Origin of the sequence: Dietzia cercidiphylli (assembly GCF_039531545.1) — a bacterium.
Taxonomy (GTDB): Bacteria; Actinomycetota; Actinomycetes; order Mycobacteriales; family Mycobacteriaceae; genus Dietzia; species Dietzia natronolimnaea.
In genome coordinates this window covers 1-114,806 of record NZ_BAAAQG010000003.1, presented here as the reverse complement: position 1 = coordinate 114,806, position 114,806 = coordinate 1, and the positions used below count along the sequence as shown (strand labels likewise).

Here is a 114,806-nt window from a genome sequence, read left to right as displayed (position 1 = left end):
CTCCCATCGGGAGCCTCGGCGACCATCAGAGAATCGGCGCCGCCAGATGTCGACGATGTAGCGCCCTGCCTGGTATCGATCTTCCACTCCGGCGGGAGTCTCTCGCGAAGTGCCTGGGACGCGGCATCGACGAGTTCCGCCTCCGAAGGGGGTCTCGAATCTATCGTCTTGCCGTTTATCATGTTCGGATAATAGCGCCGTTCCGCAGCCAACGGAAGCGGACAATTTGCCGAACACCGCCAGCGCGACGCGAGTCAGCCGCCTTCGGGCCACACCACGTCCTGCACCACCTCGTTGCGCCGCAGGAACCACGGCGTGAACGGCGGGTCGAACCGGGCGTACCTGGGCGGCCCGGTGGCGACCAGCCCGGCCCGGGCGATCCCGGCCTCGAGGTCGGCCAGGTGACGTCGATAGGCCGACTCGCTCCACCGTCCGGAGTAGCGCACCGCCGCCGCGACACGGTCGGGCACCTGCTTGACCCGCTCCCGAGGATCGGTGGGCACCGGCGCGGTCGCGGCGGTGAGCGAGGCGGGCAGGACAAAGGCGACCACGTGCTCGCCGCCGTCGGCCTCGGTCTGGACCACGGGCGCGGTCATGGCGACCTTCTCGGAGCCGAAGGCCTCCTGGACGACCGGCGCCGTCATGGCGATGGACGGCGGACTCATTGTGACCGGTGATGCACCGGAACAGCGCGCTGAATGCCTGGTTGCCGGCACTGCTGAACGACCCGCCGACGGACACCTCCGCCGCGGCGTGGGAGGGGTACCGCCGCAGCTCGAACTCCGGGTGATGCTCGAGCACCTCGTAGGGCTGCTGCTCGGTCATGAATCGACGGTACGCGCGCGAGCGGCCAGTGGCGGCGCCGCGCGTCCAGTCACCGGAGACTGCCAGGCGGGCATGCCACTGGGCGACGTGGTGCGGGTGGAAGATCGCGACGACGACGATGACGACGACGACGAGGCCCACCTCCACCCGCCCGACCCGCGGCTGCCGGGTGGCGCGGAACCGGCCGGGTCAGCCCGAGAGTCCGCGGAGCCAGTCGACGATCGCGCCGGCCAGCTCGTCCGGGGCCTCCACCGGCAGCATGTGTCCGGTCTCCGGGATCTCGGTGTAAGACACCCGGGCATTCCGACTGCCGCCCGCTTCGGCCCCGTTCGCCGCTGCCCAGCGTCGCTGCTCCTCGGTGGGCACCACTTGGTCATCCGACGCCCCGACGATCAGCACCGGGACACCCGCCTGCGCGGGGAACTCGCTCCGGTCGGGCCGGGCGCCGATCGCCGCCGAGTGGGCGGCGAACCGCTCGGGCCCGTACACCCGTGCCGCGCGCAGCCGCTCGGCCCGGACCTCAGGATCGTGGCCGCGGTCGCCGTAGTACACCGCCTCCATGCCGTCGAGCGCGATCTCCTCGTACGCCTCCGGACTCAGTCCCGCGGCGCGGTCGGCCCGCGCCTTCGCCGACTCCGTATCCTCAGCACCCACCGGGGCGGTGACCAGCACCAGCCCCGCCAGCAACGACGGGTGCCGCTCGGCCAGATGCATCGCCACCACGCCGCCGAGCGAATGCCCCACCACGACACTGCCCTGCTCGACCTGCTCGGCCACCTCATCAGCGAGCGCGTCGAGGTCGGACCGGGCCGGTAGATCCAGGGCGGTGGCGCTCACCCGCTCCGGCAATACGCGGATCACGGGAGACCACGTCTGGGCGTCGCCGTGAAGGCCTGGGAGAAAGACAATGTTCGTCATGGGAACCGACCCTACTTGCGGCTACCGCGGGCACCCGGAGCTAAGAAAACTCAGGAGGAAACCCGAGAGGACCAACGACGACGTCAACTTCGGTTTCCCTCCCGCCAAGCCCGCCGCCCTGGATGCCCGGGGACGGGGACGGCTACTCCTGGCATGCCTCGGACGTATCGCCGGCGTCGCACGGGTCGACTTCCGGCGCTTCGCTAGTCTCTGGCTCGTCAGGGGGCTCGGCGGGTTCCACTGTCTCCTCGGGCTTTTCCACCGCGGGCGCATTCTGGTTCTCGGGCGGGACGGGGATACCGTTCGGATCGGCACATTCCGACAGGTCTGCCACGTAATGATCTGTCCGCGGGCACCGGTACGGATTCTCGGCCATCTGCTCACTGCGCAGAGCTGCGCACTGCGGGTGGTACCCGTGCGAACCGTCGCTGAACCAGCCACTCTCCGTCCACGCTCCCCCGCCATAGATGCACTCGACGAGCGTCGGCCCTGCAGCTGCGGGAGTGGCCGCGGCCGGCGCCCCCGTCGGCGCAGTCGCCGTCTCCGGCGTCCTTGCGACGGTCGTGGTGTTGGACTTGCTTGTGGTCGTCCGCGTCGACGAACTCGAAGTCCTCTCCGTGCTGGTCGGCTCGTCAGTCGCCGGTTCGCCCCCGCACCCGGCCACCAGGACGAGCGTCGACAACACGGCGCCGACCACATTCAGCCTCGAGGCATGCGAGCGATGTCGGTGGGTAGGTGCACTCAATTGCGGGCCCTTCGTCAGTGCCCGGCTGGGCGGAGCATCCCACCGATCATGCACTGAGCAAACGGCAAATAAGCGAGTTTCCCGGTTCGATGTCAACACTGCTGCACTTCGGACGCCCAGACGTGTCCCACCAGAGCTCGAGCACCGAGCCTGCCCGGCCCCGGCCTCACTCCCCACAGAGACAGAACGGATGCCCCACCGGGTCGAGGTACACCACAAACCGCCCGTCGGGGCTGGGCTGTTGCTCGTGCCGGCGGGCGCCGGCGGCGAGTACGGCCGGCTCGGAGTCGGCGATCGAGTCCACGTAGAAGTCGAGGTGCACCTGCGCGGGACCGGCCCCTCGGGCCAGGTCGGCGCACGGAAGTCGGGGACGGTCTGGCACGCGAGCGTGACCGCGTCCGGCTCGCCCTCCGGCGGCAGCACGTCGACCCAATCCGAGTACTCGGCATCGTCACGAATCCGCCAGCCGAGCATCGCTGCGTAGAACTCGGCGAGCGATCGAGCATTAGGGCAGTCGAGTGCGACGACCACACGCCGCGCGGTGATCCCAGCCATGGCACCACGCTACGACCTGCACTCCAGACGCCTCAAGCATTCATGGGCCGCGGCGCCTCCCGGCGGCCGGAGCTGGGGCGCTCCCCCGGTGCGCTCTGAGAACCGACGACGACGAGGGCCCGCCGCCACTTGAACCGCCCCGCCGCTACCTGCACTGCGCCTGACGCAGGCGGGGATCGCGACCCACATCGTGGAGATGGGCCGCAGCTGGGACACGCCGGGGCCGGACGGCAAAATCTTCTCGGGGATGCTCAATCCGGACAAGCGCTCCACCTGGCTCTCGGACACCACCAGCCAGCCGGTCAGCAACTTCATGGGCTTCGGGATCGACAAGAAGGTGGAGCGCTACGTCGGGGTCCTCGACGCTGAGAAGTTCTCGGGGGTCAAGGTGTACCAGGGCCGCGGTGTGGGTGGCGGATCGCTGGTCAACGGCGGCATGGTGGTCACGCCCAAGCGCAGCCACTTCAAGCACATCCTCCCGAACGTCGATGCGGCCCAGATGTACGGCACCTACTTCCCGCGCGCGAACGCCGCCCTCGGCGTGAACCACATCGACCAGGAGTGGTTCGAGTCGAGCCCCTGGTACCAGTTCGCCCGCGTGGGCCGGAAGACCGCGCACCGCTCCGGGTTCGCCACGACCTTCGTGCCCAACGTCTACGACTTCGACTACATGAAGCGCGAGGCGGCGGGCACCGCGCAGGCCTCCGCGCTGGGCGGCGAGGTGATCTACGGCAACAACGCGGGCAAGAAGTCGCTGGACAAGACCTACCTCGCCCAGGCCGCCGCCACCGGCCGGCTCACCATCTCGCCGCTGCACCGGGTCACGGCAGTCACCCGGGCCACCGGGGGCGGCTACTCGGTGACGATCGAGCAGATCGACGAGCAGGGCGCGGTGATCGCCACCAAGAACGTCACGGCCGACAAGGTGTTCTTCGCCGCCGGCAGCATCGGGACCAGCAAGCTGCTCGTGTCGATGAAGGCGCAGGGCCTCCTGCCCAACCTGTCCAACCAGGTGGGCGAGGGATGGGGCAACAACGGCAACGTCATGGTCGGGCGCGCCAACCACATGGGACGCCACCGGCTCCACGCAGTCGACCATCCCCACCCTCGGTATCGACAACTGGGCCGACCCCACCGCGTCGATCTTCGCCGAGATCGCTCCCCTGCCGGCCGGGCTCGAGACCTACGTGAGCCTGTACCTGGCGATCGCCAACAACCCCGAGCGGGCCCGCTTCCAGTTCAACTCCGCCACCGGCAAGGTCGACCTGACCTGGAGCGTGTCCCAGAACCAGCCGGGCATCGCCATGGCCAAGAGGGTCTTCGACAAGATCAACAAAAAAAGAAGGCACCATCTACCGCACCGACCTGTTCGGTGTGTACAAGACCTGGGGCGACGACTTCACCTACCACCCCCTGGGCGGCTGCCTGCTCGGCAAAGCCACCGACAACCACGGGCGCCTCCACGAGTACCCCGGCCTCTACGTGGTCGACGGCTCCCTCGTCCCGGGCAACGTGGGGGTGAACCCCTTCGTCACCATCACCGCCCTTGCCGAGCGGAACATGGACGCGATCATCGCTGGCGATCTGCAGTAGGTCGCGCTGCCGGCCCCGCGCGCGTCGGGGCGCCGGGCCGGATCCCTCGTGGGGTTCGGCCCGTGCGGCATTGTGGGCCGGCGTCGGGGGCGCCACGCAGGGTGGCGTCGTGCGGCGCCGTGGAGGCCCGACGTCGACAACGTCTACGACGACAACGCCCGCCCCTCCGACCGGGCCCGCCGGGGCGGGGTGGGCGGAACCGGTGGATCAACCGCGCCCGAGACCGGGTGCGTTACCGGCCGGGCTGCTCGGCCACGGCCCGATCTCGTTAGCCGCCACCTGCGCTAGTCGTCCTCCGGTTCACCTCGGCCCGACCCGCGGGTGGGCAGCGTGGTCGAACGCGAGGTGAGAGAACGCCGCGCCTGCTCGGACGCATTGTCGAGTACCACGTTCTCGCCGGTCTCGTGTTCCGTGCCCTTACGAAGCAACCGCTTGCTGAGCCCCTCGGCGGCCTTCCCGGTGACGAGCCTGGCCGACTCGATCGTGTGGCTACCGGCCTGAACCGCGGACTCCAGCCCGTCCGAGCCGGAAGCCACGACCTTGTCCCGGGTTTCGACCGCGGCGTCGCGCCAACGTCGACCTTCGAGTTCGACCTGATCGCCCGCGATGCCGAGGAGCTGCTCGAAGCTGATGCCGTCGTTGTGGACCCTGTTGCGGGAGGAAAGCACCCTGGGTGCGGCCATGGGGTTCAACGGCCCTTCCGGATTTAGAGTGCGTTGATCCGGTTCTGGAGCTGTCCGGAGTGAATGAGCGACCGCAAGATGTAGTGCTTGAGGTTGCGGAAACCTAGGGCGATTCCGCGGAGGTGTTCGAGGCGTCCGTTGATGGCTTCGACGGGGCCGTTGGAGGCGCCGACGTCGAAGTAGGCGAGGATCTCGCGGCGCCGCTTCCATAGCGAGCGGCCGAGCTGGGCGAGCTCGGGCAATTTCTTGGACACGCCGGCGCGGATCGACTTGAGGAGTTTGTACATCGCGATCTTGCCCTCGCGGCGGTTGGTGGCTTCGTAGGCGTAGATGAGCCGCTGGTAGATGCCGTACGTGACTTCGACCGCCACGTGCGCATCGTCGGCGACGAACGCCTTCCATAGCCGGATCCTCTGCTTGTCGGTCAGTAGCTCGGCACCAGTGTTCAACGTCCGGCGGATCCCGTACAGCGGATCTCCCGTGCGGCCCCGGTGCCCGGTAGCGGCCTGCTGCACGCGCTGGCGGCACACGGTCAGCTTGTCCGAAGCGAGGTGGACGACGTGGAACGGATCCATCACCGTCCGAGCTACGGGCACAGCTACGCCGGCGAGCGCGCGGTCTGGCTCGTGCTGGGAGGAGGCGGCCGGCCACGTGAGAGGTCAGCACGCCAACTTCGGACTGGCGGGCTCCGCGACTGCTTGGACTGACGACAGAATCAGACAGCCAATCGCAACGCTAGCGCGCAGTACAACCTTAAAGGGCATTCCAAGACTGCCCAAGCTGACCGAGTGATAATTGGCGAGCGACAGCACAGCCCCAGCACCCTTGAGACATCATAACCGCGACGTTGACTGGAACACGAGTTGCCGCCGCGGCTATGGCGTATTTCGTGGGCAACGCTAGGGCCGCGGTCCACTTCCGTCAACCAATCCTGAGGGCTAGAAATCTGGATTGCCGGCCCGATGCAGACAGCAGCGGACTTGTCAGCCGCGAACCGATGCCGCAGCCCACCGAAGTAGCTTGACGGGCCCCGGATAGACGGAGCCGAAGACGAAGGCTAGTCGGCATGGCGGCTGTCCGGGGTCGTGCTGCGGCTTGCGCGCTAGGCGCAACTAACTGCGAGCCGCATCGCCCTGCACCGTGTCCCGATTAACATGACGACTCGCGATATCCGACGCAATTATTACCATTAGAATAAACCAAACTAGAGGCCGAGTTTGGAGCGTAGCCACAAACTGCAGACTAAGAACAGACAACATCGATAGCGCGGCCCCCTGCTCAAGACTCACCAACCGGGTCGACGCGACGGCCGCCGCGACGATTATGACGACCCATGCTGCCATTGCGGGAATACCAGCAATGACTCCAATAGAAAGGAGAGCATTGTGCGCGCTAAACGGACCCTCGACACCGACGTCGAAATGGGACGCACCCGTACCTGCAACTGGCTCTACGAGTATAACTCGCACAGACTCGGCAAACAGCGGAGTCCGCCCCGAAAGAGAAGCTTCATCCTCGTTCAGGCCAGCGAGAACCGACGGCAGAACAAAGTAACCTATAACGGCAGCGAAAAGAAGCATAGGGGCACTTAGCTGCGAGAACGACTTGTACCTCACCAACCCAAGCGCAGCATATCCGAGAATCAAGACCGCCGAACCGACTAGCGCCTGTGATGAGCCGCTCAATATCAAAAGCCGGACCGATAGAGCAATAACAAAAACAAACCCAAGTCCTTCGACCCGGACGCGTAACCTCCAAGCGGAGGCTACGAGAAACGGCAGACCGATTAATATGCACTCGACCATGCCATTAGGGTTGCCAGAAATTCCTTCGAATCGAATTCCTTGTTCATTGTAGTTCCCAAACACCGTAGACGCAGCTACGAAGAATGCGATGGCGCGGGATAATGCTGAGACGGCAGATTCCAGAGTGCAAGAGGTCCAACAAGCGACAACTACGGCGAGACATACCAAATACGGAAGACCGGCGAGCATCGATCCAGCAAGAAGCATGCGGACCAGAAGAAGCAGCGGCAGGCCACAAAGAGCAACAGCGACCAATGGCGGAAGCGGAAGGAGAGTGCGGCCGCGCACTGAGCCGCTTCTCTGAACGAGCATAACAACGCAGGAGATGACAACCCATCCCATGCCAACTAAGCGCCACGATACGAAGTCACCGGCAGCAAACTCTGCGACAATGCCGAACGTCAGTACAGTCAATGGACTGAAAACCGAAATCGAAAATCCTACCGCGATTGCCGCCAATACCATAATGGGCGTAATTGAACCGTCTAGCGATAGTTTACCAGCGGTTAATATTGCAGCGGAGACGAGCGACAGAACGAACGCCGATAAACCGCTCTCAACATTCTTCACGATAGGTTTCCTATAGCGGCCAGAAAACGCGAGGTGTATTCAGAAACAGTCAACGCTTCGATTATCGGTTCTTTTCTATTTTCCGATGGCGAACCGAGCATGGAGTCGATGGTCCACGCCCATTCATCTACCGAAGTCGCCGCCAACGTTCGCCCATAACTAATGATGTCAGGGGTGCTACCCGCTTCGGAGGCAAGCACTAAGCAGTTGCGAGACTGTGCTTCCAGCACGGTTCGAGGGAGGCTCTCACTAAGCGATGGATGAAGAAGAAGCTCCGCCGTGTCGTACGTCTCCGGAGATACCAAGACACCTACATGCACATACAGTTCTTTGCCAACCGCCTCCGCTTGGGCGACTAAGTGGTCGAAAGCCGCCCCCGCACTCGTATAAACGTCCAGTCGAGTTAGCGCTTTGCACTTAAGAAATGCCTCGATTCCGAAACGCTGGTTTTTTTCGCGTCGGGCGTTACCTACCATAATCGCGCGCCCCAACCTAGTTACCTGACGGGCAGAATCCAAAGGAACTACGTTGACATACCAATCCTGACCCAAGGCACTAGGGATCTCCAGGATCTTATCAGCCGCAATCCCCTGCCTTATTAATTGCCCCGTAGCAGCAGGCGAGTTAGTGAGGAAGGCATCAACCAGCAACGCGGTTCGGCGATCTGCGAACCTGTAGACCGCACCCTTGTTGAAATCTAAACCCGGACGTGGCATTATAAGCGCTGACTTCGAAAGTGCGGACAGTCGCAGCATACGTAGAATTAATGAAACTGGCATGCCGGCTCCAATTACGTAATCCGGCCCGAGTTTGACAGTGACGGAGCATAGATGCACTAAGCCACCATGAACTATGGTGCCCGCGTCCCGTTTACTAATCAATTCGCCGAGATTACTACGATTTCCGTGGCAGCGAACAAAGTGCGCGACTCGATTGCCTCTCGCGACGAGAGTTTCCGCCACGTCCACCATGCGTCGTTCATTGCCGCCAATTTCCCCGGAGTTCCAGGCGAACAGGAAAGTGGTCATTTAGTGATCGCCTTTCGGACTTAGTAGCGAGCGGTGGGCCCGCTCGGGGTCGAGCGTCGGATTGCACATGATTAAGTAGATCGCACGTCAAACACAGTTCGCGCCCGGCGTGCTTAATATCTAGTACATCGAAACGTCCACTGGCTCCAATCCCCGGTAAATATCGACCAAAGCCTCCCAGATCCGCGCAGGGTCGTAGTCTTTAAGAGCCCTGTCCTGCGCGTGCCGCCCCATAGTTAACCTACCCTCGGCATCACTAGCTAACTCGAGAATAGCACCACAAAGGGCGAGAGGGTCGTCCACGTCGATTAGCAGACCAGTAACTCGATCCACCACAGACTCGTTAGCGCCTGTAGCTCGGGTAGTTATCGCGGGAACTCGGGCTGCGGCAGCCTCGAGAATTACGTTGGGGAATCCCTCGCGCCTAGTTGGATGACACAGTATATCCATCGCCGTAAAGGCTGGTAGAGTGTCATCTATCCAACCAGTTGACACCGCGGGGATTGATATATCTTTCAATGCGCTGGCAGACTCAACATCTTCAGCGTCACCCACAACGAGCAGTGCGAACCGGAATTGATCTTGCTTTCCCCGCAGGAGGTTGAGCGCTTCCGATAGGCATTGACTCCCCTTGTCTGAAGTAACTCTACCAATGAAGCCTATGACAAAGGCGTCTCTTTCGATACCTAAACGGGCACGGCATTCTGTACGTGACAGCCGTGATACTCCCTCCGCTATCTGCGCCCCAGGCACTCCATTGCTTGACCCGTCACCGATAACGATAATGGCCTTGTTTGAGAGCTTCGCGCTACGCATTTCTTTCGCTACCCCATGCCCAACCGCAATTACGTGCGTAGACAACGCGCAACACAGTTGCTCGGCCGATTTGAGGAATAATCGCTTCAGCCCACTAGTTGTTTCGTATCTCAGCCCGCGCACTGTATACACTCGCACAGGCACTCTGCACGCTTTTCCGGCGATTAAACCAAGGAGAGCGGCTTTAGGCGTTCCCACGTTCACCACATCTGGCCTGATACGACGGATGACACGAAACCAGGAGTAGAGTGAACGCAAGTCTGCCAACGGAGAGATCTCCCTTTCCATCGGAATTCCGTAAGTCTGAACTTGCTCTCTTCGCCGTGTCTTCTCCAAGAGTCGATCTGGCGCGCTAACCACGTGGACTTCAGCCCCTTGCTGTCTCATGAAAGCAAGCTGCCCACGGAGGAACGACCACGCACTTGATCCAATAGTGGTGCCGTAAAGCACAGTCAGGCCTGCGAGTGGTTTATAACTCACCTAGTATCCTTCTTCCGAGGGCGACGTAGCTAGCGAGATGGACTTGACCTGCACTCGGTCTGGCCGACTGGCTGTTTCTCGTTGCCAACGGCAGTGTTTTCCGCGAACTTTCTGGAGGTCTTGGTGTCTCTTGTGTTTCGAACTAGCCTACCCGTCGTCGCTTCGACGGCTGCTGCGACCGCGCTCGCTGCCCCGCTTGTTTTGAAGGCTCTTGCTCGAGCCCAACTTGTTGATGTGCCAAATTTGCGGTCTTCACATACGGTTCCGACACCGAGAGGGGGCGGCGCTGCTTGCATCATAGGTGCCGCGGTTGGCTTCTCCATCGGCCGCACCGGGCCGTTTGAAACCCATCCTGGGGTAGCGGCAGCCGTGGGCTCCCTCGCCGCACTCGGACTCGCCGACGATAAGTGGGGTCTGCCGGCTACTTTTCGGTTGGCTGCGCAGGCTTCAATTGGCGGCGCTCTCGGTCTCGCGATCGGTGGTAGTACGTCGGCACTTGTAGGGGCTCTAGCCCTGCCGACGATCGTTAACGCCGTCAATTTTATGGACGGCGTAAACGGGATTACTTGCGCGACCGCAGCCGCATGGGGCTTCTCTAGGCTGTTGAAGATGGACCAGTCCAGTGCCGCGCCTTCGGCCATAGCCCTAGGCTCGAGCTTGGGTTTCGCACCGTGGAACGTACCCCGAGCAAAGATGTTTCTAGGGGACGCCGGCAGCTATTACTTCGGTGGCATTGTCGCTGCGACGGCGCTAGCGTCATTCTCTAGGTCCGGCACAAGGGGGCTTTTCGAGTCGTTGTCGCCGCTCGGTTTCTATCTGGTAGATACAGGAACGACTATGGCCAGGCGGGCCTATCGTGGCGAAAAACTCATGGAAGCCCATCGCAGTCACGCCTACCAGCGGCTGGCCGACCGGGAGGGCTGGGAGCACTGGCATGTGGCTGCGCTGGCAGGGGTGGTGGCTCTCACCAGTGGCCTGTCGTCTACGACGATGCTTGGCGCTGCCAGGGCTCTAGTCCCAGCGCTTTGTCTGTCTGCGCTTCCCGACTTACTCCAGTATGCTGAGGAACTCTCGGACATCCGGCCTGAGCGATTGACCTAGAGCTTAAGACCGCTACCCTTAACCCATGCGCATAGCTTTGGTTGGAGCCAACGGGTTCGTAGGGTCCGCAGTTCGAGAGTCGTTGACCGACCGGGGTCATGAAGTTGTGCCAGTCCGCGCGCCCCGGGTTTCGCCACCTAGTGTCCCCGAGAACCCAGCTTCTGAACTAAGAGTAGATGACGGCATGATCGACCTATTCAAAGCAGTCGAAGCTGTGGTGAACTGTGCCGGCAATCCAGACGCCTCCGAGAAGGATCGAGGGGTCCTCCTCGCGGCGAACGCTCTGTCCCCCGCTCTAGTAGCACGAGCCTCGCGATTAGCTGGCGTTGCGCGACTAGTCCACGTCAGTAGCGCGGTCGTCCAAGGCCGACGATCTAGACTAGATGAGACCACCGTAACTGAAGAGTTTTCCGCGTATGCGCACTCGAAAGCGGAGGGGGAGCGTTTAGTCCACAAGGAGTATCCTTCCGCGATAATCTACAGACCCCCAAGCGTTCATGCGGTTAGTCGGCGGGTAACTTCGATGACGACGCGCATTGCAGCCTCTCCCCTGGCGACCGTTGCGGCTCCTGGTAGTCAACACAGCCCACAGGCACTCGTTGAAAACGTTGCTTCTGCGATTGAATTTCTCGCAACAACCGCATCTCCACCTCCGCGCGTCGTCATCCACCCGTGGGAAGGGTTGACAGCGCTGGATCTAATGGAGCTGCTCGGCGGGAAACGCCCTTTTGTAATTCCCCGTGGTCTCGCGCGCACAGTGAGCGGAATTCTTGAGCTGGCAGGTCGAGCTGCCCCCGCCATCGCTCCGAATGCTCGACGTATTGAGATGCTGTGGTTTGGTCAAGACCAAGACGATTCATGGCTCACTGCAGCTGGCTGGTCCCCGCCACTTGGACGAAGTGCTTGGAGAGAGTTAGGGACTTCGATACGCGTGCGCTCCCATTAAGCCGCCGCACGTGCCGGATATAGCCCGTTACCGTTATTGGACCTCCGATAGCCGGGGGTCTGGTCGCGCGAGTGGGCATGGCTTTCTTGCCCTGCCATCGATGGTCCGGAAGTGTTGCCACCTACTCGAGAGACGCGCGTTGACCGCTGATGGGGACGCGGCCCACCTCCCGGTGGAGTCTTCTTCGCAGGCGTGGGTGTCGGCATCGGGTGGCAAGACGGTGACTAGCAGGGGTACTTCAGAAGCATAGTATCGCCACGTCCGAGCACTACGCCGTGTACGTGGGACCGGACGTTGGCGAGAGCGCCCACCACGCATGCACTCTCGCCGAGGACGGCTCCCGCCTCTACGACAAACCCCTGGTCCAGGACGAAGCTGCTCTGAAGAACGTGTTCGTCGGCCTGCAGCAGTACGGGGGTTCCTGTTGATCGTCGATCAGCCGAACACAATCGGGCACTGGCAATCGCAGTCGCTCGAGACTGCGGCTACTAGGTCGCTAACTGCCAGGATTGGCCATGCGGAAAGCGGCGGACCTGTATCCGAGGCGGTCGAAAACCGACGCCCGGGACTCGTGCATCATCGCCGAGACCGCCCGCACGATGCCGCGCACTCCGCGACCGGTAGACCGCAACAGCGAGGTCTGCATCGCCCCGGGTTTGATGGAGACATCGATTACCCGGGAAGGGATCATTGGGAATATGGGAGCACCTCGCAAGTACCCGGATGAGCTTCGTGAACGCGCGACGCGGATGGCGCTGGAAGCACTGTCCGACCCCGACCGCTCGCATGGTGCGATCGTGCGTGTCGCCGAGCACCTCGGCGTGCACCGCGAAGCACTACGGACCTGGGTCCGCAAAGCCCAGGCCGAGGGCCAGGACGCCTCGTCGGTCTCGGCTGATCGCGACGCCCGCCTGGCCCAGCTGGAGAAGGAAAACCGCGAGCTACGGCGGGCGAACACGATTTTGAAGCAGGCGTCGGCTTTTTTCGCTGCGGAGCTGGACCGTCCACAGCGCTGAAGGTCGAGTTCATCGACCGCCACAAGGACGAACACGGTGTCCAGCCGATCTGCGACGCACTGGCCGAGACCAGCGCCGCGATCGCGCCTTCGTCCTACTGCGCCGCCAAGACCCGGCCGCCCTCAGCGCGGTCGGTTCGCGACGCCGAACTGACGGCTGCGATCACCACGATGTACGAGGAGAACTACCACGTGTACGGAGCCCGGAAGATGTGGAAGGAGCTGGGCCGCGCCGGCCACCAGGTCGCCCGCTGCACCGTCGAACGCCTCATGAGAGCCGAAGGCCTCAAAGGGGTCCAGCGGGCCAAGTCGCCGCGCACCACCCGGCCAAGGGCTGAGACTGAGCGGCCCGCTGACCTGGTGGAACGCAAGTTCGTCGCCGAGCGCCCGAATCAACTTTGGGTCGCCGACATCACCTACATTCGCACGTACGCCGGGTGGGTGTACGCGGCGTTCATCATCGACGTCTACTCGCGGATGGTCGTCGGGTGGCAGCTGTCCAAGAACTTGTACACCGATCTGGCCCTGGACGCGCTGAACATGGCGATCTGGCAGCGCACCCACACCTGCGACGACCTCAGCGGACTGATTCATCACAGCGACCGCGGCGTGCAATACCGAGCGCTGCGCTACACCGAACGGCTCGAAGAACAGGACCTGGTGGCCTCGGTGGGTTCACGCGGCGACTCCTATGACAACGCGATGGCCGAGGCGTTCAACTCCCTGTTCAAGGCCGAGCTGATTCGCAACCGCCACAAGGGACCGTGGCGAGGAATCGACGACCTCGAGATCGCCGTCCCCGAGTACATCGACTGGTTCAACCACCGCCGGATTCACGGCGAGATCGGCTACGTCCCACCGGCGGAGTACGAAGCACAACACACGGCGGTCGAACCGGCACCAGAGTCCGTCGACGACCTCATCGACGCCAGATAACCACCCTCTACAAAACCCGGGGCTTGACATACTCATCAAGCTCCTAGTAGCGGTGTAACTGGTTCTTGATCCTTCGTTGTTGCTCAGGCGGGTAGTTGCATCAGTGGATCGGTGGTCACCTCCGTGGTGAGCTGGTGTCGCTGTCGGTGGGCAGTGTGAGTCGGCAGCGTTTCAGGACTTCGAGTCCGAGGTAGCGGCGCCCTTCGGCCCATTCGTCGGTCTGCTCGGCAGGACCGCGCCGATGAGGCGGACGATTGCCTCGCGGTTGGGGAAGATCCCCACGACGTCGGTGCGGCGGCGGGTCTCTCGGTTGAGCCGTTCGGTGGGGTTGCTGGACCAGATTTGTCGCCACACGTCGTCGGGGAACGTGGTGAAGGCGAGCAGGTCCCCGCGGGCATCGCCGAGGTGGTCGGCGACGTCGGGCAGCCTGCCGTCGGTGTACTCCAGAAGCCGGTCGATCTGCTCGTGCACCGCGGGTAGCGGTGGGCTGGTCATACACGCTGTGCAGCATCGCTTTCACGGCCGGCCACACCGACTTGGGGCACACGACCATCAGGTTGGCGGCGTAGTGGGTGCGGCAGCGCTCCCACGCCGCGCCGGGCAGGTTCGCCGCGATCGCCTCGACGAACTCGGCGTGGGCCTCGAAGGTCACCAGACGGACCCGCCCAGGCCGCGGGCCACCAGGTCGGCGAAGAAGGTGTTCCACGAGGCCTTGGTCTCGCTGGTCGCCACCTGCATGCCCAGGACCTCGCGGTGGCCGTAGCCGTTGACCCCGGTGGCCAACAGGACCGAAGCCTTGACGACCTGATTGTTCTCCCGGACCTTGATCGTCAGGGCGTCGGCGGTGACGAAGGTGAACGGCCCGGCCTCGTCCAGGCGGCGGTGCCGGAACGCGGCGACCTGCTCGCCCAGGTGTTCGGCCATCCGTGAGACCTGCGACTTGGACAGCGAGTCGATGCCCAGGGTCTTGACCAGCTTGTCCATCCGGCGGGTCGAGACCCCGGCCAGGTAGCAGTCCGCCACGACGGTGATCAGCGCGGACTCGGCCCGCTTGCGGCGCTCGAGAAGCCACTCGGGAAAGTAGCTGCCTGAGCGCAACTTCGGGATGGCGAGGTCGACGGTGCCGACGCGAGTGTCCAGGGGCGGAGGCGGTAGCCGTTGCGGCGGTTGGTGCGGTCGGTGGTGCGGGCGTTCCATTCGGCGCCCCATGCGCTGTCGGCGTCGGCGTAAAGCAATACGTTGATCATGGTCTGCAGCAGCTCACGCATCAGATCCGGTCATGCGTCGGCGAGGGCTTGGGTAAGCAGGCCTGCAGGGTCGACAATATGGGGTGCGGTCATCGCGATGACTCCTCGAGGATTCTTTAGACGGTTGACTCGAAGGATCACGCGGTGGCCGCTCTACATCCATCAACGACACGGATGTCGGAGACGATCTCGGCCACCGAGTTACACCACCCTATGGGGCACTATTATCGACGCCAGCACCTGGTCAAAGTCGGGCTTGGCGTAATCCTCCGAGACGCGCTTGCGCCCGTCGAAGAACGTCCCTGCAATCTCGGCCGGGTTCATCGACGCCGCTTGGCCGGCGGTGATGCCGTACGCGGTGATCGTCATCTTCACCGCCGCGATCTCCCGGCGCGAGCATCCGACGGCGGCGACAATCTCGCTGTAGCTATGCCCGGCCAGCGCCAACGTCACCATGGCCTTTTAGTCGGCCACGCGAGCCTCATCAAAAAGGAAAAGACGGCGCATTCGCGACGCCTCGCCCCAAGCAGACCACCCCACGTGGCCCGCGAAGCACCAAGTCGCCGGAATCGCAGTACCTTCTGGCCCTACCAGCCAACCACATTAACCGCTAGCTCTGACCACCTTGTTACACAGAACTCTTGACAGGCTCGGCGTCGATGTCGCGTTAGCATGGGACACGAAGACACCCGTTGTGGGCGTAGATGCTTAGTCGCTTTCAAACCTCACACGGAGGCTTACCTCAGTTCATCCCGCCATGCCGACCGAAGACACAACCTCCGTCGTCAGTATAGATAGAGTGGGCACAAGCGCCTCATGGCCACCATCAACTCGAAAGGCAAGGCGCCCCGGCAGGAGGACACGGCCACGTGGAAATCACTAGGAGTCAACGTATATAGATTCGGTATGCAACCGCCATCGACGCTAATGCGCAAAAGCAGCCGAGAGACGACGCCACCGCCGCACCAACCAGTCCAAAGAGACTAGTCAGCGGTACTATGCATGCAAGCATTACCGCCACGCCTAATGCGCCAGTCGCCGTCGGAATTCGGTGACTACCAGTTATGCGAATCGAATTGCAAAAGGTCTGATACGGTGGAAGCGCCGCAGCACCGACGAGGCTAGCGAGAAGCACAGGATACGAGGGCTCAAATTCTCGGCCGTACATTAAAACAATTAGAGGATACCCGACCAAGCCAACCAGGCCGGCACAAACCAAGCCGAGAAACAGGGCCTTTCTAACCATCCGAGGTACTGAATGAGCCATTCCATTGGCCGCGAGGTACTGGGCGCGCCAGCTGTATTGACTGGGAGCGATCTCAATCAAAATATTAAACGAAATACCCACCGAATAAATGCCGGCTCCGGCCGGACCAACGATTAGGTACACAACCAAGAGGTCCGCTCGGCTCAACGCCATCTGGCTGACTCGATTAGGTACCCAGTGAGCACCGCGTAGGATCGATTTATACGCTTTGGGTCGAGCCACTTGCGACGATTCGCCAACGCGGAACAGTGTCGGTATCGACAAGGCAACGCCCGTCAGCATGCTCCCCACGACAATGATCACAGTCGTGCCCTCATTCAGGCCACCCAAGAGGCCCAAAACGATAGTAATAAGCAAAACTGAAGCTTGCTGAACAAGCACCAGGACGGCAAAGCGCATCGGACCATATCGGCCATTCATAATAACGCCGGCCTGATTAAGTACAGTTATCGCGCACGCTGCCGCGACAACGTAGGCTAAAAACGGCAACAGTGGATGCAACAATACAAAGAGCACGGCGCCCGAAACGCAGTATGCGACCCAATATGGTGCCATCCAGTACGCAGACCGCTCCTGAGATCCAGATTTCTTGCCGTGCCGGACCACCTCCGAAGCCAATTCACAATTAATCACTGCAAATAAAAGGTTGCCCGCTGCAACTATCGAAGAAAAAGAACCTTTCGTCTCGGCACCCCCCAATCGCGCCATCAACACACTGGCTAGAACCCCTAGACCAATTGCGATAAATCGGATTACAGTGGCGCGGAAGGTATCACCCCTCACGAACGAACCTAACCGTAGCACTACCGCTCCTAGATCGAAATGACAGAAGGTGGTGAATGAACTGACTAGATCACGCGCCTATTTCTTTCCGCAAAACAGGCAGTTTCCAGACAGCTACAGCCATACGCTGCTTTCCAGGAACCGTCTTTTCTCGACTGCTGACATCTGTTTAGTAGGTACTCCCTTTCTCGACGACTTGGCTACATAGCTTTCCACGGAATCCAAAACACGCGCCGGGCAACCAGCAACCACCGACCCGCTTGGAACGTCTTTAGTCACAACCGACCCTGCTCCGACCACGACGTCATCGCCGATGTTGACGCCGGGCAAAATTATAGAATTCACACCGATGAAGACGTTGTTCCCAACCACGATGCGGCCGAAGACATCCAACCTAGGATCATCCTCTCGCGCCACCCATACACCGCCGTCGTGGGTAATGAACCTAACCCCCGAAGTCACGCGCACCCGGCTACCAAGCGACACCAAATATGGCTCCGAGCCAAAAGTAGCGATAGACACATCGAGAAACGAGCAATTGGTGCCGAACAAAACGCCCTTAGCGCGAAGGTAGCGGCTCGGGGCGACTCGTACAAACAGTCGGTCCGCGATCTTTCTAAAGACTCTCATAATCATAATCCGAACACCTCTCCGAACTAATGTGAAAATGACCTATCAACTCGAATACAGTTCTCGCCCACTAAGAACAATGAGATTGAACAGCTGAATTCCGCGAAGTGATGAGACTAGCTGACCACTAAGGGCGATCCCTCAGCCATAGCTCCAAAACAAGCAGACTATACCGAAGAAAATCAGTGTTCTTGTTCGCCATCTCGGTGCCATTGAACAAGCGTCGAACGAACATGGGATCGAGATACGACGAAATCAAGGGCTCTCCGGATTCAAACAAGTCACCGACCATCGGGCGCAAATCGTTGCCCATCCATTCCCCCATAGGTACGGAAAAACCGCGCTTAGGAGAGTCGATAACCTCGTCCGGGATGAGACCCCGGTAAGAGTCCTTAAGCAATGCCTTACGTCGACCGTTGCGGACCCGAAAATTCGCAGGCAAGCGAAAAGCGAATTCAGCGAGATGGAAATCTAGCAGCGGGGACCTTGCTTCAACCGAATGCGCCATAGTGGCCATATCCATCTTGACCAGCAAGTCGGAAAGCAAAACTATAGATAGCTCCGCATTAATCTGCCGGTCAAGCATATTCAGAGCTGGAATATTGAGCTCGGAGACTATCCGTTCGCTCGGACTCTGCGGGTTACCGATCCATGCAAGTTCCTTGTCTCTGGTGTCGAACATATCGACGGTCCACATCAGATACTGTTGCTCCCAGCTTGCAGCAAGACTCCGCTGCAACCGCCCAATCCGGCGTCCTGCGCTGCCCGGCACGTGCGACACTGGGCGTTCTAACAAGCTGAAGAACTTTCGAGCACGAGGTGGAGTAGTAAGGCCACGCTGGAGGTATCTCGTCATCAAATAGCGACCGTACCCCGCAAACAGCTCATCACCTCCGTCTCCGTTCAGCACAACCTTTACGTGCTTGCTCGCGAACTCCGAGATCGCCATACTTGGAATTGCACTTGAGTCAGCGTAAGGCTGATCGTAATGCTTGACGACCTTCGGGATGAGCTCCGCTGGAGATAGCGGTAAGCTGACAGAATGACTCTTGAGACCAAACCTCTTCGCAGTCCGCTGCGCCACCATCGACTCGTCGTTCGCGAAACCCTCGAAACCAACTGTGAATGCGTCGACACCTATTCCGCCTTGCTTAGCAATCTCATACGCTACGACGCTGCTGTCAACTCCACCGGAAAGGAAAACGCCCACCGGCACATCTGAAACAAGTCTCTTCTTCGTCGCCGCGCCAACTAGCTCGCGAGTCTTCGCTTTGGCATCCTCGTAGCTTAGCCTCAACTTTGGCTCAAACGTGGGCGACCAGTATTGAGTGACTGTTGAACCAGCCGCACTCATTACCATCATGGAACCAGGCGCTATACAGCGAATCTCTTTGTAGATTGTGCCCGGCTGCGGTACAACACCGAAGGAAAGATAGTCAAAGATCGATTGATCCGAAACCGTCGCTGATATTCCTAGACGATCAAGCAGCGGAACTAGCCCCTTAAGCTCCGAAGCGAACGCCAGGCCGCCCCCAGGAACGTTAGCGTAATACAGCGGCTTCTTACCGAGCCGGTCGCGAGCCAACAGGAATACGCCTTCCTTCCTATCATAAAGCGCGATAGCGAACATGCCGTCGAGCTTATCTAGGAAAGCTGTACCGCACTCTTCATACAGATGCACCAGGACCTCTGAGTCGGCATCAGAGTTCAGAACGTGGCCACGTTCCCGCAGAGATTTTGCCAATTCCCGGTAGTTGTAAATTTCCCCGTTGAAGACAGCGACGACACCGCCGTCCTCTGAGTAGACGGGCTGCGAGCCGTGCTTTAAGTCAATGATAGATAACCGACACATGGCCAAGAACGTCCCCGGCCACTCGCCGTAACCGGTCTCGTCAGGGCCGCGATGTTTGAATGCCTCGATCGCCGAGAAAACAGCTTCTTGCAACGGCGCACCAGATCGATCCGATACCACTCCTGCTATTCCGCACATAGACCCGCCCTCCTCGCACTTTGGAGCCCTCGGATTGAAGACCCGGTCTTCCTTGCAACAGGTCATGCGCCACCCGCCGGGGTTGCCGGCAGGAACAGGGCACTAAAATGACTATTCCTCGTTAGAGTAGATGTACGGTTTTAGAGCGACTCATCACCCCACGAGTGTCGAGCACGCATGTGGCGGTCGCCTGAACTAAAGCCAAGTCGATCGATGAGTGCGGTTGCAACAGCACTACCAGATCCGCTTCGCCTAAAGCGACCTCTAGCTCCCGCTCTCCCTCCATCTGAGTCTCGCCGCCGAACTCCCACAATGGCACGAAAGGATCGTAGTAACGAATATCCGCGCCCCAAGCGTTGAGCCTGTTAGCGAGCGGTATGGCGGGACTTTCACGCTGGTCTGAAATGTCGGGCTTATAAGTAACCCCGAGCAACAAAATGCGCGAACCGTTAACTGGCTTTCGCTCGTTATTCAGAATGGCTCTGCACCGGTCGGCAACATACCAAGGAGCGGCATGGTTAATTTCCTCGGCGAGCTCGACCATCCTAAACGCATACCCGAGCTTTGCCTTCACCCTATGCGAAAGGTAGGACGGGTCAATTGGAATGCAATGACCCCCAACTCCCGGCCCGGGCCTAAACCCCATGAATCCAAACGGTTTAGTTGATGCCGCATCAATCGCGTCCCAGAGGTCAATCTCCAACTCCTGGCAGAAGCGAACCATCTCATTAACCAGCGCGATATTCACATGGCGAAACGTATTCTCCAATAGCTTCGCCATCTCCGCTTCCTTCGCCCCCTTAGCCGGAACTACCGTGTCAATAAACGAGGCGTAAAAGTCGCGAGCTTTTTCGGTGCACTGTTCGGTGATACCTCCGACGACTTTCGGCGTATTTTTTACGCCGTAAATCTGGTTCCCTGGATCAATTCGCTCGGGCGAAAAAGCAACATGTAGGTCTTTGCCAACCGTATAACCATTAGCAGTCACCAGCGGAGCAAAAATCTCCTCCGTGGTTCCCGGATAAGTAGTAGATTCGAGGATGCAAACTGCACCCGGCTGGACATGTTCGCCGATTGTTCTAGCGGTCGCCTCCACCGCCCGCAGATCGGGACCACCGTCTGCGCTCAAGGGGGTTGGCACACAAACAACCACGACGTCGGCTTCCCTTATGCATCTGGGATCCAAAGTGGCTTTGTAGCCGCCTTCTAGCCCAGCCGCAAGCATGCCGCTCGTCACATCGTCGATGTGCGACGTGCCTCTGTTTAGATTCTCAACGACCGTCTCGTTCAGGTCCAAACCGATCACTTCGTGACCAGCTTGCGCTGCTCGGAGCGCCATTGGCAGACCAACATAGCCCTGCCCGATTACAACCAGCGTACTCATTTATACTCCTCAACGAACCAGTTGAAAGTGCGGTCTAGTCCGATTTCTAGGGGGACCGGTATTACATTCGGAAACAGGCCGGTAAGCGTTCTATTTACCGCTTGAGAGTGCTTCACGTCTCCAGGTCTAGGGTCACGAAATTCAACTGTTGGCGCGCTATCGGCCAGCGAGCCAATCTGGCCGACGAGTTCTAGCAAAGAGGTATTGGTACCGAAGGCCAAGTTCACCGGCTCGGCATGCGTCACCTTTTTTTCTGCGGCTTCCAACAGCACTTCGCAAACAGTACCAACGTACGTAAAGTCTCTTGAATTCGTACCATCTCCGTTTATCGGCAAAGGCTGGTTTCTCAATAACGAGTCAATGAATATCGGGATAACCGCAGCGTAAACGTGACCCGCCCTCTGCCAGGGCCCGTAAACATTAAAAAACCGGAACGCCAGTGTGCTCATGCCGTACGCCTGCTGAAACGCCAATGCGTACTGTTCAGTTGCGAGCTTGCTTACAGCGTACGGGCTCATTGCTCGTACCCATTCTCTTTCGCTTTTGGGCATCGCAGGGTTCATTCCATAGACTGACGACGACGACGCGACCGAGACATGGCTTACGCTTGCGTCACGAGCAGCGAGAAGCACGTTAAGCGTGCCGGTCGCGTTTGCCTCATGAGTCGCTACAGGATCCTGAACGCTTCGCGGCACACTACCTAGCGCACCCAGGTGGACTACAGAATCGATCCCGTCCATGGCCGACGAAAGCGCCTGCTTATCCAGGAAGGAGTTTTTTCTGAAATCAACGTTCAGGCCATCGATGTTCCGCATGTTTCCTGTGCTGAGATCATCGATTATGCGCACTTCGTGACCCGCCACTGTCGCCATACGTGCGAGGTTGGAGCCAATGAAGCCGGCGCCCCCAGTAATAAGTATCTTCACGCTTTCTCCCATGATAATTTCGGCTTGGTGCTGGAATTCTCATCCAGCCATAACCGAGCATCTTCGTTCGTTTTTATCGACAGCACATAGCCTAAATCTAGGTCAACTGGGGGAACCCGCACTTCAGAGAGCGCTTCGTGCTTTTCCCCGACGACCGGGGTTTCGGAGTCGTCAAACAGCTCTTCTGCAAGCTTTTCGTTGTTTCGTAGCCCGGTGTACACGACCTCGATACTCTTCCCGGACTGCTCAATCAGCGTTCTAGCAACATCCGCAATTTTTACCGGCTCGCCCATATCAAGGACAAGGGTTTCGCCGCTGTCGCCGACAACCGCTGCTTGAAGAACCAATTGACAGGCCTCCTGAATTGTCATAAAGAACCGGTTGACTTCAGGGTCGGTAACTGTCAGCGGGCCCCCGTTCTCAATCTGTTTCTCAAATACAGTCAGCACCGAACCTCGAGATCCTAGTACGTTTCCGAATCGGACCGATACGTACTTTCCCTCGCTGCTACTAGCCGCCTTCGTCGCCGTCAGTTTTTCAGCGATTCGCTTACTAGTACCCAATGACGAACAGGGATTAGCTGCCTTGTCCGTCGAGATGTTTACGAATGTGGCTACTCCGGTACTCTCTGCTGCATCAAGCAAGTTCAGAGTACCCAGCACGTTTGTTTTCAAGGCTTCTAGAGGGTATCTCTCCAAAAGCGGCATATGCTTGAGTGCCGCAGCGTGGAACACGATCTCAGGTCGACGCTTAGCGAAAATGTCAATAATTGAATCGCGGTCTCGGATGGATGCGAGAATCGTATCATCGCCGTCCAGCATCGCCTGATCACTTATTGATAATTGTGCCGAGTGCAGGCCGGATTCATCCCGATCCAACATCATGAGCTCGGCCGGACGGAACCTAATGATTTGACGGCACAGCTCGGACCCTATCGATCCGCCGGCGCCAGTAACCAGTATTCGTTTCCCCCGAATATATTCTGCTATTTGCGTTTGGTTCAGCTTCGCCGGCTTGCGACCCAATAAATCATTTACGTTGATCTCTCGTAGTTCTGTCGCTGCCACACGCCCTGTCATCAACGAGTCCAACGGCGGCAGGACTAAGACATTTAGACCCGCGGCTTCAGCTCTGTCGCGAACGTCTATCAAGTCGTCGCCAGGTAGACTCGGCACGGCGACAATGAGCGTTCCTGCTCCGGTCCGCGTTGCTAGTGCCTCGAGATAGTCACGACCGCCATGCACCCGCACGCCTTCGATTACCATATTCCGTTTGCTCGGGTCATCGTCCAAAATGCCAACTGGGTTGTATTTCGAGGTCACTGATCTTCGGAATTGGCGGACAAGCTGCCTTCCCCCGCTTCCTGCCCCGAATACTATCACCGCTTCAGCGTCTTTCGCGGCCCCGGCACCGAAAAGCTCTTTAGCACGCACCAGCGATCTTAATATCAAAGCCGCGAGTACGATCAACGCCCCGGTTATTAAGGGAACCGACCTCGGAATCTCCCCGTTTTCGCCAATAATCGCGTGGCCCACGAATACCAGGAAGGCGGATCCAATAAACACCATCGACAGCACGCCACTCTCTAGCACGCTTCCGGGGACAAACCGCCCTCTATATAGACCAACGAACCATCCGACGCCGCAACCTAACACCACAAAGCCGATCAGAACCGCGTAGAAGCGCTGCGTCCCCATCGAATTCGCGACTTGCGCTACTGAGAAATCGAAACGCATCCACAGCGCTAAGGTGAATGCCGTTGCCCAAAGAATGGAGTCAGCTAGCATCCATGGCGACACCGTTAGTCCGCCGAAACGGCCGCTGGTGTGCCAGCCGACACGATAGGTCATTTCTAGTTCCTTAGGGAGAGACGTGGGTGCGCATCGATGTAAATCGGTGTTCCGCCTAGCTCGTTGGCGTCTTCGACGAAGAGTAGTACGCGTCGTAATATCCGGTGTCACTTCTCTTAGCCGGCTTGTTAGCGACCGCCACGAGGCCCAATAGGGCCGCGTCTGCCTTCTCGAGGTTGTCAACCGCTTGCGCGACTTGGTCGCTTGTAGTGCGGTTCGAACGCACCACCAGCAACGCGCCGTCACTGATATGAGCGAGCAGAGCGCCGTCCGTCACAGGGAGAAGCGGCGGGGAATCGATTACTACATAGTCGTATTTGCTGCGCAAGTCATCAATGAGGCGCCGCGCCATTTCGGAGGCTAGGAGTTCGGAGGGGTTAGGCGGCAGCGGGCCGCACGCCAACAGGTCCACGCCTGCGTGGCGCGTTTCTTGCACCACATCGGCGAATTCGGCACGGCCGGATAGGATGTTAGTTAGCCCCACCTTGTCGGGCATGGACATATAACTGACCACCCGCGGCCGGCGCAAGTCCGCCTCGATGATGAGGACTCGGTTACCGGACTCGGCCAGAGCTAACGAGAGGTTGATCGTTGTCTCGGATTTCCCCTCAGCTGCAACTGATGAGGTCAGGACGAAGACGCGGGGCGGGCGGTCCACGTTCAAGAACTGTAGGTTCGTCCGCAGGCGGCGAAAACTCTCGGCCGCCGGGGAGTGCCCATCACGAAAGGGAACAATGTGCTCTGCCCCTTTTTGCTTGTCGTCGTTCTTGCGGAACGGTATTGAGCCGACAACCGGTTTCCCTGCGATGGACTCTAACTGTTCCTTAGATTTGACCCGGCGGTCCAGGGTGTTGACGAGGAGCGCAATGCCGACTCCAGCGAGGACGCCCAGCACGACACCGATCGCGATGTTCTGCTCTGTCCTTGGTGCTACCGGAGCTGTAGGTAGCGCCGGGGGATTGACCACGCTCAACCTTGCGAGGGCAGGTCCTCCACCGTCAGGGGTCTCGAGGTCCTCTATAGCCTCCGGAAGCACCTGACCGAATCCCTGCGCGATTTTAAACGCGCGCTGCGGGTCAGAGTCGTTTACCGCTACGTCGAGTAGCACGGTCTTCGCATCGGCGGTTGCCGTAACTGCTTCCGACACGTGAGTTGCAGTGAGGTCGACCCCGGAACTGTCAACGACGTCCTGAGTGATGTCTGTGCTCTTGACAAGAGCCGCGTAGGACTGCACTCGCTGCTGAGCGCCCAAGGACCCCTGATAAGCGGCGAGGGCGGACTCTCCGCCTGCAACTGTCACGTAGAACTGAATCTTCGCCTGGTAAGTCGGGGTCGTTAGAAGGCTCGCTGCGAGTCCTAGGACAGCTCCTATTAGCGTCGCAGCCACGATGGCGATCCAGCGGGCGCGCAGTACAGACAGTAGGTCCCGCAGATCCACTCCAGGTTCCTTTCCTCGAGGTAGTGACGCACAAAAGTTGCCCAGTTCGATGGGCGAAAATCGAACCAGCCGTTGATACTACTTTGCTGAGGCGAACCTCCACACTGGTCGTTCACAGGATGAACATGGATTCACCCGCAGAGTCTCGACTTGGGGCACTTGCTTCCCGAGCAAGCCCTCAGGCGGGCTCCGTAGTCTTACCGTGTGAGACGCCGACCCCGCCAGCACAGAACAACGCTTGTTGCCACGACACTACTTTTGTTAGCGGCTACAGTTTCGGGGCTCACGGCTGCCAGCGCCGTCCTCTATCCGCGGGTTGATGCGCCCCGCTCGGTGGACGCAATCGTGGTGGTAGCGGGCACGAACGACGACCGATACGCCTATGCACGGCGGCTCGCCAACGAAGGCGTGTCCGACCGCATCCTGGTCTCGAAACCACCCAGTGCTGACGGCTCTTACGGGTCCGTGCTCGCGTCGTACTGCGCATCCTCTCCCCTCTACACTTCAGAAGGCCGGAGCGTTGAGGTTGAGTGCTTCGCGCCCGATATTGACACCACCGAGGGCGAGACCACGGCTGCAGCCCGTATCGCCCGCAGCCGGGGGTGGAGAACGCTACTTGTAGTCACGTACTGGGGCCATGTGTCGCGGGTGCGGATCTACTTCGAGCAATGCTTCGGCGAGGCGGTGTTCGTGACCGACACACCCCGCCCCACTTCGATATCACGACGCTACGCCCTGATACACGAGACAGGGGGCTATGTTAAGGCATTCCTCCGACCCGCGTGCTGGCGCTAAGGTAGCGGACCCGATTTCCTTCACCTACAGCGATTCGCTGGTGTCCGGGGTGGGGTGCAGCGGCCTCCAGCCGTCCCGCCGCACGGTGCGGGTCCGGTGACCGGTGGGTCGTCAGCGTGAGTCTTGCGTCTCGGTGGAGAAGTCAACAACTCAAGGTTTGTCGGTTTCGCCGCCGAATGAACGTTGCATAGCGGTCAACATGCCCCGCCAGCGGTCCCTTATCCCGTAGTTTCTGAGAGCTTGGTGGCTTGGCGCTCCGAGCATCAGGTGGCTTACTGGCGGACGCCTTCTTCAGTGGAGCCTGCTTACCCGCTGACCCGCTGCATTCTCGTGCGGCCGACTGGCGCATGGAGTCGGAGACCTTGTCGCCAGAATCCGTCTCAACCTCACCTTCCCCTGGCCCTGCTTCCTCGCGCGGAGCGCCGCTAACGGGGCGGCCCCCTCGTCCGTCATCGCCGCCCGAGGGATCCTTCTCCTGAACCATGAACACCTTACCGGTCGCCGCCTTGGCATCAATGAACTCCTTGAGCTTATTCTGGTTCTCGTCCTCGTACTTCGCCGGCTTGGAATCCGCCGCCATCGTTTCGATCAGCGAGACCGCTATCTTGAGGTCCTGCGGCCGGACCTTGGCCTCCTTGTCCAGCCCCTCCAGATTCGTCGGGCGGATCTCATCCGGCCACGGTAACGCCCGCAGCATCTGCACGTCCGTGCGCACCCTGAGCGCACGACAACCGAGTGCGACTGCGCAGCACGAACGTGCAGATAGCGAGGCGGTCGGTAGGTTACAGGGCCTCCCTCACCAGCGGATTCGCTCGATTCGAGCGCGGCGTCGGCTCAGAGAGCTAGTGTCGCGTTTCTGAAGTTGGTTTAGGGTTCGCTTTCGCGAGGATCTGTTCGGGAGTTTTAGTCCAGACGAACGGGTGTTTGCGGTCGTTCCAGCCCGTGATGAACTGGCGAATCTTGGCATTGAGGTCCTTGACAGATGTAAAGACACCACGGCGGATGGCCTGCCGGTCGATGATCCCGAACCAGACTTCCACGAGGTTGAGCCAGGATCCGGACGTCGGGGTGAAGTGCACGTGGAACCGCGGATGCTGTGCCAGCCACACCTTCACCGCCGGGGTCTTGTGGGTCGCGTAGTTGTCCATCACCAAGTGCAGGTCAACCTCCGGGTAGGCGCGGTCGAGTTGACGCAGGAACGCCAGGAACTCCTGATGGCGATGCTTCGGCTTGACCGCGCCGGTGACGTGCCCGGTCGCAATGTCCAACGCGGCGAACAGAGTCGTGGTGCCGTGCCGCTTGTAATCGTGGGTGTGCCTTTCGATGCTCCCGGTGCGCATCGGCAGCATCGGCGCGGTCCTATCCAGCGCCTGGATCTGACTCTTCTCGTCAACACACAACACGATCGCGTTGTCCGGTGGCGCCAAGTACAACCCCACCACGTCGGTGACCTTCGCGAACAGTTCGGGATCGGTGGAGAACTTGAACGTTCCGGCCCGCCAAGGCTGCACCCCGAACTTGCGCCACGCCCTGGCCACGGTGGCGTTACCGATCTTCAGATGATCCGCCAGCAGGCGTGAGGACCAGTGCGTCACCCCGTACTTCTTCGGCGGAGGAGTCAACGTCGTGGTGATGACCTTCTGGTCATCTATCCGCTTCGGCCGGCCAGAGCGCGACTCGTCGAACAGGCCCGCGATCCCATCCGCCTCATACCTGCCTCGCCACTTCCACACCGTCGTCGGCGTCGTTCGCTCCCGGTCAGCGATCCGAGAGTTCGCCTGACCTTCCGCCGCGAGCAGGATAATCCGCGCCCGCATCGCCAACCCCGATTGGATCGACGTTGACCGCGTCCACGACTCCAACTCCTCGCGGTCACCATCACGAAGAATCAAAGCCGGAGCCGGGTTATTGGGCATGACCCATTCTCCCAAACACCCAAGCATTTAGGAACTAACGACACGCGACACTAGCCGCGAGTGAGACCCGCCGAAGGGCGAACCACCAGCGGCCGCGGTGGGGGTCCAACGGCCGCCGGTGATTCCGTTCCACGATGCCCGGTCGCGACCGAGATGACTGGTCTGCGTTCCCGCTCATCGCGGCGAAGTCGGCGACAACCTGAAGGGGGGGCTCAGGTTTAGCTACCGACTTCGGATCACTATAGAAACCAGGGGTCCAGTCCACAAGTGTCAACAAACTGAATCGCAGCGGGATTCTTCGACCTGTCCAAGCGTTCAGCTGTTTCGAAATGCCGCTGGCCAGCACCAATGGAACTAATAGATGTCCCAGGTCGTGTACCTAGCCAAGAATGATATCCGGCCACAACCTGCGCCCGCGTCGCCGTGAGCAGTGTCGGCTCCTCCACCGGCGCGAAGTGCGGCGAGTGGTTGGCCGGGATCTCCCGGCTCACCGCGCCGCGGGAGACCGCGTCCCGGTAGCGGGCGGGATCCACCGAGCCGACGGTCCAGTACGTGTACGGCACCCCGAACGCATCCGGGATCAGCGAGAAGTCCTCCGACGCCGTCACCCGGCTGGCCTCGTATACCGCACGCGGGCCGAAGTGCTCGACGAACGCCTCGGTGACCGTGTCCGTGACGCCCGGATCGTTGCGGGTGAGCGGGTACTGGTCGTAGTAGTGGAACTCCGGGTCGGTCAGGGCGCCGGCAGCCGCGCACTCCGCGCGGACGATCCGCTCGACCGCAGCGATGACCTGCTCGCGCACCGCCAGGTCGTAGGTGCGGATGGTGAGTAGTCTTCGCGGGAGCCTTCTTAGCCGGCGCCTTCTTTGCCGAGGTGCTCGAGCTCTTTCGGCTCGTGGCCTTCTTGGCGGAACCGGAGTTTTCGTCGTCGTCGTCTTGGTCGTCACTCTTGTCGTCGTCCTCGTCGTCGTCCTGGTCGTCGGCATCGTCCGCCTTGCCGCCCCGGTCCTTCACACTCGCCCGCAGCGCCGCGAGCAGATCGGCCACCTCGTCGTCGCCGTCATCGTCCGACGACTCCTTCTCCTCCACCGTGAACGCCTCACCGCCGGCCGCCTTGGCCTCGATCAACTCCGTGAGCTGATTCTGGTAGTCGTCCTCATACTTCTCGGGCTCGAAGTCCGCCGCCATGGTCTCGATGAGCGACGCCGCCATCTTGACCTACTGCGGCCGGACCTTGGCCTCCTTGTCCAACCCCTCCAGAATCGCCGGGCGGATCTCGTCAGGCCACAGCAACGTCTGCAGCATCAGGATGTCCTTGAAGACCCTGAGCGCACACAGGCGAGTGCGGTTGCGCAGCGTGAACGTGCAGATGGCAGGCGGTCGACTTCATCGCCGTCCTAGAACAGCTTGGCGGGTATGAGCCTGCCTGGGGTTCGCCCGTGACCGCGGAGTGCGTCTTAGGTTCGTTCAAGTAATCCAGTCGACGCGGGCTCGCATTCTGCGCCGCGCAACCGCCGGTCGCCGGCTCAAGAGAAGAGGTCACGGTGTCGAACGCCGAGGAGCAGCGCGCCCGCAAACTCGCCCGCGAGGAGCAGGGCCGTCAGGCTGACCTGCGAAAGCGAGATCAGCGGATCGACCGGGCGGCCGAGGATCTGCCCGAATTCGGGATAGACCTCAGTCGTGACGAGATCGGAGCGTGGTTGGACTTCGCGATGAAGTTGCGTGAGCTCGAAGCAAAGAAGGGGCCGGCGAACCACCATCCGCTCACGGCTCGTTTGTGGGACGAGGGGTGGGTGCTCGCCATCGCCATGCTCTACCGCATGAACCCCGACCAGGATCTGACCAAGCCACCGAAGTCTTCCCTGACCGGGCCCTCTTTCCACCGTTTCGCAAAGCAGAGGCGCGGAACGCTCTACCTCGCGTACAAGTACGCAGCCGAAGCCATGGGCGCGACGATGTCGATCGAGGGCGAACGCATAGTGCAGGAGAACCTCGACGAGGCCTTCCCCGCCCTCGATGCGTTCGTCGTCGACGAGTGGCCCGACACCCTCCGCTTCGACGACGAGGCGGTCTACCAAGTGGGCCACGATGACTACAAGCTGTTCCAAGGGATGCTCGGCGCCCTGTCCGGCTTAGGCGAGGCACTCAGATCCAAGGCGTGGCGCGACGAAGTGACCGCAATGTGCGACCAGCTGAGCGATTCTTGGCTGAAGATCCACGACGACCTGCAGGGCCTGTCTTTTCCCTGCGATGAACCCGATGAGGGCATGTTCGTCGCGGGGGTCTACCTCAACGGCCTCGATCACTGTTTCAGTCTCGAGCAGGGTCACTTCGCCTATTCGATGCAGATTCTCAACCTTTTGCGCGGCCAAGGCACCGACGTCAGTAGCCTCACCGGCAGCTTGGTGGGAGCGTTCACCTCCATGACCGGCATGCTCGACCTGTTTGTCGACGCCGACTTCACGGACGCAGAGTCGCCGGCCCATGCCTGAGACCGCGGACCTACGCCAGGATCTCGAAGCCGCCCAGGACCGGTTCGAGCAGTACCGCATATCTGTGAGCACGGCGTTCGAAGATCGACCCGCCGGCGAGCTGGCCCGGGCCCTCGAGGCCGTACTCCCGGATCTGGCGTTCCACGAAGGTCAGGCGTACGCCGCGACAGTAGCTCTCGATCGGCTGGACGCCGGCGCCGATCAGGCCGCGGTCGCGCAGACGCTGGATCTCGTACTCATCGAGCAGCAGGCCGCGCGGCGCAGCGCGGACTTCCTGGCCGGCGTCGCCACGGTGCTCGCCCGCGCGAGACGGGACGGGGCGGCCTAGCCAGGCGCGGAGGCATCAGCCGAGCCGGGCGGCCGGGCGCGCTCCCGCGGGGACACCGGACACAATGTGTGCATGGCTTCCCCGGAACAGCGCGCACAGTTCGACCTACTCGCCCCGCTACTGGCCCGCGAGGGCGTCGATGTGTGGACCGCGTCCGTCGCCGAACTCGACGCCGGGATGGAGCGCGCCAAGCAGCGCCACGCCGCTGCCGTCGCTCACGTTCGCGCTGTCCTGAACGCCCACGCGCGCAACGACACCTCGGCCGCCGGCGGACTCCTTGAGGCACTGGAGCTGTCCGCCGAGACCACTCCCCCGCCGATCCCCGATGCGCTGACCGTGGCGACCCGCTTCGCCCAACTCGCCCAAACGGTGGCGCCGCAGCTTCCCGCAGAGGTGATCGCCGCGGTCCGAGACAAGGCATCTCGCCCCGACACACCAGACGGTATGGCCCGCCTCAGTGAGGCGGTTCTGCTCGACTGCGACGCCTCCACCGGTCTGCGCACCGTGATCCGCGAGCACGGGCCGGCCGCCGCCCTCTATGCCGCCGCGGCCATGACAGCCGCGGCATTCCGCCTCTGGTCCGAGCACTCCGGGGAGACGATGGACGAGCTCATCAGCGCTCACGCCTGAACTGCGGACGCGGCGACCGCAGGGGCGTGAGGAGGCGGGACCTCGTCGTCGTTGTCGTCGTCCTTGTCGTCTCCTAATCGGCCTCGCGACCGGCGCCCAGGTAGGCCAGCGCCGCCACCACCTGGGCGCGCGTCGCCGTGAGCAGCGTCGGCTCCTCCACCGGCGCGAAGTGCGGCGAGTGGTTGGCCGGGATCTCCTGACTCACCGCGCCGCGGGTGACCGCGTCCCGGTAGCGGGCGGGATCCACCGAGCCGACGGTCCAGTACGTGTACGGCACCCCGAACGCGTCCGGGATCAGCGAGAAGTCCTCCGACGCCGTGACCCGGCTGGCCTCGTACACCGCGCGCGGGCCGAAGTGCTCGACGAACGCCTCGGTGACCGTGTCCGTGACGCCCGAGTCGTTGCGGGTGAGCGGGTACTGGTCGTAGTAGTGGAACTGCGGGTCGGCCGGGGCGCCGGCAGCCGCACACTCCGCGCGGACGATGCGCTCGATCGCCGCGATCACCTGCTCGCGCACCGCCAGGTCGTAGGTGCGGATGTTGAGCAGCAGCTCCGCCGAGTCCGGGATGATGTTGGCCTTCGCGCCCGCCGTGAGCGAGCCGACCGTCACCACCGCGAACGTCCCCGGCTCCACCTCGCGCGAGACGATGGTCTGCAGGCGCAGGACGATCGACGACGCCAGCACCACCGGGTCGACCGCCGTGTGCGGCATCGAGCCGTGCGCGCCCCGGCCGTGGATGGTGATCTTCAGCGAGTCGCCGGCCGAGAGCACCGGACCCGCGACCTTGCCGATCGTGCCGGCCGCCGTGGGCATGACGTGCTGGCTCAGCGCCACATCCGGCCGCGGGACCTGATCGAGCAGGCCGCCCCCGACCATCGCGCGGGCGCCGGCGGCCGTCTCCTCCCCCGGCTGGAACACCGCGATGTAGGTGCCTGAACACGCGTCCCGGTGTTCGGCCAGGATGCGGGTGGCGCCCAGCAGTGCCGCCGCGTGCGCATCGTGGCCACACGCGTGCATGACGCCCGGTTTCTGGGAGGCGTATTCCAGGCCGGTGTCCTCCTGGAGCGGCAGCGCGTCGATGTCCGCGCGGGCCAGGACCGTGGCACCCTCGCCGTTGCTGATCACCGCCACCACGCCCGTCCCGGCGATGCGCTGCGTCGCCAGGCCCAGCGCGGTGAGCTCCTGCTCGATCCGGTCCGCCGTCGCGTGCTCGGCCATGCTGAGCTCCGGGTGGCGGTGGAAGTGGCGGTAGAGGTCGCGCAGCCACGGGAGGTGGTCGGCGACAGCGGTTTCGAGGGCGGCGGAGCTGATGCTGAAGGGCATGGCCCCAGCTTGGCCCTCACGAGCGGAGAGGTGCACCGGTCGATTTCGACGCCGCGCTCTCGCGGTCGAGTCCTACTCGTTGCGTCTCGAAACCCCGGGATCGATGCTTACTATCCCGAGCGACTTCTTCTTCTGTGCGGAATACCCGCCGAATAGATCGGATCCCTCCGTTGACCTCTGCTGTTGCCAGCATCGCCGCCTGGACGTTCGTCGCTGAATGCCCGATTCCCGACGACATCGGGCCTTTGCTCGTTCAGGGCGAGCAGCCGATCGCCGCGTATAAAACGTTCCGCGACTCCGCGATCTTCACCACCAAGCGCCTCATCGTGCGGGATGCCCAGGGCCTCACCGGCAAGAAGGTCGAGATCTACTCCCTGCCATACAACGCGATCAATATGTGGTCGTCCGAAAACGCGGGGAGGATGCTCGACTCCAACTCCGAACTCGAACTGTGGACACGGGCCGGCCACATCAAGATCAACCTGAACCGGGGCGTCGACATTCGGAAGCTCGACCATCTGATCGCGCATGTCGTCCTCAACGGTTGACGGCGATCGGCCTCGCTCAACGGGGCCGGACGTGGTCGACGAATGGGAAACTGCGTTCAGAAAGATGGCCGAGCTAACCCGTCAGCAAAAGAACGCCCGGACGTGGCGCTCAGGTCATCGGACCTTGGTGCGCGAACTCGGGTTACATCGCCTTGAGGTCTACATGTGCCGCGGACTGGCGTGGCTGCTAACGCCAGACGGTTGGCACGGGCTGGGCTCCGAGTACCTCTCTGCCTTTCTCGAGTTGCTCGCCTTGTCGGTCGAGGGCGCAGAGCAGGCTTCCGTCACCACAGAGGAAACTCGCGGGGATACCCGCGCGGACATCATTGTGCGGACTACAGCGGCGACGGTCTTGATCGAAGCAAAGATCTCGGCTCCGGAGGGCGCAAGACAAGCAGACCGACTTGCCGAGGGGTGGAGCCCCGAGAGCCCGTCGTTCGTCTTCTTGACCTCGGACGGTGGCGTCCCGGCCACAGCCGTGGAGAGTGTCGACCAGTGGAGAACGCTGCGGTGGCAGGACCTGGGTGCAATTGGTCGGGTTCTCATGAATCGCATCGGTCCGGGGACCATCGCCCCGGGGGCTCGAGACCTTATCGAAACGCTTGAGATGAGCGGAGAGAGGCCAGCGACAGTGGACGACTCAAAGTTGGATTTCTACTTGCATCACCGCGAGCAGATTCTGGAATGGTCTGACTTACATGGTCAGGCTGGAAGATAGGACCAGTGGGTACGCCTAGTCCGGCGATCCGGTACTTCGATTCCGACGACTCGGTACTCCTCGGGCCCGCCGGGGTGGTCTGCTCGGGGTGAGGCGGCGCACTCGGCGCCGCTTCTTCCTATTTGAGGAGGCTGATGTGGCCGATTGCAAGGCCATCATGACGTTGGCGCTGGCCGGGCATAGCTACAGCGAGATCGTCGCCGCCGTCGGGTGCTCGCGCCGGGAGATCGCGGCGGTGAAGAAGACGATCACCGCGTACGGCATCACCGCCGGCCAGGCGTCGTCGATGAACCCGGCCGAGATCGCCGGGATGTTCCCCGATGGGCGTAAACGCGTCTCGGAGGACTACACCAAGCCGGACTTTGATCGGGTGATGGCGTCGATGAAGTTCAACCGGCACTTCACCATCCAGCAGGCCTGGGGCAAGTACCTCGCCGACCCCGCCGGGGCCGGGAAAAAGTACGGGTACTCGCAGTACTGTGCCCTGTTCGCCGAGCACGCCCGCATCAAGGATGTCGTGGCGACGCTGCATCACGAACCCGGCAGAACGATGCTGGTCGACTGGGCCGGCGACACCCTCGAGGTCCTCGACGCCGTCACCGGGGAGGTCACCAAGCTGTACTTGTTCGTGGCCGTCCTGCCGTATTCCGGTGCGGTGTTCTGCCGCGGCTTCACGGACATGAAGTCCCCGTCCTGGATCGACGCCCACGTCGCGGCGTTCACGTTCTTCGGCGGCACGCCGCAGATGGTGGTGCCCGACAACCCGACCACCGCCACTCATCGGCAGAAGCAGGGCGAGGCGGCCAGAGCCGTCAACGCCCGCTACCAGCAACTGGCCGACCATTACGGCACCGCGATCGTGCCGGCGAGGGTCCGAAAACCCCGCGACAAGGCAGCCGTGGAGTCAGCCGTGGAGGTGGTCAACAAACGCGTCATCGGTTACCTCGCCGAGGAGGTGTGGACCACCGTCGAGGCCCTGAACGCGGCGATTGATGACCGCGTCGCAGAGATCAACACGGCGATCCGCCGGGCTGACGGTACGACACGGTGGGAGCGATTCGAGTCCGATGAGGCGCCGCTGCTGGCGGCCCTGCCCGACGACGGGTTCGCCACGGTGGAATGGAAGCAGCTCAAGGTCGGGCGGAACTATCACGTGTCCTGCGATTCGCAGTACTACTCGGTGCCGTACACCTTCGCCGGTCAGCTGCTGCGGGTCCGCCTGACCGCGCAGTCGGTGACGATCTTCGACGGTGACCAGGTCGTCTGCGAGCACCCACGGCGCCACGGCCGCAAAGGCCAGTACTCGACCGTGCTCGCCCACGCCCCGAAAGAGCACCAGGGCATCGACGGGCTCTGGTCACGGCAGTGGTTCACCGACCGTGCCCGCGGGTTCGGCCCCGCCACCGAGAAGGTGATCGCCCAGATCCTGGATCGTCACGTGATCGAGGCGCAGGGCTATCTGGACTGCCAGAACATCCTCGAGACTCTCGGCAAGAGAAGTCGCCAGCGGCTCGAGGCGGCCTGCCAAGTGCTGCTCAACCAGAACAGCGCTGGCAGTTACAGCGTGCTCAAACGCGTCATGGCCACCATCGACTCCGACGGCAAAGCGCCCCGGCCCGTGGTGCCGGCGGCGGCCACTCGAAAGCCTCCGCCACCGGCCGGGGCCCGAGACGACGGTGCGATTCAAGTCCGGTCGGCCGATCACTATGCGCGCGGCCGCAGCGGGGAGGGCGTGTGATGTTCACCGAGATCGATCACCAGAAGTTCCGCAACCTGCGCATCACGCACGTGGCGACCCGGTTCGAGGAGCTCATCAGCGACGAGGCCAACGACGAGCTCACCCCGGAGCAGATCTTCCTCACCGCCGTCGACGACGCCTTGGACCAGCGCCAGGCCCACCGGATCGACAAGCTGATCCGCGCCGCCAAGTTCCCGATCCCGCAGGCCTCGATCGCGGAGATCAACTACCAGGAAGGACGCGGGATCACCCCGGTGCGGATGAAACGCTACGCCGGGCACCACTGGAGGCAAGACCCCACCAACCTGCTGGTCCTCTCACCGACCGGCGGCGGAAAAACCTACCTGGCCTGCGCGATCGGGATCGCCGCCTGCCAGAACGGGCACACCGTCACCTACGCCCGCATGGACGAACTCGCCCGGCGGCTGGTCATCGCCCGCGGCGATGGGATCCGCCACCAGAAGATGCTCAACGACCTGTCGGACGTGGAGCTGCTGATCATCGACGACTTCCTCACCGTGGGCATCGATCCCGAAGCCGCCAACGACTTGTTCGCCGTGCTGGCAAACCGAGAGCACCGGCTGCCGACGATGATCGCCTCACAATCCCGACCGGCGTACTGGCTTGAGGCTCTACCCGACAGGGTCGCCGCCGACTCCATCGTCAACCGGCTGGCCAACAACGCCCGCGAGATCAACCTCGGCGAAGTCGACATGCGACGCCAACGCGACGACCAAGCCCGGGCGACCACCGGCTACTGGGAGTAACCCCCGACGGTGCCGGCCCGCCTCACGCGCGGGCCGGTTCCGGGTCGCCGGAACAGCAGTACCAACTCGCCGGACCCGCGGTACCGACAAGCCCTATCTGCCAGTCAGGCGGTTCACCAACTATCCACGTCGTTGCGCAAGCATCTTGAGCCAGTGCAGGCGGATCCCTCCGAGCGATTCAGTGTCTGGGAGTCATTGGAGGGCAGTATCCCCCTTCTGCAGTTGAAGGTGCCGGGTCCTGACGGGTTAGTCGGAGGGTTCCTGGAACTTCAGTGGCGCCCGAGCGACCTGCTTCGCCCGGGGCTGAAGTTCGAATGGCCACAGTTGATCATCTGCAGTCATCCTGACGCCGGAGCCAAGTGCCGACAGGAGGTGCAACAAGCCACCCAGGAAATCGCTACTTCTCGAGGCATGGCGCTCGGCCCCAACCGGTGGTGGATCTGGCGAGCTCCCTTGGCACCCGAAAAGTCGATAACTGACCTCGACGAGTACGCCCGGGACTGCGTCAGGCACCTACTAGAGCTTTGGGAATCCGTCGGACCTGCGATTGCGGAAGCTCACTCGAGGCTGGCGACTACTCCCCGCTGACGGCCACAGCCCGGGCTTCGGCCTGCTTCCCACGAGGCGCAGAGCCCGACCGACACAAAGACCGCAGCCGACTCAGGCCGATTTCTTGGCCGGCGTCTTGCGGGCCGTCGACTTCTTCGCCGGGGCCTTCTTGGCGGTGGACTTTGAGGCTGTCGACTTCTTAGCCGTGCTCGAGCCGGAGCTGCCGGAGTCCGACTTGGAGGACGTCGATTTCTTGGCAGTCGACTTCTTTGCCGCGGCCTTTTTGGCGGGCGCCTTCTTGGCCGCAGTCTTCTTGGCCGGGGCTTTCTTTGCCGAGCTACTCCCGCTCTTCTTGCTGGCGGTCTTCTTGGCGGAGCCGGAGTCCTCGTCGTCGTCCTCGTCGTCGTCCTGGTCGTCGGCGTCGTCCGCCTTACCGCCCCGGTCCTTCACACTCGCCCGCAGCGCCGCGAGCAGATCGGCCACCTCGTCCTCGCCGTCATCGTCGCCCGAGGTGTCCTTCTCCTCCACCGTGAACGCCTCACCGCCGGCCGCCTTGGCCTCGATCAACTCCTTGAGCTGATTCTGGTAGTCGTCCTCGTACTTCTCCGGCTCGAAGTCCGCCGCCATGGTCTCGATGAGCGACGCCGCCATCTTGACCTCCTGCGGCCGGACCTTCGCCTCCTTGTCCAAGCCCTCCAGGATCGCCGGGCGGATCTCGTCGGGCCACAGCAGCGTCTGCAGCATGAGCACGTCCTTGTACACCCGCAGCGCGCAGAGGCGAGTGCGGTTGCGCAGCGTGAACGTGCAGATGGCGAGCCGGTCGGTCTGTTGCAGAGCCTCGCGCATCAGCACGTACGCCCGGTTGGAGCGCGACGCCGGCTCGAGGAAGTACGCGTTGTCGAACGCCACCGGATCCACCTGATCCGCCGGGACGAACTCCGTCACCTCGATCTCGTGGTTCTGCTCCACCGGCAGGCTGGCCAGGTCGTCCTTGGTGAGGATGACCATCTCGCCCTCTTCGGACTCGTACGCCTTGGCGATGTCGGAGAACTCGACCTCCTCGCCGTTGTCGTCCCGCACCTTCTTGTAGCGGATGCGCACGCCGTCCTTCTTGTCGACCTGCCGCGCGTGCAGATCGTGGTCCTCCGTCGCCGAATACACCTTGACCGGCACGTTCACCAGACCAAAGGAGACCTCGCCCTTCCAGATGGATCGCATGGGATGAGTATGCGATATCGGGGCGCGTGGCGCCGCCGGTCGCAGGCAGGCGCACCTGGAATGCTGTGGTCCATGCCCGCCGACGTCGGTCCCCTCCTCCTGCTGATCGCGGCGGCGTCCGTCATCCTGGGCACGGTCCTGCAGCGGGTCAGCGGGATGGGGGTCGGGCTGGTGGTGGCACCCACCCTCACCCTGCTCCTCGGGCCCGTCGCCGGAGTACTGCTGACCAACGTCACCACCACCGTCTCCGCCGTGCTGATCGGGATCACGCTCCGCCGCGACATCGACTGGCGCCGGTACCGCCACCTCGCGCCCCTGATCGTCGTGGGATCCGTGCCCGGTGCGCTCCTGGTCGGCGCCGCCGACCGCAGCTGGCTCGAGGTGATCATCGGGGCCGCCCTGATAGGCACGCTGCTGATGACAGCCCTCGTACGCATCCCGCCCGTCAGCGGTGCCGTGCCGGCCGCGGTGGCCGGCACGGCAGGGGGGTTCCTCAACACCGCCGTGGGCGTGGCCGCGCCCGCGATGCTGGTCTACGCACAGGCCACCAACTGGAACCAACGGTCCTTCGCGGCGACCCTGCAACCCATCTTCTTCACCATGGGATTGACCTCGGTCATCACCAAGGTCGGCCTGGGCGCCGCGCCGATCTCCGGACTACCGCCGCTGCCGGTGATCGGGCTCGTCGTGGCGATGGTGCCGGTCGGCCTCCTCCTCGGCGGACTCGTGGCGAAGCGGGTCACCGCGACGGCGGGACGCAGGGTCGCCGTGGTGGTGGTGACGGCCGGCGCCCTCGCGCTCCTCGTGCGAGGCGTCGGGAGCGTGGCCGGGGTGATCTGAGTCGCAGTGGGCCGGACCGCGGTGGGAACGCAGAAAGACCCCGGGCCGCGGGTGCGGTCCGGGGTCTTGGGTCCGAGGTCTGCCCGGCCTTTCAGCTGGTCAGGAGAGACCGACTTGTCAGGAGATGCCGCCGAGGAGGTCGGTGGGCAGCATTCCGGTCAGCGAGTCGGTGCCGCTGCCGTTGCCACTGCTGGCCCCCTGGAGCAGCGAGCCGAGGCCGAGCGATCCCAGAATGGGGGCCGCGAGCGAGCCGATAGCGAGGGAGCCGAGCGAGCCGAGTGCATCTGAACCCATGGTGGACGTCCTTCCGGGCGGGTGCGTGTGGTGAGGTGGCGCCGTTGGCGCCTGCCCGGCCGATGGTAGCAGCGGTGTGGCGCACACAACACCGGTGAACGAGGGGCGCGATAGGTCCGGACTGCGCCGTTCGAGGTCGACGCCGGTTTCCGATATGACGGCTCCACAATGGTCTTCCGTCGTCCAGAATCGTCTCGTGAGAGAAATCGAGCTTCCGCGCCCCGACACGATGGCCCCACGGTGGTCCGCACTGGCCGCGGTGCTCGCCGCGTACGGGCCGCGCTGGGCGGAGTCCGCCTACTCGGACGGCTCCACCTGGCACTACGACGACGGCGGCGGCAACTGGGCCGATATCCGCTTTGTCAGTGACGAGCGGGCGGTGCTCCTCGGCCACGACCACGAGTACTCCACCACGTACTTCCGCGCCGCCGCGGAGTACTTCGGGCAGCCCGAGACCGACCTCCTGGCCGGCTGTCCCCCGTGGTGGGCGGAGGCGATCGGTGACTACCTCGAGCGCATCGATACCCACGGCATGTGGATCGGATTCATCTACGGATACGACTGCGGCACGTGGACGCGCGCCGACTACAGCGCCGACGACGGCTTCACCTCCCTGAACCTGCCGCTCCTCGACGACCGACTCGTACTCAGGCAGATCTTCGACCAACTCACGATGTCCGTCGGGGGCCGCCCGGCCGCGGCAGACCCCGACCCGCGGGACCTCGACCGGATGCTCGCAGAATGCCCCGACCTCAGCGCCGACACGGCTCAGGCGCTCCTGGGCGGGCGAGGTCTGGACGTCGACGCGGCCCTCCGCGCCGCCCAGCAGTTCCGGCGGAGGGGCTGAGCGCTCTGGCCCGATCTGCTGGCGGCGGTCCGCCGGGGTGCTCTGGTGGTGGTGACCGCTGGCGCGCTGATGCTGCCGGGGCGGGGCTCGGGGGCTTGGCCGCGGCGGTCTGAACGGGTGCGCGGTTACCATGCGGACACGTAGTCACTCGTGTCAACAATCAAGCGGAACCGCCCCGTTTTTCGCCGGTTCTGCGGGAAAGAGAAACAATGAGCGTCTCAGCTGGCCCCGTCCGCGCCGTCGGAGTGACGACCTACGGGGGCCCGGACGCTCTGCAGGTCGTTGACGTCCCGGCCCAGGAGCTCGGGCCGAGCGAGGTTCGCGTGCGAGTCACGGCCGCAACAATCAACCCCACCGACACCTACACGCGCAACGGTTCTCGGTCGAAGACCGGAACTCCGCGCGGAGCCGCAGACGTCCCGGGCATGGACATCGCGGGAACACTGGTCGAGATCGGTGAGGAGGCGACGACCTCCCTGTCGGTCGGCGACCGGGTGATGGGGATCGTGGTACCCCGCGACGAGCACGGTGCGTATCGCGAGGACATCGTCCTGCCTGCGCAGTCGATCGCCGCCGTACCCCGCGGTTCCGACGACGTCGCCGCGTCGACGCTTCCGATGAACGGCCTCACCGCTCGGCGCGCTCTCGACCTCCTCGACCTGCAGCCCGGACAGACTCTTGCGGTCACCGGGGCCGCCGGATCGACCGGTGGCTACGTCGTGCAGTTGGCCAAGCAGGCCGGCCTCACAGTTGTTGCCGATGCGTCCGAGGCGGACGAAGAGCTTGTCCGGTCGCTCGGCGCCGACAGAATAGTCAGGCGAGGAGACGGCGTCGCCGACCGCATTCTCGAGCTCTACCCCGACGGGGTCGACGGACTCTTCGACGGAGCCGTGCAGGACGCCGCCGTACTCCCCGCGGTCAAGACCGGTGGAGGCGTCGCGACCGTGCGGTGGTACCAGGGCGACGGCAGCCGGGACCTGAAGGTCCATGCCGTGAGCGTGGCGGACATGGCCGAGGAGCAGGGCAAGCTCGACGAGCTGCGGCAGCTGGCGGAAGACGGCGTGGTCACCCTCCGTGTGGCGGACAGCTATTCGCCCGCAGACGCGGGGCGGGCCCACGAGCGGCTCGAAGCCGGCGGAACGCGCGGACGGCTGGTCATCGACTTCACGAGGTGAGGCACGGGCACGTCGCCTCGCGGATCGGTGATGTGCACCGCGCCGCGCCACAAAGCCGCCGTCGAGCAAGTTCGGGCCGTTCTATACGCCCACGCACGCGGCGACACCTCGGCCGCTGGTGAGCTCCTCGAGGCGCTGGAGCTGACCGTCGATGCCTCTCCCCTGCCGATCTCCGACGCCCTGACCGTGGCCTCCCGCTTCGCCCAGCTCGCCCAGTCGGTGGCGCCGGAGCTGCCCGCCGCCGTCATCGCCAAGGTCGGCGACAGCGCACGGCTTCCCGACGCCCCGGACGGCATGGCCGGGCTGTGCGATGCGGTCCTGCTCGACTGCGACGCCGCCTCCGGCATTCGCACCGTGATCGGCGAGCACGGGCTGGCGTCCGCCCTCTACGCGGCCGCGGCCATGACCAGCGCGGTGTTCAGCTTGTGGTCGAGACAATCGGGGCGGTCGATGGACGACCTCATCAATAGCCACGCCTGACCGGCGACGTCGATGCAGCTGTTACGTAGGGGCTGACCGCGCTCCGCGTTCCACGTCCGTGCGCGGAGCGGGTGTCCGCGACGGCGGGGCGACGTGTTGCCGTCGTCGTCACTCTGGGGGCCCTCACCCTCCTGGGGCGAGGGATCGGGGGTTGGCCGGGGCGCTCTGAACGGTCAGGCGGTTGCCCTGCGAACAGCAGTCGCTCGTGTCGCTTCAGGCCGCGCTAGAAGATCCGTAGCCCGAAGCTCCCAGCGACTTTCTGGAGAGCGGTATTACCCAACTCCAGCCCCTCGCGTCTGCGTACCTGCAGCTCCGTGCCGTCGAATACTGCCCAGCACTCGTGGTTGCCGAGGCGCGAGACGTAGCGAATCCCCGAGTACTGTGGCGCGCCACTCGAGTCGGTGGCTGCGTAGATCCAGGTGGAAACCGCTCTCGTCACGGCCCTGTTACGTCCGCGCAGCGCAGCGACATCGAGAACGCTCACGCCCAGCGCGTCGAGCTGGGGTGCCATCGCCGAGGTGAGGAACTCGTGGGTGTCAGGGTCCTCGACATCGACGAATGGCAGCGGATCGATCGTTGCCGCTTCGATCATCAATCGCCGCGCCCGCCAGTCCTGCGGCACGCCCCCGCCGGCCACATCGAAGCGGTTGCCCGAGCGGGTGAGCGCGGCGTCCGCAGCGTTGATCCGAGAATGGTCGAGTTCGCGCCCACGCCGGACCACTCGGTACAGGCTAGCCGGCGGATGAACCACAGCCGGCCCAGAGAGATGGGAAGTCGCCATCAACCTCAACCACCGGCCACGAACGCCCGGGCCGCGGCCATGACCTCGCGGTGCTGACCGTCTGCGAGCGCCTCCGCCGGTGAGACGTCGTCGAGTTGCGGGTTCATACCCATGAACCACGCGCGCACCGTTTGCGGCGCATCGACAGTCTGGATCAGCTGGAAGACCTGGAATGCGACTCGTAGATTCGCCTCTCCTGATGCGCGAGCTGCAGCCCCCTCAGCCCAGCGACTGACGGTACGCCGGTCCACCCCGGCGATGTGCGCTGTTAGCGCTGAGCCAAGGTGATCGATCAGGAAGCGGGCGATGTCCTGCATCGACCCTGTCACGGCGCTGCGGTGCGCCGCGCTCGACCGAGCTCCTGCATTGGTGTCCGTGGCCATTTCCGTAGCTCCCCACTAAGATGACGCGCTTCTCTTATCCCTCCAATGTCCCATAAATGCCCGCCTTGTGTCAGGGCGCCGAGAGCACTCGCTGTCACTCGGCCATGAGTCGTTCGCGGCCCTCGCGCCCCACCCGCGCCGAGAAGTCAGCCGGTAGAGGGCGGGCTCGTCGTCGTCACATAGACCCAACAACCCACACCGACGTGCCAGGCGGCGCTATCGCCCCGATCAGCGGGGTCTTCGTCGCCGACCGCATCCTCGAGCGCTACCCCGACGGGGTCGACGGCCTATTCGATGGAGCCGTGCAGGACGCCGCCGCACTCCCCGCGGTCAAGACCGGCGGGGGCGTGGCGACGGTGCGGTGGTACCAGGGCGACGGCAGCCGCGACCTGAAGGTTCATGCCGTGAGCGTGGCTGTCATGGCTGAGGAGCAGGCCAAGCTCGACGAACTGCGGCAGTTAGCGGAAGACGGCGTGGTGACACGCCGCGTTGCGGACAGCTACGCACCCGATGACGCGGGGCGGGCGCATGAGCGGCTCGAATCCGGTGGGACGCGGGGGCGGTTGGTCATCGACTTCACGCGGTGAGGCACGGGCCAGTCACGGGTCGCCTAGAGCCTTACCTTCTCTACTGGGGAGCAGGCGACGTGCGCAACGAGGCCGCAGGAGCAGGCCACGTAGCGACTATTCGAGGTGTCCGCGACTCCGGACATGCGTAAGGCCAGGGTCCCGGTCTGCCCCAGGTGCACCTGGCCTTGCGACTCGCCCGACACCCACGGTGCCGCGCTCACACCTCACGATACTCCACCGCATTCCAGGAACAACGCCAACTCGATGGCCGGCTGGCCCGGCGGCCGATGAGTGGCCCCGACTTCGATCGGCCTGAACAGGCGGCGACCAATGCACCATCTCCAACCCGATCCGACCGGATTGAGCGCAGTCACGAGGCGCCGCTTCTAGACGGCGCAGTTAGGTAACCGCGCGAATACCGCAGCCGGTCGCCAGTGTCCGACTCGAGTGCCAGAGTGGACCCATGGCGAGCAAGAGCGCGAAGGAATCCGTCGAGGTCGACGGGCGGACCATTAGGTTCACCCACCCCGACAAGGTGCTCTACGACGCGACCGGCACCACCAAGGCCGACGTGCTGGAGTACTACCTCGCCGTGGCGCCGCACCTCATGACGTACGCCGGCCAGCGTCCGGTGACGCGCAAGCGCTGGCCCGACGGCACCGAGGACAAGTCGTTCTTCGAGAAGAACCTGCCCTCCCACGCGCCCGACTGGGTGTCGCGGGTGGCGATCGAGCACTCCTCGCGCACCGTCACCTACCCGGTGCTCGACTCCCCCGCCACGCTGGCGTGGTTCGCCCAGCAGGCCGCGCTCGAGCTGCACGTGCCGCAGTGGACACTGTCCGACGGCGAGCCTGGGCGGACACGGCGGATCGTCATTGACCTGGATCCCGGCCAGGACGTCGACCTGGATACGACGGCGAAGGTCGCGCTGCGCGTCCGAGATCTCCTCTCCGAGGCCGGACTGGACGCCTTCGCCGTGACCAGCGGATCCAAGGGCATCCACCTCTACGCCCGCCTGGATAAGGCCGTCTCCTCCAAGGGCGCGTCCGCGGTGGCCAAGCAGATCGCCCAGTCGCTGGCCACGCAGACACCGGACCTGGTCACCGCAACCATGAAGCGCTCGATCCGCGACGGCAAGGTGTTTGTGGACTGGAGCCAGAACAGCGGCGCCAAGACCACCGTGGCGCCCTACTCACTGCGCGGCCGCGCCGAGCCGTGGGTCGCGGCCCCGCGCTCGTGGGAGGAACTCGGCGACGGCGGGCTCACGCACCTGCACTGGGACGAGATGCTCAAGCGACTGGAGTCCGAGGGCGACCTGCTCGACGGCCTGGAGGGACCCGCGAAGAAGGGCGGCGCGACCAAGAAAGGCGGTGCGTCCACGAAAGGTTCCGCCAAGAAGACTGCCGCCAAGAAGTCGTCGGCATCGCGGGAGAAGAAGTCGGGAGGCAGCAAGAAGAGCTCGTCGTCGTCATCGGATGACGGGGACCCCGAGCGCGGCGGTTCCGATTCTTCCGGCGCCGATTCCGGCGGTTCCGATTCGACCCGGGCCGCGTCCGAGGAGGGCTGCGACGCCGGTCCCACCGACGCTGACGCCGTGGTGACCAGCCTTGAGGAGTACCGCCGCAAGCGCGATCGCCGCAAGACTCCGGAGCCGTTCGACGGCGAGGTCGACACCGATCGCTCCGACGGCGACGGTCCGATCTTCGTGATCCAGGAGCACCACGCGCGCCGTCTGCATTTTGACCTGCGGCTCGAGCATCACGGCGTGCTGGCGTCGTGGGCCGTGCCCAAGAACCTGCCGACCGAGCCCAAGGACCGGCGGCTGGCCGTCAACACCGAGGACCACCCGCTGGGCTACGAGACGTTCGAGGGCACCATCCCCAAGGGCGAATACGGCGCCGGCCACATGACCGTCTGGGACCGCGGCACCTACGAGTGCGAGAAGTGGCGCGAGGACGAGATCATCGTGTGGCTCAACGGCGATAAGGTCTCCGGCCGGTACGTCCTGGTGCGCACAAGCGCCGAGAAGAACCAGTGGATCGTGCAGTACATGAAGGACCAGTCGCCGGACTCCTTCTACGGCGGGCGCGACAACCCGAAGTCGTCCTATCCCTCGGATGAGGATCGCTCCGGAGGGTCAGACAAGGCGCCTTCCCGCGGCTCGGTCACGGCGGCTACCCGCAGCTCGAACAAGCCAGCCTCGCGAGGTTCGGGCGATGAGCGGACCCGCGACTCGGACATGGCCGGCCGCCCCGACGCTCCCCCGCTGCCGATGATCCCCACCTCTGGGTCCGTGACGGACCTGCCCGAGGACAAGTGGGCCTTCGAGGGCAAGTGGGACGGCTACCGCGTGACCGTGTCGACCGACGGCACTCAGTGCCGCCTGGTGAGCCGCAACGGCCACTCCATGGACTGGCTGGCCGACGGATTCCCCGGCCTGGCGGAGGCGCTGGAGAGGCCGGTGATGCTCGACGGCGAACTGGTCGTGCTGGACTCGCACGGGGTGCCCGACTTCGCGGCCCTGGCCAAGCAGGCGGCGGCCGAGGGGCAGGACCAGTCGCTGCCGCAGGTGGAGCTGTTCGTCTTTGACGTGCTCGAGGTGGACGGGGTGGACCTGCGCCGGGAGCGGTGGGAGCGACGGCGCGAGGTGCTCGACCTGCTGACCCCGGTGCTCAACGCGGTCGAGCGAGTGCACGTGCCGGGAGTGCTCGACGGCCCCGGCGACCGCGCCCTCGCCGAGGCCGAGGAGTTCGGCTGGGAGGGCATCGTGGCCAAGCGGCGGGACTCGCACTACCAGTCGGGCCGGCGGGCCAAGACTTGGCTCAAGGAGAAGCTGCTCACCACTACCGAGGCCGTGGTGGGCGGTTGGCGACCGGGCAAGGGCGGCCGCTCCGGCTCACTCGGCTCACTACTGCTCGGACTGCCCGCGCAGACCGGGCTCACCTACATCGGACGCGTGGGCACGGGCTTCACTGACCGGCAGGGCAAGGCTCTGCTCGAGGAACTCGAACCGCTGCGCCGCCGCTCGAGCCCCTTCCTCGAGGACCTGCCTTCAGACGCCCGCCGTGACGCCATCTGGGTGCTGCCCAAGCTCGTGGTGGAGGTCCGCCATCAGGGGATCACCGAGGACGGCGTGCTGCGGCAGTCGTCGTGGCGCGACATCCGCCGGGACAAACTGCCGGGGGATCTATAGGGGTTCGGTAGTGTCCGGAGCGGTGGGCAGGCACTGATTCAGAGTTCGATGGGGTTGTCGGGCGTGCCATATTCCGCCCAGAACTTGCCGAAGTCATCGAGACCTGCCAAGGGCGAAGACTGAGCCAGTTCAACGATTCCGCGCACTACTGCATGCACCATCTGCGGATCGCCAGCCTCCATGGCCTGATCGAGGCGAACGAACATCGCGTCACTGGACTGGCGGCGCTCGGCAAAGACGCGATCGAAATACATCTTCAGGGTGGCCTCGGCCGCCTCGATGCGAGCAACCTGCACACTCTCCGCAGCGGCAATCGCAGCCCGCCTTGTCCGCTCCGTCTGGGCGAGTTGGCCATACTCGCGTGCCACCTGCACGATCTCGCCGAGAGCGTTTAACGCCTCAAGGGGACCTATCGCCCCCGCGAGATTGTGCGCGACCTTATTGTTACCTGCTGCCGGATTCACGATTCTGGCTCCTTCACCCACGCCTTATGCTTCACCACGAAAGCGGCCGTTCCCTCACTCAGTTGGCCATCCTCATCAACGAGACCTGCCGACGCTACGTCACGAACGGCGAGAGTCGTCACCAACGCCAACTGGAACGGACCCGCATGTAGCTCGGGATCGAACTGCTGCTCCTCTAGCGCATCCAGAGCAGACACAGCTCGATCGACCAGGTCATCGAGAATGGACCTCATCTCGACAGACCTTGAGACGATCGCATCGAACTCGACTCTAGTCCGTTTCATTTTGGCGATCGCCTCAGCAACCTCGGCTTGGTTGACCCGCGCCTTCGACTTCGCCTTTGTTCCTTGCCCAGCCACCATGAACCCGCTCACAAGGATTGCTGGTCCGATGGTGACAAAATTGAGCGCGAGCGCCCCGGCCGCCATTCCGCCACCGCCGGCTGCGAGGCTCCCCCCGCCGAGCGCGGCGAGCGTCGCGTTACTCGCGGCGACTCCGGAAAGCGTCGAAATCGCTGTTCCCGTACTCGCGCTTGCAAGGGCGGTGACAGCAGCCGGGACCCCCGAGTTGATGGCCATACCCACTGCCGCAGAGCTAAACATTCCCCCGATCCAGGCCATAGAGTCTTGATCGAGATCCCGGCCGATCGCCACCCTTCCGCTGGACGCCTCCAATCCGTCAAGGAGGAGCTTCTCGCTCTCTGAGACCTGCTTCTCATTCCGTCGTAGAAATTCGGCAAACCGCTCCACGACCAGCCTGATAGCTCGCTCCTGCCGTTCACCGAGCTCTAACACCGCTGCGTTGGTCTTAGTCTCGAGCTCCTCCATCACAGAGCGTTCCGCCTCGTACTGCTCGACCGCCTGGCGGACTGACTTGTTCGCCTTCTTGATGTCGAATCCGCCCTTGAATCCGAGGGCGGTGCCTCCTACGCCGCTGACAGCACCGACTCCGATAATTGCAAGTGGAATAAGCGGCAGAACCATGGCAGTCCTTTCAGGGCCTGTGCGGCAGTCGCAAGGGTCCTGCGCGCTTTGCTAGTGGACCCGATCGGGCCACTGCGGATCATCGTCAATAATCCCTTCCGTTGCTCCGCAAGGCCTCCGAATCGCCAAAAGTCGGACGACCGACGCAGGCCTTGATCCGGCCCATTCCACCTCGACTCGTTGGAATAGACGATCCCGTCGAGGCCCAGCCCTTCGACCATGCCGCTGTCACCCCGGCCCGGCTACCGGAAGAATCGTCCGAACCCGCGCTTCCCGGCGGCGTCGTACTGGTGAACCAGGTGCCTGAGCCGCAGGTTCAGCTCATCCATCCGGGCGGTGCGCACTAGAAAATCGTCGATCGCCTCCGATCCCGGCCGGGGATCGTTGAGCAGCGCGTCGGCATCCTCGAGCACGTCCAGGAATTCCGGGTCCCGCGCCGCCCGCTCCTCGATCTTCGGAAACCTCTCGACCAGTGCCGTCCCCACCGCCCGGCTCTCCCGCAGGTCGTACCAGGACTCGACTGTCAGTGAGAGCGCCCTGTGCGCCGCGTCGTGGGCCGCTTCGACCGACGCGGTCGCCTTCTTGGCCGTCACCTGTAGCGGATCCACCCCGGCCAGGAGTCTGCGGCGATGGGCGAGCTCGTCGATCGCCGACCGCACCAGCCACGTGGTGTACCAGAACCAGCCCGCGATCACCGCCAGGAAAAGCAGGCCTATGACCACGGGGACGAGGAGCCTCAGCACGGCGTCCACCGCCCGGTAGCGCGACCCCCGAGCGCCCTCATGACCCCATCACCAGCGCGATCACGATCGACAACGGGACCGCCAGCGCCACCCCGGCGCCGACGAGCTTGGCCGTGGCCGACCACAACAGTCGGGATGCCTCGGTCTGCGCACCCTGCTCGTCGATCACGCAGGCCTCTCTCGCCGCCACCTCCACCCGGGTGGCCGTCGCCTCCGGCCAGCCTCGCGGCACCCGGCGCAGCGGATTGCGACCGAGGTCATCGGCGGTGAGGGCGGCACGTTGGCCTGACCATTCCCGCAGACCTGCGTCCAGTCGGGTGCGGGCCTGCTCGGCGGCAGCGTTCTGCTGCCGGGCAACGGAACCGGAGTAGATCTCCATCGACGCCATCGGGAACGGCCACCTCCCCCTGCGCTGTCGCGGGCCGGAACGGAACGGAACCCATTGTCCCACCAGGAGGGGCAGGCGCCGTGTCATTCCGGACACACCCGCAGCTCAGTCGGCGACGTACGGGTTGGTCGCAGCGCGATGGCGGACCCGGGCGGGCACCACGAAGAGCATGACCGCCACGAGAACCGCCATCGCCGCCCCGGCCGCGAACCCCGGCAGCGTCCCGAGCACCAGCGAGAACACCAGCGCGGCCAGCCCCACCAACGCGATCGACAACATGACCAGGCCCACGCGGGCCAGCGTCGCGGACAGTCGCAGCACCCGGTCCTTACGGTGGGAGCGGAACACCGCGCGGTGGATCATCACCGGGGCCAGCAGGACGACCGTCGAGGCGAGGGCGAGCGACAGGACCACCAGGTAGAGGGCGCGACCGCCGCCCCCGATGTCCGCGAACCGGTCCTGGAACGGCACCACCAGCAGGAAGCCGGTGAGGACCTGGCCGCCGGTCTGGACGATGCGCAGCTCCTGGAGCAGCTCGATCCAGTTGCGGTCGATCCGCTGAGCCTCGGTCTCGTCGCGCTCCACGGCCAGGTCCTCGCGGGGTTCCCCGGTGCCCTCGACGTCCATGTCGCTCCCTTCGCCGCGTGCCCCCATCGTCGTCCGCCCGGCTCGGCGACGGAAGCGCTCCCGGCACATCCGCGGAGCGACCACACCAAGTGGCGGCGGCGCTCAGGCCGCGGCCGCCAGCCTCTTCTCGTCGATCGTGCGGTCGAAGACCAGCGCGTAGAGCAGGCCCGCGCCCACTGCGGTATAGGGCCAGAGAAGATAGAAGATCACTCCCATCGACATCGGCAGGCCCCAGAGCACGGCGTCCCCGGATGCGGTGAGGATCGACCACAGCACCAGCACGCCCAGCCCCGAGCAGTAGGCGACGATCGCGATGGTCGACACCCTCTCCCACGAGCCGTCGGAGTGCAGGGAGCCGAGGAGCATCATGATCACGGCGAAGAGCGGCACGGCGATGAACACCATCTGCCACGTGTCGGTGAACATCCCGAGCAGCGCGAAGGCGGCCACTGCCACGAACGCGTGGATCAGGATGCCCGCGCGCTTGTGGTCGGGCTCCGGAGCGTCCGCGGGGTCCAGTGCACTGTCGAGACCGCCGTCGAGTGCGCGGCCGCGTGCGGTGGGATCCGAGGCGGGATCAGAGGCGTGATCAGACATGGTCGTTCCTTTCGGTGGACGTGGCGGTCGGGGCCGACGCCGCGGTCGTGGTGGACGCGGCGGTCGGGGTGGCAGCCGCGCCGCTGAGCTGCGGATCGCTCCCAGCCCTCCGGCCGCTGTACAGGTATTCCAGGGTGGCGTCGGGGTGACGGTTGGAGGTCATCAGCGAGACCACGTAGAACAGCAGGATCGACACGAGCAGTGAGATGCCGCCGACCTGCATGAATGCCGGGACGGAGATGATCTCCCGCGCGGCCAGCGAGGTGATGATCATGTTGCCGAGGATCGCGAACGCCACCGTGACCGTCGCGGCGGTGGCCGTGGCGCGGTGCCAGTAGATGGACATGACCACCGGACCCACGATCGCTGCGGCGAACGCGGCCCAGCCGAGCGCGCCGAGCAGGAACACCACCTGCGAGAGGAACAGGGTCAGCAGGACCGACAGGACCACCAGGGTCAGGCTCGCGATCCGGCTCCACAGCAGTTCCCGGACCACCTTGATGCCAAAGGCGCCGGGCAGGTCACGCATCATCGACGAGGCGCCGATGGTGATGAAGCTCGAGGCCGAGGACATGATGGCCGCGAGCAGGCCGGTCAGCGCGATGCCGCCGACGATCGGATTGGTCACCGAGTCGAGGAACCAGATGGCGGTGTCGTCGATGTTCTCGAGCTCCGGGGCGTCGCCGGTGATGGTCATGGAGCGGGTGGACAGGCCGATGCCCACCGAGAACAGGGTGGTGATGGCGTAGGCGATACCTGCAACGGCTGCACCCCACTTGAGCTGCGTCATGTCACGGAGCATGAGGAACTTGGTGAGCAGCTGCGGCTGGCCCACCGCACCCACGAAGATCAGGAGTCCAAACGCGAAGATGTAGGTGGGGGCCTGCACGCCGTCGATCGAGAGCAGCTCCGCGCTCGTGGTGGAGATGGTGTCGAGCATGGGGAGCCAGCCACCGGCCACCTGGACGGCGAAGATGAACAGCCCCACGGACATGACCACCATGAGCACGCCCTGGACGAGGTCGGTCCACACGGCCGCGAGCATGCCGCCGGCCATCGTGTAGGCGGCCACGACCATCGAGCCGATCCAGGCGCTGGTGGCGAGCCCGAGATCCTGCTGGGCATATCCGGCCCACCGAGGCGACGTGGTCCGACAGCGCAGTGGGCGCGGCCGAGTTCGGGGCCGCCAATCCGCACCAGAACACGCGCTTCGCCCGCGCGATGTCGACCTTCGGCCAGATGGAACGAGCGGTCCGGGACAGCGACGTCGGCGCCGTCACCGCCTTCCGCCAGAGCCCCGACACGTCCCGCCAGGTCGTCGGTCCGGCGACGCACAGCAGCACCGGCTCCTTTCCCACTTTCCTGCTCCCCCTGACCACCGTGGGATTCTCGTGCTCGACGCTCGATGCGCAGTCGCGGTGCGAGAACGGGAACCCCACCGGCGTGGCCGCCGCCACCGCCGGCGCGGTCTCCGAGACCCGATCTCTGGACGTGCGGACGGCCAGCATCCTGGGGGCGGACCTGGTCAGCTACTCGGGCAGGAACCCGATTCGCGCGACCGCGGCCTGCTCCCCCACCGCCGGGGCGGCGACCCTGAGCTCGGACGGGCCGGTGATCCTGGGGCGGAACGGTCTCTTCGAGCAGGAGGTCCGCGTGGCGATGCCCGGTCCGAACTCGGAGCAGACGGGGTACCGGAGCTGGGGCAGCTACGACTACGTCGCCACCCTCCAGCACGTGAGGAAGGAGGGTCCCGGATACGCCCTGTCCCAGCTGCGGCTGCGCGTCAATGCCACCGGCACGGGCGGCGCCGAGCGCTGGAACCTCACCCTGATCCTCGCTCACGCCGAGTGTGGGGTCGACCGGGCTGCCACGGCGGCCCCCACCCGTCCGACCCCCGGCGAGTGGCCCGTCCTCTCGGCCCAGTCGAATCGGATGATGGCTGTTCAGGCCGATGCCCCGACCGCCCTGCAGTCCGAGGATGCCGACCCAGAGGGCGTCGAGCCGTCCAGCGACAAGTCATCGGTCCCGTCATCCCCGTCCACCGACGACGCGCCCGCGGTCGACTCGGAGCCGGGGGCGACTGGCGACAAGTCGGAGTCCGGGGCGACGACAACGACGGCACCCGCGACGACCACGCCGGTCGCGCAATCCGAGCCCGCCGAGCAGTCAGCTGGCGCGGACGCACAGCAGCGGCCGGAGAACGTCGCGCCCGGCCGGTGGTTCACCGTGATGGGCCGCAGCGGCGTCGAGTTGGCTTCGGCGAGAATCTACGACATCGTGCGGACTCCCGGCTGCGGGGTGGCGCTCACCCTGAGCATCACCACCTCGGCGGAGGCGGGCCCGGACCGCTGGTCGTCCCTCAGCCCCGGGGACTTCGCCGAGCTTCGGCCCAGTGGGGCGACCCGCGATGCCAGGACCGTCAGCTCGGACTGCGAGCAGTCTGCAGTCTCGACGACCACGCGCCTGTCGCCGGACCGCGAGTACGAGATAGTGATCGCATTCCAGCTCGACGACTCGGCGCAGCGGGCGATGCTCCGGCCCGAGGGCACCGCCGGTTGGGCCTTTGACCTGCCGCCGCTGTCCAAGGTCGCCGTCGTCGCCACCACCGTCGCCACCACCACCGCGGCGCCGGTTCCGTCCGCTGTTCAGACTCCCGAGGAGCGCACGCCCGCGGCCAGCGCCCCGGCCACCGTGGCTCACACCGTGGAGTCCGGCGCCTGATCGAAGGACGGGACCCGCCGATCCGCTCCCGTGGCGCCACCAGAGTCCTATGGTTCGAGTACCCCCTCACGCACTTCCCCTCCAGAGAGTCCTTGCCATGACAACGCAGACCATCGACATCCCCCACCTGGGCGGGTCGACCATCGGTTACAGGTTCGCCCGGCAGTACGACCCCGCCCTGCCCACGCTGGTGATGATCAACTCGTTCACCACCTCGGTCGAGCTGTACCGGCCGCAGTTCGCCAATTCGGATCTCGCCTCGCGGATGAACCTTCTGGCGATCGAGCCCTACGGCCACGGAGAGTCCCGCGCCCGGTACCGGCACTTCACCTACTGGGACAGTGCGATCGCGAACCTGCAGGTGCTCGACGCCCTGGGGATCCCCAAGGCGTTCGCCCTCGGAACCTCGCAGGGCGGGTGGATCGCCACCCGCATGGCGTTGCTCAATCCCGGCACGGTCGAGGGCATCGTCATCTGCGGCACCTCCATGGATTACGAGAGCCCGGCCAGCATGGAACGCGGCTGCTGGAACGGGTCCGAGTTCTGCAGCCCCGCCATCGAGGCGCTCGCCGAGCCCGTCGGTGAGGACTGGGTGGTGGACGACGACTTCGTGGTGGCGGTGCTCGGTGCCGGCCTGGGAGAGAACGTCTCCGACGCGGAGCGGGACTTCTGGATCCAGACCTACCGCACCAACTATCGCGGCGACGAGGGCCGGCGTCGCCTACGCACCAGCTCCATCAACCTCCGCGACCGCGACGGCCTGGAGGCACGGCTGGGCGACGTGCACTGCCCTGTGCTCTGGCTGCAGGGCACCGCCGACCAGGTGTACTCGGTGGCCAACGCCGCGGACGGCATCGCCCGGTTCACCGGCTCACTGTCCGCCACCCTGCAGATCGTCGAGGGCGGCCAGCACTTCCTCACCGCCTCCGACCCCGAGGTCGCCGACGCCGCCACCCTCGCCTTTGTGGAGCAGTGGTCCTGAGGCCGGTCCGACCGGCACGACAGGGCGGGACGCTGCCCGGCCGGCGCCACCGCTCTCTGCTCGATCCAGCCGCGCGGGTAGATTCCGTCAGCGCATTCGTCGTCGTCCCTCAGGCCCGCACCCGCGGCAACAGCACCCGGAACGTCGCACCCCGGCCGGCGGCGGTCTCCACGCCGACCGACCCGCCGTGCGCCTCCACCAGCGACCGCACGATCGCCAGCCCGAGCCCGCTCCCCCCGGTCGCGCTGGTCCGGGAGGTGTCGGCGCGGTAGAAGCGCTCGAAGGCGCGGGTGGCCTGCTCGGGCGTCATCCCCGGTCCGCGATCGGCCACCTCCAGCACCGCGTCGCTGCCGCGGGTGCCCACCCGCACCGTCACGTCGGCGTCCGGCGGGGTGTGGGCCAGGGCGTTGTCGACCAGGTTGCCCAGGACCTGACGCAGCCTCGTGTCGTCGCCCAGCACCTCCGGTGTTCCGGGCCCCTCGATGACCTCCAGCCCGATCCGCCGGCCCGGGGCGAGAAGTCGCGCGTCGTGGACCGCGTCGGCGGCCAGACCCAGCAGGTCCACCTGCTCGCGGGCCAGCGGCCGCTGCTCGTCGAGCCGCGCCAGGGTCAGCAGGTCCTCCACCATCACGCCCATGCGCCCGGCCTCGGACTCGATGCGCCGCATCAGCCTGTCCGTGTCGCCCGAAGCGCCCTGCCGGTGGAGCTCGGCGAACCCGCGGATCGTCGTCAGGGGGGTCCGGAGGTCGTGGCCGGCGTCGGCGACGAACCGACGCATTGCCGCCTCGGACCGCACCGCGGTGGCCTCGGAGTCGCGGGCCGCCTCGGCGGAGCGGCGGGCCGCGTCCTCGGCCTCGGCGGCGTCGGCCATCGAGGTCTGGATGCGGGAGAGCATGGCGTTGACCGCGGCGGCCAGCGCCCCCACCTCTGTGCGCGGGTCGCGCTCCGGCACCCGTCGGGACAGGTCCCCGCCCGCGATCGCCGCCGCCGTCCGCTCCACCTCCCGCAGCGGCCGCAGGCTTCGGCGCACGGTCGCGTAGGCGGCCAGCGCGAGCAGCGCCAGGACCGCGATCCCGATGCCCACCTGCAGGTAGACCAGCCGCTGGACCACGGCCCGGTTCTCGGTCAGCGGGATCGCGACCGTCACGCTCTCCCCTCCGGGGCCGTCGAACCGCAGCGCCCGCCAGGAGGTCGACCCGTCCGCCGTGGACGGGACCGTCGTGGGGGTGTCCGGGTCCAGCGACTCGAGGTCGGGGGCGGAGTCCTCGTCGTTGATCGCCACGACGATCGCGCCGTCGGCATCCCGGACCTGCACGAAGTACCGGCTCGGCGGGCTCTCCGGACCGGGCGCGCGGGGAGGCGGGGGCGGCGCCTCGGCGGGCAGGTCGCCCATCGGGCGGGCCCACCCGCGCTCGGCCTGGTGCAGCGCGGCGTCGGTCCGCTCGAGCATCGAGGCCTCCAGAGCGCGGGTGACAGCGACCCCCGAGACCACCAGCGCCAGCGCGGTCAGGACCACCGCGAGCAGGACCAGACTCACCCGCAGCGGGACCGCGCGACGCCGCGTGGTGGGTGCGGCGGCCGCGGTTGACGACGAGGCGGGCAAGCCCGGCGAACTGGGCATCAGCGCGGTTCGCGCAACACGTAGCCGACGCCGCGGATGGTGTGGATGAGTCTCGGCTCCTCGGTATCGATCTTCTTGCGCAGGTACGACACGTAGGACTCGACCACGCCGCCGTCTCCGCCGAAGTCGTAGTCCCACACGTGGTCGAGGATGCGCGCCTTGGACAGCACCGTCCCGGAGTTGACCATCAGATATCGCAGGAGAGTGAACTCGGTGGGCGAGAGCGCGACGGCCCGGCCCGCCTTGCGAACCTCGTGACTGTCCTCGTCCAGCTCCAGGTCGGCGAAGGTGAGCCGCGAGCTGCGCTCGGCCCCGGACAGCGTGCCCGCGCGACGCAGGATCGTGCGCAACCGTGCCACCACCTCCTCGAGGCTGAACGGCTTGGTCACGTAGTCGTCGGCCCCCAGGGTGAGCCCAGCGACCCGGTCGGCCACGGCGGCCCGCGCGGTGAGGAACAGCACCGGCGCGTCACAGCCGTCCGCGCGCAGCCGCTTGACCGCGTCGAAACCGTCCATGACCGGCATCATCACATCCAGGATCACCGCGTCGGGCCGGAAGCGGCGGGCCTTGTCGATCGCCTCGGCGCCGGTGCGGGCGGTCTCGACCTCGAACCCCTGGAACCGCAGTGAGACCGACAGCAACTCGACGATGTTCTCCTCGTCGTCGACCACCAGCACCCGGGCCTCGGGCCGGGCGGCGGGGGCGTTGCTCGCTGTGGCGTCCACGTGCACAGTATGCCGAGGGATCGTGGCGATTCCCCGGCAGCTCGCTGGCAGGTGGCTGGGAGCCGCGGTCGCTGGCACCTGCACGGGCGGCCCAGCGGGTGGATGAAATCGTGGCGCGGCAGCGGAACTCGTCGTCGTGGTCACGGTTCTGGTCGTGTACCTGGCTCTGGTCGTGGTCTTACCTCGCGCTCGGGAACCCCGCTTGACCTGGGCTGCCCTGCGGAGGGGGTGCAGGGCACCGGAGGGCAGCTCACTTTTCGGAGCGGTTCCGGGAGGAACCGACGACCGCCCGCGCCCCGCTGGGGCAGCATGAGGGGATGACGAAGCCCTCCAATACCCCTGCTATCGCCTCGGCCACCGGCCGGTCGTGGAACGAGTGGGTCGAGATGCTCGAGCAGGCCGGCGCGCGGGAGATGGCGCATTCGGCGATCGCGAAGGTAGCCCTGGGGATGATGCCGGAGTCGGTCGAGCGCGCCGAGTGGTGGGCCCAGGGCACGGCCATCGCCTACGAGCAGCACGCCGGCCTGCGGGTACCGGGCCAGTCGTGCACCGGCGACTTCCAGTTGTCGACCTCGCGGACCGTCACCGGGGACATGGACGCGGCGCTTCAGGCATGGGTGGAGCTCGCCGGAGACCGGAAGGAATTCGGCGGCGTAGAGGTCGAGACTCACCCCGCCACCTCGAGCAGCGAGAAGTGGCGCTACTGGCGGGTCCCGCTGGCCGACGGCACGCGCGTGGCCCTGAACTTCAGCGACAAGAAGAACGGCAAGTCCACGGTGGGGCTGACGCACACCAAGCTCGACTCGGCCGAGGCGATCGAGTATTGGAAGCCCGTCTGGAAGGACCTGCTCGCGCAGCTCTGACTGGCTCGTGGTCGGTCAGGGCGCTCGAGCTGAATGCTCGAGATGAGCCCCTCCGCCAGCCCCGGCCCGGACGGCCCACCGAGCAGTTGAATGCCCGGTGGCGACCGGAACTCATCGTCGTCGTCGCACTCTCCCAGCTCAGAGGCGCGACCACCTCCGTGCCCTGCAACCGGGTTGCAGGGCACCCCAGCTCACGCGGGTGATGTCGAGGACAAACCTGGTCCGCCGCCCGGAGCAGCGAGTAGCACGGCCACGAGGACAGCCGGCCCAGTTGGTCGCCAGAATGCGCGAGAGTCCGCGCGGGGAGCTGCGAGATGTCAAGCAATCACAGCGTGATGTCGACCAACCACAGCAGGCCGGGGCGGTGCGGGGCAGGGCAGGGCGGGGCAGTGTGGGGGTTAGTTCAGCCCGGCGTAGGAGTGCAGGCCCGAGACCACGATGTTGATGAAGAAGAGGTTGAACGCCAACACCACGAAACCCGCGATGTTGATCCACGCCGCCTTCTTGGGGCCCCAGCCGCTGGTCGCGCGGGCGTGGAGGTACCCGGCGTAGAGGACCCAGGAGATGAACGACGCGGTCTCCTTGGGATCCCAGCCCCAGAAGCGGCCCCACGCGCTCTCCGCCCAGACCGCCCCGAGCAGGATGCCCACGCTGTAGATCGGGAAGCCGATCACCGTGGTGCGGTACGCCAACCGGTCCAGGGTTTCGGCGGCGGGCAGCGGCCGGGTCAGTCGCGTGGCCCACCCCTTCTCCTGACCCTGGGGTTGCCACACGCGCAGCAGGTACATGATCGACACGACGCCCGGAATGAGCAGGATGCCCGAGCCCAACGAGATGATCGTCACGTGGATCGGTAGCCAGTACGAGCGCAGTGCGGGCACCACCGGGGCGGCCTCGGAGTACAGATGGGTCCCGCCGAAGAACAGCAGCAGCAACACCGGGGCGAGGACGAACGGCCACGCCACCTGCAACGCGGGCTTGCGCAGGAACACCAGTCCCGTGCCCACCGCGAGAACGGTGGTGGCCAGGATGAACTCGTACATGTTGCCCAAGGGGAAACGGTCGGTCGCCACACCGCGGAGCACCAGCGAGGACGCACTGAACACGAAGGCGATCGTGACGAACAGTTGCGCGATACGCGCCCAGCGCACGTTGCCCGCGGACGCGCGGTCCTCGTCGCCGGTATCGGTGAGAGACGTGGACTCGGTGAGTCCCGGCCCGCCGGCGCCGGCGAGCTGCCTCGGCGAGACCTTCTCCACCCGGAAGCCGGCGTAGTAGATCAGCGAGGCGATCAGCGCCAGGACATAGATGGCGAACGACGTGCGGAACGCCAGGTCGCTGTACGTCGAGAGCGTCTCGTCGATGGGCAGGCCCTGGGCGAGTATCAGAGAGTTCACCGGGTGTCGTCCTTCCGCGGAGCGTCGCCGGCGGTGCCGCGACTGGTTGCAGTGTGTCCCGAGTCGGGCTCCTCGGGCAAGACAGGTGTGACGGCCGCCGCTGCGACGAGCCGGTCCCGGAGCTCGTCGAACTCCGATCCCCAGCCCATCCGGTCCGTCCGGGCGAGGCCCCCCAGGTCGACACGGGTCACCTCGTCGTCGTCGACGGTCACGCGCGCCCAGATGCGGCGGCGCCGCACCATCAGGCTGAGGATCAGTCCGGCCATCATCACCGCGGCCGAGACACCCACCCAGATCTGCGTGGGGTCCTCGGAGACCTGGATGTTGATGAACTCGTCGGCGCCGTCGAACCGGACCTCGGTGCCGTCGGGGAGGGTGGTGGATTCGCCGGGGAAGAGGTTGACGCGCGCCTGCCGCTCGAGGGCGCCGGTCTCGATGAGGTCGGATTCCAGCGAGAAGACTGACTGCGGGCGGCCGGTGTCGAGCCCGGCGTCGCCCTGGTAGACGTCGATCGCCACCGCCGGGTCGTCCATCCGCGGGAAGCGCGAGCTCAGAATGGTGCCGTCGAACGACGCCGTGGGCGCGAACAGGCCCTGCACGGCGATCTGCTGCGTGCGCCGCTCCATCAGGTCCGGGTACAGGCCGGCCGGCGGGTCGAAGCGCATGATGCCCGACGACAAGAACGTCTGCAGCTCGGTGGGCTGCCAGTGCTGAGTGTCCGTGCGGGTCTCGCCATTGGGGAACGTGACGGTGAAGGTGGGCGCGAAGCCATGGCCCTGCAGGTAGACGCGGGTCGACCCGACGCGCAGAGGGTGGTTGACCCGCATCTCGTACGGCTCCCACGTCTGCGGATCGGTGGTCGCGACCTCCTCGGTGAACCGCACGTTGGAGGTGAACATCTCGGCCTGGCCGTTGGGCAGGTAGTCGGCGCGGAAGTCCTCGATCTTGATGCAGAACTGCTCGAGATCCGTGCCGTCGACCAGGAGTCCCGCGCGGAACGTGTCATACGCGCTGGGGGTGGTGTTGCAGAAGGCCGGCGATTCGGCGTTGGCGATGATCACCCGCATGCCCTCGGCGTAGACGAACTTGCCGGCCGCGAAGGTGATCAGCAGGGCGAGCAGGGCGAAGTGGAAGACGATGTTGCCCACCTCGCGCGTGTAGCCGCGCTCGGAGGAGAGCTCGATGGTGCCGGGGACGCGGCCGTCGCCGTCGTTCCGCCGAACCCGCCAGCCCTTGAGCTGGGCCTTGACTTGGTCGGCGGCCTGCTCGGGTGAGGCCGTGGTGCGGTACGCGGCGTGATGGGGCAGGCGCGAGAGGTTGCGGGGAGTGAGCGGCGGGGGCGTGCGCAGCTGCCGGACCAACTCGAAGCAGCGCGGGGTGAGGCAGCCGATCAGCGAGATGAACAGCAGGACGTAGATGGCGGTGAACCACCAGCTGGAGAACACGTCGAACAGCTGCAGGCGGTCGTAGAACTCGCCCAGCCAGCCGTTCTCGGCGATGTAGTCGTTGACGTTGCCCTCATTGAGGCTGCGCTGGGGCAGGAGCGCGCCCGGGATCGCCGCCACGGCGAGCAGGAACAACAGGATCAACGCCGTGCGCATGGCGGTGAGGGTGCGCCATGAGTTGCGCAGGAATGCGGTTGTGGTGCCCAGCGTGGAGCGGGCGGCGGCGGTTCTGGGCTCTGGCATGGGGTCCATCTGCGGTTCGCGGCGCGCCGACCTGTCGCGGCGCCGGTTTGGACCCAGACTAGTCGGGGGCTCCTGAGCGGTTTCTGTGAGGGCTCGGCCCGCCTGACCGACCCACGGGACAAGAACGTGTTCTACCCTCGGGACATGGACCTCCAGGGGTCAGACGAGAGGAGGGGCGATGCCGACCATGCACCCCTGTGAACCGGTGGACGTCGAGTACACCGACACCGCCCGGTTCCGCTTCACCAACAGCGTGGCGATCCCCGCCACGCCGCGACAGCTGTTCGAGATCTTCGTCGACGCCGACTCGTGGCCGCGCTGGGCGGGCGTGATCACCAAGGTGGTCTGGACCAGCGAGCCCCCGTACGGCGTGGGCACCACCCGCACCGTCCACATGCTCGGCGGCCTGGTCGGCGAGGAGGAGTTCCTGGCGTGGGAGCCGGAGCGCCGGATGGCATTCCGGTTCAACGCCAGCTCCACCAAGGGGATCCACGCCTTCGCCGAGGCCTACGACATCGTGCCCACCGAGGGCGGCTGCCGACTCACGTGGACCCTGGCGATGCACGGCAACGCGGCGACCAACCTCTCGCTCACTGCGGTCCGGCCGGTGATGAACCGCTGTTCCGCCGCTTCCTGCGGCGACTCAGCGCCCTGGCGGCCGAGAGGTACCCGAGCTAGTCGTCACTGCAGCTGGTCAACAGCAGGCGCAGCCGCCGCGTCATGTCGTCGACGAGCACCTCCGGATCCTCGGCGCGCTCCGACGCCACCCACTCGGACAACCACACCTGGAGCGCGGAGATCGCCATCCCCGCGGCGATGCGCGGATCGAGGCCGGCGAGCTCCCCCCGGTCCGCCGCGGCCTGCATCCCGGCGGCGATCACCTCGAGGCCAGAGCTCCACACCGTGCGCTGGATCCCGTGGGCGCCCTCCACGCTGCTCGCCCATCCCCCACCGGCCCGGAGGTTCATCTCGAGGTAGGCGGGGTGCGCCGCCAGGAAGAGGAAGACCCGACGCAGTCCGGTGAGCAGGCGCTCGAGTCCCGGCTCCCCGGCGTCGGCCTCGCGCACCGCCTCCAGCAGGGCGTCCATCCGCGTGCGGTGCAGGGCGTCCCAGATCTCCGCCTTGCCGGAGAAGGACTTGTACACGGTGGCCAGCGACAACCCGGCGGTGGCCGCGATCGCGTTCATCGGCGTGGCGGTGAACCCGGCCTTGCCGAACTCGCGCTCCGCGGCGCGGAGGATCTGTCGGCGGTAGCCGTGGAGCTTCTCCTCACGGTCGCCGGTCCTCGTCGTCGTCGTCGTAATCCCTGTGGCCTCCACGGCTCGATGCTACCTTCGCAGAATCGCCATTCTGTTTTTGTGGATGGCGGTTGCCACCTCCTGCCGGTTCGAGCCGAGAACGGAGTCCGCCGATGCCCAAGCCCCCGCTCCCCATGAAGCCGACCGGGTGGTTCCAGGTGGCGTGGTCCGCCGAGGTCCCGGTCGGGCACGTCCATCGGGTCACCGCGTTCGGGGAGGACCTGGTGACCTGGCGGAGCCGATCCGGCCGGGCCACCGTCATGGACGCGTACTGCAAACACCTCGGCGCCCATCTCGGCCACGGCGGCACCGTGGTCGACGAGACCATCCAGTGCCCCTTCCACGGCTGGCAGTGGAACCCGGACGGGCGCAACACCGCCATCCCCTACGCGGACCGCCCGAACCTCGGCCGCAAGATCAGGACGTACCCGGTGGTCGAGCGGAACGAGTCGATCTACCTCTGGCACGACCTCGAGGGCCGCGAGCCGTACTTCGACGTGCCCGACGTCTTCACCAGCTGGGACGACGGCACGCGCGCCGAGGACTACCACCCGTGCCACCCGCGGACCACGCTCGTCGAGGAGCGGCTCCACCTCCATCCGCAGTACGTCCTGGAGAACGGGGTCGACTTCGCGCACTTCGAGTTCGTCCACAAGGTGCCGATCATCCCGGTCTTCACCAGGCAGGACTTCGACCAGCCCGTCTCCTACGTTGACTTCACCATCGCGTTCGAGGGCTCACCGGGGTCGATCGAGGAGGTCGACAGCGGAGTCGAGGCCATCAACGGCGGGCTGGGAGTGGCCGTCACCCGAAGTCACGGGATGGTCGACAACCGCACCGCGACCTGCGTCACCCCGGTCGACGACGAGACCTGTGACGTCCGGTTCTCCGTCTGGATCCGCCGGCGCCCGGACCTGGGCGACGCCGAGTCCGCCGAGCGCGCGGCCAGGCACGGCCGCGGCGTGATCGAGCAGTTCGAGGCCGACCTCGCCATCTGGAGGCACCAGAAGTACTCCGACCCCGCCGCGCTCGCCCCCGGCGAATACGAGGGGTTCACCGCTCTGCGGACATGGGCTACCCAGTTCTATCCCGATCATCCACTCCCCGAAAGGTGACACCTCAGATGACCAGCAGCACCAGTGAGCCCGCCCGCGTGTTCCAGGTCGCCACCGGCAACGTCGGCAGCGAGATGATCAGGCGGATCGGCAGCCACCCGGATCTGGAACTCGTGGGCGTCCACTGCTACACGCCCGAGAAAGTCGGCCGGGACGTGGGCGAACTCGCCGGCATCGCGCCCGTCGGGGTGGTCGCGACCGGCACCGTCGAGGAGATCGTCGCGGCCCGGCCGGACGTGGTGACGTTCCACGGCGTCTTCCCCGACGAGGACCTCTACCTGCAGGTCCTCGAGGCCGGCATCAACATCGTCACCACCGCCGACTGGATCACCGGGCACCACCGCGATCTCAACCATCCGCACCCGTCCGGTCGGTCGTGGCGGGAGATCCTGGACGTGACCGCGAAGGCCGGCGGGGCGACCTTCTACGGAACCGGCATGAACCCGGGCCTCAACCAGATCCTCGGCCTGGTCGCCTCGGCCGACGTGGCCGACATCGAGAACGTCACCACGATCGAGTCCGTCGACGTGTCCTGTCACCACTCCGCCGACACCTGGACGGAGGTCGGCTACGGCAGGCCCGTCGACGATCCCGCGCTGCCGGGGATGCTGCGCAAGTACACCGAGGTGTTCGCGGACTCGGTGTACATGATGGCCGACGCGTTCGACCTCGAGCTGGACGAGGTGGTGTTCGACTGCGAACTGGGCGCCTGCACCGAGGACGTCGACCTGGGCTGGTACCGGCTACCCGAGGGGTCCCTCGGCGGGAGCTACATCAAGTACCTGGGGATGGTCGACGGGGTGCCGCGGATCGAGACCCACCTCGAATGGCAGATGACGCCACTCACCGAGCCCAAGTGGGACATCAAGGGGTGCTACATCACGATGATCAGGGGCGATCCGCAGATCTACAACAAGCACATGATCTTCCCCGCCCCCGGCGTCGACCTCTCCGATCCCGAGGACTTCGCGTCCATCGGCATGACCGTGACCGGGCTGCCCGCGCTCAACTCGATCAGGTCGGTCATCGCCGCGCCCGCCGGGGTCGTGACCAGTGCTGATCTGCCACTGCGGGCGTTTGCCGGCAGGTTCGCGAGGTAACGGGCCGGCGCCGGCCGTCACCAGCGGTAGTCGAGGAACTTCCCGTCCAGGGTGATCACCACGCGGTCTCCGTCGGGGTCCGGGCGCCTCGCGAAGTCCACCGTAAAGTTGATCGCGCTCATGATCCCGTCGCCGAACTCTTCATGGATGAGTGCCTTGAGCGCAGGACCGTACACCGACAGCGCCTCGGTGAACCGGTAGATCGTCGGGTCGGCCATCACCTCCGGCGGAGTCCCTCGGTTCGGTTGCAGGGCCAGGCTCTCCGCCACGGCCTCGTCCAGGCCGAGGAGTGTGCACACCGACCGCGCCTGCTCGGCGGACATCGGGTGTTGGCCCAGCAGGGCCGCGGTGGTCCACACCAGCGGTGCGCCCAGGTGATCGGCCAGTTCTGCCCAGGTGCGTCCCTGGCGGATGCGGGCGGACTCCACGTGGGCGGCGGCGTCGTGTTTGGACATGATGGGGGTCATCGGGGTTCCTCTCGGATGGGGTCATGTGTCGCTCAGACCGAGGCGGGCTCGCGGTCGGCCTCGCGCTCGGCCGGCTCCTCCGGCAGCGGCCGCTGCGCCTTGGTGCGGGCGTGGGTGACGTACAGGGTCAGACCCACAAAGCAGAGCCCGCCGACGAGGTTGCCGATGACGGTGGGGATCTCGTTCCACACCAGGTAGTCGGCCAGCGAGAACTCGCCGCCGAGCATCAGGCCGGTCGGGAACAGGAACATGTTGACCACCGAGTGCTCGAATCCCATGTAGAAGAACAGCATCACGGGCATCCACATGGTCAGCGCCTTGCCGCTCACGCTGGTGGACATCATCGCCGCCACTACGCCCGTCGAGACCATCCAGTTGCACAGCACGCCGCGGAAGAACAGGGTCAGCATCCCGGCCGCCCCGTGCTCGGCGTATCCGAGAGTCCGGGACTCACCGATCTCGCCGAGACGCTGGCCCACCTCGTCCGGGGCGACATTGAACCCGTAGGTGGTGATGAAGGCGATGAGGAACGCCACGGTGAGGGCACCGGCGAAGTTGCCCAGGAAGACCAGGCCCCAGTTCCGGAGCATGCCCCGGACCGTGACCCCCTTGCGCTTGTCCAGCAGTGCCAGCGGGACGAGCGTGAACACCCCGGTCAGCAGATCGAAGCCCAACAGGTACAGGAGGATAAAGCCGACGGGGAAGAGCACCGCCCCGAGGAGCGCGCTGCCGGTCTCGACCGTGACGGTGATGGCGAACGCGGCGGCCAGGCCCAGGATGGCGCCCGCCATGAAGCTCCGGATGAGCGTGTCACGCGTGGACATGCGGACCTTGCTCGCTCCGGCGTCGATCATCGCGCGGGTGAAGTCCGAGGGTTGGACGTAGGACACTTCGTTGCCTCCAGCTGTGCGGCGGGCGTGCGGACGTACCGGAGTGAGTGTGGCCGAGCTATGTGACGCGGTCGTTACCCCGGACCGCACACCGGTAACCGAGCCCTCACCTCGCGCCGGCCGCACGGTGAGGTGCGGGTTCAGCCCGCGGTGGAACCGAAATGGGTGTCGCGCCGTCAAACACTGTGACGGCGCGTGAGAAAGGACCGGAGTGGGGTACACGATCGGCCGGGTCAGGCGGTGGGATGCCGGGGGCGCGACGACGGCGAGGTCTGCTGTCGCCGAGCGGGAGGCACTGGTTGTCGAGGCACGGACGGCTCTGGCTGCCGGGAGATCAGCGCTGGACGGGGGCTGGGACGGCGTTGCGGCCGACGCGGTCCTGGACGCCGCCGAGGGCGAGAAGGTGCACGTCACCAAGCTCGCGGACGGGCTCGGGGATCTGGCCGACGCCCTCTCCCGGGCCGCCGCCGCGTTGGGGCCGGCGGTGCAGACGGTTCGCGATCGGATCATCGAGGCCGAGGCCGCCGGGCTCGTGGTGGGCGAGGACTCCGTGGGGCCGGCTGCCGGTCGCGACGAGATCACCCAGGATGTCGTCGACGGGCATGTCGAGGCGCTCGGCCAGGCGTTGGCCACCGTCGGGTCGTTGGATCAGCACTATGGCCGGGAGATCGACGCGGTTGCCGGGATGATGTATCGGGCCATCCCGCCGGAGGTGGACAGGGGCCCTATCCCGGGGCCGGATGCGGTTGTCCTGGGGACCGCGATCACCGCCGCGACCGGGGCCGTGAAAGGAGGGGCGTTTGCTCTCGCGGATGAACTCGATCCCGAGACGCGGGGCAGACACAAGGCCGATCCGATGCCCGACGACGCCGGGCGTCGGGCCGCCGGACTGCTTCGGCGAGCCGGCCGGCTCGCCGGGCCCGCGGGCGGGGGGTTCACGGCGTACGAGGGCGTCACGGGGTATGCCAGGGGAGAGACCACTGCCGCGGAAGCAATTCTCGAGACGGGCGGGGCTCTCGGCGGCGGCATGGCCGGCGGAGCTCTTGCCGGAGCGGCTGCGGGGTCGTTCTTCGGGCCTGTGGGCACGTTCATCGGGGCCGGGATCGGCGCCGGGGTCGGTGCGTGGGCGGGACAGGAAGTCGGCGGCGCGGTGCACGATGCCGTATACGACGCCGGCCCAGATGCGGAAGGAACCGAGGATGGCAACTGAGCCGGACGGTTGCCCGGCCGAGGAAGGCGATCCGCCGTTCTCACGCTGGGCCGACATCAAGAAGCGTTTCGTGGCGAGTTTGTGGCATGACATACAGAACCGGACGCAGTTCCTCCTGGGGGTCGCACTGTTCATCGTCGGCCTGGTCTGGGCGGCGTACTTCTAGTGGAACTCGCTCGGCCATGCCGGCTGCGGCCGCGTGCCAGGGGTTCCCGCGCCGGGGGTTCCCGCGCCGGGGTCGCGGTCGTATGATTTGCATGATGAGCGGCATTGATGATAAAAGACGCCTCCTGGTCCTCACGTCGTGCGCGCAGGCCAGGGCGACGTGACGGGCGAACCCGGACTGCTGGACCGGTACCTCATCGAGAGCCAGGTATCCGGCGGCCGGGTCGCGATCATCGAGCACATCGTGAACCCCAGGACGTTGGCCGCCCCGATGCACCGGCACAGCCGGGAAGACGAGTACACATTCGTGCTGGCGGGCACCATCGGCTTCATCGAGGAGGGCGTCGAGATCACGGCGACGCCGGGGGACCTCCTGGCCAAGCCGCGCGGTCGCTGGCACACGTTCTGGAATGCTGGCGACGACGAACTCCGTGTGCTCGAGATCATCGTGCCGGGCGGCCTCGAGGCATTGTTCCGCCGCCTCGCCGAGCCGGGAGGGGGTACTCCCCCGATACGCTCCCCTCGCTCGCTGCCGAGTACGGCGCGGAGATCGACTTCGAGGCGACGATGCCGCTGGTGGAGCGGCACGGGTTGGCGTTCTAGGAGTGGACGTCGGTCGGGCAAGGGCCCGCCGTCATGATCCAACGATTGGCCGTCCGACGACCCGGCCGACATAGGCGGTCTCCTGCTGCTGCTCTTGTTCGGCGGCGGCATCGTCGGGAGGCGGCGTTCGCCCCAGGACTGCGGGAGCAACCTTGACCGGTTCCCCTATGATCTCCGAGGTGTTGGTGGCGTTGGTCAGGTACCCGGCTGGCGTGTGACCGCGTCGGCCCTCGTTCTGTCCGGCCCCTGCCGCGCCCATCATGCCCATCGGCATCATTCCTGCGCGGCTGGCTTGAGAACCACCATGTGACGACGAGAACGCCCCTGCGGGTGCTCCCGCGGGTCCCGAGCCTGCCGACATGCCGCCGCCCGGTACTCCTGCCGTCGGTCCGCCGGTTCCGAAGCCGCCCGGGCTCCCGAAGCCCGCCAGGGTGCCTGCGCCACCCATCCTGGCCGCCCCGGCTCCTGCTCCCGCACCCCCGGCGCCTCCGCCGAGCATTCCGGCAGCGGTACCGAAGCCGCGATCACGCTGGGATCCGTTGCGGATCCCCCGCGCTCTCGCGGCGCCCCCGCCTGCTCCTATCGGCTGCCCGTTCGCTCCCGTGATCGGTGCGAACGGGGTGGCGGCGGGATGGGTCGAGGCGTTCACGCCGGCTGCATGTGTTCCGCCGGCGTTCGCACCCCCCGCAGCTGTCTGTCCGGTGGCGGCGGCCACCGCTCCCCCGCCGTCGACCGCGCCGTTCCGCGAGGTCAGAAGCGCTTGCTCGGTGGGGGCGTCGGTTGCGGCGGGCAGGCTCGTCGTCGTCCCCGTGCCAGCACCTGCGCCGACCGCGGGGACTCCGGCCGGATTCCCTCCTCCCCCGGCGGCGGCGAGGGCGGCGTGGCCGGGTGCGGCCGGACCAGCGGGTCGGACGACCCCGTCCACGTTCCAGGCCGAGACCAGGTCGAGTCCACTCGCGCCACCCAGCGCCGACGTCGAGATCACGCGGTACGGGCTGGGTATGTCCAGGTCGGCGAGGTTGGCGTCCATCACCGCGGGGCTGTAAACGGTGTTGACGATCGCTCGTGCCTGTTCTTCGGCGGCCTCCTGGGCTGCGGCCATCGCGGCAGCGGATTCGAGGGTCGGAGGGCCGTGGAGGTAGCCGAAGCCCGGGGTGTTGACCTGGGCGGCCTGGAGCGTTGCGGACTCCTCGCCGATCCGCGACTTGGTGGTGCTGAAACCGTCCTCGGCGGTGCTCGCCTTGGTGGCCACCACTTCGAGGACCGTGGCCAGTCTGTCTACCGATTCGGTGAACGATCCCACCGAGGTGCTGGCCTGGGTAGCGAACTCACCCTGCCACTGGCTGCCCAGTGCGTTGCCCAGGCCGCTGCGAAGGTTTGCCGCTGCCGTGTGGAGGCTTGTCGCGACGGTGCTGACTCGATCCCGCACCTGCTGGAACTGCGCCGGATCCAGAGCCTGTGCCCCGGAGACCATCTTCGCCAGTGGGGCGCCCGATACCTCCTCGGGTCCCACTCGGTCATACCCGTGCAGCGTGCTGGTCCCGTCGGCTGAATCGAGAATCGCGGTCGTCGATCCAAGCGAACCCAACAACCCCAAACTCTGCAACCCGGCCGGCTCCTGCGCCGCCTTCCCCAGCGCCGCCGCCACCGCCTCATCCTGCGCCTCGATCAACCCACCGGCGGCGGCGAAGAGCATGGCCATGGCCTTCGCCTGATCCACATAGCCGTTGAGCAAGGTTCGCAGGTCTTCTCCCACGAATAGCGAATACACGGTGCCGATTTGCCGGGCGGTGTCGAAGGCGCCGAGCGATGAACCCTGACCGGCAATCATCCCCCCAGTAAGGTCCTGGGTCACTTCGTTGATAAAGTCGCCGCAGCGACTAACGCACAATTCAGCGACTCCCGGTTCAAGATGGACGGTCACTGAATGTCTCCTTCGGGAACAAAGTCGATAAGTGGGAGTATCGCCTGATCGATAACCTCACACGCCTTCGAAAGGCTATCGCCTTTAAATTCATTGAGGCCCGTAACTAGGTCTAACCGCATCCAAACAGCGCCACGAGAGGTGAAGAATAGCTGAACGCAAGAACTATTAAACAGGTCTCCCTGATCAGAGAGTCGAAGACCAGTTCTTCCGCTAACGCGCGCTTGGGCGTTCTCTACATTGAATGTATTATCGGCAAGGTAGTCATTACGAGATTTCCACGTCGCCAAGAGACTGAGTTGCGCTTCATCGTTTCCCCATCCGCAGGAGATGAGCGAACCAGGTTCGCGGTTATAGAACTTCGGTATTTCGGCCACAATCGAACCGACCCCCTGCTCCACCGCCTCGATGGGAATTTCGGCACACGGGTCGAAGAGAGCGGGCCGCTGCTCTATCGGCAGATCCCAGGGGTTGATCGTCTCCTCGGCGGCCGCTGGGCTCGTCGTCGTCGCCTGGTCGTTGTCCTGACTCACTCCGCACGCGGACATCACCGCGCAGGCCGCGAGCGCGGCGGCTGGTCCTCTTAATGTCCCCACGATCTGTTTGACGCCCCGACCAACCAGATGGTTCCACCCGATTCGTGACGGCTCCTCCGAAGAATCCGTTCGGCGATGGAACCGGCCGCTGACGTGCCCCGTCGTACCTGGTGACGGAACACGAGTCACAGGAGGAGATCGGGTGACTTACTCGGCGGGCGCGGTGCGGCTATGGGACCCCCGCGGCGTGACGACGGCGCGTGTGACCAGCGCCGGTCGGCTCGCCATCGCCGAGGAGGCGCGCGGGGCCCTCTCCGAGGGGCGCCACAGCCTCGCCATGGGTTGGGAGGGCGTCGCCGCTGACGCGGTGCTGCATGCCGTCGACTCCGAGCTGCGCCACATCGACGCGCTTGCCGGCCATCTCGACGACCTGGTCAAGACCCTTGAACAGGCGGGTAATGCGCTCGACCCTGCGGTACAGGTGGTTCGCGACCGGATCTCCGAAGCCCAGGCTCGCGGCCTGGTCGTCCGCGATGATTCGCTCGCGCCCGCTGCCGGCCGCGACGACATCACCCAGGCCGAGGTCGACGAGTATGCCGGGGCAATCGAAGAGGCTCTGGACGTCGTGGCCTCACTCGACCAGCACTACGGACGCACACTCGACGAAATCGCCGCGCGCTTGCACGACGCGATCCCACCGGAGCCCAACAGGGGCCCGATCCCCGGCCCGGATGATCCTTGGCCCGGCGTCGCCGTCGACGCGCTCACCCGCGCCATGTCCGCGGGGCTCCCCAGGCGCGCCGACGAACTCGACCCCGTCACCCGCGGTCGGCATGTTCTCAACCCCGCCCCCGACGACTACGGCCGGCGGGCCAGCGCCGGACTTCGCTTCGTCGGGAAGGTCGCGGGCCCCCTGGGCACCGGGATGACGGTGTACGACGGCGTGAATCGGTTCGCCCGTGGCGAAGGAAGTGCCTTCGAGATCGCTACGGAGACCGGTGGCGCCTTGGGCGGCGGAATGGCGAGCGGGGCGCTGCTCGGAGCCAGTGGCGGCTCCTACGCCGGCCCCTACGGCGCACTCGTCGGGGCCGGCGCAGGGGCAGCGGCAGGATCCCCCATGGGCAAGAAGTTCGGCGAACTGGCCTACAAATCGGTGACCGAACATCATGACCTGCTGCTCCGGCAGTACCACTACGCGATCTAGAAAGGAACCCGGATGGACCACACCCAGAACGAAAGAGAACCTGCAGACGTCGGCGAGGGGGCCGAGGCGGACACGGACATCGACCCTCAACTGCAGCGCTGGGAGGAATTGGACCGCCGGGTGGCCTATCGCAGACAGCAGCTCAAGTCCGTGATCCAACCGTCCGACGTGGTGACCCTCATCGCGGCAGTCGTGATCTTCTACCTGTCGCTGGCCTGGTTGTTCATCTCGCCGATGATCAAGGCGTTCTGGCCCTGGTAACGGCCTCCGGATCGGTCGATACGCCGCGTGAACTGCGTCGACGGACAATGTCGTACCCGGGTGATCTAATCGAACACATGAGCGATAACGGGAACGGCGACAGCGTGGGTGGAGAGTTGCGGGCGATCCTCGCCGCACTCGATCTGCACCTACAACGCGACTGGACCGACACCTCCTCGACGCAGCTGCACGCCGAGCTCGTCGCGCTCGAACAGGCCCAACGCCGGATCCGCGCGACCCAGGCCCGGGTCATGGCCGCGGCCCGGGAATCGGGCACCGCCCGCCAGATGGGCTTCGTCAACGACCGCCAGATGCTCACCGGCGGCCTGGGTCTGGCGCCCGGGGAGGCCCGCGGACGCCTCGACGATGCCGGGATCGCCGACTCCGCTCGCATGCGCGCCAGCGGTGCCGGCACGGTCTCGGCCGGGCAGCTGAGGATCATCGGTAAGGCGCTGGCCGCGCTGTCGGATGAGTGTGACGACGAGGTGCGCGATCGCCTGGAACAGCAACTGCTCGAGGCTGCCGAGAAGTCCACCACCCGGCAATTGCAGGAGCACGCGCACCAGCTACTCGACACCCTGGACCCGGGCCGCACCGAACGAGGCGCCGAAGAGCGGGCGCGCCGCAGGTCGGTCTCCTGCGGGGGCCAGGGACTGGACCTGATGGCCAGCGCCAGCATGACCATGGACCCGCAACTCGCGGCCCTGATGCGCGAGGTCCACGCCCGCTGGGGCCAGCCCGGCCGGCTGTGGCCTGACGCGGACGCACCAGACACCCGCACCGACGGCCAACGCATGCACGACGCGATGGTCCACGCCCTGCACCTGGCCCTGTCCGCCGACGCCCGCAAGACCGGAGCGCCGGCGGCGATCGTGGTGCGCATGGACCTCGATCAACTCACCACCCTGGCCGGCTGCGGCCAGACCGACGGGGGTATCCGCGTTCCCGTGCCCCAGGCGCTGGCGATGGCGCGCGGCAACCACTGGTTCCTCGCGCTGTGCGACCAGGAGCTGGACCTCAGGCTCTACCGCAGCCGCAGGACCGCCTCTCGATACCAACGGCTCGCCCTGTTCGCGGCGTACGGTGGCTGCACCCACCCGGATTGCGACCAGGACGCCAGACACTGCGAAGCGCACCACAGCGGATCACCCTGGTCAGCCGGAGGACTGACGAACATCGATCAACTCGCACTGGCCAGCGGCGACTGCCACGCCATGATCCACGACACCGGCTGGAGCACGATCCCCGACCGCACCGCGCCGCAGGGAGTCCGATGGATCCCGCCCGCCGGCACACCGCGGGCCGCCGACCCGCCGCCGGCCAAGGCGGGACCGCCACCGCTGACGTCACTCGAGGCGCCGATCCTGCCCTTCGGGCTCCTTCGCGACCTCGACCATGCCATCCACGCACGCCTCCGCGCGGCCGGCATCGTCGAGGAGGCCGCGTGACCGCGGGGGTTGTCAGGCGCCGCTCAGATGGGCAGGGTGGTGTCCGAGATGGCGAAGTCCCGGAGCCAGTCGATGAACAGGGCCCACGCGCCGGAGAGCAGCAGCAGGCCCACGATGATCAGCATGACGCCGCCGAACACCTGGATCGCGCGGGTGTGCTTCTGCAGCCACCCGACGGTCCGCATCGCCCAGGTGGAACCGAAGGCCACCAATACGAAGGGCAACCCCAGTCCGAGGCAGTACGCCACGATCAGCAGCACGCCTCGAGCGGCGTCGACACCCGTGCCCGCGGCCACGGAGAGCGCCGCGGCCAACGTCGGGCCGAGGCACGGCGTCCAGCCCAGCGCGAAGACGGCGCCCAGCATCGGCGCGCCGACCCACGTCGAAAGCGCCTTGGGCTGCATGCGCGTATCCCGCTGCAGGGTGGGCACGAGACCGATAAAGACGAGCCCCATCAGGATCGTCACCACGCCGCCGAGGCGCTGCAGCAACTCCTGCTGGGGCGCCAGGTACTGCACGGTGCCCAGCACCATGGCGCTGAGCGCCACGAAGACCACGGTGAACCCGCCCACGAACAGCAGCGATGCCACCACAACCCGCGTACGCGAGGAACGGCGGGTGCGGCGTTCCTCCAGGGTCATCGTCGCCGTGGCGGCTCGTTGGCGCTCCGCGGCGGCAACGGTGACCGGGGGACGGTCGGCGCCCACGACACTGGCCAGGTACGCCACGTAGCCGGGCACAAGTGGGATCACGCACGGCGAGGCAAAGGACACGAGCCCTGCCAGGACACATGCGCCCAGCGCCAGCAGGATCGGGCCGCTGGCCACGGTCTGCTGGAAGGTCTCGCCCACGCTCTGCGCGAGAAGGATCATCTCCGGGTTCACACCGGCTCGACCTCCTCGGCCAGGATCGCGGACACGGTGTCCCGCAGCTTGTCATCGGTGATCTCGGCCAGGTACACGGCGGCGACCCGGTGTTGCTTGTCCAGGATGATCGTCGCCGGGACGACGGACGTCGGGAAGCCGCGCAGTGCGGCCACCGCGGCGTTGCTCGGATCCCAGATCGAGGGGAACGTGATGCCGTTGTCCTCCACAAAGTCGACGGGCTTCTGCCGGTTGGGGTCCCGCAGGTTGATGCCGAACACGGTCGCGCCCTGCGGTTCGAACTCCTCCTGCAACCGCTGCAGATCGTCGGACTCGGCGCGACACGGGCCACACCACTGGCCCCACAAATTGAGGATCACGACCTGCCCCTCAAAGTCCTCCTGGACGTTGAGCGTGCGATCGGGGTCCATCAGATCCGGGCCGGTGAGAGTCGCGACAGGTTTGCGCTCGGATGGGGGGTCGTAGTTGATCTCCAGCTGGCCGTCCGGGCTGACGAACTCGAACGTCTCGGGGCCCGTCACCACCGCGTCCGTGCTGGTTGCGCACGCACCGGTGACGAGGGCGACTGCGAGGAGTAGGGCGCCGAGGGCGGTCTTGGGGTGACGCATGGCTCAGGCTCCTGTCTGCGACGGGTCGGACGCACCCGCCGGTTCGGTGTAGACGATGTCACGCAGCGTGGTGCCCTCGAAGACCAGAGAGGTGATCGAGGCCAGCGAACACTGCCGCGAACGGGGGTCGTGCCACAGTCGGCGGCCCTCGAGGAACCGTCGCGTGGTGTACACGGGCAGCTGGTGGCTCACCAGTACCGCCTCGTGGCCGCGGGCGGTGTCGAGCGTGGAGTACACGGCCCCGATCATCCGGTGCGCGATCTGCAGGTACGGCTCACCCCACGAGGGCCGCAGCGGGTTGACCAGGATCGGCCAGTACCGCGGGTTGCGCAGCGCCCCGCCCCGGCCGCCGACCTTGTTGCCCTCGAAGCGGTTGTCTGCCTCGATGATGTCGGCGTCGATCCCCACCGGCAGGCCCAACGCCTCGGCCAACGGGGCGGCGGTCTCCTGGGCGCGCTGCAGCGGCGAGGCCACGATCGACACGATGTCGTGCCCCTGCCCGAGTGTGCGTGCCACGGTCTCGGCCTGACTGCGCCCCAGCTCGGAGAGCCGGATGCCCGGCAGCCTGCCGTACAGCACTCCGTCGGGGTTGTGCACCTCGCCGTGCCGGACCAGGTGGACGATGGTCTGCGTCTCGGTCCCGCGGGCCGACGAGTCACGAGGTGCCGACGACGACGACGACGAGACCGGCTCGCCCGGAGCGGAGATCGTTCCGGGCGCGGCCCCGTACGCCTCGGCCCCCTCCTGCTGCTGCGGTGCGGAGGCCTCAACGGGGCGCGCGGTGGCCGCGGACCCGCCCAGCGAGGGCGGCGCCTCGGCGGGCGCAGGGTGCTCTCCACGGAGGGGGATCGGCAATGAGGTGGGGCCGGTCGACGGGACGTCGAGACGCTCCCGAAGCCCCCGACCCCGCTCGGACCGGCTCATCGGGTGGCCTCCGGGTCGGACGCCGCGGCAGCGGCCTCGGCGGCCACGGGCAGGGCGTCGGAGATGTGCTGGAAGTCGTCGTCGGTCAGCGCGGTGGAGACGAACCAGGTCTCGAAGGCGCTCGGCGGGGCGTAAATGCCCCGGTCCAAAAGGGTGTTGAAGAACGGCGCGTACCGGAACGTCTCGGCGGCCTTGGCCCCGGCGTAGTCGGTGACCTGCTGGTCGGTGAAGAACACGCTGAGCATTGTCCCGGCGCGCTGAACGGTGTGGGCCACCCCAGCGGCCTGCAGGGCGTTGCTCAGCAGGGCCTCGAGGCGGTCCGCATTGGTCTGCAGCGTGTAGTAGCAGGAGTGGTCCGCCAGGCGCAGCGAGGCGAGACCCGCCGCCACCGCGACCGGGTTCCCCGAGAGCGTGCCGGCCTGGTAGACGGGGCCGGCGGGGGCGAGCGCGGACATCACGTCGGCGCGGCCACCGAACGCGGCGGCGGGCAGCCCGCCGGACATGACCTTGCCGAAGGTGGTCAGGTCGCCGGCCACTCCGTCGATCCCCCACCAGCCGCGGTCACCGGCCCGGAAGCCGGTCATGACCTCGTCCATCACCAACAGCGCGCCGTTCTCGGAGCACAGGGTGCGCAGTTCCTCGTTGAAACCGGGCAGCGGCGGGACCGTGCCCATGTTGCCGGCGGCTGCCTCGGTGATCACGCAGGCGATCTCGCTGCCGTGGTTGGCGAACACCAGGCGGGCCGCCTCGACGTCGTTGTACGGCAGCACGATCGTGTCGTGGGCGGTCGCTCCCGTCACGCCGGGCGAGTCCGGCAGGGCGAACGTCGCGAGACCCGAGCCCGCGTCGGCCAGCAGCGCGTCCACGTGACCGTGGTAGCAGCCGGAGAACTTGACCACCTTGGACCGACCGGTGAACCCGCGTGCCAGACGCACCGCGCTCATGGTGGCCTCGGTGCCGGAGTTGACCAGGCGCACCTCCTCGACCGAGGTCCGGCCGACGATCTCGCGGGCAAGGTCGACCTCGCCCTCGGTGGGGGTGCCGAAGCTCAGACCGCGGGTGGCGGTCTCCCGCACGGCGTCGACGATCGCGGGGTGGGCGTGACCGTGGATCATCGGGCCCCAGGAGGACACCAGGTCGATATAGGTGTTGCCGTCGACGTCCGTCATGCGGGAACCCCGCGCTTCACGCATGAAACGCGGGGTTCCGCCAACGGAGTTGAAGGCGCGGACCGGGGAGTTGACCCCGCCGGGGATCAGCTCACGGGCCTCGGCGAAGAGCTCGGCCGATCGGGTGGTGCCGGACAGGCCGGACGGGGTCGGGAAGGCATCGCTCGCAGACGTCACCCGTCCAGTGTCTCAAAGACTGCCCGCGAGTACCCCCTCGCGGTGTCAGCCCTGCGGCGGGGCGGGCTGGCCGTGCGGTGCGAACATCGCCTTGACGGCGGTGTCGACCTGTCCGGCCACGTCCTGCAGGGCCTTCTCGGCCTGCTGGTGCAGCTCCTGCGGGGTGGGCAGCGGCGCCGGTGCCGGGATCACCGGAGCGGGCACCGCGGGCGCAGCGACAGGGGCTGCCGGGGCGGGGGCGGTGGCCGCTCCGGCGTCGCGGTGCGTGCCGTACCAGTCGTCGGCTCCGGCGACGGGCGCGGACATGCCCTGCTGGGCGGCGGCCGCGCGCTCGGCCTGACCCCACCTGGGCAGAGGCTCCGGCGAGGGCTTGCCCTCGACGCGCCCCGGGGTGGCGACCCCGGTCTCGAGGAACTCCATCACCACCGCGTCGACGGCAGCGTTTCCGGTGCGGAAGGTGCCGTGCTCGCCGCCGCCGACGACGACCAGCGTCCCGTCGAGCGTCTCGACGACCCTGTGGGCACCGGCGATCGGGGTGACGGCGTCCTTCTCCGAGTGCAGGACGAGCGGCTTCTGGTCGAGGGCGTCGCCGTTCGGCTGGATGGTGCGTGCGACCGGCGCCCAGCCCACACAGTCGTCACCGGCGGCCTCGGCCGCGGCGCGGGTGGTGAGCTTGTTGCCGCCCGTGTAGCGGTCCGCCTTGGCAGCCATGACGCCGAGCTCGCTCGGCGGCGAGGCGGTCTCGTTGCACGTGATGATCGCGTTCATCTCGATGTCGGTGCGGAAGACCGGCGAGCGGCTCTCCTGCGCGGCGACGATCCTGGCGGCCGTCGGGTAGTCGACCCGGGCGATGTTGCCGCCGTCGTTGTAGTACTTGAGCATGTGCGCCAGCATCGGCCACGCCTGCTCGGAGTAGGTCGCGCCCACCGTGGCGTCGTACAACCCGGTGGTGGCGTTGTTGGTCAGACCCTGCAGCGCGACGGCGCGACCGAGGCCCTCGACGCGGGCGAGGGCGGGCGCGGTGCCGTTGATGGTGTCCAGCGCGGGCCGCTCGAGCGGGGTGCCCCGCAGCTCGACGGGCAGGTCGCGGGTCTCGGCCGGCGGCGGGGTGAGGTTGGCGGGTCCCCCCACCTCCTGGTCGGTGACCCACTTCCAGGAGTGGAACACCTTGCGCGGGGTGTCGCCGAGGCCGTAGTAGTCGTCGCGCTCGGCGATCCACGTGAAGATGTCGTTCAGTCGTCGCTCCTGGGCGAGCGCGCCCTGTTCGGCCTGGGTGGACCACCGCCAGTCGGGGTGCGTGTTGGAGTCCAGCACCATGCGGCCGGTGTGCTCGGGGAACAGGGTCGCGAAGTCGGTGCCGATCGCGGTGCCGTAGGACACGCCCACGTAATCGATCTCGGCGAGCCCGAGCGATTCGCGGACGGCGTTCATGTCGCGGGCCGCGTTCTCGGTGGTGAACGAGGCCATGTAGGCCGGATCGGTCCCGAAGCAGGCGTCGTGCAGCGCGTTGGCGGTGGTGGGGCCGACGAAGGCGACGTCACAGGTCATCGGGTTGGAGCCGTAGAGGCCACGCGGCTGGACGGCCACGAGGTCGTGGTTCTCGTACAGGCCGGCGGGCGCGGTGCCGTCGAACGCGGGGCTCCAGAAGTTGAGGGCGTAGTTGCCGGGGCCGCCGGGGTTGCCGAAGACGGCCGACCGGGCCTGCCCGGAGGACGCCTTGATGCGGGTCAGTGCGACCTCGGTCCGGGCGCCGTCGGGCTGGCTGTAGTCGACGGGGACCTCGACGGTCCCGCACTCGAGACCGGCCGGCACGTATTCGGCCTCGATCCCGAGCATCTCGGTACAGTCCTGCCACTTGACCGGGGCGGCGGCAGCCACTCCGGTACCAAGAAGTGCGATCGCCCCAACGACCGCGGTGGTGCCAACGAAAGTGCTAGACGGCTGCACCGATCCCCGATTCCATGTTCTGTAGATGACTGCCAGACGAATCGGACGCCGCGACCGCTCAAGTTCACGAGCGTCACAAGCGTCCGAACCGCTCCAAATGTAGCCTGTGGCCGGTGCCACGCCGCACCAACTGGCACCGACTCAGGGAACCGTCATCCGATCGTTACCGCGTGCGGGGTCGGTGCCGAAAAGGTGCAGGCAGAAGTGGATATATCACTGTTCATGCCGGCTGCCGCGGGTCAGCAACGCGAGCGTGGTGGCGACCATCGCGACCCCGGCCGACAGCGTGGCCGCCAGCAGCAGCCAGGGCTCGGTGTAGGTCCGCAGGATCACACCGTCGACGGGCGGGTCGACCTCGGGCGGCCGGACGGCCACGAGGTCGCGCGACAACCACCACAACACCACCGCCAGGACTGCCGCGGTCACGGCGAGCACGGCGTGGCGCCGGGCGGTCACGCCGGATCCGAGGCGGTGCCCGAGCCCGTGCCGGTGCCCGTTCCGACCGAGCGGACCGCGGCCTCGAGGGCCGCGTGCAGCGCGACCGGGTCGCGGGTCCAGGCCCGGACCTCGGCACCGGTGTCCAGGCGCAGTCCGACGGATCGCCGGCGGCGGGGGACCTCGCGGAGTTCCCCGAGCGTGCGGGCGGTCTCCCACGAGGCCTCGGGGATGCCGTCACCGGGCAGCGGGAGCACCTCCTGCACGCGGTCCAGCTGGAGTTCCTCGGTTCCCTGGATGTACGTGGTCGGGGTGAGCCGGACGCGACCGTGGACGCGGGTGGCGGCGATCATCACCCCGTGGCACATCGCCGAGGCGACCGCGCAGACGGTGAGCATGAGCCAGTGGACGGGCGCGCCGGCGACCAGCTCGAACACGGCGGCACTCGCGCAGAACAGCGGCGCGGCGAAGATCCAGGCCCAGCTCCACCCGTCTTCGGCGAAGAGGATGGGGCCCCGCGGTTCCGGTCCCGTGCCCGGCTCCGGCCGGTCGGGCTCACTCGCCGGCACGCGCACCGCCGCCGGTCGTGAACTTCATGGCCTCGGCGGTGTGCTGGCGCCACACGGCGGTCGCGGCGCACAGCCCCGCGAGGATCTGCAGCGAGATCACGAGGAAGGTGACGATCTCACCGCGCTCCCCTGCCTCGGCGACACCGCCGAACACGCCGATCACGACGGAGACCGCGTCCACCACGAGGAAGATGGCGACGATGTCGAGCATCGTCCGGGCCCAGCCCTTCCCCGCCCGCAGCCGGAAGGCCAGCCACACCGTCACCACGCTGACGAGTACCGCCAGGACGGCACCCAGGATCCGGGCCGCGCCGAACAGTGCCTCGATGGAGATGTCCGTGGTCCCGGCGGTCTCGACGGCATCGCGGAAGGCGTCACGTGTGGCGGGCGGCAGGTCGCCGAACCGGGAGGTCGCCGCGTTGAGCAGCATCCCCACCAGCGCGAACCCGGTGGCGGCGAGCCACAGTCCCCAGGCGGAGTGGACGTCGTCGGGAAGAGGTCCCGCCGGTTCCACCGGCCGGCCGTCGGCGCGCTCGGAGGCGCCGTCGGTCCGCTCGGGTGGGCGCCACGGCCCGCTGCCGCGGGTCACCGGGTGCCCCACCCGTCGGCGAGGAGGCGGGCGGCGTGCAGTGCCCAGTAGGTCAGAACGATGTCCGCACCGGCGCGGCGGATGGAGGTGAGCGACTCCATCACCGCCGGGTCGTGGTCGATCCATCCGCGCTCGGCGGCGGCGGAGATCATCGCGTACTCCCCGGAGACCTGGTAGGCGGCCACGGGCACGTCCGAGATCTCGGCGGTCTGGCGCAGGACGTCGAGGTAGCTCATCGCCGGCTTGACCATGACCATGTCGGCTCCCTCGTCCAGGTCCAACCGCACCTCGCGCAGCGACTCGCGCAGGTTGGCGGGATCCTGTTGGTAGGTGCGCCGGTCGCCGCGCAGCGAGGACCCGACGGCCTCGCGGAACGGCCCGTAGAAGGCGCTGGCGTACTTGGCGCTGTACGCGAGCACGGCCACGTCCTGGTAGCCCTCGCGGTCCAGTGCCTCGCGGATGGCGGCGATCTGGCCGTCCATCATCCCGCTCGGCCCCACCACGTGGGCTCCGGCGGCGGCCTGGGCCACGGCGAGGTCGTTGTAGGCGGCCAGTGTGGCGTCGTTGTCGACGACCTGCTCGCCACGTGGGTCGGTGCCGAGGACACCGCAGTGACCGTGGTCGGTGAACTCGTCCAGGCAGGTGTCGGCCATCACCACGAGGTCGTCGCCGACCTCCTCGCGGACGGCGGTCAGCGCCCGGTTGAGGATGCCGTCGGCGGCGGCGCCGCAACTGCCCGAGGCGTCCTTGTGCTCGTCGAGCGGGACGCCGAACAGCATGATCCCGCCGAGTCCCGCCTCGGCGGCGGCGGCGGCCTCCCGGCGCAGGGAGTCGACGGTGTGCTGCACGACCCCGGGCAGGGAGGAGATGGCGTGCGGCGCGTCGAGACCGTCGGCGACGAACGCCGGCAGGACCAGCTGCCGGGGCGCGAGCGTGGTCTCGGCGACGAGCCTGCGCATCGCCGGCGTCGAGCGCAGCCGTCGTGGACGCACCAACGGCGCCGGAACGGATGCGGTGTCGGTCTCACGCGGTGTGGTCACGGGCTCCACTGTACGAAAGTCGCCGGTGACGCGGCGCGGCGCCGGTCGGGATCAGCGACGGCGCGCGCGGCGACGAGGAGGCGGCAGCTCCCCGGCCTCACGCAGCTGGTCCGCGTGGGCCGCGAGCGCGTCCACCAGGTCGAGCACCGACGCGTTGTCCGGCTGCACGTCCACGCGCAGTCCGAACTCGGCGGCGGTCTCGGCGGTGCGCGGGCCGATGCAGGCGATCAGCGTCCGGGAGTGCGGCTTGCCGGCGATCCCCACGAGGTTGCGGACCGTGGAGGAGCTGGTGAAGCACACGGCGTCGAACCCGCCGCTCTTGATCATCTCGCGGATCTCGGCGGCCGGCGGGGCCGCGCGGACGGTGCGGTAGGCGGTGACGTCCTCGATCTCCCAACCGCGGCCGGTCAGGCCCTCGGCGAGGGTCTCGGTGGCGATGTCGGCGCGCGGCAGCAGGACCCGGTTGACGGGGTCCAGCACGTCGTCGTACGGCGGGAAGACCTCGAGCAGGCCCTGGCTGGACTGCTCACCGGAGGGCAGCAGCTCGGGCTGGATGCCCAGCTCGCGGACGCGGGCGGCCGTGCCCTCGCCGACGCAGGCGATCTTCACACCGGAGAACGCGCGGGCGTCCAGGCCGAACTCGACGAACTTCTCCCACACGGCGCGCACGGCGTTGGAGGAGGTGAACACGACCCACTGGTAGCGGCCGTCGACGAGGCCCTTGACGGCGCGCTCCATCTGGGCGGGGCTGCGGGGCGGCTCGACGGCGATGGTGGGCACCTCGACGGGCACGGCGCCGTGCTCGGCGATGCGGTCGCTCATCTCGGCCGACTGCGCCTTGGTGCGGGGCACGAGCACGTTCCAGCCGAACATGGCGCGCGACTCCCACCACTGGTGGCGGTGACGCTCACCGGCGGACTTGCCGATGGTGACCACCAGGTCCCCGTCCATGTCGCGACCGACCTCGGCCATGGTGGCCAGGGTACCGTCGGCGGACTTCTGGGCACAGAGCGAACCGGAGCAGGTCACGGTGACCGGGGTGCCGGCGGCCAGGCCCTGCTCGGCGAGGTTGGAGGCGGCCTCGGCCAGGTGCCGGCCGGTGGTGCGAAGGACGATCGGGCCGGGCGAGCCGACGAGGGCGGCCCAGTCGACCTTGCCGCGGCCGTCGGCGAACACGTAGCCGGAGCCGAGCGCGATGCCGGCGAAGGCGGGGACGGCGGTGGCCTCGGCGACGCCCGGCACGACCTCGAACGGCACGACGGTGCGGCCGACGGCGGCGATCTCGGTGACGGTGGCGTCGGTGGTCATGGGGTCACCGGTGACCAGCCGCACCACGTCGTGGCCCTTCTTGGCCTCGGCGACGAGCTGCTTGGCCACGGCGGCCGGTTCACCCAGGACGGGACGCACGTCCGCGGCGGTGGGCGCCGGCAGGGTCTTGAGGCGCTTGATCTCCGCCTTGTCCTCGGCGGCGACGGCGGCGTCCATCTCGGCGCGGCGCGCGTCGAACAGCTCCTCCGGGACCGGGACGTCGCCGGCGACGAGCGCGAGCACCTCGGTGGAGACGTCGGCGTCGGCGAAGACCAGCGCGTTACCCGCGAGGACCTCCCGGGCCCTGCAGGTGAGCATCCCCGCGTTGCCTGGACCGCCGCCGACGAAGCGGACGGTTCCGGGGCGGGTGGTGCGTGCTCGAGTCATTGTTCGTCTCTCCGTGGGGTGGGTGTCGCGCGCTGGCTGCGCGCGACGGGGAGCTTCAGGGGACATGGATCAGGTCTCGGTGACGGTCGGGGGCGCCGTCGTCGACTCCCTCGGTACGAGCGGGGCCCGTTCCTCGGGGGATTTCTCGGACATCAGGTCTCGTGCACCCCGGCCGAGCAGGTCGGCCGCGAGCCGGCGACCCAGCTCGTCGGCCGCGGTGACGGGACCGTCGGGGTGATCCGCGGTGGCGGTGGTGCCCTCGGTGCGCAGGACGGTCGTGCCGTCGTGCGACGCGGCGACGGCGTGCAGGGTGAGCACTCCCCCGTCGAGTTCGGCGCGCGCCCCGACCGGGGCGGTGCACCCGGCCTCCAGTTCGGCGAGGAGACGTCGCTCGGCGGTCACCCGGATCCTGGAGGGGAGGTGGTCGAGCAGCGCGATCGCCTCGGCGGCGCCGGGGTCGTCGGCGCGGCATTCGACTGCGAGGGCGCCCTGCGCCGGGGCGGGGAGCATCTCGTCGATCCCGAACCGCTGGGTGGCCCGTTCGCCCACACCGACGCGGTCGAGCCCGGCGGCGGCCAGCACGACCGCGTCCAAATCGCCGCTGGTCACATAGGACATCCGTGTGTCGATGTTGCCGCGCAGCGGGTGCAGGTCCAGGTCCGGCCGGAGGGCTGCGAGCTGGGACCGCCGGCGGGGCGCCGAGGTCCCGACGCGCGCACCCTCGGGAAGCGTGGCCAGGGTCAGCCCGTCGCGGGCGATGAGCACATCCGAGGGGTCGACCCTCGGCGGCACGGCGATCGGGGCGAACCGGTCGTCGGGCGCGGTCGGGAGGTCCTTGTAGGAGTGGACGGCGACGTCACAGTCGCCACGCTCGAGCGCCGAGCGCAGCTCCATCGTGAACACGCCCACGCCGATCCGCTCGACCGGGGCCATCACCACGTCGCCCCTGGTTCGGACGATCACCAGCTCGGCCGGGTAGCCGGCGGCGATGAGCGCGTCCCGCACGTGCCCGGCCTGCGTGGTCGCGAGGTTGCTCCCGCGCGTACCCACCTTCAGGGTCCTGCTCATGACGCCTCCTCGTCCACACTGGTCGCGTCCAGACGATCCGCGCTGTCCAGGTCGAACAGCGTCCGTACGACCGCCGCCAGGTTCTCGCCGTCCGGCTGCGCGGCGAGCTCCTTGAACCTCACCGTCGGCGGGTGCAGCAGCTTGTCCACCACCCGTCGCACGGTGTTGGCCACCTCGTCGCGGACCCTGTCGTCCAGGTCCGGCAGTCGCGAGTCCAGCCGCCGCATCTCGGCGGCGACCACCTGGCCGCCGCGGCCGCGGAGCTGGCCGATCAGTGGCCCGACCCCGGCCATGCGCTCGGCCTGCGTGTACGCGGCGAGCTCGGTGTCGACGATCGTCCGGGCGGCGTCGGCGTCGGCGGCCGCGGCCGAGGTGGCCGGGTCTGCATTGAGCTCCTCGATGCCGAGCACTGTCACGCCCGGCAGGCCCGAGACCGAGGGGTCGACGTCGCGAGGCATGCCCAGGTCGCAGATCACCAGCGGACGGCCCGGTCCGCGCCGGGCGATCGCCGTGTGCACGTCGCCCAGGGTCACGACAGCGCCGACCGCGCCGGTACAGGTGAAGAGGATGTCCGCGGCGGCGATCCCGTCGGCCAGGTCCTCCATGGGGAACGCCGAGGCCGGGGTGCCGGCGTCGCGGGCGATCTCGGAGAGGCGATCGGCGCGCTCCGGGGTGCGGTTGGTGACGTCGATATGAGCGATCCCCGCCCGGCCCAGGTGCGCGACCGCCAGACCGCCCATCGCGCCCGCCCCGAGCACCACCGCGCGGCGTCCGTCGAGACGGCGCGACGGGGACCCGGTTGTCCCGGGGGCCGCCCCCTCGGCGAGGATCTCCGCGGCCCGGTCGAGCGCCACCGACACCACCGACGACCCCGCCGAGTCGATACCCGTCTCGGTGTGGACGCGTTTGCCCACGTGGAGCGCCTGCTGGGCGAGTCGGTGCAGGGTGGTGCCGGCCGCGCCGATGTCGGACGCGGACTGGTAGGCGGTGCGGATCTGTCCGATGATCTGCTGCTCGCCCACGACCATCGAGTCCAGGCCCGAGGCCACGGAGAACAGGTGCTCGGCGGCCGACTCGGAATAGCGGACGTAGAGGTGGCGGCTGAGTTCGTCGGCCGAGAGACCGGAGTGCCGCGAGAGGAGGCCCACCACGTCGTCGAGCGCCGGGTGGAACGCCTCCACCGCCGCGTAGACCTCGACGCGGTTACAGGTGGTGACGATCATCGCCTCGTCGACGTGGCTGCCGCTGATCAGGTTCTCGGTGAGGGCGTCCCGATCGGCCTCCGCGACGGCCACCGACTCCAACAGGGCGACCGGGGCGCTGTGATGGGACAGACCCACCAGGAGGATGCTCACGGCCGACCCCCGGACGCGAGTGCCGATGGGGCCCATGCCAGAATGGGCACCGATGCGTCAACTCGGGACACCGGGAACGACGGGACGACACTCGACGCACACGCGGAACGGTGGTCCACAGTCGGTCGTCTCCTGTCGGTGTGCACGGCTGCGTACAGGGCGAATCCCAGTGGATTCCCCTGCCGGGACGGCCGTGGCCTGAGCCTGCGATCGACCCGCAACGAACTCCACCGTAACCCGCTTGGCACCCCGGGACAAAACCGTCGCCGGGGCGGATGCTATGCCCGGGGGACGCCGTGCGGCCGCCATGAGCAGCGCCGACCCTCGGCGGCCCGGGCCCGGGCCCGGGTCGCGGCGCGCGCGGACAGCACACCACCGGGCGCGCGTGAGCGACGTACGGTTGCGCCGTGCCACCACGCCGCAGGTCCTCCACCACCGTGTCCGCGGCGACACGGGCGCGGTACGCGAAGAGGCGGAAGCGGCGCCTGTCGAGAGTCGACAACGACCTCACCGCCCCACAGTGGGCCGACCTCCTCCGCGCCTGGGGCGGGTGCGCCTACTGCCGGGCGGAGGGCCCCGCACTGCAGCGCGACTGCGTCATGCCCGTCTCGCGTGGCGGGCGCTACACACTGGAGAACGTGGTCCCCGCCTGCGCCTCCTGCAACGCGAGCAAACACAACAGCGAGGTCACCGGGTGGCTGCGGCGCAAGAAGCTCGACGAACGCACCTTCCTGCTCCGGCACGCGACGATCCTGCAGGTCCTGCTCGCCGAGGAGTAGCGCGCGCCACCGGGAGGTGGCCGCCCACCGCGGGACACCGGCTCACCACCGCCACGCGGCGGACGGCGGGGTCACTCCCAGCCACGGAACGGCTCGGGGGCCGCGAGGTCGGCGGCCAGCTCGTCGTCGTCGACCTCCCAACACGAGTGCTCCGCGCCGTCCACCAGGACCACCGGCAGGCGGTCGCCGTACTCCACCGCGAGTTCGGGATCGGCCGCACGGTCCACGTCCACCACCTCGAGCCGCGCGTGCGCCGTCGCGCACAGCGGGACCAACTGACCGTGGACCCGGACGCAGCTTCCACAGCCCTCGCGGGTAAGCAGGGTCACCGTGTGCACCATGCCCTGATAGTGCCCCACCCCCTCCGGACTCCCCTAGGATGGGGTCCCACCCCCACTAGGAGGTCCACCCGGTGAACGACCACACCGACGCCACCGACGAGTCCGATTCCGACACCGGGGGCAACGGTCTCCGGCTGCCCGGACGAGCGGACGTCACCAGTGCGATCGGGCGGCTGGTCTGGCGCCGGCGCAACGCCCGCGACCAGCGCGTCGCCGGCGAGGCCTCGGCCAGGAACGCGGTCAAGCTCGAGCCCGGCGCCGAGCCCGGTCCCCCGCTGGCCGACGCCACGACCACCGAGGACCACGACGACCACGCCGACACGCGGTTCGTCCCCGACCCGCAGGCCGCGGCGTTCTTCGACGTGGACAACACCCTGATCCAGGGCGCCTCGATCATCCTGCTGGCGCGCGGGCTGGCCAAGCACAAGTTCTTCACGGCGCAGGACGTGGCGTCGATGGCGTGGTCGCAGGTCAAGTTCCGGGTCTCCGGCAAGGAGAACGCCGACGACGTGGCCGCAGGCCGAGACAAGGCGCTGAGCTTCGTCAAGGGCCACACCGTCGCCGAGCTGACCGCGTTGAGCGAGGAGGTCGTGGACACCTCGATGCTCGACCGCGTCTGGCCGGGCACGCGCTCGCTGGTGCAGATGCACCTCGACGCCGGCCAGCAGGTGTGGCTAGTCACCGCCACGCCGGTCATGCTCGCGCGGGTGATCGCGTCGCGGCTCGGGCTCTCGGGTGCGCTCGGCACCGTGGCCGAGGAGGAGGACGGGGTGTACACCGGCCGGCTGGTGGGCGACATCCTGCACGGGCCCGGCAAGGCGCACGCCATCTCCAACCTCGCCGAGGCCGAGGGTTTCGATCTGTCCAAGTGCTACGCGTACTCGGACAGCTTCAACGACATGCCGATGCTCACGATGGTCGGCAACCCGGTCGCGATCAACCCGGACGGGCGGCTGCGCAAGTACGCCTCGGAGAACGGCTGGGACATCAAGGACTTCCGCACGGTGCGCAAGGCCGCCAAGCAGGCGGTCCCGGGCGTGCTCGCGGTGGGCGGGCTCGCCGGAGCCCGGGCGGCCGTGAAGTCCTCGTACGGCGCGCGGACGATCGGCCAGATCCGACGGATGTTCTGAGACGACTCGCGGCCGGGCCCCGAGCGGCCCGGGCGGATCAGCCGAAGAAGACGCTCCCACGGCGAGCGAGGTTCCGGAACAGGGTGTTCTGGATGGTCTCGCGGACCTGGTCGGTGATCTCGAAGACGATCATCGGGTCGTCGCCGGCGTCCGGGCCGAGGTGGGAGGTCTCGATGGGCTCGCCGAACTCGATGGTCCACTTGGTGGGCAGCGGGATGCCGCCCAGGCCGCCGAGCAGGGGGAACGTCGGCGTGATGGGCAGGTACGGGACACCCAGCAGCCGCGCCAGCGGGGAGAACTCGCCGATCTTGGGGTAGATCTCCTCCGAGCCCACCACCGAGCACGGGATGATCGGCGCGCCGGCGTCCAGCGCGGTGGACACGAACCCACCGCGGCCGAAGCGTTGCAGCCGGTAGCGGTCCGAGAACGGCTTGCCCAGTCCCTTGTAGCCCTCGGGCCACACCGCCACCACGTGTCCGCTCTCGAGCAGGCGTTCGGCGTCGGCAGCGCAGGCCAGCGTCGCCCCGGCCCGTCGCGCCAGCGGTGCGGAGACCGGCAGCGTCATCGCCAGGTCGGCGGCCAGCAGCCGCAGGGCGCGGCCCGAGTGGTCGTGGACGGCCACCGTGGTCATCATCGCGTCCAACGGCAGGACCCCGGCGTGGTTGGAGACGATCAGCCCGGCGCCCTCGGCGGGGATGTTCTCGGCGCCGATCACCTCGACCCGGAACCAGTGCTCGAACAGCGGTCGCCACATCGGCAGCCACACGGTGCTGTGGAAGTGCTCGTCGAAGCCGAACTCGTCGACCTCGTAACCACCGGTCACGCGCGTGGCGATCAGCTCGCCGACACCGTTGATGGCGTCGACGAGCCCCGACAGCGCGCTGACGTCGCCGGTCGCGAGCATCACGTCGACACCCCGCGCGACCTCACGGACGGGACCCAGCGTCTCGGCGTCGACGGGCAGCGCCTCCATCACCTGGCCGAGAGTGTCGCGCACCGAGGTGAGGAACCGGTCGACGATCCGTCCGATCTCGGTGGCGGCGGCGTCGCTGTGGCTGGTGGCGCCGAGGAAGCCCTCGCCCACGATGCGGTCGCTCCGCGAGTCGCGGCGGCCCTCCCCCCAGCGAGGCCCACCGAGTGGCTGGCTCAGGTCGAATTCGGGGCCCCTCACAGCGCCTCCTCCTTGCTCGGATCGGGCTCGTTCGGATCGGGCTCGTTCGGATCGGGCAACGCGCCGATCGCCTCGAGCTCGCACAGCGTGGTGTCCACTCCCGCGCGCAGCCGGTCGGCCACCGGCGCGGGGAGCATGGCGGCGATCTTGGCGGTCTTGCGCTCGAGCGTGGCGCGGGTGATGAGCGGTTCGGTGCCGGAGTCGACCAGGTAGGCGTGCAGTGCCTCCTCGGTGGAGTACCGGGGCGTGAAGCCGAACTCCTCGCGCATGCGCGTGGTGTCCACGGCGCGCCCGAAGCGCAGGTACCGAAGCTGCGAGGCCCCGACGTCGCGCAGGCCCTGACTGGACAGCAGCCGCACGGCCAGCTTGAACGTCTGCGGCGGAACCGGCAGCGGGACGTGCCCGGCCCGCCGGATGGCCTGGGTGAGCGTGAGGATCCCCTCGCCGGCGATGTTGAACGTCCCCGGCGCGGCGCCCATCGTGGCGTGCAGGAGGGCGTCGAGCGCGTCCTGGGGGTGCAGCAACTGGATGCGGGGGTCGTAGCCCGCCAGCACCGGGGAGATCGACGGCGCCAGCAGCTCCCCGAACACCGTGGGTTCGGGCAGTCCGAGGATCGCGGGGATCCGCAGGATCGTCACCTCGATGTCCGGCCGTTTGCGGGACATCCCGCGCACGTAACCCTCGACCGACAGGTGGTCCAGGGGGATGCCGCCGCTCGGTTGGCGGCGGGCCGCCATGTCCTCGGTGAACATGGCCGGGTCCACGCCCGAGGAGCCGTAGACGGTGGTCGAGGAGATCAACACGAACCGCTTGACGGTCGCGGCCCGCCCACAGGCCGCGATCACGTGCATCGAGCCCATGATGTTGGCCTCCTTGACGGCCGCACGGCCGCCCGGGGCGAAGTCGGTGTGGTGCAGTCCGGCGTGGACGACGGTGTCGATGCCGGCATCGCGCAGGATGCCCTGGAGGCGCGGCGACTGCGGGTCGAGGCGGACGAACTCGGCGTCCCTCATCCGACGGCGGTGCTGCGGCGACGGTTTGACGGAGTCGATGGCCAGGACGCGCTCGACGGATTCGGACCGGAGCAGCATCCCCACGAGGTGGGCGCCGAGGTATCGGCTCCCGCCCACGACGGCGACAGCCCGGGCGGGCCGACGGGTTGGTGCTTCGGGGTTCACCCAGACCACTGTAGCCGTGGACCCCCCCGGTCCGTCGCCCGGTCCGCGTACCCCGGACGTGCTGCTACACACACCCCGCGACACACCGATGCCCGCCACCACTTGCGGGTGACGGGCATCTGCTACGGGCGTGAGTCCGGGCGCTATCGAGGCGCCGCCGGACTCACTTACCGAGCTTGCGACGCTGCACGCGCGTCCGGCGGAGCATCTTGCGGTGCTTCTTCTTGGACATACGCTTGCGGCGCTTCTTGATCACAGAACCCATATCGGGGGTCACCTACCTGTCGACTACTGGTCTGGGGCCTTACAGCGGGCTTACTGCGTTCCGGCATCTAAGCGGGCTCGGAAGCCGGTACGGAACCCGTCCAGACTACCCGCAGGTGGGGCCGCGACGAAAACGGGCCCGGGGGCCGACCCGGAGCGGGTCAGCCGGCGGAGAAGTACGACGTGTCCAGGTACTCGTGGACCGCCTTGGAATGCACGCGGAACGACCGCCCCACCCGCACCGCGGGCAGCTCGCCCGAGTGGACGAGCCGGTAGACCGTCATCTTGGACACGCGCATGAGCGCTGCGACCTCGGCAACGGTCAGGAACTGGGAACCCCCCGCCGCCTGTGCGCCGCCTTCGGTCTTGTCGGTAGTCGCCATCTCACAACCCTTCGTGGCACGCGTCGTGCCGCAGGCTTCCCCTCCTGCGGTACGGACACGCACGTGCTGGGTATGAGCCTAGCGTGAAGGGTGTGATCAATGCGACGGGAGTGGGCAAATAACTTTGACGACACGCCGCCCGACCGCGGCCTGACCCACCCTGAACAGGGCTTGTGCTAAATGCGACGTCCCGCCAGGTGGCCGTTCTCTCACCTGGCGGGACGTGTGGGGCGCGTGGAGCGCAGCGGGCGATGCCCGGAGGCGGGTCAGTCGTCCCGCTCGTCGTCCTCGGCCTTCTGCGCTGCACGGGCCAGTTCCATCGACCTGGTGGCCGACGCCTCCACGGCGTCCGCCACCGCGGACCGGAAGCCCCCGGCCTCGAGTCGCCGGATCGCCGCCGCCGTGGTGCCGCCCGGCGAGCAGACCGCCGCGCGCAGGTCGGCGGGACCGTCACCGCCGGCGGTGAGCATGGCGCCGGCACCCATCGCGGTTCCGGCCGCGAGCCGCAGCGCGACGTCACGGGGCAGGCCCTGTTCGACCGCCGAGTCCACCATGGCCTCGGCCAGGAGGAAGAAGTAGGCGGGGCCCGAGCCGGACACGGCCGTCACGGCGTCCATCTTGGACTCCTCGACGACGACGACGGCGCCGACGCTCTCCATGATCCGGACCACCTGCTCCAGGTGCTCGTCGCGCGCATAGCGGCCCTTGCACGCCGCCGAGACGCCCTGCCCCACGAGCATCGCCGTGTTGGGCATCACCCGCACGACGGGGGATCCGGCACTGAGCTTGTTCTCCAGCACCGACGTGGGCACGCCGGCCGCCAGCGACACCACGATCGACTCGTGGACGCTGTCGGAGATCGCGTCGCCGATCCGGTCGACCACAGCGGGGACGTCGCCGGGCTTGACGGCCACCACGATCACATCCGCGCCCTCGCAGCCGATGTCCAGGCTGGTGGAGAGGATGCAGTACTTCTTGGCCAGTTCGGCGGCGCGGGATTCGACGGCCTCGATCACCACGATGTCCGAGGGCTCCGTCCCCGATTTCCGGAGTCCTGCGATGAGGGCCTCGCCGATGCGTCCGCCACCGACCACTGCGATTCTCGTCATGCCCTCAACAGTGCCACACACCCCCGGTGGTCCTGCACGGCTCGTCCCGCGGGATCAGCCCCACACCGCTCGTGCGGCCGGCGTCGACGCGGCCGACGGCCGCACGGGGTTCGGCGGGCGGGTGCGCAGACGACTCCGCCCGCACCGTGAGGGGTGCGGGCGGAGTGGTGACGGGTCGTGTGGGCCGGTCAGGTGACCACTCTGAGCAACAGTGGCCCGCAGGTCACGCCCAGGCCGACGATCACCGCGAGGGCGATGCTGACCATGTCGTTCGACCTGCGCAGGACGCGGACCATGGCGACCAGTCCGACGATCACCACGAGCGCCAGGGCCATGGCCACCCACGGCAGGTCGCGCCACAGCAGCTGGAAGCCGATGAAGAGCGCTGCGCCCGCGACGCCCGAGGCGAGCACCTGGGCCACGAGGACCAGCCATTCCGTCGTGGACGAGCGCACGGCCGGCTCGGCGTCGCCCGGGGCGTGATCAGGATCGAGGTCGGTCGACGCCCCGGGCCGGGAGGTCGCCCGGTGGTGGGCAGGGGCGGCCTGGTCGGCTGCACCCTGGGCCGGGGTCGCCTGCGCCGGGCCGGTGTGCGCGGGGGTCGCCTGCGCAGTCGTGGCGTGGTCGGCCCGTGCCGCGCCGGCGGCCGCTGCGCCCGCGGCGGCTGCACCAGTGGTGGCAGCGCCCGCGGCGGCTCCCCCGGTGGCGGAGTCCCCGGTGGCGGAGTCCCCGGTCGGAGCGTCGGGGGCCTTGTGTGCGGTCGAGCCACTGCCCGACGGGACACCCCACTGCTCAGCCGTCTTCTGCTCAGCCGTCTCCTGCTCCGTCGCCGAGGTCGATGCGCCTGTGGGCGTCGCCGCGGCGGTGGGCCGCGCTGCCGACGTGGGAGCCGGGGCCGCGGACGGTGCGGAGGCGGTCGGCATGGAGGCGGTCGGCGCGTCGGCCTTCTTCACCGGCACGGTCGGGGTGGGACGGTCCGCCGACGGTTCCGACGGGCGACCGTCGGCCTGCGGCGTGGCCGACCGGGCCGCGTCCGCCTCGCTCCTCGACGCGGCCACTCCGGCAGCGGCGGCGCCGGCGACACCTGCCGCGGCGCCGGCGGCGACGCCGGGCGTGGTCTCCGAACGCCCCGCCGGGCCCGGCCGGACACCGGGAGCCCCGGACTGCGCCCGGTCCGAATCCTTGTCCCTGCGCTTGCGGCCGAGCAGTCCGCGTAGGCCGCCCTTCCTGCCGGAGTCGGCGGACGAATCGTGGTCGGCCGGCGGCGGGGTCTGCTGCTGAGGAGCCTGCTGGGACGCCGGCGGCGGCGTCTGCGTCTGCGGAGTCCGGGGCTGCGGCGCGGTCTGCGAGGGCGCGGTGGGGCCCGCCTGCGACCGCGGCTGAGCCTGTGACCCCGGCTGAGCCGGTGCCTGCGGCGGGGTCGACGCGGCGGGCGTCTGCGCCCTGCGCCTCCCGGGCGCCTCCGCGGCCTGCGCACGACCCTCACCTGAGTCATCCGTCTCCGGCGCCCGTCGCCGCCCCGGCGTCCGGGCAGCCCCGCTCCCGGCGGTGGGAGCGCTCGCGGGCCCGGCCGTCGCGTCCGCGCCCGGAGTCGCGGCTCGATCCGCCGACCCGGGTCGCCGCACCTCCGGGGAGGAGGACGAGCTCGTCGTCGTCGTCGTCTCGGGGGTCTTCTCCCCCGCCCCGGCGGCCGTCTCCTCGGCCTCGCGGGCCCGGCGGCGCGCGGCGCGGCTGCTGAGCTCGGTGTCATCGGTGATCCGCGGGATCTCGCCGGTGAGCTCGGAGACGCTCACGCCGCTGCCGCCCTCGTCGGCCCGCCGGTGCCGGCGCCCCTTGGGTGCGGCCGCGTCCGACTGCTCGGCGCCCATGCGCTTGAGCAGCTCCGCCACGGTGATCTGCTGACCGTCCTGATCCTCGGCCATCTCAGCTCCCCTTTCCGTCGCCGCCCGCGTCCCGGTCGAGACGCTGCAGAATGAGCCCCTCCCGCAGAGCCCACGGGCAGATTTTCACACTTTCCAACCCCAGAGCCCTCATCGACGCCTCCGCCACCAGCGCTCCCGCGACCACCTGATGGGACCGGTCAGAGCTGATGCCCTCCAACTCTGCCCTGTCGGCGGCCGTCATGCGAGAGATAAAGGCGATCACCTGCCGCAGACCCGACGCGGTGAGGATCCGCTCCACCCGCGGCCCCTCCGACGACGGCGCCGCGCCGGTGAGCCGCGCCAGCGTGCGGAACGTCTTGGAGGTGGCACAGGCCAGGTCGGGGGTGCCGGCCGCCCGCAGGTCCCGGGCAGGGCCCTCCAGCTCGGCGTCGATGAAATCACGCAACTGGTTGATGCGCTTGCGTTCGGGCGGGTCGGTCTTGAACCAGTCGTGCGTCAACCGGCCGGCGCCCAGGGGCAGGCTGAAGGCGTGCTCGGGCAGCTCGTCCTCGCCGCTCGTGAGTTCGAGCGAGCCACCACCGATGTCGAGGTTGACGATCCGACCGGCGCTCCAGCCGAACCACCGGCGGGCGGCCAGGAAGGTCATCCGCGCCTCGTCCTCGCCGGAGAGCACGCGCAACGCGATCCCGGTCTCCTTCTCGACCTTTTCGAGCACCGCGTCCGAATTGGCGGCGTCGCGCACCGCCGAGGTCGCCAGGGCCATGACCTCGCGGCACTTGGTGGCCTTGGCCAGATCGGCGGCCTCGTTGACCGCGTCGATCAGCCGGGCGATGCCGGTCTTCGAGATGTTGTCGTCCTCATCGAGGTACTCGATCAGCCGCAGACGGGTCTTGGAGTCGTTCATGGGCGTGGGGTGCCCGCCGCGATGGGCGTCGACCACCACGAAATGGACCGTGTTGCTCCCGACGTCCAGGACACCTAATCTCACACGCCCACCCTAAACGGTCTACGGTCGCAGGTTGTGACCGCCACCGAACGCACCAGCACCCCGGGCGCGCCCGCCGCGGAAGTCCCCCTCGACTTCCCCCGCGAGTGGTACAGCTTCCCGGACCCCGCGAACGACCAGCACCTCGTCTCCGCGGACATGACCTGGCTGCTGTCCTCGTGGACCTGCGTGTTCGGCACCCCGGCCTGCCACGGCATCGAGGCCGACCAGCCCGACTCCGGCTGTTGTACGCACGGGGCGTTCCTGTGTGACGACGACGACCGCGCGCGACTGACCGTGAACGTCGAACTCCTGGGACCCGAGGACTGGCAGCACCGTGGGGCCGCGCTGGAGGCCGCGGAGGCCGAGGGCGGCGATCTCGAGCCGTGGCTGGAAGAGGACGAGCTCACCGGGGACGACGGCGAGCCCGAGCCCGCCCTGCGGACGAGGCGCCACGGCGGGCGATGCGTGTTCTTCAACGACGTCGGCTTCCCGGCCGGCTCGGGCTGCGCCCTGCACCACATGGCCCTGAGGACGGGGCGGACCCTGCCCGAGTCGAAGCCGGACGTGTGCTGGCAACTGCCCATCCGCCGCACGCAGGAGTGGGAGGCCCGGCCCGACGAGGTGGAGGTCCTCCACACCCGTATCGGCGAGTACGACCGCCGCGGCTGGGGCCCCGGCGGGCTGGACCTCGACTGGTACTGCACCGGATCGCCCGAGGCGCACGTCGGGGCCGACCCGGTGTTCGTCTCGCTGCGCGACGAGCTGGTGGAGTTGCTGGGGGCCGACTGCTACGAGGTGCTGGCCGCGGCGTGCCGGCGCCGCCGCCAGCTGGGGATCGTCGCCGTGCACCCCGCGACGGAGCGGGCGACTTCCTAGTCGACCACTCCCATTCCGGACCGGACGAGCCGGTCAAATCCCGATCTGGACCGGACGAGCCGGTCAGCCCTCGAACTTGTAGCCCAGGCCCCGGACCGTCACCAGGTGGACCGGCTTGCCCGGGTCCTGCTCGATCTTCGAGCGCAGCCGCTTGACGTGGACGTCCAGAGTCTTGGTGTCCCCCACGTAGTCCGACCCCCAGACGCGGTCGATCAGCTGACCGCGGGTGAGCACCCGGCCCGAGTTGCGCAGCAGGTACTCGAGCAGGTCGAACTCCTTGAGCGGGAGGGTCACCACCGACCCGCGGACGGTCACCGTGTGCCGCTCGATGTCCAGGCGCACCGGGCCCGACTCCAGGACACCGATGTCGTCCGGCTGGTCTCCCTCCGTGTCCGCGCCGCGCCTGAGCACGGCCCGGATGCGGGCGATGAGTTCGCGGGCCGAGTAGGGCTTGGTCACGTAGTCGTCGGCCCCCAACTCCAGCCCGACCACCTTGTCGATCTCGCTGTCCCGCGCGGTCACCATGATGACCGGGACGCTCGAGGTCACCCGCAGGCGCTTGCACACGTCGGTTCCGGACATGCCCGGGAGCATGAGGTCCAGCAACACGATGTCCGCGCCCTCCGCGTCGAAGCTCTCCAGCGCGGTCGGGCCGTCGCCGGCGATGGTGACCTCGAAGCCCTCCTTGCGCAGGAGAAACGCCAACGGATCCGCGAGCGAAGCCTCGTCCTCTACGATCAGCACCCTGGTCACGGCACCTGGTCCTCTCCTTGTTGGTCGTGCTCGGCGGGGGGCGGGGCCCCCTCGCCACCCGGCTCCACATGGGCCGGGAGTTCGAGTGTGAACGTGGACCCGGTCCCGGGCCTGCTCCAGATGCTGACGCCGCCGTTGTGGTTCTGGGCGACGTGCTTGACGATCGCCAACCCCAGCCCGGTCCCGCCGGTGGCCCGGGACCGGGCCTTGTCCACGCGGAAGAACCGTTCGAACACGCGGGTCTGGTGCTCGGGCGCGATGCCGATCCCCCGGTCGGTGACCCGCAGCATCACGGTGTCCCCGTCGAGCGCCCGCGTGATCGAGACCGGGGTGCGCTCCGGCGAGTAGTTGACGGCGTTGGAGATGAGGTTGGTCAACGCGGTGACCAGCAGTGTCCAGTCGCCCGAGATCTCGAGCCCGGAGGGCGCGTCGGTGATCAGCTCGATCCCGGCCGCCTCCGCCGCGGACGCCGACCTGCGCATGGCCTCGTCCACCACGGCGTCCACGTCCACCGGCTCGGGATCGCGGATCCGCTCGGCGCCCTGGAGCCGGGACAGCTCGATGAGCTCGGAGACCATCTTGCCCAGCCTGTGGGCCTCGCTCACCACGCGGCCGCCGAAGTACTCGACCGACTCCGGGTCGTCCTTGGACTCCAGCAGCGCCTCGGCCAACACGGCCATGGCCCCCACCGGTGTCTTGAGCTCGTGGGAGACGTTGGCCACGAAGTCGCGCCGGGCGGCCTCCATGCGCCGCTGCTCGGAGTCGTCGTCGGCGAACACCACCGCGAACTGACCGAGGTGTCCGCCGAGGATCTCGCTGCGGCCGCTCACCGACGGGATCCGGCGGCGCCCCGTGATGACCTTGGCGGGCAGGTCGAACGCCGAGGGCTCGCCGCCGGCGAAGGTGATCTCGGCCGCGCGCCACACCGGGTCCACCAGGAGCCGGTCGTCCACGATGCCCAGCTCCGCGGCGCGACGGTTGTAGAGCACCACGTCCTGGTGTCGGTCCACCACGGCGAGCGCGTACGGCGCCTGGTGGTACACCGCCCGCAGGACCTCCAACCGGCTCGGACCCTGCTGTTCGGCGAGCCGGAGCTCACGGCGGGCGTTGAGCCGGGGGACGACGAACCCGCCGACGACAAAGCCGACCACTGCGGCGATGATCGCGAGGGCGATCCCGAGACTGACCTGCACGAGGCAGATACTACGGTGCGGCGAATCGGCGACCACAACGGAGAACCCCCGTCCATCTGCGGGAAGTCCGCAGGTGGACGGGGGTTCGCCGCGTGTTCACCGGAGCGACACCTACTTCTGGGCGCCCTGGCTGGCGACGGCCGCGGCTCCCGCGGCCGCGGCCTCCGGGTCGAGGTAGGTGCCCCCCGGGTTGGAGACCAGACCGGAGTCGTCGAAGCGGTAGACCAGCGGGATGCCGGTGGGGATGTTCAGGCCCGCGATGTCCTCGTCGGAGATGCCGTCGAGGTGCTTGACAAGTGCGCGCAACGAGTTCCCGTGCGCGGCCACCATGACCGTCTTACCCTCCGCCAGCTGCGGCGCGATCTCGGCCGCGTAGTACGGGATGAAGCGGTCCACCACGTCCTTGAGGCACTCGGTCAGCGGCACCTCCGGCAGGTCCGCGTAGCGGGGGTCCGCCGACTGCGAGTACTCGTTGTCCGCATCGATCGCCGGCGGCGGCGTGTCGTAGCTCCGGCGCCAGAGCATGAACTGCTCGTCGCCGAACTCGTCCTTGATCTCCGCCTTGTTGAGGCCCTGGAGCTTGCCGTAGTGCCGCTCGTTGAGCTTCCAGTGCCGCACCACGGGGATCCAGTGCCGGTCGCAGGCGTCGAGCGCGATGTTGGCCGTGGTGATGGCCCGACGCAGCAGCGAGGTGTACAGCACGTCCGGGAGGATGCCCTCCTCGGCGAGGAGTCTGCCGCCGCGGACCGCCTCCTCGCGTCCGAGGTCGGTGAGGTCCACATCGACCCATCCGGTGAACTGGTTGGAGGCGTTCCACGTGGACTGACCGTGACGCAGCAGGACGAGGGTTCCGTAAGCCATACGGCCATTATGACCCGACGCCCGAGGACTACGGTGCAGACATGACCACACACGCCGGAGACACCCCCGATCGACCCGACCGGCCGTGGACCGCCCACTACACCCCGGGCACCACACATAACCTCGACTACGGCACCACCACGCTCATCGACCAGTTCGACGACGCCGTGCGCACCTACGCCGACCGGCCCGCGACCGAGTTCTTCGGCCGACTGACCCCCTACTCCGAGATCGGCAGCCGGGTCCGCCACGCTGCCGAGGGACTGCGTCGCCTCGGGGTGGGGCGCGGGGACCGGGTCGCGGTCCTGCTGCCCAACTGTCCGCAGGGGATCGTCGTGTTCTACGCCGCGCTGCGGATCGGCGCGATCGTGGTCGAGCACAACCCGCTCTACACCGCCGACGAGCTCGAGGGCCCGTTCGCCGACCACGGCGCGAGGGTGGTGGTGACCTGGAACGTCGTCGCCGGGATGGTGCGCGAGCTGGCCGACCGCCCCGGCACGGAGATCGAGCACATCGTCGCCGTCGACCTGCTCGACGAGCTCCCCGCGGCCAAGCGCCTGGCGCTGAAGCTCCTGCCCGTCCCGTCGCTCCGCGCCTCGCGGGCCAAGCTCTCCGCGCCCGCTCCCGGGACGCTGGACTGGCGCGAGCTGGAGACCGGGCCGGAGCTGGACTTCTCGTATCCCCGCCCGAAGGCCGACGACCTCGCGCTGATCCTGTACACCTCCGGCACCACCGGCACGCCCAAGGGCGCCACGCTCTCGCACGCCAACCTCGTGGCCAACGCCAAGATGGGCGAGGCCTGGGTGCCCGAGCTCGAGCTGGGGCGCGAGCGGTTCCTGGCCTCGCTGCCGATGTTCCACGCCTACGGGGTGACGCTCTGCGTGGTGATCGGGATCGCGGTGGGTGCCCGGCTGCAGCTCGTGCCCGCGCCCGAGATGGACCTCATCATGCCGATCCTGGCCAAGGACCTGCCCACCTTCATCCCGGCCGTCCCCCCGATCTACTCCAAGATCCTCGAGGAGGCCGGCAGGCGGGGCATCCCGCTGCACGGCATCCGGCACTCGCTGTCCGGCGCCATGAGCCTGCCCGACGAGCTCATCGAGAGGTGGGAGGCCGCGACCGGGGGCCTGCTCGTGGAGGGGTACGGGATGACCGAGACCTCGCCCATCACGGTGGGCAACCCCATGTCGACGGCGAGGCGGGCCGGCAGCATCGGCGTCCCCTTCCCGGACACCGACATCCGTGTCGCGGACAAGGACGACCCCTCGGTCGACGCACCGGCTGGCGAGCCCGGTGAACTGTTGGTCAAGGGGCCGCAGGTGTTCCCGGGCTACTGGCGCAACGAGAAGGCGACCGCCGAGACCTTCCACGACGGCTGGATCCGCACCGGCGACGTGGTGGTGCAGGACCCCGACGGCTTCCTGCACGTGGTGGACCGGATCAAGGAGATGATCGTCACCGGCGGGTTCAACGTCTACCCGTCCGAGGTCGAGGCGGTCCTGCGCACGGCCCCGGGCGTGGCCGACTGCGCGGTGGTGGGACGGCGCGGACCGGACGGGGGCGAGCAGGTCGTGGCCGCGGTCGTGCTCGAACCGGACACCGAGCTCGACGCCCCGGCCCTGCGCGCCCACTGCAAGGCCTCACTCGCCGGGTACAAGGTCCCCCGGGAATTCGTGGCGCTGGGCGAGCTGCCCACCAACCCGATGGGCAAGGTCCTGCGCAAGAAGGTCGCCGAGCAGCTCTGACGGGAGCCGCGACGCCCGCACCCGCGACGCCCCACACCGTCGACGCCCCACACCGTCGAGAAGAGCGTCCCGCACACATCGGCCGAGAAGAGGGTGAGCGGAACGCTCTTCTCGACGGAGAGGCGGTCGCCGGGGCGGTCGCCGGGGGGCGGGCGCCGGGGGCGGGCGCCGAGGGCTCGCGGGTTACTCGTGCCCCGGCTGGGGCAGGTCCTCGGTGAGGTGGCGGAACGCATCCAGGTTGCGCAGCGGCTCACCGCGCGAGACGCGCCACTCCCACTCGCGGCGGATCGAGGTGTGGAAACCGGTCTCGAGCAGGATGTTGAAGTCGTGATCCGCCGCCTCGAGCACCTGGCCCAACACGCGGTCGAGCTCCTCCTCGGTCACCGCGACCAGCGGCATCCGGCCCACCAGGTAGATGTCGCCGTTGTTGTCCAGCGTGTACGCCACCTGGTACAGTCGACGGTTGCGCCGCAGCAGGTACTTGTAGACCCTCTCGAAGTCCTCGTCGGGCTTGCGGCAGACGAACGCCTCGATCCGCACGCTCTCCCGGTTCACCGTCAGATGGCAGGCGGTCTTGAGCCGCTTCTCCCCCGGCAGCTGGACCACGAAGACGCGGCCGTCGGCCAACGTCGACTCGATGTCCCGCTCCACCAGGAAGCGTCGGATCAACTCGAGGGTGGGGCGGTCGACGTCGTCGGCACCGCGCGGCGCGGACCCGCCGTCGTCGTCCATGCGCTTGTTCTCGGTGGGGTCGATCATGGTGACTCCTTCGGTTCGACGGCCGGACTCGTGAGCGATTCGTCACGGGGGCTTGTTCGGACGGGGCCGGGTTCGCGGGCCGGGCTCGCGCGCCGCTCCGCTGCGGGCCGGGCTCGCGCGCCGCGCCGCTGCCGCGGGCGATCAGGACGCGGCGGCCTCCGCCCGCCGGGCTCGGTAGGCCGCCATCGTGCCCGCGTACGAGGCGAGCAGTCCGTCGGCCGTGGAATCCCAGGAGAACGCCGAGGCGTGGACCGGGGCGGCCCGCGACATCGACAGGCGGCGCTCGTCGTCGTCGAGCAGTCCCACCAACGTCTCCGCCCACACCCGCGGATCGTGCCCGTCCACGGTGATCCCGGTGCGACCGTGGTCCACCGCGGTGGGCAGGCCGCCCACCGCCGCCGCCACCACGGGCGTGCCGCACGCCTGGGCCTCGAGGGCCACGAGCCCGAACGACTCGGAGTACGACGGCACGGCCACGACGTCGGCCGCGCGGTAGACGTCCACCAGCTCCGACGGCGGCCGCGGTGCGAGGAAGCTCAGCCGGTCGGCCACGCCCAGCTCCTCGGCGAGGTCCATGAGCGAATGGGGACGCTCCAGCCCGGACCCGCTGGGCCCGCCCACGACCATCAGTCGCACGTCGCGGTGCGGCTGCTCCCGCACGATCTCGGCCAGCGCGCGCACGATCACGTCGGGGGCCTTGAGCGGCTGGATCCGGCCGACGAACGCGATCACCTCGGACCGCTGCGAGAGCCCCAACGCGCGGCGGGCCCGCTCGGTGCCGCGCTGCGTGCCGGGGGTGTACTGCTCGAGATCGGCGCCCGGGGGCACCACGTCGATGTGGGCGGGGTCGGCGTCGTAGTAGCCCACGAGCTCGTCGCGCTCGCCGGTGGTGTTGACCACCAGCCGGTGCGCGGAGTCCACGATCTGCTGCTCCCCGATGCGCCGGGACTCCGGCTCCGGGGTATCGCCCTCGGCCAGGACCGCGTTCTTCACCTCGGCCAGTGTGTGGGCGGTGTGCACCAGCGGCACGCCCCAGTGCTCGGAGGCCACCAGGCCGGCCTGCCCCGACAGCCAGTAGTGGGAGTGGATGAGGTCGTAGTGCCCGGGCGCGTGACCGGCCTCGGCCCGCATCACGCCGGCGACGAACGGGCACAGCTGCGTGGGCAGGTCCTCCTTGCGCAGCCCCTCGAACGGCCCGGCCACGATGTTGCGCACCAGGACGCCGTCGCCGGCCTGCTCGACCGGGGGCTGCGAGGAGTGGGTGGCGCGGGTGAACACCTCGACCTCCACCCCCCGCCGGGCCAGCCGACGAGCGGTCTGCAGCACATACACGTTGAGCCCGCCCGCGTCGCCCGTGCCCGGCTGGGCCAGCGGCGAGGTGTGGAACGACAGGACGGCGATGCGCCGCGGGAGGGGGGCCTCGGCGCCGGTGCGGAGATCGGAGACGGTCACCCCACCGATTGTGCCCGCGACGACGACGAGGCGCACTCCGGCGCGGGGCGACCCGCCCGTCGCCGCGACGCGGATCCGCCGCTACAGCGTGTCGGCGAAGGCGTGGAGTTCGGACAGGAACCGCGGCATCTCCTCGAGGAAGGGCGCGTGTGCCGAGTCGGCGAAGCCCACGTACCGCGCGCCCGGGATCATCTCGGCGTTGGCCTGGCCGGCCGAGGGCAGCACCACCCCGTCGTGCTCGCCGTGGATGACCAACGCGGGGACGGTCAGGCCGCGCAGGGTGTCGTCGTGGTCCACCCGCCGAGTGAGCAGCTTCCGTCGCACGGCGGGGGGCGTGGCCAGGGACAGCCCGAAGATCCGTTGGCGGCTCACGCCGTCGCCGGAGCGCATCATGGCGGTGCCGAAGCCCGCCAGGGTGGCGATCGCGGTACCCGGGTCCTCCTCGAACCCCCCGTCGGCGACCGCCATCATGGCCGGTCCGACCGCACCGCCGGCCGAGCGGGAGACGGCCGTGACCGCGCCGCACAGCACCAGGCCGGCGACCCGTCCCTCCCCGCGCGAGGCCAGGTAGTCGGAGGCCACGATCCCGCCGTAGGACCAGCCGAGCAGGATCGCCCCGGCGCCGGTTCCATCCCCGCCGACTCCGGCCTCGGCGACTCCGCCCTCACCGATCCCCGCGGCGTCGAGCACCGCCTCGAGATCGTCGGCCCACTGCTGCGACGAGTCGTATCCCGCCTCCGCGACGCCGGAGTGGCCGTGGCCGCGCAGATCCACCGCCACCACCCGGAACCGCGCGGCCAGCGCGTCGAGCAGGTCCGGCCCCCAGCAGGCGCTCGACTGGGCCCAGCCGTGGACCAGCACCAGCGGGCGGGCGGCGGGGTCGCCGAGGACGCGGTAGGCGATGACGGTGCCGTCGGAGGAGACGGCGGACGAGACGGCGGGTGTGGGTGCAGAGTTCATGGGACTCATCGTGCCAGCCGCACATGAGTCGGCCGGGGCCGAGCGTTCCGGCCACACAAGCCGGACCGGGGCGGCTACCGTGGTCCAATGGCAACCACCACCACCCAGATCGACTCCGACGTCGTGGTCCGCACCTTCTTCGACGCCCTCGTCTCGGGCAACGTCCCCGCCGCCGCCGACCTGCTGGCCGACGACGTGTGGTGGGCCAACATCGGGCTCCCCACCATCCGGGGTAAGCGCGACGTGGTCAAGGCGCTGTCGGCCATGGGCGCCACCGTGGACTTCGACGCGGAGATCCACCACCTCGCCGTGGGCGCACCGGCGGACCCGACCACCCCAGGCTCCCCCGCCATCGTGCTCACCGAACGCACCGACTACCTGGGACTCGGGCGATTCCGCTGCGGTTTCTGGGTCTGCGGACGCCTCGAGGTCCGCGACGGCCTCGTCTGCGGCTGGCAGGACTACTTCTCCAAGTCCGACATGGCCCTCGGCACGGTGCGCGGGCTGGTGGGGATGATCACCGGACGGGGTCGCTGAACTCGTCGTCGTCGAGCACCTAGTCTCTGGGACATGAGCTTCGATCACCCCGCCGCACGCGCGCGCCTGGCCGCCCTCCCCGCCGACACCCGCATCGCGGTGGTGACCGGCGCCTCTTCCGGGATCGGTGAGGCCACCGCGCGCGAACTGGCCGGGCTGGGGTTCCACGTGGTCGTCGGCGCCCGGCGACTCGACCGGCTGCAGGCGCTCGCGGACGAGATCGGCGGCACCGCCATGCCCCTGGACGTGACCGATCCCGCCTCGTGTGAGGCGTTCTGCGCGGCCGTCCCCCGGCTCCACGTGCTGGTCAACAACGCCGGCGGCGCCAAGGGCACGACCACCGTCATGGACGCCGACGAGGAGCAGTGGCGGTGGATGTGGGAGACCAACGTCCTGGGCACTCTTCGGCTCGTGCGCGGCCTCATGCCGGTGCTCGTGGAGACCGGCGACGGCCTGGTGGTGACCATCACCTCGATCGCCGCGCTGGAGTCCTACGACAAGGGCAGCGGCTACACCACCGCCAAGCACGCGCAGGCCGTGCTGCACCGGACGCTGCGCGGGGAGCACCTGGGCCAACCCGTGCGGTTCACCGAGATCGCGCCCGGCATGGTGGAGACCGAGTTCTCGCTCGTGCGGTTCGACGGCGACGACGACAAGGCCGGCGCCGTCTACCAGGGATTGACCCCCATGGTCGCACGCGACATCGCCGAGATCGTGGGGTTCGTGGCGAGCCGGCCGTCGCACGTCAACCTGGACCAGATCGTGGTCAAGCCGCGGGACCAGCACTCGGCCATGCGGGCCCACAGGCGCTGAGCGGTACGGTCCCGCGGTGGCGCGGTGGCGCGGTGGCGCGGGACCCCGTTGGCAGGTCCCGCCGACAAGGCCAGGCTTACCGATGTTCGGTTAGGCTTACTGACCTGGTAAAACGCGGTTGCCGGCCCTACTGTGGGACCCCTGGGGCGCAACATGCCCCGGGCGAACCTCGACGCCCGTCGAGGTCCCCCGAGAGGAAGGGTGCCATGATCATGGCCAAGAAGTCGTCGTCGTTCACCGAACTCCTGTCCGCGCAGGTCGGTCACGAGTTCGCCGCGAGCCAGCAGTACATCGCGATCGCAGTGTGGGCCGACGCCAAGGACCTGCCCCAGCTCGCCGGGCGCTTCTACCAGCACAGCCTCGGCGAGCGGAACCACGCCATGATGATGGTCCAGTACATGCTCGACCGCGACATCCCGGTGACCATCCCGGCCGTGCCCGGCCCGCAGGCCGAGTTCGACGGCCCCGTCGCCGCCCTGCGCCACGCGCTCGAGCAGGAGAAGCAGGTCACCCGTCAGATCGAGTCGATGTTCCAGGCGGCCCGCGCCGAGTCCGACCCGCTGGGTGAGCAGTTCATGCTGTGGTTCCTGCGTGAGCAGGTCGAGGAGGTCGCCAACATGAGCACCCTGGTGGCGATCGCCGAGCGCGCGGACAACGACTGGTTCCGCATCGAGGAATACCTCGCACGCGAGACCGACACCTCCACCAACACCGGCACCCCGCCCGCGGTGGCCGGCGGCGCCGTCTGACCGGACATCCCGGATCCGGCGAGCGGGCTCGGCCGGTACGGGCGGGGCTGGTGTTGGCGGGGCCTGTACGGGCGCGGGCGGGTCAGGCGCAGCTGTACTCCACGTAGCTCACCCCGCTGTCGAACCCGATCCGCCGGTGCGTGACCAGGGACCGCGCACCGGTGGACCCGGCGATCAGCGGTCGCCCCCGGCCGATCACCACCGGGTTGACCTTGAGCCGGAACTCGTCGATCTCGTCCGCCAACGCCGCTGCCAGCTCCCCGCCACCGCAGAGCCAGATGTCGAGCGGGGAGCTCTCCGCCTTGAGTCGTCGGACCAGTGTCACGGGGTCCTCGTCCGACGCAGTGAGGCCCGTCTCCGCCGGCAGATCACCCGGCCGATGGGTCACCACGTACTGGCGCAGGTGCGGGTAGCCGCTGGCCAGCCCCTCGTCGACAGCGACTTGATGGGTGGACCGGCCCAGCAGAACCGTGTCGAACACCCATGGGGCGGTCCCCGCGAGCCCGATCGCGCCGCGGATGTGACCGGGGATCGTCTCCGGATAGTGCTCGACGAGCCAGGCCATGTGGTCGCCCTCGAGCGGAAAGAAGTCCGTCCGTCCGTCGGGGTCCGCGATGAACCCGTCGGCGGTGACGGCGATGTAGTAGATGAGCTTGCGCATGGGTGAGTCCCTTCGTGGTCTGTGATCAGGGGAAATGGAGCGGGTCAGCCGAGCCGGATCACGTCGTCCACCCCCACCCGGGCACAGAAGCCGTCGTCGTGGCTCACCAGGACCAGGGCCCCGCGCCACCGCGCGAGAGCGTCGGCGAGCACCTCCACGCCGGCGAGGTCGAGGTTGTTGGTGGGCTCGTCCAGGATCAGCAACTGCGGAACCGGCCGCGCGAACAACCTCGCCGCCAACGCCGCGCGCAGACGTTCGCCACCGGAGAGCTCGGCGAGGCGGCGGAACCCGGCGTCCCCCGTGAACAACATCCGCGCGGCGTGGGCGTGGACCTGCTCGGGATCGGCCTCAGGGCGCACCGCCCGGATCGCGTCCACCACCGACCTGTCGGGATGCTCGACCCGCAGATCCTGCGGCAGCAGAGCCCAGGGCACGTGCGCCGCCTCGTCGTCACCAGCTCCGGCGGACCCGTCACCGAACAGGCGCCGGAGCAGCGTGGTCTTGCCGCTGCCGTTGGGGCCGGCGAGCCGTATCCGCGCAGGCCCGGTCAGGTGGATGCGACCGGCGACCGGATCGAGGGTGTCAATCACGCTCCGCCCGGCCGGCAGCCCCGGGTCGGGCATCGGGATCCGCAACACCTCCTCTCGGCGGACGGCGGCGTCGGCGTCCTGCATCCGCGCGCGCGCCTGCTCGACTCCCTGCTCGTGGACCGCGCGTAGTCTGCCCGCGGATTCCTGGGCGGACCTGCGACGTGCGTTCATGAGGATCTTGGGCATCCCGCCGGCGGCCTGCACCCGACGCCCCTGCGCGAGTCGGCGGCTCGCCTTCTCCATCCCGTCGACCCTGTCCCGCTTCTCCGCGCGCAGCTCGTTGCGGGCGTCCGCCAGCGACTGCACCGCGGCCGACTGCTCGAAGTCGACGACCTCCCGGTACAGCGAGTACGGCCCCCCGAAGAGTCGACATCGTCCGGACCGCAGCTCCACCGTGGCATCGGCCCGTTCGAGCAGTTCCAGGTCGTGGCTCACCGCCACAGCGATCCGCCGCCCTGCGGAGACGAACCCCTCGAGCGCCGCGAACAACCTGGCCCGGGCCGGTCGGTCGAGGTTGGTGGTCGGCTCGTCGAGAAGCAGCACCTTCGGCTGCCCCAGGAGTCGACCCGCCACCGCCGCGAGCGTGCGCTCCCCGCCGGACAACTCGCCCACGGGTCTGGTCAACTCGGCGGGCAGGCCCAGCTGGTCGAGCAGCGCGAGGGTCCGTTCGGCGACGGACCAGTCATCACCGATGCGGGCGAAGTCGTCGTCGTCGCCCTCTCCCGCCTCGATCCGATGCAGCGCCGCGAGCTGCGGGCCTATCCCGAGTTCGTCGGCGAGGGTGCGGCCGGGCGAGGCGTCGACGAGCAGCTGCGGCAGGTATGCGACCGCGGGCGGGCGGGCGGGCTCGCCGTCGACGGAGATCGACCCGGCGGACAGCGGCAGCTCCCCGGCGATCACGCGCAGCAGCGTGGACTTGCCGGCGCCGTTGCGGCCGACCAGTGAGGTCAGACCGGGGCGCACCGTGAGGTCGAGCCCGGTGAAGAGTGTGGTGTCGTCGGGGAACGCGTAGGCGACGTCCGACAGGACGAGGGAAGACATGAGTGCTCCAGGGAGGTGGCGGGTGGGCCGGGTCTCACCTGGGGTCGAGCACTGTGCTGTGGCTCCTCGTGTCGAGTTCTCGGCTGGCGCCCCTCGCGCCCGCAGGTCTCCCCGCGGTCACGCCGTGCGCCTGCCGACTTCCGCTGTGCACAGTACGCCGGGGGGCCACCGCGGGCAAGGGCTGCACGCGAGGCACGAGAGCACGCGAGGTCCCGTCTGGTCGAGGCTACTGCGGCGATTCCGCCGATTCACCGCAGTAGGCACGACCAGAACGCCGTGCCTGCGGCGGGCGGGCGCGTCACATGAACGCGCTGGGCGGGAGGCCTTCGCGGCTGGTCATCGGCAGCTCCTTCTCGAGCTTCTCCATGAAGAAGTGCGACTGCACCGCGGTCCAGATGTTGTTGGTGAGCCAGTAGATACCGATCGCGATGGGGAAGTTGAAGAAGTACGCGCCCACGATCGGGAAGAAGGGGAACAGGTACATCATGATCTTCATCGACTGGTTCATCGACTCGGTCATGGACTCGGCGATCGACTGGAAGTCCTGCGGCTTGCCCGCAGCTGCCGAGCCCGCCGCACCGGCTCCCGCAGCGGCGCCGGTGGTGGCGGGCGCGGGGGCTGCGGGCTTCTCGCCGTCGACCTCGAGCACCTCCCCGTCGACGACCGGGCCGCCCGCCTTCTCCTCGGCGTCGACCTGCGCGATCGCGTCCTGCTCGGCCGCCTTGGCCGCCTTCTGCCGGCGGAACGAGTTCCACATGTTGATGAAGGTGGCGATGCCGGCCAGCACGAACAACGGCACGGCCAGCATGAGGATGTCCTCGCGCACGAGCCCGGGGTGCAGGGAGTCCATGACGTCCTGCGGCATCCGGATGTACGAGGCCAGCGGGACCCCGAAGATCTCGGCGTTGAGGAAGGAGGCGACCTGATCGGGGCCGAATGCCCCGTTGGTCATGGTCGAGGCCTCTTCGATCGACACCCCACGCGGCGAGAAGTTGAGAAGCACGTAGTACAGACCCAGGAACACCGGGATCTGCACGAGCAGCGGCAGACACCCGGCGGCGGGATTGACCCCGGCATCCGCGTACAGGGCCTGCATCTCCTTGGCCTGCTCCTGGCGGTCCTCGGGGGTCTTGCGGTCCTTGTACTTGTTCTGCAGCTCCTTCATCTTGGGAGCGATCTGCGCCATCTTGCGCATGGAGTACTGCTGCCGGTACATCGACCGCATGAGCAGCAACCGCACTGTCACCACCAGCAACAGCACGGACCCCACCCAGGCCACTCCGGAACCGGGGTCCACGACGAAGCTCAGCACCCAGTGCCAGAACTTCATGACGAGCGACACCGGATACGCGAAGAGGTCCACGGGCGAATCTCCAGATGGGACGGTGGCGCCGGAGCGGGCGCGCGGGGTGGGGCGGAACAGGCCGGGTCAAGACTAGAAGGCCGTCCCCCAGCGTGCCAGGGTCAGCGGGAGCGGTGGGGGCCGGGGTGCTCAGCGGCGGCGGGAGCAGCGGGTTCGTGCCCGCGCGAGGTCGCCCGACAGCGTCAGATGCTGCAGCCCACCCACACCGGCTCGGGGTGCAACTCCACGCCGAACGCCTCGAAGACGCCGTCGCGCACCTCGCGCGCCAGCGCGATCACGTCGTCGGCGGTGGCCGAGCCCCTGTTGGTCAGCGCGAGCGTGTGCTTGGTGGACAGGCGGGCGGGCGACGACGACGACGGGTGCCCCTTGCCGAACCCGGCCCGCTCGATCAGCCAGCCCGCGGAGAGTTTGACCCCTCCCGCCGCCGCGAACGCGGGCATCTGCTCGGCCTGCTCGGCCCCCAGCCGCTCCGTGACCCGGGACCGCACGGCGGGGAGTCGGTCCTCGGGTACCACCGGGTTGGTGAAGAAGGACCCGGCGCTCCAGGTGTCGGCGTCGTCGTCGTCGAGCACCATCCCCTTCCCGCGGCGCAGCTCGAGCACGGTGCGGCGCACCACGGCAGGGTCGGCCCGCTCCCCCGTCGCGACGCCCAGGCGGCCGGCGAGTTCGGCGTAGCGGATCGGCTCGCTGCGGCCAGCGGGATCCAGCCGGAACTCCACCTCCAGGACCACGGCGGTCCCCGTATTCTTGAGCACCGAGGTGCGGTAGGCCAGCCCGAGGGCGGCGGGCTCGACCCACTCGTCTGTCCCGGCGGCCCGGTCGTACCAGCGCACTCGGTGCAGCACCTGGGCCACCTCGACGCCGTAGGCGCCCACGTTCTGGACCGGGGTCGCGCCCACCGAGCCGGGGATACCGGACAGGCACTCGAGGCCGCCGTACCCGCGACCGACGGTGTCGGCCACCAGGTCGTCCCAGGTCAGGCCTGCGCCGGCCCGGACGATGATCCCTCCGGTGCCGCCCGCGTCCGCCTCGTCGGCGCCACCGGTGTCCGCGTCGCCGGTGCCGCCCGCCTCGCGGTAGCCGATCTCGCGGTTGCGGACGGCCACCACCACCATGTCGAGGTCGCCGCCGGCGACCACCAGGTTCGACCCGCCGCCCAGCACGAGGACCGGAACGCCGGCGGCATCGAGGGCCCCGACCGCGACCGTGACCGCGTGGGCCGTCTCGCACTCCAGCAGCGCGCGGGGGCGACCACCGATGCGCAGGGTGGTGAGATCGGCCAGGCGGGGATCGGGGACCACGCGGAGACCGGCCACGGCGGACAACCCGCGGATCACGTCGTCGGCGTGGTCAGCGGTGCGGCGATCGGAGGAGGGCGGGAGCACGCGTCCGAGAGTAACCGCCCCCTTGTAGGGTTTGACCCCATGGCGACCCGCTTCTCCCACTCGGCCCACATCGACGCCCACCTCGAGACCGTGTTCACCTCGTACGGCGACGAGGCCTTCTGGCACGACCGCATGGCCGCCATCGGCAGCCCCCACGACAGCCTCGACGAGTTCGTGACCACCGGGGACTCCACCACGGTGACGCTGACCCAGCACATCCCGGACGAGGACATCCCGGACGTGGCCCGCAAGGTCCTGCCCGGCCGGTTGATCATCGTGCGGACCACCACCTACGCCGACTTCGACGGCGAGCGGTTCTCGAGCTCCGCCCGCGCGGAGGCCGCCGGCGGGCTGGGGGTCATCGACGGAGGCTCGGAGGCCGTCTCGCAGGGCGGCGTGGTGGTGGAGTCCGCGACGGGCCAGGTCAAGGTCTCCGTCCCGCTGCTGGGCGGCAAGCTGGAGAAGCTGGTCGTGTCCCACCTGACCCGGTTCTTCGACGCCGAGACGCAACACCTCAACCGCTGGACCGCCGCCCGCTGACACCGCGTCGGCCCCGGGTCGGCCCCGCGTCGGTTCCGCATCGGCCCCGTGCCGACCCCGTGCCGACCCCGTGCCGACACGGCGTTGACCTCGGGTTCTGCGATCCGGGCCGGCATCGGCGACAATTGGCGGAATGCACCCGCGGCACGACACCCAGCGACTCCCCGCCCACGACCGACCCGGCGTCCAGCACGCCGAGACCCAGCAGTTCGCCGCCGCACCGGCAGGTGACTCGTCTGACCGCCGCGACACCGGCGGGAGGCGTCGCGGCCCGATGATCGCCCTGATCGCCGCGATCGCCGTGGTGGGCCTGGTCGCCGGGGTGGTGGGGCTCGAGTTCGGCACCCGCAACGCGGTCGAGAACCGGATCCAGGAGGAGGTCACGGCCTCCCTCGGCAGCCCGGCGCAGGTGGAGTTGGGCGCGCGCCCGGTGATCCTGTCGTACTTCGGCGGTGACCTGGGCACCGTCCGCATCACCACCGACGGCAGCCCCGCGGAGGGCGGAGGCGGCCCCGCCCCCGCGATCGACATCACCGCCGAAGGGGTCAGCTCGGCCGACGACCTCACCTACGTGGACTCGCTGACCGGGACCGCCTTCGTCTCCGACCAGGCCATGTCCACCGCCGCACAGCAGGACTCCGCCGGCGACAGCATGCTCGGCGGTCTGATCCAGGTGCAGGAGATCGTCTCGGACCCGGCCTCGGGAACGCTCCGTGTCTCCATCAGCGGCCTCGCCGAGGCGATCGTGACCCCCCGGTTGATCGGCGGAAACCTGGAGATGGATCCGTCCCAGGCGTCGATCCTCGGTTTCGCACTGCCGCCCGAACTGCTCGGCGGCACCGTCTCGATGATGGACTCCGCTCTCGCCGAACTCCCCGAGGGCGTCCAGCTGACCGGGGTCCGCGTGGTCCCGGGCGGCATGGTCGTCGACCTCAGCGGACGCGACGTCGTGCTGGAGTCGACCCGGTAGTCGACTGCCGGTCGCACGGCACACTGAACCCATGCGCCTGCTGATCATCGCCGACACCCACGTCCCGACGCGCGCCCGCGATCTCCCGCCCCGGATATGGGACGAGGTCGACGGCGCGGACGTGGTGGTCCACGCCGGTGATTGGATGGACGTGGCACTTCTCGACGCAATGGAGGAACGGTCCACCCGGTTGGTCGCGTGCTGGGGCAACAACGACGGCCCTGAACTGCGCGATCGGCTGCCCGAGGTGGCGCGCGCGACCCTCGAAGGGGTGCGGTTGGCGGTGGTGCACGAGACCGGGCCGTCGGCGGGCCGGGACAGGCGCATGCACGAGGCCTACCCGGACACCGACGTCCTGGTGTTCGGTCACTCGCACATCCCGTGGGACACCACTGCGCCCGGTCAGTGTGCAGGAGCCCGCGGCCTGCGATTGCTCAACCCGGGGTCCCCCACCGACCGCCGCCGGCAGCCGTACTGCACGTACATGACCGCCACCCTCGCCGGCGGCCTGGTGGGCGAGGTCGAACTGCACCGGCTTCCGCGGGATCGCTAGTCCGGGCCGCCCCACCGTGAGGTCGAGCCGGGCGGCGGTCCGCACGTTCTGCCACCCTGGGGGCATGACCGATCAAGCCACCATGCGTGTCGTGACCCAGCACTCCCTCGGCGAACCGGACGTCCTCGTCGTCGCCGAGCACCCCCGCCCCGAGCCGCGGACCAACGAGGTCCTGGTGCGTGTGAGGGCCGCCAGCGTCAACCCCACCGACTGGAAGCACCGCGGGAACGGCGGGTTCCTCGGGAAGCCGCCGTTCGTGCTCGGCTGGGACCTGTCCGGGGTCGTCGAGGCGGTCGGCATCGGTGTGGCCCGGTTCGCCCCCGGCGACGAGGTGTTCGGCATGCTCTCCTACCCGTTCGGGCACGGCGCCCACGCCGATTACGTGGCCGCGCCCGCGAGTTGGTTCGCCCCCAAGCCCGCCTCCCTCGACCACGTGCAGGCCGCCGCCCTGCCGCTGGTCTCGCTGACGGCCTGGCAGGCGCTCGTGGAGTACGCCGACGTCCGGCCCGGTCAGCGCGTGCTCATCCATGCCGCCGCCGGCGGGGTGGGTCACGTGGCCGTCCAGATCGCCAAGGCCCGGGGCGCCTACGTGATCGGCACCGCCAGCACCGGGAAGCACGACTTCCTGCGCGAGCTCGGGGCCGACGAGGCGATCGACTACCGCGAGGTGGACGTCGCCGAGGCGGTCGGCGACATCGACGTGGTGCTCGACACCATCGGCGGCGAGACGTCACTGCGCTCCCTGCGAACCCTCCGGCCCGGCGGCATCGTGGTGTCGATCCTGCCGGTGGGGTCGGACGACTTCTTCCGCGAGGCCGACGACCTGGGCGTCCGCGCGATCCGGATGCTCGTCGACTCCTCGCGGCACGACCTGGTCTCCGTCACCGATCTCGTGGAACAGGGCGCACTGCGGGCCACCGTCTCCGAGGTCTTCCCCCTCGAGCAGGCCGCGGAGGCGCATCGACGGGGCGAGACAGGCCGGACCACCGGCAAGATGGTGCTCACCACCGACTGAGGTCCGGCCCGGAGCGGCGGGACGGGTCAGCTCTCCGGGAAGCCCTCCAGCACCGCGCGGCTGCCGCTCAGACCAAGCCGGGTGGCGCCCGCGGCGATCATGGCCCGGGCGGTGTCGGCGTCGCGGATCCCACCCGAGGCCTTGATACCGAGTTGCCCGCCCACCGCTCGGTGCATGGCGGCGACCGCACGAACGCTGGCCCCGCCGGCGGGGTGGAAGCCGGTGGAGGTCTTGACCATGTCCGCCCCCGCGCGCGCGACGGCGTGGCACAGCTCCTCGACCCGCTGGTCACCCGCCTCCTCGCCCAGCGCCCGGTGGATCGCGGCGGTCTCCAGGATCACCTTGATCACGGTGGGCGGGGGCACGGCGTCGCGCATCGTCAGCACGTCGGCCATCACCTCGTCCACCAGACCGGCGATCGCCGCACCCACGTCGATCACCATGTCCACCTCGACGGCGCCCTGATCCACCGCCAGCCGCCCCTCCATGGCCTTGACCAGCGCGTGGTGTTTTCCGGAGGGGAAGCCGGCCACGGTCGCCACCGTCAGGCCCTCCGCCCGCACCGGGAGCATCGCCGGGCTCACGCACACCGCCTTGACCCCGAGAGCGCGGGCCTCGTCCACACAGGCCTGCACGTCCTCGCGGGAGGCGTCCGGGGAGAGCAGCGTGTGGTCGATCATCGCCGCGACGCGAGCGCGGGTCAGCTGAATCTGTGGCGTGGCATTCATGCCGGCCAGCCTAGGAGCCTGCTGAAGAAGATGTGATCCTGGCGGTGGGGGCGGTGCGCCTGTGTCAGTTGGGTGCCGTCTGGCCGTGTCGCGAGGTGCGGGGATCCGGGGTTCTGGCTTCGGTGACAGGGACCGCGCGGGTCGTGTGTGCGGTCTGCCGGGGCGGGAGTCCTCGCCCGGGCGGGCTGGTCAGGCCAGGGCCCAGGTTCCGTTCTGGTGGGTCAGGCCCATCGAGAGCAGTCGGCGCAGGTTCAGGGCGGCAACGCGGTGGTGGAGCCAGTTGTTGTTCTTGTCGACCCCGCGGTACGGCACGCGGCGAGCGCCTCGGGTCAGCCAGGCGATCGAGCGTTCCACCATCGGTCGGTGCTGGCGGTAGACGGTTTGGAAGTCCTCGCCGCTGGCGCGTTGGCGGTGCTGGCGTTGCAGCAGGTGGTGCTCAC

General features: G+C 67.6%; 112 protein-coding genes and 9 pseudogenes (1 of these 121 running past the window's edge). 45 read left to right on the top strand and 76 right to left on the bottom strand.

Features of this window, described 5'->3' with window-relative positions; genetic code table 11:
* The 6 genes and pseudogenes from ABD250_RS02200 to ABD250_RS18140 form a co-directional block, all read right to left on the bottom strand.
* Positions 1–182: the 5' end (the start) of a type IV toxin-antitoxin system AbiEi family antitoxin gene (locus tag ABD250_RS02200; RefSeq protein ID WP_241730431.1), read on the bottom strand. 919 nt of this gene lie to the left of the window's left edge; only the first 182 of its 1,101 coding nucleotides appear in the window; its start codon is at positions 180–182; the stop codon falls past the left edge of the window.
* Positions 183–254: 72 nt separating this feature from the next.
* Complete coding sequence (locus ABD250_RS02195) at positions 255–665, bottom strand: SOUL family heme-binding protein (protein ID WP_277817550.1); 411 nt, start codon at positions 663–665, stop codon at positions 255–257.
* A 52-nt stretch (positions 666–717) separates the two neighbouring features.
* Positions 718–825, bottom strand: a pseudogene (locus tag ABD250_RS18060) (SOUL family heme-binding protein); the annotation flags it as partial.
* Between the two features lie 189 nt (positions 826–1,014).
* Positions 1,015–1,743, bottom strand: a complete 729-nt coding sequence (locus tag ABD250_RS02190) for an alpha/beta fold hydrolase (RefSeq protein ID WP_182657648.1) — start codon at positions 1,741–1,743, stop codon at positions 1,015–1,017.
* A 911-nt stretch (positions 1,744–2,654) separates the two neighbouring features.
* The gene (locus ABD250_RS02185; RefSeq protein WP_422110510.1) at positions 2,655–2,870 is read right to left on the bottom strand and encodes a VOC family protein; all 216 of its coding nucleotides are present in this window, start codon (positions 2,868–2,870) and stop codon (positions 2,655–2,657) included.
* A gap of 74 nt (positions 2,871–2,944) precedes the next feature.
* Positions 2,945–3,043 (bottom strand): annotated as a pseudogene (locus ABD250_RS18140) (VOC family protein); the annotation flags it as partial.
* Positions 3,044–3,239: 196 nt separating this feature from the next.
* Between ABD250_RS18140 and ABD250_RS02180 the strand changes: the two are divergent.
* The 3 genes and pseudogenes from ABD250_RS02180 to ABD250_RS02175 all read left to right on the top strand — a co-directional run.
* Positions 3,240–3,953: pseudogene (locus ABD250_RS02180) on the top strand (GMC family oxidoreductase N-terminal domain-containing protein); the annotation flags it as partial.
* A 187-nt stretch (positions 3,954–4,140) separates the two neighbouring features.
* Positions 4,141–4,326, top strand: a pseudogene (locus tag ABD250_RS18055) (GMC oxidoreductase); the annotation flags it as partial.
* A 91-nt stretch (positions 4,327–4,417) separates the two neighbouring features.
* A complete protein-coding gene (locus ABD250_RS02175) occupies positions 4,418–4,636 on the top strand; it encodes a GMC oxidoreductase (RefSeq protein ID WP_338404109.1) in 219 nt (72 codons plus the stop codon).
* Positions 4,637–4,920: 284 nt separating this feature from the next.
* Here the strand turns inward: ABD250_RS02175 and ABD250_RS02170 are convergent, their stop codons facing one another.
* The 5 genes and pseudogenes from ABD250_RS02170 to ABD250_RS18050 form a co-directional block, all read right to left on the bottom strand.
* Positions 4,921–5,319, bottom strand: a complete 399-nt coding sequence (locus tag ABD250_RS02170) for a hypothetical protein (RefSeq protein WP_182657646.1) — start codon at positions 5,317–5,319, stop codon at positions 4,921–4,923.
* Between the two features lie 23 nt (positions 5,320–5,342).
* Positions 5,343–5,915 (bottom strand): annotated as a pseudogene (locus ABD250_RS02165) (ISL3 family transposase); the annotation flags it as partial.
* Positions 5,916–6,431: 516 nt separating this feature from the next.
* Positions 6,432–7,694: an O-antigen ligase family protein gene (locus ABD250_RS02160; RefSeq protein ID WP_182657644.1), complete on the bottom strand. Its 1,263-nt coding sequence runs from the start codon at positions 7,692–7,694 to the stop codon at positions 6,432–6,434.
* On the bottom strand, positions 7,691–8,722 hold the full coding sequence (locus ABD250_RS02155) for a glycosyltransferase (RefSeq protein WP_182657642.1): 1,032 nt from the start codon (positions 8,720–8,722) through the stop codon (positions 7,691–7,693). Before ABD250_RS02155 ends, ABD250_RS02160 begins: the two co-directional genes overlap by 4 nt.
* A 120-nt stretch (positions 8,723–8,842) precedes the next feature.
* Positions 8,843–9,988, bottom strand: a complete 1,146-nt coding sequence (locus ABD250_RS18050) for a glycosyltransferase family 4 protein (RefSeq protein ID WP_422110511.1) — start codon at positions 9,986–9,988, stop codon at positions 8,843–8,845.
* Positions 9,989–10,111: 123 nt separating this feature from the next.
* On the opposite strand from ABD250_RS18050, the gene ABD250_RS18045 reads away from it, so the two are divergent.
* From ABD250_RS18045 to ABD250_RS02145, 4 genes and pseudogenes are all read left to right on the top strand, one after another.
* Complete coding sequence (locus ABD250_RS18045) at positions 10,112–11,119, top strand: MraY family glycosyltransferase (RefSeq protein ID WP_422110509.1); 1,008 nt, start codon at positions 10,112–10,114, stop codon at positions 11,117–11,119.
* A gap of 25 nt (positions 11,120–11,144) precedes the next feature.
* Complete coding sequence (locus tag ABD250_RS18040) at positions 11,145–12,065, top strand: NAD-dependent epimerase/dehydratase family protein (RefSeq protein ID WP_182657636.1); 921 nt, start codon at positions 11,145–11,147, stop codon at positions 12,063–12,065.
* Between the two features lie 251 nt (positions 12,066–12,316).
* Positions 12,317–12,715: pseudogene (locus ABD250_RS02150) on the top strand (IS110 family transposase); the annotation flags it as partial.
* 48 nt (positions 12,716–12,763) lie between these two features.
* Positions 12,764–14,016, top strand: a pseudogene (locus tag ABD250_RS02145) (IS3 family transposase).
* A gap of 83 nt (positions 14,017–14,099) precedes the next feature.
* Here ABD250_RS02145 and ABD250_RS02140 read toward each other — a convergent pair.
* From ABD250_RS02140 to ABD250_RS02100, 9 genes and pseudogenes are all read right to left on the bottom strand, one after another.
* A pseudogene (locus ABD250_RS02140) lies at positions 14,100–15,356 on the bottom strand (IS256 family transposase).
* A 108-nt stretch (positions 15,357–15,464) separates the two neighbouring features.
* Positions 15,465–15,716, bottom strand: coding sequence for a hypothetical protein (locus tag ABD250_RS02135; protein ID WP_344390313.1), 252 nt, complete (start codon positions 15,714–15,716; stop codon positions 15,465–15,467).
* 433 nt (positions 15,717–16,149) lie between these two features.
* Positions 16,150–17,313, bottom strand: coding sequence for a lipopolysaccharide biosynthesis protein (locus ABD250_RS02130; RefSeq protein WP_182658798.1), 1,164 nt, complete (start codon positions 17,311–17,313; stop codon positions 16,150–16,152).
* Between the two features lie 114 nt (positions 17,314–17,427).
* Positions 17,428–17,943, bottom strand: coding sequence for an acyltransferase (locus ABD250_RS02125; protein ID WP_277817594.1), 516 nt, complete (start codon positions 17,941–17,943; stop codon positions 17,428–17,430).
* Between the two features lie 127 nt (positions 17,944–18,070).
* Positions 18,071–19,933, bottom strand: a complete 1,863-nt coding sequence (gene asnB, locus ABD250_RS02120; RefSeq protein ID WP_206685743.1) for an asparagine synthase (glutamine-hydrolyzing) — start codon at positions 19,931–19,933, stop codon at positions 18,071–18,073.
* A 121-nt stretch (positions 19,934–20,054) separates the two neighbouring features.
* Positions 20,055–21,317 carry a nucleotide sugar dehydrogenase gene (locus ABD250_RS02115; protein ID WP_182658795.1) on the bottom strand — a complete coding sequence of 421 codons (1,263 nt, stop codon included), beginning with the start codon at positions 21,315–21,317 and terminating at the stop codon, positions 20,055–20,057.
* On the bottom strand, positions 21,314–22,243 hold the full coding sequence (locus ABD250_RS02110) for an NAD-dependent epimerase/dehydratase family protein (RefSeq protein WP_182658794.1): 930 nt from the start codon (positions 22,241–22,243) through the stop codon (positions 21,314–21,316). The genes ABD250_RS02115 and ABD250_RS02110 overlap by 4 nt, the downstream gene beginning before the upstream one ends.
* The gene (locus tag ABD250_RS02105; RefSeq protein WP_344390309.1) at positions 22,240–24,093 is read right to left on the bottom strand and encodes a polysaccharide biosynthesis protein; all 1,854 of its coding nucleotides are present in this window, start codon (positions 24,091–24,093) and stop codon (positions 22,240–22,242) included. The genes ABD250_RS02110 and ABD250_RS02105 overlap by 4 nt, the downstream gene beginning before the upstream one ends.
* A 55-nt stretch (positions 24,094–24,148) precedes the next feature.
* Positions 24,149–25,531, bottom strand: a complete 1,383-nt coding sequence (locus ABD250_RS02100) for a polysaccharide biosynthesis tyrosine autokinase (protein ID WP_182659353.1) — start codon at positions 25,529–25,531, stop codon at positions 24,149–24,151.
* Positions 25,532–25,864: 333 nt separating this feature from the next.
* Here ABD250_RS02100 and ABD250_RS02095 point away from each other — a divergent pair, with 333 nt between their 5' ends.
* Positions 25,865–26,326 (top strand): YdcF family protein, encoded by a 462-nt coding sequence (locus ABD250_RS02095; protein ID WP_338404241.1) that lies wholly within the window; start codon positions 25,865–25,867, stop codon positions 26,324–26,326.
* Positions 26,327–26,468: 142 nt separating this feature from the next.
* On the opposite strand, the gene ABD250_RS02090 is transcribed toward ABD250_RS02095, so the two are convergent.
* The 3 genes from ABD250_RS02090 to ABD250_RS02080 form a co-directional block, all read right to left on the bottom strand.
* Complete coding sequence (locus tag ABD250_RS02090; RefSeq protein ID WP_182659352.1) at positions 26,469–27,029, bottom strand: Ku family protein; 561 nt, start codon at positions 27,027–27,029, stop codon at positions 26,469–26,471.
* 139 nt (positions 27,030–27,168) lie between these two features.
* Complete coding sequence (locus ABD250_RS02085; RefSeq protein ID WP_182659351.1) at positions 27,169–28,242, bottom strand: IS630 family transposase; 1,074 nt, start codon at positions 28,240–28,242, stop codon at positions 27,169–27,171.
* 239 nt (positions 28,243–28,481) lie between these two features.
* Complete coding sequence (locus ABD250_RS02080) at positions 28,482–29,045, bottom strand: zinc-binding metallopeptidase family protein (RefSeq protein WP_344390299.1); 564 nt, start codon at positions 29,043–29,045, stop codon at positions 28,482–28,484.
* Positions 29,046–29,178: 133 nt separating this feature from the next.
* On the opposite strand from ABD250_RS02080, the gene ABD250_RS18035 reads away from it, so the two are divergent.
* The 4 genes from ABD250_RS18035 (at position 29,179) to ABD250_RS02060 (ending at position 31,692) form a co-directional block, all read left to right on the top strand.
* A complete protein-coding gene (locus tag ABD250_RS18035) occupies positions 29,179–29,643 on the top strand; it encodes a hypothetical protein (RefSeq protein WP_425551856.1) in 465 nt (154 codons plus the stop codon).
* Between the two features lie 143 nt (positions 29,644–29,786).
* Positions 29,787–30,734 carry a hypothetical protein gene (locus ABD250_RS02070; RefSeq protein ID WP_182659602.1) on the top strand — a complete coding sequence of 316 codons (948 nt, stop codon included), beginning with the start codon at positions 29,787–29,789 and terminating at the stop codon, positions 30,732–30,734.
* Positions 30,727–31,062, top strand: a complete 336-nt coding sequence (locus tag ABD250_RS02065; protein WP_182659601.1) for a hypothetical protein — start codon at positions 30,727–30,729, stop codon at positions 31,060–31,062. Before ABD250_RS02070 ends, ABD250_RS02065 begins: the two co-directional genes overlap by 8 nt.
* A gap of 72 nt (positions 31,063–31,134) precedes the next feature.
* Entirely contained in the window at positions 31,135–31,692 is a 558-nt protein-coding gene (locus ABD250_RS02060; RefSeq protein ID WP_182659600.1) for a hypothetical protein, read from the top strand.
* 73 nt (positions 31,693–31,765) lie between these two features.
* Here ABD250_RS02060 and ABD250_RS02055 read toward each other — a convergent pair whose 3' ends face one another.
* A complete protein-coding gene (locus ABD250_RS02055) occupies positions 31,766–33,016 on the bottom strand; it encodes an amidohydrolase (RefSeq protein ID WP_344390295.1) in 1,251 nt (416 codons plus the stop codon).
* 170 nt (positions 33,017–33,186) lie between these two features.
* On the opposite strand from ABD250_RS02055, the gene ABD250_RS02050 reads away from it, so the two are divergent.
* The 4 genes from ABD250_RS02050 to ABD250_RS02040 all read left to right on the top strand — a co-directional run bounded on the left by ABD250_RS02050 (position 33,187) and on the right by ABD250_RS02040 (position 36,787).
* The gene (locus ABD250_RS02050) at positions 33,187–33,564 is read left to right on the top strand and encodes a PH domain-containing protein (RefSeq protein ID WP_182659598.1); all 378 of its coding nucleotides are present in this window, start codon (positions 33,187–33,189) and stop codon (positions 33,562–33,564) included.
* On the top strand, positions 33,545–34,282 hold the full coding sequence (locus ABD250_RS18030; RefSeq protein WP_425551855.1) for a PD-(D/E)XK nuclease family protein: 738 nt from the start codon (positions 33,545–33,547) through the stop codon (positions 34,280–34,282). The genes ABD250_RS02050 and ABD250_RS18030 overlap by 20 nt, the downstream gene beginning before the upstream one ends.
* Positions 34,283–34,418: 136 nt before the next feature.
* A complete protein-coding gene (istA, locus tag ABD250_RS02045) occupies positions 34,419–36,020 on the top strand; it encodes an IS21 family transposase (protein WP_344390292.1) in 1,602 nt (533 codons plus the stop codon).
* Positions 36,020–36,787, top strand: a complete 768-nt coding sequence (locus ABD250_RS02040) for an ATP-binding protein (RefSeq protein ID WP_006898359.1) — start codon at positions 36,020–36,022, stop codon at positions 36,785–36,787. The genes istA and ABD250_RS02040 overlap by 1 nt, the downstream gene beginning before the upstream one ends.
* A 660-nt stretch (positions 36,788–37,447) precedes the next feature.
* Here the strand turns inward: ABD250_RS02040 and ku are convergent.
* On the bottom strand, positions 37,448–38,554 hold the full coding sequence (gene ku, locus ABD250_RS02035) for a non-homologous end joining protein Ku (protein WP_344390282.1): 1,107 nt from the start codon (positions 38,552–38,554) through the stop codon (positions 37,448–37,450).
* Positions 38,555–38,626: 72 nt separating this feature from the next.
* Here ku and ABD250_RS02030 point away from each other — a divergent pair, with 72 nt between their 5' ends.
* On the top strand, positions 38,627–39,394 hold the full coding sequence (locus ABD250_RS02030) for a sulfite exporter TauE/SafE family protein (protein WP_241730754.1): 768 nt from the start codon (positions 38,627–38,629) through the stop codon (positions 39,392–39,394).
* Between the two features lie 117 nt (positions 39,395–39,511).
* Here the strand turns inward: ABD250_RS02030 and ABD250_RS02025 are convergent, their stop codons facing one another.
* Complete coding sequence (locus ABD250_RS02025) at positions 39,512–39,688, bottom strand: hypothetical protein (RefSeq protein ID WP_017835826.1); 177 nt, start codon at positions 39,686–39,688, stop codon at positions 39,512–39,514.
* 196 nt (positions 39,689–39,884) lie between these two features.
* On the opposite strand from ABD250_RS02025, the gene ABD250_RS02020 reads away from it, so the two are divergent.
* From ABD250_RS02020 to ABD250_RS02010, 3 genes are all read left to right on the top strand, one after another.
* A complete protein-coding gene (locus ABD250_RS02020; RefSeq protein ID WP_338404221.1) occupies positions 39,885–40,535 on the top strand; it encodes a hypothetical protein in 651 nt (216 codons plus the stop codon).
* A 209-nt stretch (positions 40,536–40,744) separates the two neighbouring features.
* Complete coding sequence (locus ABD250_RS02015) at positions 40,745–41,710, top strand: NADP-dependent oxidoreductase (protein WP_182638605.1); 966 nt, start codon at positions 40,745–40,747, stop codon at positions 41,708–41,710.
* 30 nt (positions 41,711–41,740) lie between these two features.
* Positions 41,741–42,190 carry a hypothetical protein gene (locus tag ABD250_RS02010; protein ID WP_182638606.1) on the top strand — a complete coding sequence of 150 codons (450 nt, stop codon included), beginning with the start codon at positions 41,741–41,743 and terminating at the stop codon, positions 42,188–42,190.
* Between the two features lie 223 nt (positions 42,191–42,413).
* On the opposite strand, the gene ABD250_RS02005 is transcribed toward ABD250_RS02010, so the two are convergent.
* Complete coding sequence (locus ABD250_RS02005) at positions 42,414–42,911, bottom strand: RES domain-containing protein (RefSeq protein WP_338404220.1); 498 nt, start codon at positions 42,909–42,911, stop codon at positions 42,414–42,416.
* Between the two features lie 65 nt (positions 42,912–42,976).
* The gene (locus ABD250_RS02000; RefSeq protein WP_344390274.1) at positions 42,977–43,288 is read right to left on the bottom strand and encodes a hypothetical protein; all 312 of its coding nucleotides are present in this window, start codon (positions 43,286–43,288) and stop codon (positions 42,977–42,979) included.
* A 269-nt stretch (positions 43,289–43,557) separates the two neighbouring features.
* Between ABD250_RS02000 and ABD250_RS01995 the strand changes: the two genes are divergently transcribed.
* Positions 43,558–43,941: a zinc-binding dehydrogenase gene (locus tag ABD250_RS01995; protein ID WP_017835832.1), complete on the top strand. Its 384-nt coding sequence runs from the start codon at positions 43,558–43,560 to the stop codon at positions 43,939–43,941.
* Between the two features lie 445 nt (positions 43,942–44,386).
* Positions 44,387–47,116 (top strand): ATP-dependent DNA ligase, encoded by a 2,730-nt coding sequence (locus tag ABD250_RS01990; protein WP_182659140.1) that lies wholly within the window; start codon positions 44,387–44,389, stop codon positions 47,114–47,116.
* Between the two features lie 38 nt (positions 47,117–47,154).
* Here the strand turns inward: ABD250_RS01990 and ABD250_RS01985 are convergent, their stop codons facing one another.
* The 7 genes from ABD250_RS01985 to ABD250_RS01955 form a co-directional block, all read right to left on the bottom strand.
* Positions 47,155–47,580 (bottom strand): hypothetical protein, encoded by a 426-nt coding sequence (locus ABD250_RS01985; protein WP_194307027.1) that lies wholly within the window; start codon positions 47,578–47,580, stop codon positions 47,155–47,157.
* Positions 47,577–48,563, bottom strand: coding sequence for a hypothetical protein (locus ABD250_RS01980; protein ID WP_182659139.1), 987 nt, complete (start codon positions 48,561–48,563; stop codon positions 47,577–47,579). The genes ABD250_RS01985 and ABD250_RS01980 overlap by 4 nt, the downstream gene beginning before the upstream one ends.
* Positions 48,564–48,805: 242 nt before the next feature.
* Positions 48,806–49,306 carry a hypothetical protein gene (locus tag ABD250_RS01975; RefSeq protein ID WP_182659138.1) on the bottom strand — a complete coding sequence of 167 codons (501 nt, stop codon included), beginning with the start codon at positions 49,304–49,306 and terminating at the stop codon, positions 48,806–48,808.
* Positions 49,307–49,343: 37 nt separating this feature from the next.
* Positions 49,344–49,694 (bottom strand): hypothetical protein, encoded by a 351-nt coding sequence (locus ABD250_RS01970; protein WP_182659137.1) that lies wholly within the window; start codon positions 49,692–49,694, stop codon positions 49,344–49,346.
* A gap of 105 nt (positions 49,695–49,799) precedes the next feature.
* Positions 49,800–50,321, bottom strand: a complete 522-nt coding sequence (locus ABD250_RS01965; RefSeq protein WP_182659136.1) for a DUF6328 family protein — start codon at positions 50,319–50,321, stop codon at positions 49,800–49,802.
* Positions 50,322–50,423: 102 nt separating this feature from the next.
* Positions 50,424–50,918: a hypothetical protein gene (locus tag ABD250_RS01960; RefSeq protein WP_241730751.1), complete on the bottom strand. Its 495-nt coding sequence runs from the start codon at positions 50,916–50,918 to the stop codon at positions 50,424–50,426.
* Positions 50,911–52,080, bottom strand: a complete 1,170-nt coding sequence (locus tag ABD250_RS01955) for a sodium:solute symporter family transporter (RefSeq protein ID WP_277817606.1) — start codon at positions 52,078–52,080, stop codon at positions 50,911–50,913. Before ABD250_RS01955 ends, ABD250_RS01960 begins: the two co-directional genes overlap by 8 nt.
* On the opposite strand from ABD250_RS01955, the gene ABD250_RS01950 reads away from it, so the two are divergent.
* Together ABD250_RS01950 and ABD250_RS01945 are read left to right on the top strand one after the other, a co-directional pair.
* Positions 52,080–53,639, top strand: coding sequence for a hypothetical protein (locus tag ABD250_RS01950; RefSeq protein WP_182659135.1), 1,560 nt, complete (start codon positions 52,080–52,082; stop codon positions 53,637–53,639). The genes ABD250_RS01955 and ABD250_RS01950 overlap by 1 nt on opposite strands.
* 97 nt (positions 53,640–53,736) lie before the next feature.
* Positions 53,737–54,621 (top strand): alpha/beta fold hydrolase, encoded by an 885-nt coding sequence (locus tag ABD250_RS01945; protein WP_182659134.1) that lies wholly within the window; start codon positions 53,737–53,739, stop codon positions 54,619–54,621.
* 109 nt (positions 54,622–54,730) lie between these two features.
* On the opposite strand, the gene ABD250_RS01940 is transcribed toward ABD250_RS01945, so the two are convergent.
* Positions 54,731–56,242 (bottom strand): sensor histidine kinase, encoded by a 1,512-nt coding sequence (locus ABD250_RS01940; protein ID WP_344390265.1) that lies wholly within the window; start codon positions 56,240–56,242, stop codon positions 54,731–54,733.
* Positions 56,242–56,973 carry a response regulator transcription factor gene (locus ABD250_RS01935; RefSeq protein ID WP_422110535.1) on the bottom strand — a complete coding sequence of 244 codons (732 nt, stop codon included), beginning with the start codon at positions 56,971–56,973 and terminating at the stop codon, positions 56,242–56,244. Before ABD250_RS01935 ends, ABD250_RS01940 begins: the two co-directional genes overlap by 1 nt.
* 311 nt (positions 56,974–57,284) lie before the next feature.
* Here ABD250_RS01935 and ABD250_RS01930 point away from each other — a divergent pair, with 311 nt between their 5' ends.
* Positions 57,285–57,830 (top strand): hypothetical protein, encoded by a 546-nt coding sequence (locus tag ABD250_RS01930; RefSeq protein ID WP_182659012.1) that lies wholly within the window; start codon positions 57,285–57,287, stop codon positions 57,828–57,830.
* Positions 57,831–58,228: 398 nt separating this feature from the next.
* Here the strand turns inward: ABD250_RS01930 and ccsB are convergent, their stop codons facing one another.
* Together ccsB and resB are read right to left on the bottom strand one after the other, a co-directional pair.
* Positions 58,229–59,227 (bottom strand): c-type cytochrome biogenesis protein CcsB, encoded by a 999-nt coding sequence (gene ccsB, locus ABD250_RS01925; RefSeq protein WP_017835842.1) that lies wholly within the window; start codon positions 59,225–59,227, stop codon positions 58,229–58,231.
* Positions 59,224–60,915 carry a cytochrome c biogenesis protein ResB gene (resB, locus tag ABD250_RS01920; RefSeq protein WP_182659013.1) on the bottom strand — a complete coding sequence of 564 codons (1,692 nt, stop codon included), beginning with the start codon at positions 60,913–60,915 and terminating at the stop codon, positions 59,224–59,226. Before resB ends, ccsB begins: the two co-directional genes overlap by 4 nt.
* A 178-nt stretch (positions 60,916–61,093) precedes the next feature.
* On the opposite strand from resB, the pseudogene ABD250_RS01915 reads away from it, so the two are divergent.
* A pseudogene (locus ABD250_RS01915) lies at positions 61,094–61,474 on the top strand (SRPBCC family protein); the annotation flags it as partial.
* Positions 61,475–61,589: 115 nt separating this feature from the next.
* Here ABD250_RS01915 and ABD250_RS01910 read toward each other — a convergent pair.
* Positions 61,590–62,234 carry a TetR family transcriptional regulator gene (locus ABD250_RS01910; RefSeq protein WP_182659014.1) on the bottom strand — a complete coding sequence of 215 codons (645 nt, stop codon included), beginning with the start codon at positions 62,232–62,234 and terminating at the stop codon, positions 61,590–61,592.
* Between the two features lie 92 nt (positions 62,235–62,326).
* Between ABD250_RS01910 and ABD250_RS01905 the strand changes: the two genes are divergently transcribed.
* Together ABD250_RS01905 and ABD250_RS01900 are read left to right on the top strand one after the other, a co-directional pair.
* Positions 62,327–63,328, top strand: coding sequence for a 3-ketosteroid-9-alpha-monooxygenase, oxygenase component (locus ABD250_RS01905; protein ID WP_182659015.1), 1,002 nt, complete (start codon positions 62,327–62,329; stop codon positions 63,326–63,328).
* An 8-nt stretch (positions 63,329–63,336) separates the two neighbouring features.
* The gene (locus ABD250_RS01900) at positions 63,337–64,428 is read left to right on the top strand and encodes an NAD(P)H-dependent amine dehydrogenase family protein (RefSeq protein WP_182659016.1); all 1,092 of its coding nucleotides are present in this window, start codon (positions 63,337–63,339) and stop codon (positions 64,426–64,428) included.
* Positions 64,429–64,445: 17 nt separating this feature from the next.
* Here the strand turns inward: ABD250_RS01900 and cynS are convergent, their stop codons facing one another.
* Both cynS and ABD250_RS01890 read right to left on the bottom strand, forming a co-directional pair.
* Positions 64,446–64,895: a cyanase gene (cynS, locus tag ABD250_RS01895; RefSeq protein ID WP_182659017.1), complete on the bottom strand. Its 450-nt coding sequence runs from the start codon at positions 64,893–64,895 to the stop codon at positions 64,446–64,448.
* 32 nt (positions 64,896–64,927) lie between these two features.
* Positions 64,928–65,785: a formate/nitrite transporter family protein gene (locus tag ABD250_RS01890; RefSeq protein WP_182659018.1), complete on the bottom strand. Its 858-nt coding sequence runs from the start codon at positions 65,783–65,785 to the stop codon at positions 64,928–64,930.
* A gap of 211 nt (positions 65,786–65,996) precedes the next feature.
* Between ABD250_RS01890 and ABD250_RS01885 the strand changes: the two genes are divergently transcribed.
* The 3 genes from ABD250_RS01885 (at position 65,997) to ABD250_RS01875 (ending at position 67,800) form a co-directional block, all read left to right on the top strand.
* Positions 65,997–66,995: a hypothetical protein gene (locus ABD250_RS01885; protein WP_182659019.1), complete on the top strand. Its 999-nt coding sequence runs from the start codon at positions 65,997–65,999 to the stop codon at positions 66,993–66,995.
* Entirely contained in the window at positions 66,985–67,161 is a 177-nt protein-coding gene (locus tag ABD250_RS01880) for a hypothetical protein (RefSeq protein ID WP_182659020.1), read from the top strand. Before ABD250_RS01885 ends, ABD250_RS01880 begins: the two co-directional genes overlap by 11 nt.
* A gap of 138 nt (positions 67,162–67,299) precedes the next feature.
* Positions 67,300–67,800: a cupin domain-containing protein gene (locus tag ABD250_RS01875; RefSeq protein WP_338404210.1), complete on the top strand. Its 501-nt coding sequence runs from the start codon at positions 67,300–67,302 to the stop codon at positions 67,798–67,800.
* Here the strand turns inward: ABD250_RS01875 and ABD250_RS01870 are convergent.
* Together ABD250_RS01870 and ABD250_RS01865 are read right to left on the bottom strand one after the other, a co-directional pair.
* The gene (locus ABD250_RS01870; protein WP_344390253.1) at positions 67,795–69,498 is read right to left on the bottom strand and encodes a WXG100 family type VII secretion target; all 1,704 of its coding nucleotides are present in this window, start codon (positions 69,496–69,498) and stop codon (positions 67,795–67,797) included. The two genes, ABD250_RS01875 and ABD250_RS01870, sit on opposite strands and share 6 nt — an antisense overlap.
* Positions 69,499–69,683: 185 nt before the next feature.
* Positions 69,684–70,283, bottom strand: a complete 600-nt coding sequence (locus ABD250_RS01865; protein WP_344390250.1) for a DUF3558 family protein — start codon at positions 70,281–70,283, stop codon at positions 69,684–69,686.
* Positions 70,284–70,425: 142 nt separating this feature from the next.
* Here ABD250_RS01865 and ABD250_RS01860 point away from each other — a divergent pair, with 142 nt between their 5' ends.
* From ABD250_RS01860 to ABD250_RS01850, 3 genes are all read left to right on the top strand, one after another.
* Positions 70,426–71,427, top strand: coding sequence for a hypothetical protein (locus ABD250_RS01860; protein ID WP_182659023.1), 1,002 nt, complete (start codon positions 70,426–70,428; stop codon positions 71,425–71,427).
* A 12-nt stretch (positions 71,428–71,439) separates the two neighbouring features.
* Positions 71,440–71,688 (top strand): hypothetical protein, encoded by a 249-nt coding sequence (locus ABD250_RS01855; RefSeq protein WP_182659024.1) that lies wholly within the window; start codon positions 71,440–71,442, stop codon positions 71,686–71,688.
* Between the two features lie 77 nt (positions 71,689–71,765).
* Positions 71,766–73,136: an HNH endonuclease signature motif containing protein gene (locus ABD250_RS01850; protein WP_182659025.1), complete on the top strand. Its 1,371-nt coding sequence runs from the start codon at positions 71,766–71,768 to the stop codon at positions 73,134–73,136.
* A 23-nt stretch (positions 73,137–73,159) separates the two neighbouring features.
* Here the strand turns inward: ABD250_RS01850 and ABD250_RS01845 are convergent, their stop codons facing one another.
* The 12 genes from ABD250_RS01845 to ABD250_RS01790 form a co-directional block, all read right to left on the bottom strand.
* Positions 73,160–74,020: a cytochrome c biogenesis CcdA family protein gene (locus ABD250_RS01845; protein ID WP_370650904.1), complete on the bottom strand. Its 861-nt coding sequence runs from the start codon at positions 74,018–74,020 to the stop codon at positions 73,160–73,162.
* Positions 74,017–74,628 (bottom strand): TlpA family protein disulfide reductase, encoded by a 612-nt coding sequence (locus ABD250_RS01840; RefSeq protein WP_182659026.1) that lies wholly within the window; start codon positions 74,626–74,628, stop codon positions 74,017–74,019. The genes ABD250_RS01845 and ABD250_RS01840 overlap by 4 nt, the downstream gene beginning before the upstream one ends.
* 3 nt (positions 74,629–74,631) lie before the next feature.
* Entirely contained in the window at positions 74,632–75,552 is a 921-nt protein-coding gene (locus ABD250_RS01835; RefSeq protein WP_425551854.1) for a histidine phosphatase family protein, read from the bottom strand.
* The gene (hemL, locus tag ABD250_RS01830; RefSeq protein ID WP_425551853.1) at positions 75,549–76,898 is read right to left on the bottom strand and encodes a glutamate-1-semialdehyde 2,1-aminomutase; all 1,350 of its coding nucleotides are present in this window, start codon (positions 76,896–76,898) and stop codon (positions 75,549–75,551) included. The genes ABD250_RS01835 and hemL overlap by 4 nt, the downstream gene beginning before the upstream one ends.
* 45 nt (positions 76,899–76,943) lie before the next feature.
* A complete protein-coding gene (locus ABD250_RS01825) occupies positions 76,944–78,776 on the bottom strand; it encodes an alpha/beta fold hydrolase (RefSeq protein WP_344390243.1) in 1,833 nt (610 codons plus the stop codon).
* A gap of 282 nt (positions 78,777–79,058) precedes the next feature.
* Complete coding sequence (locus tag ABD250_RS01820) at positions 79,059–79,301, bottom strand: hypothetical protein (protein WP_182639719.1); 243 nt, start codon at positions 79,299–79,301, stop codon at positions 79,059–79,061.
* Positions 79,298–79,849 (bottom strand): hypothetical protein, encoded by a 552-nt coding sequence (locus ABD250_RS01815; protein ID WP_344390238.1) that lies wholly within the window; start codon positions 79,847–79,849, stop codon positions 79,298–79,300. The genes ABD250_RS01820 and ABD250_RS01815 overlap by 4 nt, the downstream gene beginning before the upstream one ends.
* Positions 79,836–80,438, bottom strand: a complete 603-nt coding sequence (locus ABD250_RS01810) for a hypothetical protein (protein WP_344390235.1) — start codon at positions 80,436–80,438, stop codon at positions 79,836–79,838. Before ABD250_RS01810 ends, ABD250_RS01815 begins: the two co-directional genes overlap by 14 nt.
* Positions 80,435–81,478: a porphobilinogen synthase gene (hemB, locus tag ABD250_RS01805; RefSeq protein ID WP_344390233.1), complete on the bottom strand. Its 1,044-nt coding sequence runs from the start codon at positions 81,476–81,478 to the stop codon at positions 80,435–80,437. Before hemB ends, ABD250_RS01810 begins: the two co-directional genes overlap by 4 nt.
* 51 nt (positions 81,479–81,529) lie before the next feature.
* A complete protein-coding gene (locus ABD250_RS01800) occupies positions 81,530–83,173 on the bottom strand; it encodes a bifunctional uroporphyrinogen-III C-methyltransferase/uroporphyrinogen-III synthase (protein ID WP_344390230.1) in 1,644 nt (547 codons plus the stop codon).
* Between the two features lie 69 nt (positions 83,174–83,242).
* Entirely contained in the window at positions 83,243–84,241 is a 999-nt protein-coding gene (gene hemC, locus ABD250_RS01795; RefSeq protein WP_179523382.1) for a hydroxymethylbilane synthase, read from the bottom strand.
* Complete coding sequence (locus ABD250_RS01790; protein WP_179523383.1) at positions 84,238–85,596, bottom strand: glutamyl-tRNA reductase; 1,359 nt, start codon at positions 85,594–85,596, stop codon at positions 84,238–84,240. The genes hemC and ABD250_RS01790 overlap by 4 nt, the downstream gene beginning before the upstream one ends.
* A 437-nt stretch (positions 85,597–86,033) precedes the next feature.
* Between ABD250_RS01790 and ABD250_RS01785 the strand changes: the two genes are divergently transcribed.
* Positions 86,034–86,375: an HNH endonuclease gene (locus tag ABD250_RS01785; RefSeq protein WP_179525996.1), complete on the top strand. Its 342-nt coding sequence runs from the start codon at positions 86,034–86,036 to the stop codon at positions 86,373–86,375.
* 71 nt (positions 86,376–86,446) lie between these two features.
* Here the strand turns inward: ABD250_RS01785 and ABD250_RS01780 are convergent, their stop codons facing one another.
* On the bottom strand, positions 86,447–86,716 hold the full coding sequence (locus ABD250_RS01780; protein WP_179523384.1) for a glutaredoxin family protein: 270 nt from the start codon (positions 86,714–86,716) through the stop codon (positions 86,447–86,449).
* 71 nt (positions 86,717–86,787) lie between these two features.
* On the opposite strand from ABD250_RS01780, the gene ABD250_RS01775 reads away from it, so the two are divergent.
* On the top strand, positions 86,788–87,846 hold the full coding sequence (locus tag ABD250_RS01775) for an HAD-IB family hydrolase (RefSeq protein ID WP_182640025.1): 1,059 nt from the start codon (positions 86,788–86,790) through the stop codon (positions 87,844–87,846).
* A gap of 37 nt (positions 87,847–87,883) precedes the next feature.
* Here the strand turns inward: ABD250_RS01775 and ABD250_RS01770 are convergent, their stop codons facing one another.
* The 7 genes from ABD250_RS01770 to ABD250_RS01740 form a co-directional block, all read right to left on the bottom strand.
* The gene (locus ABD250_RS01770; RefSeq protein ID WP_179523386.1) at positions 87,884–89,017 is read right to left on the bottom strand and encodes a lysophospholipid acyltransferase family protein; all 1,134 of its coding nucleotides are present in this window, start codon (positions 89,015–89,017) and stop codon (positions 87,884–87,886) included.
* Complete coding sequence (locus ABD250_RS01765; RefSeq protein ID WP_259847172.1) at positions 89,014–90,195, bottom strand: NAD-dependent epimerase/dehydratase family protein; 1,182 nt, start codon at positions 90,193–90,195, stop codon at positions 89,014–89,016. Before ABD250_RS01765 ends, ABD250_RS01770 begins: the two co-directional genes overlap by 4 nt.
* Positions 90,196–90,358: 163 nt before the next feature.
* Positions 90,359–90,460, bottom strand: a complete 102-nt coding sequence (locus ABD250_RS01760; RefSeq protein WP_003855542.1) for a 30S ribosomal protein bS22 — start codon at positions 90,458–90,460, stop codon at positions 90,359–90,361.
* Between the two features lie 160 nt (positions 90,461–90,620).
* On the bottom strand, positions 90,621–90,842 hold the full coding sequence (locus tag ABD250_RS01755) for a helix-turn-helix domain-containing protein (protein ID WP_017837771.1): 222 nt from the start codon (positions 90,840–90,842) through the stop codon (positions 90,621–90,623).
* Between the two features lie 266 nt (positions 90,843–91,108).
* The gene (gene proC, locus ABD250_RS01750; RefSeq protein WP_304814319.1) at positions 91,109–91,951 is read right to left on the bottom strand and encodes a pyrroline-5-carboxylate reductase; all 843 of its coding nucleotides are present in this window, start codon (positions 91,949–91,951) and stop codon (positions 91,109–91,111) included.
* Positions 91,952–92,139: 188 nt separating this feature from the next.
* A complete protein-coding gene (locus ABD250_RS01745) occupies positions 92,140–93,873 on the bottom strand; it encodes a hypothetical protein (protein ID WP_344390214.1) in 1,734 nt (577 codons plus the stop codon).
* A gap of 1 nt (position 93,874) precedes the next feature.
* Entirely contained in the window at positions 93,875–94,822 is a 948-nt protein-coding gene (locus tag ABD250_RS01740; protein ID WP_182610886.1) for a Ppx/GppA family phosphatase, read from the bottom strand.
* 33 nt (positions 94,823–94,855) lie between these two features.
* Between ABD250_RS01740 and ABD250_RS01735 the strand changes: the two genes are divergently transcribed.
* Positions 94,856–95,698, top strand: a complete 843-nt coding sequence (locus tag ABD250_RS01735; RefSeq protein WP_182659040.1) for a DUF3109 family protein — start codon at positions 94,856–94,858, stop codon at positions 95,696–95,698.
* A gap of 63 nt (positions 95,699–95,761) precedes the next feature.
* On the opposite strand, the gene ABD250_RS01730 is transcribed toward ABD250_RS01735, so the two are convergent.
* The 3 genes from ABD250_RS01730 to ABD250_RS01720 all read right to left on the bottom strand — a co-directional run bounded on the left by ABD250_RS01730 (position 95,762) and on the right by ABD250_RS01720 (position 98,505).
* On the bottom strand, positions 95,762–96,451 hold the full coding sequence (locus tag ABD250_RS01730) for a response regulator transcription factor (RefSeq protein WP_179523391.1): 690 nt from the start codon (positions 96,449–96,451) through the stop codon (positions 95,762–95,764).
* Complete coding sequence (locus ABD250_RS01725) at positions 96,448–97,644, bottom strand: sensor histidine kinase (protein WP_179523392.1); 1,197 nt, start codon at positions 97,642–97,644, stop codon at positions 96,448–96,450. The genes ABD250_RS01730 and ABD250_RS01725 overlap by 4 nt, the downstream gene beginning before the upstream one ends.
* A gap of 111 nt (positions 97,645–97,755) precedes the next feature.
* Positions 97,756–98,505, bottom strand: coding sequence for a phosphoglyceromutase (locus ABD250_RS01720; RefSeq protein WP_179523393.1), 750 nt, complete (start codon positions 98,503–98,505; stop codon positions 97,756–97,758).
* Between the two features lie 41 nt (positions 98,506–98,546).
* On the opposite strand from ABD250_RS01720, the gene ABD250_RS01715 reads away from it, so the two are divergent.
* Complete coding sequence (locus ABD250_RS01715; protein ID WP_182659039.1) at positions 98,547–100,250, top strand: long-chain-fatty-acid--CoA ligase; 1,704 nt, start codon at positions 98,547–98,549, stop codon at positions 100,248–100,250.
* Positions 100,251–100,433: 183 nt separating this feature from the next.
* On the opposite strand, the gene ABD250_RS01710 is transcribed toward ABD250_RS01715, so the two are convergent.
* From ABD250_RS01710 to ABD250_RS01700, 3 genes are all read right to left on the bottom strand, one after another.
* A complete protein-coding gene (locus ABD250_RS01710; RefSeq protein WP_179525998.1) occupies positions 100,434–100,982 on the bottom strand; it encodes a type III secretion system chaperone family protein in 549 nt (182 codons plus the stop codon).
* A gap of 168 nt (positions 100,983–101,150) precedes the next feature.
* The gene (gene mshA, locus ABD250_RS01705; RefSeq protein WP_344390200.1) at positions 101,151–102,461 is read right to left on the bottom strand and encodes a D-inositol-3-phosphate glycosyltransferase; all 1,311 of its coding nucleotides are present in this window, start codon (positions 102,459–102,461) and stop codon (positions 101,151–101,153) included.
* An 81-nt stretch (positions 102,462–102,542) separates the two neighbouring features.
* Positions 102,543–103,430, bottom strand: a complete 888-nt coding sequence (locus ABD250_RS01700) for an alpha/beta fold hydrolase (RefSeq protein WP_344390198.1) — start codon at positions 103,428–103,430, stop codon at positions 102,543–102,545.
* Positions 103,431–103,508: 78 nt separating this feature from the next.
* Between ABD250_RS01700 and ABD250_RS01695 the strand changes: the two genes are divergently transcribed.
* From ABD250_RS01695 to ABD250_RS01685, 3 genes are all read left to right on the top strand, one after another.
* Complete coding sequence (locus ABD250_RS01695; protein WP_182657632.1) at positions 103,509–103,958, top strand: limonene-1,2-epoxide hydrolase family protein; 450 nt, start codon at positions 103,509–103,511, stop codon at positions 103,956–103,958.
* Positions 103,959–103,991: 33 nt separating this feature from the next.
* Entirely contained in the window at positions 103,992–104,771 is a 780-nt protein-coding gene (locus tag ABD250_RS01690) for an SDR family NAD(P)-dependent oxidoreductase (RefSeq protein ID WP_182657630.1), read from the top strand.
* A gap of 206 nt (positions 104,772–104,977) precedes the next feature.
* Complete coding sequence (locus ABD250_RS01685; protein WP_422110508.1) at positions 104,978–105,520, top strand: ferritin; 543 nt, start codon at positions 104,978–104,980, stop codon at positions 105,518–105,520.
* Between the two features lie 82 nt (positions 105,521–105,602).
* Here the strand turns inward: ABD250_RS01685 and ABD250_RS01680 are convergent, their stop codons facing one another.
* The 4 genes from ABD250_RS01680 to ABD250_RS01665 all read right to left on the bottom strand — a co-directional run bounded on the left by ABD250_RS01680 (position 105,603) and on the right by ABD250_RS01665 (position 110,560).
* Positions 105,603–106,181 carry a dihydrofolate reductase family protein gene (locus ABD250_RS01680; RefSeq protein ID WP_182657628.1) on the bottom strand — a complete coding sequence of 193 codons (579 nt, stop codon included), beginning with the start codon at positions 106,179–106,181 and terminating at the stop codon, positions 105,603–105,605.
* 44 nt (positions 106,182–106,225) lie between these two features.
* Positions 106,226–107,812 carry an ATP-binding cassette domain-containing protein gene (locus ABD250_RS01675; RefSeq protein WP_182657626.1) on the bottom strand — a complete coding sequence of 529 codons (1,587 nt, stop codon included), beginning with the start codon at positions 107,810–107,812 and terminating at the stop codon, positions 106,226–106,228.
* 298 nt (positions 107,813–108,110) lie between these two features.
* Entirely contained in the window at positions 108,111–109,175 is a 1,065-nt protein-coding gene (yidC, locus tag ABD250_RS01670; RefSeq protein ID WP_259847153.1) for a membrane protein insertase YidC, read from the bottom strand.
* Between the two features lie 182 nt (positions 109,176–109,357).
* On the bottom strand, positions 109,358–110,560 hold the full coding sequence (locus tag ABD250_RS01665; RefSeq protein ID WP_425551852.1) for a UDP-N-acetylmuramate dehydrogenase: 1,203 nt from the start codon (positions 110,558–110,560) through the stop codon (positions 109,358–109,360).
* Between the two features lie 39 nt (positions 110,561–110,599).
* Between ABD250_RS01665 and ABD250_RS01660 the strand changes: the two genes are divergently transcribed.
* From ABD250_RS01660 to ABD250_RS01645, 4 genes are all read left to right on the top strand, one after another.
* Positions 110,600–111,100 (top strand): DUF2505 domain-containing protein, encoded by a 501-nt coding sequence (locus ABD250_RS01660; RefSeq protein ID WP_182658911.1) that lies wholly within the window; start codon positions 110,600–110,602, stop codon positions 111,098–111,100.
* A 133-nt stretch (positions 111,101–111,233) separates the two neighbouring features.
* Complete coding sequence (locus ABD250_RS01655; protein ID WP_182658913.1) at positions 111,234–112,070, top strand: LmeA family phospholipid-binding protein; 837 nt, start codon at positions 111,234–111,236, stop codon at positions 112,068–112,070.
* 31 nt (positions 112,071–112,101) lie between these two features.
* Entirely contained in the window at positions 112,102–112,623 is a 522-nt protein-coding gene (locus ABD250_RS01650) for a metallophosphoesterase family protein (protein ID WP_182616924.1), read from the top strand.
* 64 nt (positions 112,624–112,687) lie between these two features.
* Positions 112,688–113,638: an NADP-dependent oxidoreductase gene (locus ABD250_RS01645; RefSeq protein WP_182658915.1), complete on the top strand. Its 951-nt coding sequence runs from the start codon at positions 112,688–112,690 to the stop codon at positions 113,636–113,638.
* Positions 113,639–113,664: 26 nt separating this feature from the next.
* Here ABD250_RS01645 and deoC read toward each other — a convergent pair whose 3' ends face one another.
* A complete protein-coding gene (gene deoC / locus ABD250_RS01640; protein WP_182658917.1) occupies positions 113,665–114,366 on the bottom strand; it encodes a deoxyribose-phosphate aldolase in 702 nt (233 codons plus the stop codon).
* 189 nt (positions 114,367–114,555) lie between these two features.
* The coding region (locus ABD250_RS01635; protein ID WP_344390181.1) for a transposase at positions 114,556–114,806 on the bottom strand (251 nt) is incomplete at its 5' end.

Coding starts and splice junctions, on each gene's coding strand:
- ABD250_RS01715 (WP_182659039.1), top strand. CDS start 98,547: ATGACCACACACGCCGGAGACACCCCCGATCGACCCGACCGGCCGTGG.
- ku (WP_344390282.1), bottom strand. CDS start 38,554: ATGCGATCCATCTGGAAGGGCGAGGTCTCCTTTGGTCTGGTGAACGTG.
- ABD250_RS02085 (WP_182659351.1), bottom strand. CDS start 28,242: ATGCCCAATAACCCGGCTCCGGCTTTGATTCTTCGTGATGGTGACCGC.
- ABD250_RS18030 (WP_425551855.1), top strand. CDS start 33,545: ATGTCGTCCTCAACGGTTGACGGCGATCGGCCTCGCTCAACGGGGCCG.
- ABD250_RS02195 (WP_277817550.1), bottom strand. CDS start 665: ATGAGTCCGCCGTCCATCGCCATGACGGCGCCGGTCGTCCAGGAGGCC.
- ABD250_RS02030 (WP_241730754.1), top strand. CDS start 38,627: ATGCCCGCCGACGTCGGTCCCCTCCTCCTGCTGATCGCGGCGGCGTCC.
- resB (WP_182659013.1), bottom strand. CDS start 60,915: ATGCCAGAGCCCAGAACCGCCGCCGCCCGCTCCACGCTGGGCACCACA.
- ABD250_RS02015 (WP_182638605.1), top strand. CDS start 40,745: ATGAGCGTCTCAGCTGGCCCCGTCCGCGCCGTCGGAGTGACGACCTAC.
- deoC (WP_182658917.1), bottom strand. CDS start 114,366: ATGAATGCCACGCCACAGATTCAGCTGACCCGCGCTCGCGTCGCGGCG.
- ABD250_RS01900 (WP_182659016.1), top strand. CDS start 63,337: ATGACCAGCAGCACCAGTGAGCCCGCCCGCGTGTTCCAGGTCGCCACC.
- ABD250_RS01960 (WP_241730751.1), bottom strand. CDS start 50,918: ATGTCTGATCACGCCTCTGATCCCGCCTCGGATCCCACCGCACGCGGC.
- ABD250_RS01905 (WP_182659015.1), top strand. CDS start 62,327: ATGCCCAAGCCCCCGCTCCCCATGAAGCCGACCGGGTGGTTCCAGGTG.
- ABD250_RS01980 (WP_182659139.1), bottom strand. CDS start 48,563: ATGGTTCTGCCGCTTATTCCACTTGCAATTATCGGAGTCGGTGCTGTC.
- ABD250_RS01850 (WP_182659025.1), top strand. CDS start 71,766: ATGAGCGATAACGGGAACGGCGACAGCGTGGGTGGAGAGTTGCGGGCG.
- ABD250_RS01835 (WP_425551854.1), bottom strand. CDS start 75,552: ATGAGCCGGTCCGAGCGGGGTCGGGGGCTTCGGGAGCGTCTCGACGTC.
- ABD250_RS01990 (WP_182659140.1), top strand. CDS start 44,387: ATGGCGAGCAAGAGCGCGAAGGAATCCGTCGAGGTCGACGGGCGGACC.
- ABD250_RS02155 (WP_182657642.1), bottom strand. CDS start 8,722: ATGACCACTTTCCTGTTCGCCTGGAACTCCGGGGAAATTGGCGGCAAT.
- ABD250_RS02040 (WP_006898359.1), top strand. CDS start 36,020: ATGTTCACCGAGATCGATCACCAGAAGTTCCGCAACCTGCGCATCACG.
- ABD250_RS01655 (WP_182658913.1), top strand. CDS start 111,234: ATGCACCCGCGGCACGACACCCAGCGACTCCCCGCCCACGACCGACCC.
- ABD250_RS02065 (WP_182659601.1), top strand. CDS start 30,727: ATGCCTGAGACCGCGGACCTACGCCAGGATCTCGAAGCCGCCCAGGAC.
- ABD250_RS02025 (WP_017835826.1), bottom strand. CDS start 39,688: ATGGGTTCAGATGCACTCGGCTCGCTCGGCTCCCTCGCTATCGGCTCG.
- ABD250_RS01965 (WP_182659136.1), bottom strand. CDS start 50,321: ATGGACGTCGAGGGCACCGGGGAACCCCGCGAGGACCTGGCCGTGGAG.
- ABD250_RS02190 (WP_182657648.1), bottom strand. CDS start 1,743: ATGACGAACATTGTCTTTCTCCCAGGCCTTCACGGCGACGCCCAGACG.
- ABD250_RS01720 (WP_179523393.1), bottom strand. CDS start 98,505: ATGGCTTACGGAACCCTCGTCCTGCTGCGTCACGGTCAGTCCACGTGG.
- ABD250_RS01660 (WP_182658911.1), top strand. CDS start 110,600: ATGGCGACCCGCTTCTCCCACTCGGCCCACATCGACGCCCACCTCGAG.
- ABD250_RS01745 (WP_344390214.1), bottom strand. CDS start 93,873: ATGGCCGAGGATCAGGACGGTCAGCAGATCACCGTGGCGGAGCTGCTC.
- ABD250_RS01760 (WP_003855542.1), bottom strand. CDS start 90,460: ATGGGTTCTGTGATCAAGAAGCGCCGCAAGCGTATGTCCAAGAAGAAG.
- hemC (WP_179523382.1), bottom strand. CDS start 84,241: ATGAGCAGGACCCTGAAGGTGGGTACGCGCGGGAGCAACCTCGCGACC.
- ABD250_RS02115 (WP_182658795.1), bottom strand. CDS start 21,317: ATGAGTACGCTGGTTGTAATCGGGCAGGGCTATGTTGGTCTGCCAATG.
- ABD250_RS01855 (WP_182659024.1), top strand. CDS start 71,440: ATGGACCACACCCAGAACGAAAGAGAACCTGCAGACGTCGGCGAGGGG.
- ABD250_RS02010 (WP_182638606.1), top strand. CDS start 41,741: ATGTGCACCGCGCCGCGCCACAAAGCCGCCGTCGAGCAAGTTCGGGCC.
- cynS (WP_182659017.1), bottom strand. CDS start 64,895: ATGACCCCCATCATGTCCAAACACGACGCCGCCGCCCACGTGGAGTCC.
- ABD250_RS01780 (WP_179523384.1), bottom strand. CDS start 86,716: ATGGTGCACACGGTGACCCTGCTTACCCGCGAGGGCTGTGGAAGCTGC.
- ABD250_RS01650 (WP_182616924.1), top strand. CDS start 112,102: ATGCGCCTGCTGATCATCGCCGACACCCACGTCCCGACGCGCGCCCGC.
- ABD250_RS02125 (WP_277817594.1), bottom strand. CDS start 17,943: ATGAGAGTCTTTAGAAAGATCGCGGACCGACTGTTTGTACGAGTCGCC.
- ABD250_RS01710 (WP_179525998.1), bottom strand. CDS start 100,982: ATGGACGACGACGGCGGGTCCGCGCCGCGCGGTGCCGACGACGTCGAC.
- ABD250_RS01695 (WP_182657632.1), top strand. CDS start 103,509: ATGGCAACCACCACCACCCAGATCGACTCCGACGTCGTGGTCCGCACC.
- ABD250_RS01840 (WP_182659026.1), bottom strand. CDS start 74,628: ATGCGTCACCCCAAGACCGCCCTCGGCGCCCTACTCCTCGCAGTCGCC.
- proC (WP_304814319.1), bottom strand. CDS start 91,951: ATGACGAGAATCGCAGTGGTCGGTGGCGGACGCATCGGCGAGGCCCTC.
- ABD250_RS01970 (WP_182659137.1), bottom strand. CDS start 49,694: ATGGCGTCGATGGAGATCTACTCCGGTTCCGTTGCCCGGCAGCAGAAC.
- ABD250_RS01690 (WP_182657630.1), top strand. CDS start 103,992: ATGAGCTTCGATCACCCCGCCGCACGCGCGCGCCTGGCCGCCCTCCCC.
- ABD250_RS02055 (WP_344390295.1), bottom strand. CDS start 33,016: ATGCCCTTCAGCATCAGCTCCGCCGCCCTCGAAACCGCTGTCGCCGAC.
- ABD250_RS01800 (WP_344390230.1), bottom strand. CDS start 83,173: ATGACTCGAGCACGCACCACCCGCCCCGGAACCGTCCGCTTCGTCGGC.
- asnB (WP_206685743.1), bottom strand. CDS start 19,933: ATGTGCGGAATAGCAGGAGTGGTATCGGATCGATCTGGTGCGCCGTTG.
- ABD250_RS01645 (WP_182658915.1), top strand. CDS start 112,688: ATGACCGATCAAGCCACCATGCGTGTCGTGACCCAGCACTCCCTCGGC.
- ABD250_RS18040 (WP_182657636.1), top strand. CDS start 11,145: ATGCGCATAGCTTTGGTTGGAGCCAACGGGTTCGTAGGGTCCGCAGTT.
- ABD250_RS02170 (WP_182657646.1), bottom strand. CDS start 5,319: ATGGCCGCACCCAGGGTGCTTTCCTCCCGCAACAGGGTCCACAACGAC.
- ABD250_RS01940 (WP_344390265.1), bottom strand. CDS start 56,242: ATGCCCAGTTCGCCGGGCTTGCCCGCCTCGTCGTCAACCGCGGCCGCC.
- ABD250_RS01945 (WP_182659134.1), top strand. CDS start 53,737: ATGACAACGCAGACCATCGACATCCCCCACCTGGGCGGGTCGACCATC.
- ABD250_RS02105 (WP_344390309.1), bottom strand. CDS start 24,093: ATGACCTATCGTGTCGGCTGGCACACCAGCGGCCGTTTCGGCGGACTA.
- ABD250_RS01930 (WP_182659012.1), top strand. CDS start 57,285: ATGACGAAGCCCTCCAATACCCCTGCTATCGCCTCGGCCACCGGCCGG.
- ABD250_RS02000 (WP_344390274.1), bottom strand. CDS start 43,288: ATGCAGGACATCGCCCGCTTCCTGATCGATCACCTTGGCTCAGCGCTA.
- ABD250_RS01880 (WP_182659020.1), top strand. CDS start 66,985: ATGGCAACTGAGCCGGACGGTTGCCCGGCCGAGGAAGGCGATCCGCCG.
- ABD250_RS01755 (WP_017837771.1), bottom strand. CDS start 90,842: ATGGCGACTACCGACAAGACCGAAGGCGGCGCACAGGCGGCGGGGGGT.
- ABD250_RS01680 (WP_182657628.1), bottom strand. CDS start 106,181: ATGCGCAAGCTCATCTACTACATCGCCGTCACCGCCGACGGGTTCATC.
- ABD250_RS01685 (WP_422110508.1), top strand. CDS start 104,978: ATGATCATGGCCAAGAAGTCGTCGTCGTTCACCGAACTCCTGTCCGCG.
- ABD250_RS01700 (WP_344390198.1), bottom strand. CDS start 103,430: ATGAGTCCCATGAACTCTGCACCCACACCCGCCGTCTCGTCCGCCGTC.
- ABD250_RS01675 (WP_182657626.1), bottom strand. CDS start 107,812: ATGTCTTCCCTCGTCCTGTCGGACGTCGCCTACGCGTTCCCCGACGAC.
- ABD250_RS02060 (WP_182659600.1), top strand. CDS start 31,135: ATGGCTTCCCCGGAACAGCGCGCACAGTTCGACCTACTCGCCCCGCTA.